A 98,601-nucleotide genomic window follows, 5' to 3' on the forward strand; every position below is an offset into this window, starting at 1 on the left:
GCGAAGTAGTCGTCTGGCCGCGACCGCAGGTGCCGATCCAGCAGCTCGCGGAACGACGCGATCGCGTCGGCACAGCCCGCCAGCACGTCGTCGCACCCGTGGCCCCCTGCGGCGCACCGCACGATCGTCCCGGCTAGCCCGCGCGCCCGCGCGCTCCGCGACGCGAGATGCACCAGACGCGGCAGTGCGGCGAAACTCGCAGGGAACACCAGGTCGTGCTCGAGGACCAGCCGGTAACCCAGCTCGTCCCATACCGCTGCGTCGTCCTCGCGCTCGACCCGCGCCAGGAGCTCGGGGACGCGATCAACATCCCCGTGACAGTCGTACATCTGCGCCCAGTTCGCCACCTGAGCATTCAACCGCCCTTGAAGCTGCCGCGGGACGACTCCGCATCCATGAACGCCTCCGGCAGGACTCATCGACCTAGCGTCGTGAGAAAGGCAAACTCTCCATTCCTATGCACTCGAGCCGCCGACGATGCAGCCCCGACACTGCTCTGGCCTGCGGATACAGCCCCCTAGCAAGTCATCGGCTGAGGGTCAGAGCGGGTCTGGAACCGTGGCGGAATCCGCGCTGCTAAGACGAGGCGGTGGTGACGCCAGGCCCAAGGGGTCATACCCCACCCCCTACAACCTCTCCCTGCCCGCCGCCATCGCCTCTACGATCCGCGCATGATCAAGCTGACCTGGGCCCCAGACCTTGGGGAGCGGTCGCGGAGTGTCACCGGGGTAACAGCATGTGCTGGGGCGGACCACAGGGCGGTTTGCCGAGGCAGTCCAAATTGCAAGGCTGTCTCGCGAGCCGCGCTGGCATCGTATGAACCATGGCAGCGATAGACGAGACATTCGAACCTGACAGCCCTGTCCACAGCACTTGTCCGCCCCTGGTGGAGGCAGCGTGGCTGTATCAGTCGGATCAGGTGTGTCTGGAAGACCTACCGATGACCGCTGCCCAGGCACTCGCAGCGGGAATGGACACGCCGACCCTGTGCGAGCTCGCCGGCCTGCCGCGTCACGCGGACCCCCGGGACATCCGCGACACGTTCGAGCAGGCTCTTGAAGAATTGGGGATCAATCTGCCCGATCGCCACCTGGCCCGTCGGTACGCGCTGCGCAGGCTGGCCACTCGGTTCACCGCCGGGGAGGTGGATCTCGCCGAGTTGGCATCGGACGAGTGGTCGGAGATGGAGGTCGAGACCACTGAGGAGCAAGCATTCCTGGCGCTACTCCCGCCATGCGCGTGCTGCATCGAGTACACATTGGGGCTCGACGAGGCGGCGTGGGAAGCGCAACTGCAGATCGCTGCCTGTGCCTTGGTCTCGCATCCCGCTGTCGGGCCGCGCTTCTGACGAGTGAGGTCCGGAGATTGGACAGCAGATGTCGACCACCTTGGGAGGCACGAGCGTCTGGCGCTGTTCGATTGCCAGACGGCTAGAAGAGGTGGGCCGAGGTGCGCTGCGTGAGGTTCTCGACGATCGTGCGCAGCCACGGGCTGCGCACGGCTGGCAGCCGGACCAAGGTGTGCAGGAACGTTTCCCGGTCGGCCCGGAACAGATAGTTGGGGAGCAGCGGGAGAGGGTCGTCGCGGAGTACGTCTTGGGGTATGCGACCTGACGCAGGCACCGGCAAGTAGGGCTTGGGGAGAGACCAGCCACAGCCACACCCCCAGCGGCAGGGGCACCGGGTATGCCGACGCAGTGGGGCCGGCGGGGGTCCAGGTCTGACCTGTCTGGGGATGGACCGGTACGAGGAGGATGTCGACGGCCGCGTCCGGGGAGGGCTGTCCCGGTCCAGCCAGGACGGCGCGCCGCTTCGGGGGGCCTGCGGGCAGCAGGGCGTCGAGCGCGCGTTGGAACACGTCCGCGGTCAGACCGCCCGGAGCCTTCACCGGCTGCCCTTGGGAGCCAACCAGCAGGTGGGCGAGCGCCTGGCCTGCTGCCGCCTCCCACTGCGGGCTCCACGACCAGTAGTGGTTCGACCCCAGCCGTCCTCCCCACGTGGCAATCGGCTCGAACGGGGGCGTCTTGTCCCCCTTCTCTGCCAGCTCCGACCAGGAGAGGGGCGCAGCGTGGATGCCGTCAACGGGGATGCGGTGCACGGCGTCCGGGCTGAGCCGCACTGCCTGCCAGAGCGAGCAGTCGTCGACCCTGGTCGCCACGGGGAGGTCGCATGTCTCACAGGCCATGTTGGGCCCGTCGGCTCCGTCGAGACCGCAGCAGGCACCGCCGCGTTTCTCAGGGATCAGCCGGGTTCCACGGATATCACCGGGCGCGATGACACTCGCCCCGGGCGTGCTGTCGGACAGGGCGTAGACCGGCGCGTAGACGCCTCGTGCCTCCGCCTCGCCCGGATCGATCTCGTCCCACAACCGCCACGGCCCTCCCCAGGGGTCCGGGTCCACGGCAAACGTCCCGGACTCCATGAGCACCGGAAGCTGGGCCCCGTTCCCGTACTTCTGACGAGCGTGGACTGGCAGTGAGACCTGGGACAGCGGGGTGGTCAACTCGGCGCCGCATCCCGCACACACGAAAACGAACAAATGTCCTCCGCCTGGGAAACAGACGCATTGTCGCAACTCGCCGACAGCCAGCCAACATGTTTCCTCATCCGTTGCGGGAACGGCACCACAGGGTCAGCGATGCATGCCCGCGGCAACAGTCAGGGAACAAACGGCTCCGCCAACAGCACGACCCGATCGCTCTCGACGTCGAACCCGAGTACGGGATGGCTGCCGTCGCCGCCCTCGGCATCCATCAGCACCGGCTTCCCCAACCCCCGTCCGATGGCCGTGAGGAACCCGCAGAGCAAGTCGAGTCGCTCCTGCCCCTGGACTTCCCGCAGGTCGACATCAAAGTCGATCTCGTCCGACGAACAGAAACGGAAGATCACCAGCACATCGGCAGCCGGCCAGACCCTCAACTGCGGGCACTCAGCGTCGGCCGGGCGGGACAGCGCTGTCTCCGCCCGAGGCACCGGAAGTACCGACTCTCCTTCGGAGTACTGGTACTTCCATCCGCTCACGTCAACAAGGTCGAGGACAGCCTGCCAGTCCTCGACCGAGGCCCCAGGAACGAGCACGTCCGGCAGCGCGCCCATCAGATCAGGGTCGAAGAACCCTCTGACGTCATCCCACAGCAGGTCAGCCACTCCCCCATCCTGCCCGGCGCCCCTTCCCCATGCGTACCGGTTTCCCGTGCCCCTCCCCAGGTGCGCCCCTCGTTCTGTACGGCCTCACACGACACCCCGGAAACCCCAGCTCAAAGCACGCACAGACCCGCCCCGAGAGTCAGCACCAAGTCAGCACACGGCCAGGAAACAGGCTGATCCAGCCGGAGAAAACAGGAAGGGGCCAGACCCGAAGATCTGGCCCCTGACCTGGGGTTTCCTATCTTGACCTGCCACTTCGGCCGATCAAGGAATCAGGCGCTACACATTGAAGCGGAACTCCACCACGTGCCCATCCTGCGTCACGTCGTCCTACCCGGCCCTCCACCCGCGCCTTGCCCTTGACGCGGTTTCGGCCCCCGAGCCTGCCCCCACCAGGTCCCCGGCCGACGGAGCGCGACAAATCTGCCGCGCGACATCCCTATGAGGATGTGTCACCACCAAACGATTTCTCTCGCTCCGGCGCCAAACAGCGCATGCCCCACCCCACGTTCGAGCCGCACTCGAGCCCGGACAGCCCCAAAAGGATCGATGTCGTCCTCCCCGATGAGCCGCCCGACGCGACCGAGTCCGTCGCTGCCGCCCTACTGCACCTCCTTCACGTCCTGATGGCCGATCCCGGCCGACCGCACCCCGAGCCCGGAGACAGTCAGGAGGGACGGGCTACTGCCGGCTCTTCTCGCCCATACGAGGTACGGCTGAGCGCCACATAACACCCGCACCGCGCTCCACGCCTCGCGCACGCACTGGGGGTCTCACCGCACGTGATCCGCTCCGCCTTCGCCGGACGCTGCTCCACCGAGGACCTGCAAGACCCCGAGGCCTCCAGAAACTGGCAGTTCACCCGCGCCCGAGCCCTGATCGAACCCGCCGGGGGCCAGATCGTCACCGAGTACTTCGACATCGCCCACAGCCGCTCCCTGCCCTGGCAACGCCGCCCCCGCGCCAACGCACTCCTCCAAGCCCTCCGCAACCCCAGCCGCGGCTTCGACGCGGTCGTCATCGGGGAGCCGCAGCGGACGCTCACGCCGGAACAGGCCCAGGCTCGGAAGACGGTCAAGGAGTGCGAGCGGCGTCTACCCGCTACCAGGCCGCCCTCGAAGCCGGCGCCGACCCCGCCGTCGTCACTCAATGGATCAACGAGGCGCAGGCGGACAAAGAGACAGCGCGCAGAAGGCTCGACGCGCCACCCGCCGCCGCTCGAAAGAAGGAAACCCCGCTCACCGCCGACCAGATCGGGGAGATCACCGAGAGACTCGGGGACATCGCGCAACGTGTGCACGCCGTCGACGCGGAGAAAAAGGGCCCGCTCTACGAGGCGCTCGGGATCACGATCAGCTACGAACATGCAGGCAGGGCCGCGACCGTTAGGTCGAGGCCCTCATCCGCGTATCGCTAGAGCGAGTGTCCGAGGGGGGACTTGAACCCCCACGCCCGATAAAGGGCACTAGCACCTCAAGCTAGCGCGTCTGCCATTCCGCCACCCGGACCAGGTGTCTGCCGCCTGGCCGGGGGTGTTCCCCGCGGCGACAGGGACAACAATACCAAGGTTTCGGAGCGCCCTTCACCTGCGTATTCCGGGCCCTGGGCGGGCCGCGGCGCGCGCTCACCCGACGTGACACACGGCTGCCCCTTCACGCGAGGCCCAGGTCAGCCGGAGGCCGAAGGGTGCCGGGCGCCGCTCGCTTGAAGTGCGCGGCGCCCGGCCGTGCGTCACGGCATCAGCTGGTACTCCGGGAAGTTCCCCGGCAGCCGCTCCCCCGCCGGTCCCCGGGTCACCGCACGGACGAGCAGGTCGCCGCCCACGAAGGCGCCGCGCCAGGACGCGCCGAAGCCGCCGAACAGTTCGTCGCGGTCGCCCCGGGAGCGGGGTTTGCCGTGGCCCACCTTGAAGGCGCGGATCTGCGGGGCCAGGCGGTCGTAGGTCTCCCGGTCGTCCGTCGACAGCGTCGCGACGAGGGCTCCGTTCGACGCGTTCATCGCCGCCAGCAGCTCCGCCTCCGTGTCGACCAGGACGATCGTGTCGACCGGGCCGAACGGTTCCGCGTGGTGCAGCGGGGAGGACGGGGGCGGGTTCAGGAGGGTCACGGGGTGGACGTAGGCGGAGGTGTCCTGGCCCGGCAGGAAGCGCGCGTCCGCCGCGCGGCCCCGGTGCAGGGGGATCGCGCCGCGGTCGATCGCCTCGGCCACCTGGTCCGCCAGTTCCTTCGCCTTGGCCGCGTTGATCAGCGGACCGAAGTCCAGCTCCGGGTACGGGTCGTCGCGTTTCTCCACCGCGAGGGGGTGCCCGATCCGGACGCGGCGCACCGCCGGGAGGTACGCGGCCAGGAACTCGTCGAACAGGGAGCGCTGGACGACGAAGCGCGGGTAGGCCGTGCAGCGCTGTTTGCCGTAGTCGAAGAGCTTGGGGACGACCGCGGTGAGCGACTCCCAGTCCGAGTAGCCCCAGATGCCCCAGGTGTTCAGGCCCTCCTGTTCGAGGATGTGCCGTTTGCCCAGGTCGGCGACCGCGGTGGCGACCGCGGCGCCGGTGTCCCGGCCGCCGACGAAACTGACACAGCCGATCTCGGGCGCCCGCACGAGCGCCTCGGACAGTTGGCCTCCGCTGCCGCTGACGAGCGTGACGGGGATGCCCTCGCGCGCGGCCAGCGCACAGGCCAGGGTGAGGCAGGCTACGCCGCCGTCGGTCGGGGTCTTGGCGATGACCGCGTTGCCCGCCAGGGCCTGGACCAGCAGGGCATGGACCAGGACGCTCATCGGGTAGTTCCAGCTCGCGATGTTCGACACCGGGCCGTCCAACGAGGACCGCTCGCCGATCATCGGTTCGATTCCGTCGACGTACCAGCGCACACCGTCGATGGCCCGGTCCACGTCGGCCTGCGCGAGCCGCCAGGGTTTGCCGATCTCCCAGACGAGGAGGAGGGCCAGCAGTTCGCGGTGTTCCGTGAGGGCGTCCAGGGTCGCGGCGACCCGAGTCCGGCGTTCGGACAGGGGCAGTCGGCGCCAGGCGCGGTGCTGGTCCAGCGCGGCGCGCACGGCACGGTGAGCGCTGTCGCTGTCCAGGCGCGGCGGGCCCGCGATGGGACTGCCGTCGACGGGGCTGGTGGCGGGCAGCGGCCGGCCGTCGGCCTGCCAGGAGGAGTCCCAGAGGTTCAGGACACGGTCGTCCCGGAAGGCCTCGGGGGCGACGGCGAGGCAGCGCTGCCAGGCGTCGTACCAGGAGGTACCGGATTTGAGGGTGAGGGTGGGTGCCATTCGATTGCTCCGCTCTCGGTGCACAGTCGGGGGCGGGTCGTGCATGGCTCGTCTCGTGTCACACGTACACGATGAGGATGTCGGTGTGTCCGTATATACGAGTCCGTGCGGACAAGCCTGTATGACCGTGTCCGTACGGGTCAGTGGGTACGACGCTAGCGAGCCGTCGCGATACCTGAAAGTGACCTCGCCTCAACTATGAGTGACGTCACGCCCGGCTTCCAGCAGGGTGCGCACCAGGCGCGCCGTCTCGGTGGGGGTGTCGCCCACCTTCACCCCTACCCCTTCCAGCGCTTCCCTCTTCGCCTGCGCGGTGCCCGAGGAACCGGAGACGATGGCGCCCGCGTGGCCCATCGTCCTGCCCTCGGGCGCGGTGAAGCCCGCGACGTAGCCGACGACCGGCTTGGTGACGTGGTCGCGGATATACGTGGCGGCCCGTTCCTCCGCGTCGCCGCCGATCTCGCCGATCATCACGATCAGTTCCGTGTCGGGATCGGCCTCGAACGCGGCCAGGCAGTCGATGTGGGTGGTGCCGACGACGGGGTCGCCGCCGATGCCTACACAGGTCGAGAAGCCGATGTCCCGTAGTTCGTGCATGAGCTGGTAGGTGAGCGTGCCGGATTTCGACACGAGACCGATGCGGCCGGGCCCCGCGATGTCCGCGGGGATGATGCCGGCGTTGGACCGGCCGGGGCTGATCAGCCCGGGACAGTTGGGGCCGATGATCCGGGTGCGCTTGCGCCGGGCGTACGCGGTGAAGGCCACGGAGTCATGGACCGGGATGCCCTCCGTGATGACGACCGCGAGGCCGATGCCCGCGTCGGCGGCCTCCATGACCGCGGCTTTGGCAAAGGCGGGAGGCACGAAGACGACGCTCACGTCGGCGCCGGTCGCCTCCCTGCCCTCGCGGACCGAGCCGAAGACGGGGATCGCGCCGGGGGCACCTGGCAGGTCCCCGACGCGCCCGGGGATCTCGAAGTCGACCGTGCGGCCCGCCTTGCGCGGGTTGACGCCGCCGACGACGTTCGTGCCGGCCGCGAGCATGCGGCGGGTGTGTTTCATGCCCTCGCCCCCGGTCATGCCCTGGACGAGGACCTTGCTCTCCTTGGTGAGGTAGACGGCCATGTCGGGCTCCTTCAGCCGGCGGTGGCGAGTTCGGCGGCCCGGCGTGCGGCGCCGTCCATGGTGGCGGCCTGCTGGACCAGCGGGTGGGCGTACTCGGCGAGGATCGCCCGGCCGCGGGCGGCGTTGTTGCCGTCCAGGCGGACCACGAGCGGCCTGGTCGGGGGGACCTCGTCCAGGGCGCGCACGATGCCGTCGGCGACCGCGTCGCAGGCGGTGATCCCGCCGAAGACATTGACGAGGACGGACCTGACGGCCGGGTCGGACAGGATGACGGAGAGGCCGTCGGCCATGATCCGGGCGGAGGCGCCGCCGCCGATGTCGAGGAAGTTGGCGGGGCGGGCGCCGCAGCGCGCGACGACGTCGAGGGTCGACATCACAAGACCCGCGCCGTTGCCGATGACACCCACCTCGCCGTCCAGTCTGACGTAGTGGAGGCCCTTGGCGGCGGCCGCCGCCTCCAGCGGGTCGTCGGACGCGGTGTCCTCGGCGCCCCAACGGTTCTGCCGGAAGCGGGCGTTGTCGTCCAGGGTGACCTTGCCGTCGAGGGCGACGACGGCGCCCTGTGCCGTCCGCACCAGGGGGTTGACCTCCACCAGTACGGCGTCCTCGCGGACGAGCACGTCCCAGAGCCGTACGAGTACATCGACGGTACGGGCCGGCAGTCCCGCGGCTTCGGCGATCTCGGCTGCCTTCGAGGAGGTGACGCCCTCCGCCGGGTCGATGGGCACGCGTGCCACCGCCTCGGGACGGCGGGCGGCGACCTGCTCGATGTCCATTCCGCCCTGCGCGGAGGCGATCGCGAGGAAGCGGCCCGCCGCGCGGTCGAGCACATAGGAGACATACAACTCCTGCTCCACGTCGACCGGTTGGGCCAGCATCACTGCGCCCACGGTGTGCCCCTTGATGTCCGCCCCGAGGATCTGGCGGGCCGTCAGTTCGGCGGCGGCCGGATCGGCAGCGAACTTCACGCCGCCCGCCTTGCCCCGGCCGCCCGTCCTGACCTGCGCCTTGACCACGACACGCCCGCCGAGCCGCCGGGCGATCTCCCGGGCCTCCTTGGACGAGTCCGTGACCTCGGCCCTCGGGACGACGATGCCGTGTTCCGCGAAGAGTTCCCTTGCCTGGTGTTCGTACAGGTCCATCTCGGCTCCTGTCTGGAAAGTGCCGCACGCCCCCTGGACACCACCCACCGGATGCGGGATAACAAGCTTCATACAGTATTCGTCGACTGTATGCAATGTACCGCGAGCGCGTTCCCACCCCCTACGAAGGGACAGGACTTCGCCATGCCCGACGACACCCAGGACCCGATATCCGGTGGTCATCTCGTTGCCAAGGCGCTGAAGGCCGAGGGCGTCGACCGCATCTACACCCTGTGCGGCGGCCACATCATCGACATCTACGACGGCTGTGTGGACGAAGGCATCGAGGTCGTCGACGTACGTCACGAGCAGGTCGCCGCCCACGCCGCCGACGGCTACGCACGCATCACCGGCAGGCCCGGCTGCGCGGTCGTCACGGCGGGTCCCGGCACGACCGACGCCGTGACGGGGGTCGCCAACGCGTTCCGTGCGGAGTCCCCGATGCTGCTGATCGGCGGTCAGGGGGCCCTCAGCCAGCACAAGATGGGGTCCCTGCAGGACCTGCCGCACGTCGACATGATGACGCCCATCACCAAGTTCGCGGCGACCGTGCCCGACACGGCGCGCGCGGCGGACATGGTGTCGATGGCGTTCCGCGAGTGCTTCCACGGCGCGCCCGGGCCCTCCTTCCTGGAGATCCCGCGCGATGTCCTGGACGCCAAGGTGCCGCGGGAGAAGGCCCGGGTGCCCCGCTCCGGCCACTACCGTGCCTCCACCCGCTCGGCCGGTGATCCCGAGGCCGTCGAGCGGCTCGCGGATCTGCTCGTGCACGCCGAGAAGCCGGCGATCCTGCTGGGCAGCCAGGCGTGGACGACTCGGGGGACCGAATCCGCCGTCGACCTCGTACGCACCCTGAACATCCCGGCGTACATGAACGGTGCCGGGCGCGGCACGCTGCCGCCGGGCGACCCGCACCACTTCCAGCTCTCGCGCCGCTACGCCTTCTCGCACGCCGACGTCATCGTCATCGTGGGTACGCCCTTCGACTTCCGCATGGGCTACGGCAAACGCCTCTCCCCCGACGCGACCGTCGTCCAGATCGACCTCGACTACCGGACCGTCGGCAAGAACCGGGACATCGACCTCGGCATCGTCGGCGATGCGGGCCTGGTCCTGAAGTCGGTGACCGAGGCCGCCTCGGGACGCGTCAACGGCGGGGCGTCCCGGCGCAAGGAGTGGCTCGACGAACTGCGGGCCGCCGAGCAGACCGCCATCGACAAGCGGCTGCCGCAGCTGAGGTCGGACGCCTCCCCCATCCACCCGTACCGGCTCGTCAGCGAGATCAACGACTTCCTCACCGAGGACTCGATCTACATCGGTGACGGCGGCGACATCGTCACCTTCTCCGGTCAGGTCGTCCAGCCCAAGTCACCCGGCCACTGGATGGACCCGGGTCCGCTGGGCACGCTCGGCGTCGGCATCCCGTTCGTGCTCGCGGCCAAGCAGGCGCGCCCCGACAAGGAGGTCGTCGCCCTGTTCGGCGACGGGGCGTTCTCCCTCACCGGCTGGGACTTCGAGACCCTCGTCCGCTACCGCCTTCCCTTCGTCGGCATCGTCGGCAACAACTCCTCGATGAACCAGATCCGTTACGGCCAGGCCCAGAAGTACGGGCGGGAGCGCGAGCGGGTCGGCAACACGCTCGGCGACGTCCCCTACGACGCGTTCGCCCGGATGCTGGGCGGTCACGGCGAGGAGGTCCGCGACCCGGCCGACATCGGCCCCGCGCTGCGCCGGGCCCGTGAGTCCGGGAAGCCCTCGCTGATCAACGTCTGGGTCGACCCGGACGCGTACGCCCCCGGAACCATGAACCAGACCATGTACAAGTGAGGAGCGCTTGTCATGACCAAGGCTCTCGACGGCATCCGCGTCCTGGACATGACCCATGTCCAGTCCGGACCCTCCGCGACCCAGCTCCTCGCCTGGCTCGGCGCGGACGTCATCAAGCTGGAGGCGCCGACCGGTGACATCACGCGCAGGCAGCTGCGCGACCTCCCGGACGTCGACTCCCTCTACTTCACGATGCTCAACTGCAACAAGCGGAGCATCACCCTCAACACCAAGACCGAACGCGGCAAGGAGATCCTCACCGAGCTGATCCGGCGCTCCGATGTCATGGTCGAGAACTTCGGCCCGGGCGCGGTCGACCGGATGGGCTTCACCTGGGACCGCGTCAGGGAGATCAATCCACGGATCGTCTATGCCTCCATCAAGGGGTTCGGCGAGGGCCCGTACACCGCGTTCAAGGCGTACGAGGTCGTCGCGCAGGCCATGGGCGGGTCGATGTCGACCACCGGTTTCGAGGACGGGCCGCCGCTCGCGACAGGGGCCCAGATCGGGGACTCGGGGACGGGTGTGCACGCCGTGGCGGGGATTCTCGCGGCGCTGTACCAGCGGGAGAAGACCGGGCGTGGGCAGCGGGTCAACGTGGCCATGCAGCACGCTGTACTCAATCTGTGCCGGGTGAAGCTGCGCGATCAGCAACGCCTGGCACAGGGGCCGCTCGCTGAATATCCCAACGAGGACTTCGGCGAGGAGGTTCCCCGCTCGGGAAACGCGTCCGGCGGCGGCCAGCCCGGCTGGGCGGTCAAATGCGCCCCGGGCGGACCCAACGACTATGTGTACGTCATCGTGCAGCCCGTCGGCTGGAAGCCGCTCAGCGAGCTGATCGGCCGGCCGGAGCTGGCCGGCGACCCCGAGTGGGCCACCCCTCAGGTCCGGCTGCCGAAGCTCGGCAAGATGTTCCAGCTGATCGAGGAGTGGTCGTCGACCCTGCCCAAGTGGGAGGTCCTGGAGCGGCTGAACGCCCATGACATCCCGTGCGGGCCGATCCTGTCGACCAAGGAGATCATCGAGGACGAGTCCCTGGCCGCGAACGGGATGGTGGTGCGCGTACCGCACCCGGAGCGCGGCGAGTTCATCACGGTGGGCAGCCCGCTCAAGCTCTCCGACTCCCCCGTCGAGGTGACCGGTTCACCGTTGCTCGGCGAGCACAACGAAGAGGTCTACGTGGGCGAGCTCGGCCTCGGTGACGAGGAGTTGCGCCTGCTCAAGTCGAACGGGGTGATCTGACGTGATGACAGAGGACCGGGCGCTCAGGGTACGTGCCCTGCTCGACTCGGTGCGGGCCGAGGGACGCACCGCGCTGACCGCGCCGGAGGGCAAGGTGATCGCCGACGCGTACGGCATCGCCGTACCGGGCGAGGAGCTGGCGCGGGACGTGGACGAGGCGGTGGCACACGCGGCGCGGTTCGGCGGGCCCGTCGTGATGAAGATCGTCTCCCCGGACATCCTGCACAAGACCGAGGCCGGCGGAGTCGTCGTCGGTGTGGCGGGCGCGGCGGAGGTGAAGACCGCGTTCCACACGATCGTCCGCAACGCCCGCGCGTACGACCCTGAGGCGCGGGTCGAAGGGGTCCAGATCCAGGAACTGCTGCCGCAGGGCCAGGAAGTCATCGTGGGCGCGGTGACCGACCCCACCTTCGGCAAGATCGTGGCCTTCGGGCTGGGCGGCGTGCTCGTCGAGGTGCTGAAGGACGTGACCTTCCGGCTCGCGCCCGTGGACGCCGACGAGGCGCTGTCCATGCTGGACTCCCTCCGCTCGGCCGAGATCCTGCGCGGGGTGCGCGGGCAGCCGGGCGTGGACCGGTGGGCGATCGCCGAGCAGATCCGCCGGGTCTCCCGACTGGTCTCCGACTTCCCCGAGATCGCCGAGGTCGACCTCAACCCGGTGATCGCCACCCCGGACGGCGCGGTCGCGGCGGACATCAGGGTGATCCTCTCCGAGGCGCCCGAGAAGGAGCGCCGGCACTACACGCGCGAGGAGATCCTCACCTCCATGCGCCGGTTGATGCAGCCGTCCTCCGTCGCCGTGATCGGCGCCTCCAACGAGCCGGGCAAGATCGGCAATTCGGTGATGCGCAACCTCGTCGACGGCGGCTTCTCCGGGGAGATCCACCCGGTGAACCCCAAGGCCGATGACATTCTGGGCCGCAAGGCGTACAAGAGTGTCACGGACGTTCCCGGTGAGGTGGATGTGGCCGTCTTCGCCATCCCCGCCGCCCTGGTGGCCGGGGCGCTGGAGGAGGTGGGGCGCAAGAGGATCCCCAACGCGGTCCTGATTCCCTCCGGGTTCGCGGAGACCGGGGAGCACCGGCTCCAGGCGGAGATCGTGGAGATCGCCGAGCGGTACGGCATCCGGCTGCTGGGCCCGAACATCTACGGCTACTACTCGACGTGGCAGGACCTGTGTGCCACGTTCTGCACGCCCTACGACGTCAAGGGCGGGGTCGCGCTGACGTCGCAGTCCGGGGGCATCGGGATGGCCATCCTCGGCTTCGCCCGCACCACGAAGACGGGTGTGTCGGCGATCGTCGGCCTCGGCAACAAGTCGGACCTGGACGAGGACGACCTGCTGACCTGGTTCGGCGAGGACCCGCACACGGAGTGCATCGCGATGCACCTGGAGGACCTCAAGGACGGGCGGGCGTTTGTGCGGGCCGCCCGGGAGACCGTCCCCAAGAAGCCCGTGGTGGTCCTGAAGGCGGGCCGGACCGCGGCCGGCGCCCGGGCCGCGGGATCGCACACCGGGGCGCTCGCGGGCGACGACGCCGTGTACGACGACATCCTGCGGCAGGCCGGTGTCATCCGGGCTCCCGGCCTGCACGACATGCTGGAGTACGCGCGCGCGTTGCCGGTGCTGCCCACCCCCGAGGGGGACAACGTCGTCATCATCACCGGGGCCGGCGGCAGCGGTGTGCTGCTGTCGGACGCGGTCTCCGACAACGGACTGACCCTGATGGATATCCCCCCGGACCTGGACGCCGCCTTCCGGGAGTTCATCCCGCCCTTCGGGGCCGCGGGCAACCCGGTGGACATCACGGGCGGCGAGCCGCCGTCGACGTACGAGGCGACGATCCGGCTGGGCCTGGCGGACCCGCGCATCCACGCGCTGGTCCTCGGCTACTGGCACACCATCGTCACCCCGCCCATGGTGTTCGCCGAACTGACCGCGCGCGTGGTGGCCGAGTTCCGGGAGCGCGGCATCGAGAAGCCGGTGGTGGCGTCGCTGGCCGGGGACGTCGAGGTGGAGGAGGCCTGCCAGTACCTGTACGAGCGGGGCGTCGTGGCGTACCCGTACACGACCGAGAGGCCGGTGGCCGTGCTCGGCGCGAAGTACCGCTGGGCGCGGGCGGCCGGGTTGCTGGGAGGCGGTTCATGAGGTGAGTGAGCACGGGGGCCGCCGACGGTGCGCGCCGGCGGCCCCCCGGACCCGCACGCGCACGCGCACGAAAGGCATGGGACAGGGGGCGCTGGCCAGAACTTTCGACGCAAGGGGTGCTGGGCACACATGACATCCACCGATCTACCGACGTCCGTCCCCTACCGGGAGGTGACGGACCGCAACGGCCGGGTGTACCGGATCGGCGAGAGCGACATCGGCATCATGGGCCGTTCCCGTATCTGGATGATCGTCCTGCCCTGGGTGGGCATGACGGCGATCGGCGCCGCCGCGTACGCGTTGGCGTCGGCGCAGGACACGTTCCACGCGGCGCAACTGTGGCGCGATGGGCACATCTACCGGCTGCTGGCCGTCTGGGTGTTCTTCCAGGCGGCCGTGGCCTTCCCCGCCGGCCGGTTGCGGGAGAGCGGCAGGCTGCCCGCCCGTACGGCCATGGCGGCCGGGGCGTGCGCCATGCTGCTGGGCTCTCTGGCAGCGGCGTTCGCCCCGCACAGCACCGTCGGACTCCTCGGCTTCGGCGTGTGCGGCGGCATCGGTGCCGGTCTCGTCCACGCGACCTGCGTGACCATGGCCGGCAAGTGGTACCCGGAGCGCAGGGGCGCCGGGACGGGCTTCGTGAGCGGCGGTTCCGCCTATGGGTCCGTGCCCTTCGTGTTCCTGTTCACCTCCGTGCTCGACCCGCGCGGCCACACGGTGGCGCTCACCGCCCTCGGCGTGGGGCTGTGTCTGGTGGTGGCGGCGGTCGGCTGCTTCTTCGAGGATCCGCCGCGGAACTGGTGGCCGGCGCACAGGGCCCCGGTCCCGGGCGCCGTGCTCCGTCCGGACCGCGGAGACCCCGTGCCGGGCACGCGGGATGCGCGGATCCGCCGCGCTCTGGAGCGGAATCCCCCGGCGGTCAGGCAGTACTCGCCGAAGGAGGCCGCCCGCTCCCCGGTCCTGTGGCTGATGTGGCTCTGTCTGCCGGGCGCGGCCCTGATCGACGTCTTCGGGATCGCCTTCCCGGTGCCGTTCGGTGCGGACATGGGGTTCGCGGGCGGTGTCGTCGCCACGGCGATGTCCCTGACGGCGATCGTCAGCGGCACCGCGAGCGGCGTGATCGGCTGGATCTCCGACCGCTGCGGCCGGCGCACCACCCTGGTGGTGGTCTGTGTCGTGCTGGGCACGGCCCAGTTCGGCGTGCTGGTGTCGGGCCAGGCGGGCAGCGTGCCGTTCTTCCTCGTCTGCTCGATGGTCTCCGGGGTCGCCGGCGGCGCGGTGCTCCCGCTGATCGCGGCCATGACGGCGGACTTCTTCGGTGAGAACCACAGCGCCACCCACTACGGGATGGTCTACAGCTCGAACCTGATCTCGGGGCTCGTCGCCTGCGGTCTGGGCGCGGTCGTCGTCGGTGAGTGGGACTACCCCGGCGCGTTCGTCCTGGCGGGCTCCATCGGCCTGGCCTCCGCGGTCCTGGCCCTTTTCCTGAAGGCACCGGGCAGGCCGAACGCCCGGCGCATCGTCCCCAACCCGCATCCGCTCGGCGAGGAGATGGCGTGACATGACGGCAGACCCCATAGCCACGAACGGTTCGTCGGCCGGCCCCGGGGCCGCGGGCCGGGCCTATCGCGAGGTGACGGACGCCCACGGCCGTGTCTACCGCATCGGTGAGACCGACCGGGACATCCTCGGCCACTCCCGCAAGCTCATGGTGTATCTCCCGTGGATCGCCATGATGGCCATCAGTGTCTTCGAGTACGCGTACGGCTCCGCGGAGGACACCTTGTCCCACGCGCACGGCTGGACGCAGAGCAACACCTTCTGGATCCTCAGCGTCTGGGTGTTCTTCCAGGCCGGTATCGCCTTCCCGTGCGGCTGGCTGCGGGAGCGCGGGGTGCTGACCGCGCGCAGGGCGATGTTCCTCGGGTCCGGGATGTGTCTGGTCGGTTTCCTGGCCCTGTCCCACCTGAGCGACGTATGGGCGGCGATCCTGGGCTTCGGTGTGGTCGGCGGGATCGGTGCCGGTCTCGTCTACGCGACCTGTATCAACATGGTCGGCAAGTGGTTCCCCGAACGGCGCGGCGCGCGGACCGGGTTCGTCAACGGCGGCTTCGCGTACGGATCACTGCCGTTCATCTTCATCTTCAACTACGCGTTCGACACCGCGAACTACAACGAGGTGCTGGACCTGATCGGCTGCTACATCCTGATCGTGGTGGTGTGCTGCGCCTTCTTCTTCAAGGACCCGCCGAAGAACTGGTGGCCCGCGGACATCGACCCGCCGGCCTTGTCCAGCAGCGGGAAGAATGCGGCCGACCCCGCCAAGAACCCGCCTGCGGTACGGCAGTACACACCCGGGGAAGCCATCAGGACCGGCATGCTGCCCCTGATGTGGATCTCCATCGTGATGACGGCCGGGGTGTCGATCTTCGGGATCTCCTTCCAGGTCGACTTCGCCAAGGAGGTGGGCTTCGGACCGCTGGTGGCGGCGTCGTCCATGGGCGTCATGGGCGTCATGGCCGTCATCAACGGCATCGGACGCGGTGTCGTGGGCTGGCTGTCCGACATCGGGGGCCGTAAGCCGACCCTGGTGTTCGTCATCGTCGTCCTCGGCCTCGCGCAGTTCGGGGTGATCTGGGCCGGGGACATCAAGAGCGAATGGCTGTTCCTGTTCTTCGCGTTCCTCTCCGGGTTCGGCGGCGGTGCGTTCTACCCGATGTTCGCGGCGCTGACCCCGGACTACTTCGGGGAGAACTACAACGCCACCAACTACGGCCTGGTGTACAGCGGCAAGCTGGTCAGCGGTCTGTTCGGCGGCGGTCTCGGCTCGATGGTGGTGGCGGCCTGGGGCTACAACGGCGCGTACGCCCTGGCCGGGGGTGTCTCGATGGTGGCGGCCGCGATCGCCCTGCTGCTGCGGCAGCCGGGTCGGAGCCAGAAAGCGGCACCGGCCCCGCGGCCGCGGCCGCGGACGACCGGCTGACCGGAGCACTGCCCGGCCCGCTCACCGGTTTGCCGGCTGACCCTCGTGGGTCCTGTGGTGGCCTTCCCGCGTCCGGGAGGGCCACCGCTGTGTCGGCCGGTACCGGACGGGCTCAGGACTCCGCCCGGGCGTGGTACGACCGCCGGGTGTGCTCGGTGTGTTCGCGCATCAGCCCGGTGGCCCGCTGCTCGTCGCGGGCGGCGATCGCGGCGATCAGCTCCCGGTGCTCGGTCCAGGACCGCTGTCCCCGCTGCCGGGCGACCGGGGTGTAGTACCAGCGCACCCGCCGGTCGACCTGCGCGGCCAGCTCCGCGAGGACCGCGTTGCCCGCGAGCTCCATCACCTTCGTGTGGAAGCGGGCGTTCAGCGCGACCGCCCCGTCCACGTCGTCCTCGGCGACGGCACGCTCTCCCTGGGCGCACAGCTCCTCCAGGGCCGCGATGCCCGCGCTGCCCGCGTGCGCGGCGGCGAGCCGGGCGGCCTCGGCCTCCAGCAGCGTACGCACGGTGAGGAGCTGGTCGGCCTCCTCCTCCGTCGGCTCGTGCACGAACGCGCCCTGGGCGGGGCGCAGATCGACCCAGCCCTCGGTGTTCAGCCGCTGCAACGCCTCGCGCACGGGCTGCCGGGAGACACCGAGATGCCCGGCGAGTTCGCTCTCGACGAGGTGCTGGCCGGGCTGGAGGGCGCGGGTGGTGATGAGTTCGAGCAGCGCCTCGTAGACACGGTCGCGCAGCGGGCCGGGGCGCTCCAGCCTGGGCACCGCTCCCTGCGGCAGTCCTGTCGACAACATCGCGGTCCCCCTCCAGGGCAACGACGGCGCGATAGCCGGGAAGCCAGTATGGATTGTCTTTCGTCTACAGTCTACGGCGCGCAGGGGGGCCTGCCAGGGGGCGAATCGGTCGTTGTCGTCGACGGCCGCGGAGCGACCGCACGGCCCTCAGGGACGCGCATGGACACACGGCAGCGGGTCACCGAGACCCGGGACCGCTCACGGACAGCGGACGACCTGGCCCGCGTACGACAGGTTTCCGCCGAAGCCGAAGAGGAGCACCCGGTCCCCCGAGGAGATCTCCCCGCGTTCCACGAGCTTGGACAGGGCGAGCGGGATGCTGGCCGCCGAGGTGTTGCCGGACTCGGTGACATCGCGGGCGACGACCGCGTTGACCGCGCCGAGCTTCTCGGCGAGCGGCTCGATGATGCGCAGGTTGGCCTGGTGCAGCACGACCGCGGCGAGATCCTCGGGCGCGGTGCCGGCCCGTTCGCAGACCTGCCGGGCGATGGGCGGCAGCTGGGTGGTGGCCCACCGGTACACGCTCTGTCCCTCCTGCGCGAACCGCGAAGGCGTACCCTCGATGCGCACCGCGTGTCCCATCCCGGGCACCGAACCCCACAGCACCGGCCCGATCCCGGTCTCGGCGCCGGCGGGGCAGGCCTCGACCACGGCGGCCCCGGCGCCGTCGCCGACCAGCACACAGGTCGTACGGTCGGTCCAGTCCGTCACGTCGGACATCTTGTCGGCGCCGATGACGAGCGCCCGGGTGGCCGCGCCCGCGCGCACGGTGTGGTCCGCGGTGGCGAGGGCATGGGTGAAGCCAGCGCAGACGACGTTGATGTCCATCGCAGCGGGCTGCGGGATGCCGAGGCGTGCGGCGACGCGGGCGGCCATGTTCGGCGAGCGGTCGACGGCGGTGGAGGTGGCGACCAGGACCAGGTCGATGTCGCCGGGGGCCAGGCCCGCCGCCGCGAGCGCCTTGGCGGCGGCGTGCGCGGCCAGCTCGTCGACGGGCTCGTCGGGGCCGGCGATGTGGCGTGTACGGATGCCCACCCGTGATCTGATCCACTCGTCGCTGGTGTCGACCATGCCCGCCAGGTCCTCGTTGGTGAGCACCTTGGCGGGCTGGTAGTGGCCGACGGCGGCGATGCGTGAGCCGTGCATGGGTGGTTCCCCTCCGTTGCCGTGGGTAGCGGATCCACCAGTCTGATCAGTGACTCACGGGTACGACGGCAGGTGAAGCGACAGGATTGGTGCGTCCGTGTTGTCGGCTTCCCGCAGACTCTCGGACGACCGAACATCCACGGCACCCCCGCCCAAGGCTCCTGCGGCGGTTCACCCGCTGATCAGTTGCTTCGCCTTCAGTACCAGCTCGTACAGGCCGCAGCACAGGGGTGCCCCCACCCACAGCCAGGCGAGGACGGTCAGGGCCCGCCGCTCAGGCGGGCTGCTCTCGCCGACCATCGGCGGCCTCCTTCGGTGCGGAGAGGTGGTGGCGGGGGTGGACGGGCCGGACCAGTTCGTTGGCGATGAATCCGATCACGAGCAGACCGATCATGATCATGAACGACAGGCCGTAGAGATCCGGGCCGTGCTTCCCGGCCGCCTTCTGGTGGTCCGCGATCCAGTTCACGATCAGCGGCCCGAGGACTCCCGCGGTCGACCAGGCGGTGAGCAGCCGGCCGTGGATCGCCCCCACCTGGTAGGCCCCGAACAGGTCCTTCAGATAGGCGGGGACGGTCGCGAAACCACCGCCGTAGAAGGAGAGGATCACCAGCGCGCAGAGGATGAACAGGGGTTTGGAGGAGTCGCCGAAGGACGCGATGAGCAGGTACATCAGCGCGCCCACGCCCAGATAGACGCGGTAGATGTTCTTGCGGCCGATCAGGTCGGAGGCCGAGGACCAGCCGATGCGGCCAGCCATGTTCGCCGCCGACAGCAGGGCGACGAAGCCGGCGGCCGCGGAAACCGACACGGGCGTCGAGGTGTCCGAGAAGAAATCCGTGATCATGGGCGCGGCCTTCTCCAGGATGCCGATGCCGACGGTCACGTTCATACAGAGGACGACCCACAGGCACCAGAACTGGGGGGTGCGCACGGCGCTGCGGGCGGAGACCTGCACACCGTCGACGACGCTCGGCCCGTCCCCCACGGGCTGCTCGCTGCGCGGCACCCGCACCAGCACAACGCCCAGCGACATGAAGACGGCGTACACGAGCCCGTGCACCAGGAACGCGAGGGCGATCCCGGAGTGGTCGGAGCCGAACGACTGCAGCATCTGCGCCGACCAGGGCGAGGCGATGAGCGCGCCGCCGCCGAAGCCCATGATGGCGATGCCGGTGGCCATGCCGGACCGGTCCGGGAACCACTTGATGAGTGTGGAGACCGGCGAGATGTAGCCGATGCCGAGACCGATACCGCCGACGAACCCGTAGCCGAGGACGATCAGCCAGTACTGCTCGCTCGCCGCGCCGAGCGCGGAGATCAAAAAGCCGGAGGAGAAGCAGACGAGGGCCACGGTCATCGCCCAGCGTGGCCCGTTGCGTTCGACGAGGGTGCCGCCGAACGCGGCGGACAGGCCGAGCATGACGATGGCGAGCTGGAACGGCAGGGCGCTTTCAGTGCCGTTGAGGTGGAGCGCGGATTCCAGGGGCGGTTTGAACACGCTCCAGGCGTACGCCTGGCCGATGGAGAGATGGACGGACAGAGCGGCGGGCGGCACCAGCCAGCGGCTCCATCCCGGGGGCGCGATGGGAGGGCTCATGGGCTCGAACGGTAGGCAGCGGGGCGGGTGTTGAGAACCCGTCGCGTCGACGGTATGCGGTGAACGGTATCCAGGGCGCGGCGAACGGTCGTGTCGAGCGGTGTGCCTGCGCGGACCCTTGCCGAGGCAAGTTCCATACTGTAGACAATATTTCGTCGACACGCTTCGGCGCTCCTTCGTCGGCACTTCTTCATCGACGCTCCTTGTCGATCCGACGTCCCCCACCTCCGCGGTACTCCCTCGACCGAACGGAGTGTTCCCGTGAAAGTCGCAGTCCTCGGCGCCGGTGCGATCGGCGCCTACGCCGGCGCCGCGCTCCACCGTGCGGGCGCCGATGTGCATCTCATCGCCCGTGGACCGCATCTGGCGGCCATGAGGCGGCACGGCGTCCAGGTGCTCAGCCCTCGCGGCGACTTCACCGCGCACGTCCACGCCACCGACGACCCGGCCGACGTCGGCCCGGCCGACTATGTCCTCCTGGGCCTCAAAGCCCACGCGTACGCGGCGTGCGGGCCGCTGATCGCGCCGCTCCTGCACGACACCACGGCGGTCGTGGCCGCCCAGAACGGCATTCCCTGGTGGTACTTCCACCGACACGGCGGCCCCCATGACGGCCGCCGTGTCGAGAGCGTGGACCCGGGCGGCGCGGTCAGTGCGGTGCTCGCGCCCGAACGGGCCATCGGCTGCGTCGTCTACGCGGCGACCGAACTGGAGGGCCCGGGGGTCGTACGCCATCTCGAAGGCACCCGGTTCTCCGTCGGCGAGCCCGACCGGAGCGTCTCGGCGCGCTCTGCGGAGTTCAGCGGGGCGATGCGGGCGGGCGGGCTCAAGTGCCCGGTGGAGCCGGACCTGCGCAACGACATCTGGCTCAAGCTGCTCGGCAACATCTCCTTCAACCCGATCAGCGCGCTGGCCCGCGCGACCATGCGGCAGATGTGTGTGCACGGCGGCACCCGCAGCGTCATCGCGACCATGATGACCGAGACCCTGACGGTCGCCGAGGCCCTCGGCTGCACGGTCGGCGTCTCCATCGAACGGCGGCTCGCGGGCGCGGAACGCGTCGGCGACCACCGCACCTCCACGCTCCAGGACCTGGAGCGCGGCAGACCGCTCGAACTCGACGTCCTGCTCGCCGCCGTCGTCGAACTGGCGCAGATCACCGGCGTCGAGGTGCCCACCCTGCGCACCGTGCACGCCATCTCGGACCTGCTCGCGCTGAGGAGCGCCGCATGAGGAAACGAGAACCCAGGACCTACACCCGGCTCACCCGCCCGCTCGTCCGGGACTCTCGCGACGAGCCGTTCCGCGAGGCGAGCTGGGACGAGGCGCTGGACCGTACCGCCCGCGGACTCGCGGCGGCCCGCGGCGCGTTCGGGATGTTCTCCTGCGCCCGCGCCACCAACGAGATGAACTACGTGGCGCAGAAGTTCGCCCGGGTCGTCATGGGCACCAACAACGTCGACTCCTGCAACCGCACCTGCCACGCCCCGAGCGTCGCGGGCCTGTCGGCCGCCTTCGGCTCGGGCGGGGGTACGTCGTCGTACGAGGAGATCGAGCACACCGACGTCATCGTGATGTGGGGCTCCAACGCCCGCTTCGCGCACCCGATCTTCTTCCAGCACGTGCTGAAGGGGATCAGGAACGGCGCCCGGATGTACGCGGTCGACCCTCGCCGCACCACGACCGCCGAGTGGGCGGAGAGCTGGCTCGGCCTGAACGTCGGCACCGACATCCCGATGGCGCACGCGATCGGCCGCGAGATCATCCACGCGGGGCTGGTCAACGAGACGTTCGTGGAGCGGGCGACCTCCGGCTTCGAGGAGTACCGCGAGCTGGTCGAACCATGGACGCTGTCGCTCGCCGAGAAGGTGACGGGCGTACCGGCCCGCGCCGTCCGCGAGTTGGCGCACGCCTACGCACGCGCCGAGCGCGCCCAGCTGTGCTGGACCCTCGGCATCACCGAGCACCACAACGGCACCGACAACGTGCGCGCGCTGATCAACCTGTCCCTGCTGACCGGCCATGTCGGCCGCTACGGATCGGGCCTGCAGCCCCTGCGCGGCCAGAACAACGTGCAGGGCGGCGGCGACATGGGCGCCATCCCCAACCGGCTGCCCGGCTTCCAGGACATCCTGGACCCCGGGACGCGGCACAAGTTCGAGGCCGCCTGGGACACCGTGATCCAGCCGCACTACGGGCTGAACCTCACGGAGATGTTCGAGGCGATGGAGGACGGCACGCTGAGGGCCGTCTACTGCATCGGCGAGAACCCGGCGCAGTCGGAGGCGGACAGCGAGCAGGCGGTACGGCGGCTGCGGGCGCTCGACTTCCTCGTCGTACAGGACATCTTCCTCACCAAGACCGCCGAACTGGCGCATGTGGTGCTGCCCGCGACCGCCGGCTGGGCGGAGACCGACGGCACGACGACCAACAGCGAGCGGCGGGTGCAGCGCGTACGGCGTGCCGTCACCCCGCCCGGCGCGGCCCGCGAGGACATCGACATCCTCTGCGCCCTGGCGGCCCGCCTCGGCCACGACTGGAAGTACGCCGACACCGAGGCGGTCTGGAACGAGCTGAGGTCGGTCTCCCCGGACCACTACGGGATGACCTATGCGCGTCTGGAGGAGCACCAGGGCATCCAGTGGCCCTGCCCGAGCACCCACGGTCTCGAACCGGGCTATCTGCACGACCGGTTGTGGGCGGCGGACCCCGCCGAGCGCGGCGCCCTCGCGCCCTTCGGTCTGGTCCGGCACGATCCGCCCGTCGATCTCACGGACGAGGAGTTCCCGATCCGGCTGACCACCGGGCGGCGGCTGGACTCGTACAACACCGGGGTGCAGAGCGGCGGTTTCGCCTCCCCGCTGCGGCGCGGCGAGAGTGTCGAGCTGTGCCCGGAGGACGCGGAGCGCTACGGGGTGGTCGTCGGCGAGGACGTCCGGGTGAGCTCGCGGCGGGGGTCGGTGGTGGCGCCGGTGTGGATCGACCCGGCGTTGCGGCCCGGACTCGCCTTCATGACCATGCACTTTCCCGACGAGGTGGACACCAACCAGCTGACGATCGAGGCCAACTGCCCGATCGCGGGCACGGCGGAGTTCAAGGCGTCGGCGATCCGTATCGAGAAGCTTCCGGCGACGACCCGTGTGAGGTGATGGCGTGGACCTGCACTTCGGCGACAGCGAGCCGACGGCCGAGGAACGGGCGGCCGTCGACGCCCTGCTCGGCCCTCCCGAGTCGGCGTGGGAGGGTGCCGACCGCACCGAGACGGACCTCAGGTGGGCCCGCGGCGGACGCGCCGCCCGGGACCGCCGCGAGTTGCTGCTGCCGGGGCTGCACGCGATCAACGACCGGATCGGCTGGATCAGCGCGGGCGCCCTGGACTATCTGTGCCGGCGGCTGACGGTGCCGCCCGCCGAGGCGTACGGGGTCGCCACCTTCTACGCGATGTTCTCGGTCGCGCCGCGGCCCGCGACCGTGCTCCATGTCTGCACGGACCTCGCCTGCACGGCTGCCGGGGCGGACGCGCTGTGCGCGGGGATCGAGGCCCGGCTCGGGCCCGGCAGCGGTGTCGGCGTCGAGCGGGCCCCCTGCCTCGGCCTGTGCGAACGCGCTCCGGCGGCGCTCGCGATCAGGGCCGGGGATCCGGTGTGTACAGCGGTGTCGGCGCCGACGACGGTGCGGGCCGCCGTGCTCGCCGCGAGCGCTCCCGACTCGGCGCCGCGGGAGCCCCCGGCGCGGCGGGCGGTTCCCCAGGCCGGCGACCCCTCGCTGATCCTGCTGCGCCGGGTCGGCGTCGTCGACCCGGCCTCGCTGGACGACTACCGCGCCCACGGCGGCTATGCGGCCCTGCGCCGGGCCTTCGCGCTGGGCCCCGCCGGGGTGATCCGCGAGGTGACCGACTCGGGTCTGGTCGGGCGCGGCGGCGCCGCCTTCCCCACCGGCCGCAAGTGGCAGGCCACGGCGTCCCAGCCCGATCGCCCGCATCACCTGGTGTGCAACGCCGACGAGTCCGAGCCGGGCACCTTCAAGGACCGCGTGATCATGGAGGGTGACCCGTACGCGCTGGTGGAGGCGATGACGATCGCGGGGTACGCGATCGGTGCGCAACGGGGCTGGATCTATCTGCGCGGCGAGTACCCGCGCGCGCTGCACCGGCTGGAGCACGCGATCGGCCGGGCCCGCGCGCGGGGTCTGCTCGGCGACGACATCCTCGGCCAGGGGTACGCCTTCGACATCGAGATCCGCCGGGGCGCGGGCGCGTACATCTGCGGTGAGGAGACCGCCCTGTTCAACTCCATCGAGGGGTACCGGGGCGAGCCGCGCAGCAAGCCGCCGTTCCCGGTGGAGAAGGGGCTGTTCGGCAAGCCCACCGTCGAGAACAACGTGGAGACGCTGGTCAACGTCCTGCCGATCCTGACCCAGGGCGCGAGGGCCTACGCGGCCATCGGCACGGAGCACTCCACCGGGCCCAAGCTGTTCTGTGTCTCGGGGAGCGTCGCACGGCCGGGCGTCTACGAAGTGCCGTTCGGCGTCACCCTCTGCGGGCTGCTGGAGCTTGCCGGGGTGCGGCCGGGGCTGCGGGCCGTGCTGCTGGGCGGCGCGGCCGGCGGCTTCGTACGTCCCGACGAAACGGACATCCCGCTCACCTTCGAAGGCACCCGCCGGGCGGGGACCACGCTCGGCTCGGGGGTCGTCATGGCATTCGACGGCACCGTGCCGCTCCCCCGGCTGCTGTTGCGGATCGCCGAGTTCTTCCGCGACGAGTCGTGCGGACAGTGCGTGCCCTGCCGGGTGGGGACCGTGCGGCAGCAGGAGGCGCTGCAGCGGATCGTGGAGCGCACGGGCGCGGCGGCCGCCGAGGACATCGCGCTGCTCAGGGACGTGGGCCGGGCCCTGCGGGACGCCTCGATCTGCGGTCTCGGACAGACCGCGTGGAACGCCGTGGAATCCGCAGTCGACCGTCTGGGGGCGTACGAATGACCGCGATACCGCTCGGGGTGCCGCGCCGGCTGGTCGAGTTCACCCTCGACGGGCAGCCGGTCAGGGTGCCCGAGGGCTCGACGATCCTGGACGCCTGCCGGGATGCCGGGAAGGACGTCCCGACCCTCTGCCAGGGCGACACGCTCACCCCGAAGAACGCCTGCCGGGTCTGTGTCGTCGAGGTCGAGGGCGCGCGCACCCTGGTGCCGGCCTGCTCGCGCAGGGCGGAGCCCGGCATGGAGGTCGGGACCGACACCGAGCGCGTCCGCCACAGCCGCAGGCTGGTACTGGAACTCCTCGCGTCCTCGGTGGATCTGTCGACGACCCCGAGGGCCGCCGAGTGGCTGAAGGAGTACGGCGCGGAGCCGGACCGCTTCGGCCCGGACGCGGCCCGGCTGGGCGAGCAGCCCCGGATCGACAACGAGCTGTATGTGCGCGACTACGACAAGTGCATCCTGTGCTACAAGTGCGTGGACGCCTGCGGCGAGCAGTGGCAGAACACCTTCGCGATCGCCGTGTCCGGGCGCGGCTTCGACGCCCGTATCGCGGTCGAGCACGACGGTCCGCTGACCGGGTCGGCGTGTGTGTACTGCGGCAACTGCATCGAGGTGTGCCCCACCGGGGCGCTGTCCTTCAAGTCGGAGTTCGACCGGCGCGCCGCGGGTACCTGGGACGAGTCGGCGCAGACGCGTACGACGACCGTGTGCGCGTACTGCGGTGTGGGCTGCAATCTCACCCTGCACGTGCAGGACAATGAGATCGTGAAGGTCACCTCCCCGCACGACAACCCGGTGACCCACGGCAACCTCTGCATCAAGGGCCGTTTCGGCTACCAGCACGTACAGAACCGGGGCTGATCAGAACATGGGACGAGTCACGGAACGACGCAAGGTGATCCGCATCCGGGACGGCGCGGTCTCCACCCGCCCGGACACGCTCGTCGCGGAGGAGCCACTGGAGATCCGGCTCAACGGCAAGCCGCTCGCGATCACCATGCGCACCCCGGGCGACGACTTCGCGCTCGCGGCCGGATTCCTGGTCAGCGAGGGCGTGCTCGGCGCGGCTGACGAAGTGCGCAACATCGTCTACTGCGCCGGGGCGACCGTCGACGGATCGAACACGTACAACGTGGTGGACGTGCAGACCGCACCGGGCGTGGTCATCCCCGACATCACCCTCGAACGCAATGTCTACACGACCTCGTCGTGCGGGCTGTGCGGCAAGGCGAGCCTGGACGCGGTCCGTACGACGGCTCGCCGGCCCATCGCCGACAACCCCCCGGTCCGGGTGGACCCGGAGCTGCTCGCGAGCCTCCCCGACCGGCTGCGGGCCGCCCAGCGGGTCTTCGACCGGACCGGGGGGCTGCACGCGGCGGCGCTGTTCACCGAGGACGGGCAGCTGCTCGACATCCGGGAGGACGTGGGCCGGCACAACGCGGTCGACAAACTGGTCGGGCGCGCCCTGCAGAGCGGGGACCTGCCCCTTTCCCGGACTCTGCTGCTGGTCTCGGGCCGTGCCTCCTTCGAGCTGGCGCAGAAGGCCGTGATGGCGGGCATCCCGGTGCTGGCGGCGGTCTCGGCGCCCTCGTCGCTGGCGGTCGACCTGGCCGCGGAGACCGGTCTGACGCTGGTGGGCTTTCTGCGGGGCAGCTCCATGAACGTGTACGCGGGCGAGGACCGCATCACCCTGCGGACCGCGGCCGCCCAGGGCTGACCGGCTCCCCGCGGCACGGCGGCGGGGCCCCCACCGGCGGGGAGCGCCCCCTGCGCCGCAAGGGCCCCGTCTCAGCCCCGTTCCTGGGCGACCCGGGCGAACGCGGCGATGAGGGGTGAGCGGCGGCTCGCCTCCCAGGCGAGGAGGACCTCGTCGGGCTCGGCGTCGGGCACGGGAACATAGGTGATGTCCGGGCGGGAGTACTGCTCGGCGACGGACTCCGGCACCAGGGTGATGCCGGTGCCCGCCGCCACGCACTCGAACTTCTCCTCGATGGTGCGGATCGGCAGGTCGTCGGGGCCGGGCTGGGCGTAGGTGAGCCGGGGTTCGTCCGCGAGGTCGGCCAGGGACAGCTCCTGCTTGTCCGCGAACCGGTGACCGGCGGGCAGCATCGCGACCCGGGTCTCGCTGAACAGCGGGAGCAGGCCGAGGCCCCGCTCCCGGACCGGGCGGCGCACATAGGCCACATCGACGGTGCCGTCCAGGATCAGCTCTTCCTGGTCGTCCCATTCCACTCTCCGAGCATGTACCTGGATCTCGGGATGAGCGGCGCCGAACGTGCGCAGGGCCCCGGTGACCACCACCCCCGCACGGAACCCGACCACGAGGCGCCGGGGGCCGCGTGCGACCCGGTGCACCCGGCGGCGGGTGGCGTCCGCGGCGGCGAGCAGGTTCCGTGCGTCGTCGAGGAGCTGACGTCCCGCCGCCGTCAAGGCGACCCCGTGGCTGTCCCGTCGGAACAGCGTGGCGTCGAGGTCCTTCTCCAGGGCCCGGATCTGACGGCTGAGAACGGGCTGGGCGATGTGCAGGCTCTCGGCCGCGCGCCCGAAGTGCAGTTGTTCGGCGACCGCCGTGAAATAGCGGACCTTCCGCAGGTCGAGGTCCATGGCCGGCCCCCTTCCGTCGCCGGGTGGCGATGCCTTCAGGGTATCGCCACCGCCGGAAGAGGTCTTGGACGGCGGGGTGGCGGCGGGCGCAGGCTGGATCACGTCGGACCAGTACGAAAGGGGCACCGGTATGGGCCTGCAAGGACAGCGGATCGTCGTCGTCGGCGGCACGTCGGGCATCGGACTCGCGGTCGCGGAGGCGGCCGCGCGGGAGGGGGCGGAGGCGGTGGTCGCCTCACGGCGGCAGGAGAACGTGGACGCCGCGCTGCGGCGGCTGCCGGAGGGCACCGGGGGCCGGGCGCTCGACGCCACCGACGAGGACGCGGTGCGCGCCTTCTTCGCGGCGGTCGGGGACTTCGACCACCTGGTCTACACGGCCGGTGAGTCGTTGCTGATGGAGAGCCTGGCCGAGTCGGATCTGACGCGGGCGCGGCGCTTTCTGGACACCCGGCTGTGGGGCGCGTACACGGCCGTCAAGCACGGGGCCCCCAGGATCCGCGAGGGCGGTTCCGTGGTGCTGACCACGGGGACCGCGGGGCGCAGGCCGCTGCCCGGCACGACCGTGGCCGCGAGTCTGTGCGGCGCGATGGAGTCGCTCACCCGGGCGCTGGCCCTGGAGCTCGCCCCGGTCCGGGTGAACGTGGTCTCCCCCGGTCTGGTCCGCACCGAACTGTGGCGGGGGATGACCGGGGAGGACCGGGACGCGCTCTTCGAGGCCGCCACCGCCTCGCTCCCGGTGGGGCGGGTGGGGACGCCGGACGATGTCGCGGAGGCGTATCTGTATCTGATGCGCGGCGGCTACAGCACCGGCTCGGTGGTGGTCGTGGACGGCGGCGGTCTGCTGGTCTGACGGCCGTGCCACCGCAGGCGGTGGAGGCCGGGCCGGTCACCCCGTGGTCAGTCGCACCTGCGAGGCCGTCACGACCGATCCCAGACGCGGGAAGTCGAGCCGGACCGACGCCTCGTGCTCGGCGGTGGTGAACGCGGCCATGGCGTCCTCGACGAAGACGAGGGCATAGCCGAGGTCGGCGGCGGCGCGGGCGGTGGACTCCACGCCCAGGTTGGTGGCGATCCCGCCGAACACCAGGGTGGTGACGCCCCGTTGCCGCAGGTGCTCGTCGAGCTGGGTGCCGTGGAAGCCGCCGATCGTCCCCTTCACCACCTCCAGGTCGCCGTTCCTGAGCAGGCCGTCGGCCAGTCCGCTGCCGGGCGGCTGTTCGGCGACCATGGGGCGTTCGACGCGGATCAGCACGACGAGCGCGCCGGCCGCGCGGAACGTCTGCGCCAACTCCTCGGCGGCGTGCAGGACTTCGGTGCCCTTGCGGGGCTCCAGCGGCAGCGCGACGATGCGGTCCATCAGATCGACGAGCACAAGCGCGGTGCGCGCGGGATCGAGTGTGAGAGGTGCGGTCATGACGGAACGTTAGCCGTCGTCAGCCCTCCGTGCCCGAGATCCGGATCAGCAGATCCATGAAACGGTCGCGTTCGGCCGCCGAGAGCGGCGCGAGCAGGGTGTCGTTGGCCTGGCGGGCGGCCCTCTCGCAGCGCTCCAGCAGCCGTCCGCCGTCCGGGGTGAGCGACACGGCGTTCTTGCGCCGGTCCCTGGGGTCCGGCGCGCGCATCACGAGCCCCGCGGACTGCAGGTCGTTGAGGACGCCGACCAGGTCCTTGGGGTCGAGTCCGATGCCGCGGCCGAGGTCGGCCTGGGCGACCGGGGCGAGATCGCGGACCGCGGAGAGCACCACGTGGTGCCACATCTTCAGGCCTTCGGCGGCGAGCGCCTCGGCCACCAGGGCACGACCACGGGCGGCGGCGCGGCCGAGGAGCCAGCTCGGGAGGGAGCGGATCGCGGTCAGGGGAGGTTCGGCGGCCATGGCAGCAGCCTAACGAAAAGTCATGGGGATCCCCAACGAAATGAGATACCGTTGGGACCACCAACGACTCTTGGAGGTGCGATGCGCCGCGTGCGCTACGAATCCGCCCACGGCCCCCTGTTCGTCGAGGAGGCCCCGGCGCCCTCGGCGGGCCCCGGCGAACTCCTGGTGCGCTGCGAGGCCGTGGGGGTCACCCTGCCGGTCGTGCGCAAGGTGACCGAGGCCGCCGAGCCGATCCCGCTCGGCGGGGAGATCGCGGGCGAGGTGACGGCGGTCGGCGACGGCGTCACCCGCTTCCGGGCCGGCGACCGCGTCACCGGACTGTGCTTCGGGCACGGGTACGCCGACTTCGCCGTACTGCACGAGACCATGGCCTCCCCGGTGCCCGGTCACGCGACCGCCGTCGACGCCGTCGCACTGGTCCGCAGCGGACTGGTCGCGCTCGGGGCGCTGTCCGCGGCCCGCCCGGAGCCGGGAGAGTCGGCGCTGATCACGGGGGCCGCGAGCGGCGTCGGCCATCTCGCGGTCCAACTGGCCCGGACACGCGGCGCGTCCCGCGTCGTGGGCGCCGTGTCGGGCACCGGCAAGGCGGAGTTCGTACGCTCGCTCGGCGCCGACGAGGTGGTCACGTACGACACCCCCGACTGGGGCGAGCCCGTCGACTACGCCCTGGACGCGGTCGGCGGCACCCTGCTCACCCCGGCCCTGGCCGCCGTGGCCCCGGGCGGCCGGCTCGTGGTGTACAGCTCGGGCGGCGGCACCCTTCAGGCGTACGACCTGCTGGCGGGCGCGAAGACCGTGACCGGGTTCCAGATGGCGCGGATCGCCCGCGGTCAGCCGGAGTTGTACGAGCGGTGGCGGCGGGAGCTGTGGCGGCTGTTCGACGAGGGGGCGCTGCGGCCCGTCGTCCACGGGGAGTTCCCGCTGGAGGAGGCGGCGAAGGCGCACTCGGTGATCGAGTCGCGCGAGAACCTCGGCAAGGTGGTGCTGCGCCCCTGACCTCCCCGACGGTTCCCCCGCCCCGAGCGGGGAACATGGGTCCTGCACGCTTCTTGTGGGGTGGTTGAGACCCCAAGTACCGTCTGTGGCTCGCACGTTGGACATGGGATGTCCAGTATGTCCAGACGCTTGAGTCCAGACGCATGAAGGGCGGGCCGCACCATGCCGTCAAGTCTCCGTGCACGACTCAGATCGACCCTGACCGCCGTCCTCACCACCGCCGCGCTCCTCGCGCTGCCCAGCCCGGCGGGCGCGCAACCGGCCCCGAGCGAGGGTCGGTTCGAACAACAGGTGCTCTTCAAGGCCTCGCAGGATCCCGGCTACGCCTGCTTCCGCATCCCGGCCGTGGTGAGGACGGCGAAGGGCACCCTGCTCGCCTTCGCCGAGGGCCGCGTGCTCAACTGCGGTGACGCGGCCGACATCGACATCGTGGTCAAGCGCTCCACCGACGGCGGCCGCACCTGGGGCCCGTTGCAGGTCGTCAACGAGGGCGCCGGGGACACCCACGGCAACCCGGCCCCCCTCGTCGACCGGAAGACGGGCCGCATCCTGCTCGCCGAGACCTACAACACGGGCCGCACGGGCAGCGCGAGCTGCTCCGTGCCCTGCGACCGAACCCCCCATCTGCAGTACAGCGACGACGACGGGCTGAGCTGGTCGCCGCCGCAGGATCTGAGCCCGCAGATCCTGCCCGCGAACTGGAACTCCTGGTACGCGACCGGGCCCGTGCACGGCATCCAGCTCACCCACGGCCGGCACGCGGGCCGCCTGGTCTTCGGCGTCAACGCCGAGACCTGGAACGGCAGCCGGGTCACCGCGAACCACGCCGCGCTCATCACCAGTGACGACGGCGGCGACCACTGGAACGTCGGCGCCACCGACTCCTGGCCGATCGCGGACGACGGCACCTTCCGTCAGAAGCCGTCCGAACTCACCCTCGCCGAACGCCAGGACGGTTCGATCCTCGTCAGCGGGCGCGAGCAGGACGGCACCGACCTCGGCCATCGCACCCAGGCCGTCAGCCGCGACGGCGGCAGCAGCTTCGTCGCCCCCTTCCGCGATCTGCCGGACCTGTACGCACCCCAGGTGCAGGGCTCGATGCTGCGTCTCGGCGACCGCATCCTGCTGGCCTGCCCCGGCGACCCCGACCGCCGCCGGACGATGATGATCCGCTCCTCGTACGACGGCGGACGCACCTGGGACAGCGTGGACCGCGGCACCGTCGTCACCACGGACTGGTCCGGCTACTCGGACCTGGTCCGTGCCGACGGGGACACCGTGGGACTCGTCTACGAGGGCGGCGCGGTCGACGCGCGGGACGAGATCCGCTTCGCCCGCTTCACCGAGGACTGGCTGCAACCGCGCCGCGGCCCCGACCCGACCACACCCGACCAGACCCCGGGTACCCGGCCGGCTGCGGTCCTGGGCGGCGCGCGACAGACGGACGGGGTGTTCGGCGGTGCCCTGGAGTTCGACGGCGCCGACGACGCCGTACGCCTGCCGTACCAGTCCCGACTGCCGCTCGGCGACAAGGACTTCACCGCCTCGCTGTGGTTCCGCTACACGGCGACGACCGGTGAACAGCCCCTGCTCTGGATGGGCGGCATCGGCACCTCTCAGCCGCAGGTGTGGCTGCGCGGGGAGCCCGCCTCGAACCGCATCCAGGGCCTGATCACGGTCCGCGACGGAGCGTCGGCCCCGCAGTCCGCGTATGTGCGCACGTCCGGCGCGTACAACGACGGCCAGTGGCACCGTCTGGCGCTGCGCCGAGGCGGCGGCCGGCTCACGCTGTTCATCGACGACACCGAGCTCAGCACCGCGGACGTGCCCGGTTCCGTGAGCCGCAACTCCCCCTTCGGAGTGCACATCGGCCAGCGGATGGACAGCCGGGCCTTCTTCACCGGCGCGATCGACGACGTACGGGTCTACGACCGGGCGCTCGGCGACGACGAGATCACCGCGCTGCACACCGGTGCCCGGGTGTCGGCCCGGGACGCGGTGGTGTGGCTGCCCATGGACCGGGTGAGCGGCAGCCACTAACGTCCCGGGCGTGTCCGACGACACCACGGCACGACTGCGGGCCGGGACCGGGCTCGGCCTGGTCCTGGCCCTGGTCTGCGCGGCCGTGCTGCTCACCGCCCTCCCACACCACGACCGGGAGGGCGGCGGCTGCACCTCGCGCACCCCCGCCTCCTGGACGGCCGACACCGCGTTGGACGCCGAGTTCACGCGGTACGGCGACGACCCCGCCCGCACCGACGACTGGACCGGCGGCGACGGCACCCATTCGGTGCGGCTGCCGGACGGGCGGGTGCTGTGGCTGTTCTCGGACACCTATCTCGGCCCGGTGCACGGCCCGCCCAACCCCGTCGGCGAGTCGTACGCCTGGCGGGACGTCTCGACACCGCTGGTACGCAACTCGGCCGTCGTGATGTCCCGTGCGGGCCGGCTGGAGCGCACGCTGCCCGCGCCGCTGTTCCCCGACCCCGCGCCCGGTCAGTGGCGCTGGCCGGTGGCGGCACAGGTCGAGCCCCGCTCCCCCGGCTCCGCCGAGCAGGTCGTCCGGGTCCTGCTGTGGACCCGTACGACCGGCACGTACCCCTGGATCTACGGGGTCCCCGCCGCCACCGAGGTCGCCACGCTGTCCCTGCCGGACCTGCGGGTCGAGAGCGTCGTGCGGATCCTCGACCAGCGGGGGATCCCCGACCCGTCCCGGCGGGTGCTGTTCGGCACGACGACGACGGCCGACGGGGCGTGGACGTACGTCTTCGGCGGTGACGACGCCCGGGCCGCCGGACGCCCCGCCTCCCGGGCCTATCTGGCCCGGGTGGAGCGCGGCCGGCTGGCCGACCCCACGGCCTGGGAGTACTGGAACGGCGCTGCCTGGACGTCCCGGCAGCGGCTCGGGGCCGTCCTGGGCGACGGGCGCGGCACCGGCGTGGCCAGCGCGTTCACGGTGGTTCGCGAGGAGGGGACCTATGTGCTGTTCACCATGGCCACCGGCGCCCGGGGGCTGACCACGGTCACCTCCTACTGGGCGTGCGCGCCCACCGGCCCCTGGCACGGACCGGGGCGGGGGCTGCTCGCGCCACTGCCCCGGGGCGAGGTGGCCGCGTACAACCCGCAGGCGCATCCGGAGCTGGGCGGCGACGGCAGGCTGGTGCTCAGCTACGACGTCAACTGGCTGGACGCGACGGGTGGCGCGGCGCAGACGAACCTCAGCCGGAACGTGTCCCTGTACCGACCGCGGTTCGTGGCGCTGCGGCTGTCCCGGGGCTGACCGCCGGCCCCTCGGCGTCGCGCGCCCGGCGCTTGGCGATCACCGCGCACACCATGAGCTGCATCTGGTGGAAGAGCATCAGCGGGAGCACGGCCAGGGAGGCGTGTGCGCCGAACAGGACGCTCGCCATGGGCAGCCCGGAGGCGAGGGACTTCTTGGACCCGGCGAACTGGATCGCGATCCGGTCCTCCCGGCTGAAGCCCAGCGCCCGGCTGCCGTACCAGGTCAGGGCGAGCATCACGGTGAGCAGGACCGCCTCGACCACGAGCAGGCCGCCCAGCCTGAGCGGGCTCACCTGGTGCCAGATGCCCTGGACCATGCCCTCGCTGAAGGCGGCGTAGACGACCAGCAGGATCGAGCCGCGGTCGACGAGCCCGAGCACCTTCTTGTGCCGGGTGATGAAGCCGCCGATCCAGCGCCGCAGCAGCTGCCCCGCGAGGAACGGCACCAGCAGTTGCAGCACGATCGTGACGAGCGAGTCCGCGGAGAACCCGCCGCCGCTGTTGCCGAGCAGCGCCGCCGCGAGCAGCGGGGTGAGCACGATCCCGGCGAGGGAGGAGAAGGAGCCCGCGGAGATCGCGGCGGGCACATTGCCCCGGGCGATCGAGGTGAAGGCGATCGACGACTGGATGGTCGACGGGACCAGCGTGAGGAAGAGCAGACCGGTGTAGAGACTGTGGGTCAGCAGTACCGGCACCAGGCCGCGGGCGGCGAGGCCGAGCAGCGGGAAGACGACGAACGTGCAGGCCAGCACGGTGCCGTGGAGGCGCCAGTGCTTCAGTCCGGCCAGTGTCTCCTGGGTGGAGAGCCGGGCGCCGTACAGAAAGAAGAGGAAGGCGATGGCGGCCGTGGAGGCGCCGGAGGCGACGGGCGCGGCCAGGCCCCGCGCCGGGAGGAGGGCCGCAAGCCCCACGGTCCCCAGCAGCAGGACGATGTAGGGATCGACGGGCATCCAACGCGGCCATCGCAGGCGTTTCACGGTGCTCCACTTACGTTCGCTGTACGTCCGGGCTCGGACACGGTCGTGCCCTCTCCATCGTCCCCCTGCGGTGATCGATCGGGAATCCCATACACCGCTCTGACTGTCATCGCGTTCCGCGATAACCTCGAAGACGTGTACGACCCTGCCCAGCTGCGCACCTTCCTGGCGGTGGCCCAGACGCTGAGCTTCACCCAGGCCGCCCGGCGGCTCGGACTGCGCCAGTCCACGGTGAGCCAGCATGTGCGGCGGCTGGAGGACACGACCGGGCGCCCGCTGTTCGCCCGGGACACACACTCCGTCCAGCTGACGGAGGACGGCGAGGCGATGCTCGGCTTCGCACGCCGGATCCTGGAGGTGCACGAGCAGGCCACGGCGTTCTTCACGGGCACCCGGCTGCGCGGCCGGCTGCGATTCGGCGCCTCGGAGGACTTCGTGCTGACCCGGCTGCCGGAGATCCTGGAGCGCTTCCGCTACGACCATCCCGAGGTGGACCTGGAGCTGACGGTCGAGCTGTCGGGCACCCTGCACGAGCAGCTCGCGGCGGGCCGGCTCGATCTGGTGCTGGCCAAGCGGCGCCCCCAGGATCCGCGCGGCCAGCTGGTCTGGCACGACAGGCTGGTGTGGATCGGCGGGGAGCGGCTGCGGCTGGACCCCGACCGTCCGGTGCCGTTGATCGTCTATCCGCCCCCGGGCATCACCCGGGCACGTGCCCTTCAAGCGCTGGAGAAGCAGGGGCGTGCCTGGCGTATCGCGTGCACGAGCGGCAGTCTCAACGGTCTGATCGCGGCGGCCCGGGCCGGTCTCGGTGTGATGGCCCACTCCCGGGGGCTGGTGCCGCCGGGGCTGGTGCCGGTTCCGGAGCGGGCGGGCCTGCCGGACCTGGGAGAGATCGACTTCGTTCTGGTCCAGGGCGAGCGCCCGGGCCCGGCGCAGCACACGGCCCGGGCGCTGGCGGCGGCGATCCTGGCGAGCGGGGACCGGCTGCACCGTCGGTAGCCGCCGGCGGGCCGCTTCGGGCCAGTGACAGAAGCGAGGCCGCGCACGCTGAGGAAGACAGCGGCACAGCGGGGCTGAGCAGCTGGATCGATGATCGCGGACCCCGGTTCAGCACCCAGCACTACTGGCGAGTAGGGTGAGCGGGGCGGTAATCGCGTCGTACAGATTCCGTGGAGATTGCCGGGCCGGTAACTTCGGCACCGTAAGGAATTTCGTCCGATCCTTACCCTTCTGCACATATTTTCCGGGGCCGACCTGAGCGATTTGTGCCCTGCCCGCGGGTTTCCGACCCCCCTCCCGCCCCGCCGTCCTCTCAGGTAGCTTTCACGGCGCTGTGCGGAGCGCCACAAGGAGCGGGGATTGCGCGAGTTCACCAACCCTCCGTCGGCGTCGACGCCGCCGGTGGGCGGTCTGGCCGACGTCGTCTTCGAGTATGCCCAGGAAGATCCACTCCGTATCGCCCTCGGCCGCAAGGACGAGGAGGGGCACTGGCGTGATGTGACCGCCGCCGAGTTCCGGGACGAGGTCCTGGCCCTGGCGAAGGGTCTGCTGGCCGAGGGGATCCGGTTCGGGGACCGGGTCGCGATCATGTGCCGTACCCGCTACGAGTGGACGCTGTTCGACTTCGCGCTGTGGACCATCGGCGCCGAGGTGGTGCCGATCTACCCCACCTCGTCGGCGGAGCAGGTGTTCTGGATGCTGCACGACGCCCAGGTGTCGGCCGCGATGGTGGAGCACGAGGACCACGCGATGACCATCGCGACCGTCATCGACCGCCTTCCGCAGCTGCACCGGCTGTGGCAGCTGGACGTCGGCGCCCTGCAGGGGCTGTACGACGCGGGCGCGCATCTCGAGGACGAGGTGGTGCACCGGCACCGGCAGGCGGTCACCCCCGAGACCACGGCGACCATCATCTACACCTCCGGCACCACCGGCCGCCCCAAGGGCTGTGTGATCTCGCACGGCAACTTCATGTTCGAGGCCGACACGGTCATCGAGCGCTGGGAGCCGGTCTTCCACTCCCGCAGGGGCGATGAGGCGGCCACCCTGCTGTTCCTGCCGCTCGCGCATGTCTTCGGGCGGATGGTGCAGGTCGCGGCCTTCCGCGGCAGGGTCAAGTTCGGCCACCAGCCCCAGCTGAACGCGGCGGCGCTGCTGCCCGACCTGGCCGCGTTCAAGCCGACCTTCTTCCTGGCCGTGCCGTACATCTTCGAGAAGGTCTTCAACGCGGCCCGCCGCAAGGCCGAGAAGGAGGGCCGCTCCGGGCCCTTCGAGAAGGCCGTCGAGGTCGCCGTGAAGTACGCGGACGCGATCGAGGCGAAGGCGTGGGGCGTCGGCCCCGGCCCCTCGGCGGGCCTGCGGATGCAGCACCAGTTCTTCGACAAGGTCGTGTACACCAAGATCCGTGCGGCGATGGGCGGCCGGGTGCGGCACGCCATGTCCGGCGGCTCGGCGATGGACCGCCGGCTCGGGCTGTTCTTCGCGGGCGCGGGCGTGCAGATCTACGAGGGCTACGGGCTCACGGAGACGACGGCGGCCGCGACGGCGAATCCGCCCGGGCGCACCCGCTACGGCACGGTGGGCCAGGCCATCCCCGGCACCACGGTGCACATCGCGGACGACGGCGAGATCTGGCTGCACGGCGGCCATATCTTCCAGGGCTACCTCAACAATCAGAAGGCCACGGACCAGTCCCTGCACGACGGCTGGCTCGCCACCGGTGACCTGGGCCTGCTGGACGAGGACGGCTTCCTCACCATCACCGGGCGCAAGAAGGAGATCCTGGTGACCTCCGGCGGCAAGAGCGTCTCGCCGGGGCCGCTGGAGGAGCGGGTACGGGATCATCCGCTGGTCGCCCAGTGCATCGTCGTGGGCAATGACCGCCCCTTCATCGCCGCGCTGGTCACCCTCGACTCCGAGGCCGTGGAGCACTGGCTCGGGATGCGCGGCAAACCGCGGCTCACCCCGGCCCAGCTGGTGCGCGATCCCGATCTGGAGACCGAGGTGCGGCGGGCCGTGGTGGCCGCGAACACGCTGGTCTCGCAGGCCGAGTCGATCCGCACCTTCCGTATCCTCGCCCACCAGTTCACCGAGGAGCACGGGCTGCTCACTCCTTCGCTGAAGCTGAAGCGCAAGGCGATCGAGAAGGCGTACGAGACCGAGGTGTCGGCGCTGTACCGGAGCTGAGCCCGGCCGTCCCGGCCCTCGACGCGTTCACCCCATCGTGATTCAATGTTCAATCAACCGAGGGGGCGCGAGGAGGTCGCACCATGGCGGAACTGGGACTCGCCGACACGGTGGGGATCCTTCGGCAGCCCGGCGTACGGCCCCGCGGCAGCAGCGCGGGGCTCGGCTGGGAGCGGCTGTATGTCTCGTCCCAGGAGGAGCTGTCCTATCGCGCGGACTTCGGGCCCGCCCCCACCCATCTGGTGATCCTGCACCTCAGCGGGCCCGTCACGGTACGCAGGGGACACGGAGCCGCGGCACGCTCGGGGAAGATCCCCGCCGGCGGACTGTTTCTCCAGCCGGCCGGCCGGACGCTCTCCGTCGAGCTCGACGGCCGGCTGGACACGGTGCACGCCTATCTGGCGGACCAGGCGCTACGGGAGGCCAATGACGGCCGTCCCGTGGAGCTGACCGAGGAGCTGGGTGCCACGGATCCGCTCACCGAGCAGCTCGTGCTCGCACTCGACGGTGCCGTGCGACACTGGGAGCCGTCCGCCCGGACCTATGTGGACCATCTGACGGGCATGCTCGCCGCACAGCTCGTACGGTGCCACGCCGCACGCCCGGCCGAGCCGCCGTCCGTGCCGGCGGGGCTGTCGGGGCTGTCGGGGCGGCAGCTGTCGGCCGTACGGGATCTCATGCGGGAGCGGCTCGCCGAACCGCTGCCGATCGCTGACCTGGCCGCCGCGGCCTCGCTGAGCAGCAGCCAGTTCACCCGGCAGTTCCGGGCCAGTACGGGGCAGTCCCCGCATCAGTACCTCCTCCGGCTGCGCCTGGAGCAGGCCTGCCGGATGCTGCGCACCGGGTCCCGGCCGATCGGGCAGATCGCCGCCGACTGCGGGTTCTCCCATCAGGAGCATCTGACGCGGGTGATGCGTGCCCGGCTGGGCACGACCCCGGCCGCGGTGCGCCGCGCGGCCGCCTGACGCGGCCACGCCCACGGCGGGACCGCGTCAGCGCTCCAGGACCAGCGCCAGCCCCTGACCGACCCCGATGCAGAGCGCCGCCAGCCCCGTCCCGGAGCCCGCCGCGGCCAGCTGATGGGCCACCGCGCCCGCGATCCGGGCACCCGAGGCGCCCAGCGGATGACCGATGGCGATGGCGCCGCCACGCGGGTTGACGACCGACGGGTCGAGTTCCGGCAGCGCCGCCAGACAGGCCAGCGCCTGGGCCGCGTACGCCTCGTTGAGCTCGACCGTGTGCAGCGCGGGCGCGGCGACGTGCGCCTTGTCGAGCACCTTGCGGATGGCGTCCACCGGGCCGAGTCCGAAGTACTGGGGGTCGATGCCGGTGACCGCCGCCGCCCGTACCCGGGCCAGCGGCTCGCGGCCGATCGCGGCGAGTCCGTCCTCGTCGGCGAGCAGCAGCGCGGCCGCTCCGTCGTTCAGCGGTGAGGAGTTGCCGGCGGTGATGGTACCGTCCGCGAGGAAGGCCGGCTTCAGCGCCGCCAGCGCCTGGGCCGAGGTGGTGTCACGGATGTTCTCGTCCCGTGGCAGGTCCACCCCCTCGACGGAGACGGCCTCTCCGTCGTAGAGGCCATCGCGCCAGGCGCGTGCGGCATTGCGGTGACTGGCGAGCGCGAACGCGTCCTGCTGTTCGCGGGTGATGCCGTACTTGGCACCGACCAGTTCCGCACTCTCACCGAGCGGGATCGTCCACTCGCGCGGCATCCTCGGGTTCACCAGGCGCCAGCCGAGGGTGGTCGAGTACAGCTGCTGGTCCCGCGCGGGAAAGCCGCGCTCCGGCTTGGGCAGCACCCAGGGCGCGCGGCTCATGGACTCGACGCCGCCCGCGACCACGACGGACGCGTCGCCGAGGGCGACGGCACGGGCCGCCTGGACGACGGCCTCCATGCCCGAGCCGCAGAGCCGGTTGACGGTGGCCCCGGGCACGCTCACCGGGAGCCCGGCCAGCAGCACGGCCATACGGGCCACATCGCGGTTCTCCTCGCCGGCGCCGTTGGCGTTGCCGAGCAGCACGTCGTCGATGCGGGCCGGGTCCAGGCCGGGACTGCGGTCGACGAGGGCGCGCAGCACTCCGGCGGCGAGGTCGTCGGGGCGTACGCCGGACAGGGCGCCGCCGTAACGGCCGACGGGGGTACGGACGGCGTCGACGACGTAGACGTCACGCGGTCGCTCGATCATGGTTGCTCCTTGCGGGACTGGCGGCGGACGGCGACCGGTGTCCGCTCGAGCACCTGATTCACCGTCACTCCGGGGGCTGTCTCGACGAGTTCGAGGCCGGACGGGGTCACATCGAGGACGCACAGATCGGTGATGATCCGGTCCACGCACGCCCGTCCCGTCAGCGGCAGCGTGCACTCCGGGACGATCTTGGGGCTCCCGTCCCGGGCCGAGTGCTCCATCAGCACCACGACCCTGCGGGCCCCGTGGACGAGGTCCATCGCGCCGCCCATGCCCCTGATCATCTTCCCGGGGACCGCCCAGTTGGCCAGGTCGCCCCGCTCCGACACCTGTAGCGCCCCGAGGACGGCCGTGTCGATGTGGCCGCCGCGGATCATGCCGAAGGAGAGCGAGGAGTCGAAGAAGGAGGCCCCCGCCCGGACGGTCACCGTCTCCTTCCCCGCGTTGATCAGGTCGGCGTCGACCTCGTCCGGGGCCGGATACGGTCCGACCCCGAGCAGTCCGTTCTCCGAGTGCAGGACAACGTCGACGCCCGGGGGCAGGAACTCGGCCACCAGCGTGGGCAGTCCGATGCCGAGGTTGACGTAGTCGCCGTCCCGCAACTCCTGCGCGGCCCGGGCGGCCATCTGCTCTCTGCTCCAGCTCATGGCCTGCGCACCGCCTTTCCCATGGACCACGGATGATGCCGTCTCATCGCTCGCGCACCGTCCTCTTCTCGATCGCCTTGTCGGCCGCCTGCTGCGGCGTCAGCGCCACGACCCGCTGCACGAACACTCCGGGCACATGCACCTCGTCGGGGTCCAGTTCCCCGGGCTCGACCAGTTCCTCCACCTCGGCCACGGTGATCCGCCCGGCCATCGCGGCGAGCGGGTTGAAGTTGCGCGCCGCGCGATGGAAGACGAGATTGCCGTGACGGTCGCCCCGGGCGGCTCTGACCAGCGCGTAGTCGGTGGTGATGGCCCGCTCCATGACGTACTCGACGCCGTCGAAGTCCCGGACTTCCTTGGGCGGCGAGGCCACCGCGACCGATCCGTCCGCTCCGTACCGCCAGGGCAGGCCGCCCTTCTCGACGAGCGTGCCGACCCCGGCCGGGGTGTAGAAGGCCGGGATCCCGCAGCCGCCCGCCCGCAGCCGCTCGGCGAGCGTGCCCTGCGGGATCAGCTCGACCTCCAGCTCGCCCGCGAGGTACTGCCGGGCGAACTCCTTGTTGTCCCCGATGTACGAGCCCGTGACCCGGGCGATACGGCCCGCGGCGAGCAGGACGCCGAGACCGCGCCCGTCCACACCGCAGTTGTTGGAGACGACCGAGAGGTCATGTGCCCCCGACCGGTACAGGGCGCCGACGAGGACCTCGGGCACTCCGCTCAGCCCGAAGCCTCCGACGGCGAAGGACTGCCCGTCGACCACATCCGCCAGGGCCTCCGCGGCCGTCGCGATCTGCTTGTCCATCGTCTCTCCTACCGCCCCAGCACCCGGCTCAGGGCGCCGGTCAGCTCCTGCCGGGCCGTGGCCTCGGTGCCGGGGGCGTCGGTGCGCCGCCAGGCCACATGGCCGTCCGGCCGTATCAACAGCACTCCGTCCTCGGCGACCTCGCCCACCCGGCGCCATTCGCCGTACGCGTCACGGCAGTCGGCGTCGCCGATCCGCACGAACCGCAGCGGCACGCCGAGTTCGTCCCGGCAGGCCTCGGCCGCCGCCTCCCAGACGCCGCCCGACAGACCGGTGAGCACGGTGAAGACGCCCTTGCCGACCACGTCGAGGGTGGAGATCCGCTCGCCCCGGGCGTCCACGAGCCAGGCGTGCGGCACCTTGGCGCCGGGCCGGCTCGTCGGCCGGGCCACCAGCTCCGGGTCGTCCTCCCCGGTCTCGGCGGGGCTCTCGTCCGCGAGGACGGCCCCGGAGACATAGCGCTGGTTCAGCTCCACACCGTGCGCGTTGAACTCGTAGTTCTTCAGCTGGACGGCCTCCTCCAGCGACTGCCGCCGCTTGGCGCCCTCCGCGGTGGCGGCCCGCACCGCCGCGAGGCCCTCGGCGATGGCCCCCTCGTCGCCCCCGGCGCCGACGCCGAGCACATCGAAGATCGGCCCGAACTGGTCGCGGCTCAGATTCGCCCGCTCGACGATCTGCCGCCCCACGGGGGCGCGTTCGGCCGTATAGCTGTCGAGCAGCGCGGGCCCCGCCTCACCGCGGATCACCATGGCCAGCTTCCAGGCCAGGTTGTAGGCGTCCTGCACCGAGGTGTTGGAACCGAGTCCGTTGGACGGCGGGTGACGGTGCACCGCGTCGCCCGCGCAGAACACCCGGCCGGACGAATACGCCGAGGCGTAGCTGTGGTTGACGGTCCACAGCGAGATCGACTCGATCTCCACCGGGAGTTCGGCGTCACCGATGAGATCGCGCACGATCCGCCGCGCCTCCGCCTCGTCCACCTCCGGCGTCGGCTGGTCGATGTCGTAGCCCCACACCAGCAGCCACTCGTTCCAGGGACGGACCATCCGGACCAGGCCCATGCCGATGCCGCCCGTCTCCGCGCCGGGCCGCAGCACCCAGTACAGGACGCTGGGGCGGTGGGCGCAGTAGCGGCTCAGATCGGCCTTGAAGACGATGTTCATGCTGCCCGCCTTGGCCATCCGGCCGTCGAACGGGAGGTCCAGCTGTTCGGCGACGATACTGCGCCCGCCGTCCGCGCCGACCAGATAGCGGGCGCGCACGGTGAACTCGTCGCCGCGGACCCGGTCGCGCAGAAGCGCTGTGACGCCGTCCTCGTCCTGGGTGAAGCTCAGGAACTCGGTGTCGAAGCGGACCTTGGCGCCGCGGGCCGCCGCGTTGCTCACCAGGATCGGTTCGAGATAGGTCTGCGGCAGGTCGACCATCTTGCAGGGGCTCTTGGAGTCGTACTCGGTCAGCGAGGCGGGGCCCGTGCCCCAGCTGCGGATCCGTCCGATCTCCTCGCCGACGAGCGCGGTGCACAGCACCGTGTCGCCCATGAGGTGGGACGGGCTGCCGGCGGCCAGTGCCTCCGGCTCGACGCCGAGGTCCCGCAGCACCTCCATGGTGCGCTGGTTGGTGATGTGTGCGCGGGGGGTGTTGGCCAGCCAGCCGTACTTCGTCACGAGCAGGGTGTCGATGCCGTACGTGGCCAGGAGCAGGGCGGCCGAGCCACCGGCCGGGCCGCTGCCGACGACCAGGACGTCGGTGTCGTAGCCGCCGGATTCGGCGGTGTGGGGGCGGGTCATGAGGGGCACTCCTCGGTCACTCGGCCGACGGGGCGATACGGAAGGTGTGGGACAGACGGCGCCACTCGCCGTCGATACGGCGGCCGTCGGGGGTGGGTCCGGTCTGCGGGGCGTAGTCGACGATCAGTTCGTCCTTGACGCCGAAGACGGTGTCGCCGTCCAGGTACGCGCCGCCCGCCACGAACAGCTGGGTGACCAGCCTGCGATGGCCGGGCGCGTCGATCATGAAGTGCAGATGGGGCGCACGGTAGGGATGGCGGCCGACCGCCGCGAGCATCTGCCCGACGGGGCCGTCGTCCGGGATCGGGTACGCCGCGGGCAGGATCGACCAGAAGGTGAGCCGCCCCTCGGCGTCGGTGCGCAGCCGGGCCCGCAGCACCGGCCCGTCGAGATCGGGGAGCTGCACGTCGTAGAACCCGTCCTCGTTGGACTGCCATACGTCCACGACCGCGTCCTTGACGGGCCGGCCGGCCGTGTCCGTCACCTGTGTCTCCACCCACAGCGGGGTGCCGTCGAGTCCGCCGGAGATGTCGCTGCCGTGCGGGACCTCGGGCGGGCCCGCCACATAGAAGGGGCCGAGGACCGCGGAGGGAGTGGTGCCCGGGGTGCGGGAATTCGTCAGCAGATCCACCGCGCTGGACACGCCGAGCGTGTCGGACAGCAGCACGAACTCCTGCCGGGTGGGCCCGCAGATCTGTCCCGTCCGGGTGAGGAAGTCGATCGCGTACTGCCATTCGGACTCGGTGAGGTCGTTGTCGGTCACGAAGGCGTGCAGGCGCCGGACCAGATCGGCGAGCAGGGCGCCGACCCGAGGGTCGGGAGCGCCGGCGAAGCTCGCCACGACCTGCTCGGTCAGCCGCGCCAGCCTGGGGTCCGCAGCGGTGTGCCGGGCGGCAGGGCGGCGTCCGTGCCAGGCGTCCGACAGCAGGGCCGCGATACCCTCGGCGGTCACCTCGCGCGGATTCGGGTACGGCGTCGCGGCGGCCAGCTCGGCAGCGCGGGTCAGATCGGACTCCGCCATGCCCAGCTCGCGCAGGGAGGTCGGGCCGCCCAGGGACGCCACCAGGTCGTGTACGCCGGCGGGGGCGTCCGGTACGCCGAGGGCCTCGGCGATCCGGCGCATCGCGTCGGGGGCCGCGGCTGCGTTGTAGGCCATGGCGTACGGCAGGATCACGGTGTGGGTCTGGGCGTGCGGCAGGCCGAAGCTGCCGCCCAGGGTGTGACAGAGCTTGTGGTGCAGGCCCATCCCGACCGTGGCCAGGCAGGTACCGGCGAGCCAGGCCGCCTGCAGCAGATCGGCGCGCGCGTCCCGGTCGGCCGGGTCGGCCGCGAGGCGGGGCAGCGCCCGCCCGATCCGGGAGACCGCCTCCAGGGCCTGGCCGTCGGTGACCGGGTTGGCGTCCGCGGAGTACAGGGCCTCCACGGCGTGCGCGAGGGCGTTCACACCGCTGGTCACCGACAGGGGCACCGGCAGGCCGAGCGTGAGGTCGACGTCGTAGACGACGGTTCCGGGCAGGATCGCGGGCGAGGACTGGGTGACCTTGTGGCCGTCCCGGGTCTCCCCGAGGACGGGGGTCACCTCGGAGCCGGCGTAGGTGGTCGGCAGGATCACCTGCGGCAGTCCGGTGCGCAGCGCCAGCGCCTTCGACAGGCCCGTCGTCGATCCGCCGCCGACGGCGACCAGGCAGTCGACGGACGCCTCACGCAGCACGGCGAGCGCCCGCTCGGTCACCTCCACGGGGGTGTGCATCGCCGCGCCGGTGAACTCGGCCGCCACCAGGTCACCGAGCGCCTCACGAATTTTCGCGGAGGCCCACGCGAGGTCCGGGCCGGACAGCAGCAGGACCCGGTGCCGGCCGAGCCGCTCGATCTCCTCGCGGAGCCGGCCGACGGTACCGGAGCCGAAGATCACCCGCGCGGGATGGGATGTGTAGACGAACGTCCGCATGGAGCTCCGCCTTCGCGTCTCGGTCGGTAAGAGCTCCGAACAGAACAGGAGCCGGGCGCCCATTCTGTTCGGAACTCCAGGCGTCATTGCCTGGCCACCGAGTGTGCGAGTCGTGCCCCCGTCGGCTCCTGCACGAACGGCGCGTCGTCGCTGCACGAAAGGCGCGCGGGTCCGTGCGGGACGGGTCTCAGTCGATCGTCACGCGGAAGAGTTTGTCGGATCCGTCCGCAGCGCCTCCGTTGTTGTCGCAGTTGGTCGTGGACAGCCACAGCTGATCGGTGCCGGGCACTTTGGTGACCGTGCGCAGCCGGCCGTAGGTGCCGACGTAGTAGGCGGTGGGGGTGCCGACGCTCTCGTTGTCACCGTTGATCGGGATCCGCCACAGCCGCTCGCCACGCAGGGAGGCCATGTAGACGACGTTGCGGACGATGGCGATACCGCTCGGGGAGGCCTCGGAGACGTTCCAGGTGGCCTTGGGGTTGGTCATCCCGGCGACGTTGCAGGAGCCCTCGCAGGTCGGCCAGCCGTAGTTGGCGCCCGGTTTGATGAGGTTCAGCTCGTCCTTGGAGCTGTTGCCGAACTCCGCCTCCCACAGGCGGCCGTTGCGGTCGAAGGCGAGGCCCTGCGGGTTGCGGTGGCCGTAGCTGTAGACATAGTTCCCGAAGGGGTTGCCGGGGGCCGGCTTGCCGTCGGTCGTCATGCGCAGGATCTTGCCGTTCAGGGAGTTCTTGTCCTGGGCCAGGTCGGGTGTCTGGGCCTCGCCGGTGGAGACGTAGAGATAGCCGTCGGGGCCGAAGGCGAGGCGGCCGCCGTTGTGGTAGCGGTTCTTCTTGATGCCCTGGAGCAGGACCGTGTAACCGGACAGTGCGGTGCCGTCGTAGGTCATGCGGACGACCCGGTTGCCCTCGGCGGCCGTGTGCATGAAGTAGACGTAGTGATCGGTGTCCCACTTGGGGTCGACCGCGACACCGAGCAGACCGCCCTCACCATTGGTGGTGACGGCGTCGGGAACCGTGCCGACCTGGGTCCGGGCGCCGTCCTTGGTCACCTTCCAGACCCGGAAGTCGTCACGCTCGGTGACCAGTGCGGTCTTGCCGTCGGGCATCCAATAGGTGCCCCAGGGGATGGTCCAGCCTGTCGACAGGGTGGCGATGGAGGAGGGCACCCCGCCGTCCGTCGCGCACGCCTTGGTGGTGAAGGTCGCCGTGTTGCTCTGGTCGGAGGTGTTGCCGGCCGCGTCGCGGGCGACAACGTTCAGGGTGTACGGGCTGTCGCAGGCCAGCCCGGTGAGCGTGGCAGATGTGCCGCTGGTGACGGTCTGGTAGACGGTGGTACCGCTGCGGATGTCGTACGCCGTCACCGCCCGGTCGTCCGTCGAGGCGCCCCAGCTCAGGTGGGCGCTGTTGGCGGTGATGCCGGAGACCGCGAGGGCGCCGGGCCTGGTCGGCGGGGTGGTGTCGGAGCTGGGCCGGGTGGTGCAGTCGACGACGGGGCTGGCCGGGGAGGTGTTGCCGGCCGCGTCCCGGGCGATGACGGTGAGGTTGTAGGTGGTGTTCGGGGCGAGTCCGGTCAGTGCCTTGCTGGTCGCGTTCCCGGGCGCCTCAGCGATCTTGTTGCCGTGTTCGTAGAGGTCGTACGCCGTCACACCCACGTTGTCGGTGGCGGGGCCCCAGGCGAGGGTGAGGCCGTCCTGTCCGATGTCGGAGCAGCTGGGCTGTCCGGGGCGGGTCGGGGCTTGGGTGTCGGCGGCGGCTGCGACACTCACGCGGTCCAGGTTGGGGCCGCCGTTGGCGGTGGTCGCCGTCGCGCGGATCTTGTCGGTGCCCGCCGTCAGCGGGACAGTGACCGTCTTGGTCGCCCAGGTGTTCCAGTCGGCGGTGGCCGGGAAGGAGACGGCGGAGGCGACGACCGTGCCGTTGACGGAGATGTCCATGGGCCGGTCGGTGGAGGTTCCGTTGGCGAAGCGGAGGGTGAGCGCCGAGGTGCCGGCGGCGCTCGCGCTCACGCTGAACTCCACGTAGGAGCCCTTGACGTTGGTGTAGTCGACGAAGCCGGTGCCGGTGTATCCGGTGTGGTTGGAGGCGGCGGTGCCCTGCGAGATGACGGCGTCCTCGGCCTGGTAGTCGGTGGCGGCCCGCGCGACGGCGGGGGTGAGTCCGACGAGCGGGACGGCGAGCGCCAGGGAAAGACACCAGGGCAGCGGTGCTTGGGGTCTCATGATCGTGTTTCTCCTCAGCCTGGGGGGTCAGCCGAGCGGCCTGACACGGATCAGCCGGGTCTCGCCCGGCCGCAGGGTCGCGCTGTATGAGTCGGTGACGGTTCCCTTGTGGGAGCCCGACCACAGGTCGGTGACGTCCCCTGAGCCGGTGAAGCCGGCCTGCGACCAGTTCACGCTCACCGTCGCGGTGCCGGACGTACCGGTGTTGAAGAGGGCCACGACGTAGTCGCCGCCCGTCTCCTTCTTGCTCCAGACCTGCTGGACGCCGCTGTTGACGATCCGCTTCGCGGCCACGCCGTCCTGGTCGACGCCGATCAGCCGGTCGTTGGTCAGCATCGCCTTGTCGACGGAGTCCAGATGGGTGAGGTCGGTGCCGAGCAGCAGCGGTGAAGCGGCCATCGCCCACAGGGTGAGGTGGGAGCGGCGCTGGTCGGCCGTGAGGCCGGCCTGGTCGCCGTTGCCGATCTCCAGTGAGTCCAGGTCGTTCCAGCCGCCGGGCCCGGCGTACTGCTGCCAGGAGGCGGCCGAGTTGAAGCGGGCCGAGACGTGCGACCAGTCGGTGAGCGGGTAGCCGCTGCCGTTCGGGCCCGGACCGCAGTAGCACTCCACGTCGCCCTGGGTACGCCAGCTGTTCGCCAGTTGCCGCCAGGTCGGCGCGTGGTCGACGGGAAGGCTGTTGGAGAGCGCGAAGTCGACGGGCCGTCCGGTCGCGCGCAGCGCCTTGTCCCAGGCCTGGACGTCGGGGACGTCCGCGCTGCCCACACCGTCGATCTTGAGGTAGTCGACGCCCCAGGAGGCGAACTGCCCGGCCCAGGAGTCGACGAAGTCCTGTGCGCCCGGCTTCGCGTAGTCGATGTAGTACATGTTCTTGCAGTTGTAGTTCTTCTCGGTCTTCGAGGTGTCCGCGATGTCCTTCGCGTGGTACGGGGTCCCCTCGATCGGCGTGTTGCGGGTGACGGCGTTCTTGGCGATGCCCGGGGTGACGTAGAAACCGAACTTGAGCCCCTTGGCGTGGACGTAGTCGGCCAGCGCCTTGATGCCGGACGGGAACTTGTCGGTGTCGACGGTCCAGCGTCCGTAGGAGTCGACGACGAATCCGTTCGCGTCGCACTTCTGCCAGAAGTCGTCGAGGTTGATGTACACGAACCCGTGGCCGGCGAGTCCACTGGCGGCCAGCGCGTCGGCCTGCGCCTTGATCTTCGCCTCGGTGGGCTGACGGCGTACGAAGCTCCAGCTGCTCCAGCCCATGGCGGGACGGAGGGCCGAGCCGTTGTCGGAGGCCGCCGCGGGCCGGGAGGTGCCGAGCAGGGGGAGCGTCGTGGCGATCACCAGGCCGGCGGCCGCCACGGCGAGCGTTCTGCCGCGTGTCATGACCGTCCTCCGTTCGCGGGTGTCGGGTAGGACGTGCCGATCCATGCCTCGTCGATCCGCAGCCTCCGGTAGCGGGTGGTGTCCATGGCGGCGGCCCAGGTGCTGTCCACCTCCAGGCGGACATAGCGGGCGTCGACCGCGGTGAGGTCGATGCCCTGCATGCCGCGGCGGCTCGGCATCTGCCCGCTCTTCACCGCGCTGCCCCAGGTGCTGCCGTCGTTGCTCACGAAGACCTTGTAGTCCTTGACACGGGCGGACTGCTCGGTGTCGGAGCGGGCGTAGGCGACGGAGTCCTCCCGCTGGTTGAGGCCGATGTACTGCACCTTCTTGGCCGATCCGAGGTCGAAGGTGAGGCTGACCGGGAGGGTCTTGCCGTTGTCCCAGTACGTGAGGTAGCTGCCGTCGCCGGCCAGGGAGCCGGGGTGGCCGCTCGCCGAGGCGCTCGCGCTCACGCTGACCCCGGAGAGGATCCCCTGCCGTCCGGCCGTGACGACCTTGAAGACGGTGTCGTAGGGGTCCCAGCCGCCGAGTCCGCTCAGGGTGAGCACTCCGCCGGACTGGGTCCAGGAGACCGGGGCGCCGGTGCGGAGGTTGGTGACAGAGGCGATCCGGTAGCCGTTGTCACGGATGCGCAGGGTGGTGGTGGACGGCGGTGTCAGGACATGGACGTACTGGAGGTTCGGATCGGTCCTGCTGATCGTCGTCACGCCGTGCGCTCCGTCGTTCCAGAACCCGGGTTTGAGGCCGCCGTACAGGTAGCCGCCGCCCTCGGTGCCGTGCAGTGACTCCCAGATCGGGGTGAGATAGGAGTCGGCGAAGGTGTTGAAGGCGGCCTGGTTGCCCGGGAACTCTCCGTTGACCTGGGCGGTCTCGGCCATCAGTGCTTTCACGGAGGACCCGGCGTTGGTGATGAGCCGGCCGAGAGTGAGCGCCTTGTCGACGGTCGGATCGGAGCCGTCGTACCACCAGGAGCCGGTCGAGGGGAGCTTGAAGTCCGCCTCCGTGAGCCGGGGTTGGGCGGTGTAGAGGGCCTGCGGATAGTCGTAGGCGGGGGTCATTCCCGTCTTCTGCTCGTTGCTGATCATGTCCATGATCGGCGTGTCTTCGTTGTTGTTGCTGAGCGTGTAGTTCGGACGCTTCTGATAGATCTGCTTGTAGAGGTCGTGGCTCTCCCAGTACGCGTTGTCGTTGTCGATCCAGAAGCCGCCGAGGTCCGGGTACCGGTCCATGACCTCGAAGAAGTTGTCATAGCTGAACCGGCCGAAGCCGTCCCGGGTGGTCAGGTCGACGCTCTTGCCCTTGTAGGCCGAGTACGCGGCCGAGTCGAGCCACTCATGACCGCCCTCGTCGTGCCACTGGGGGTCGTCGGTCATATAGAGGATGACCTTCATGCCCTTGGCCTTGGCCGCGTCGATCAGTTCGCCGAGAAAGTCCCGCTGGGTGGAGCAGGAGCCGGGGATCTTCGACGGCCAGGGGCGCGCGTAGCCGAGGCGGCTGTGGAAGGTGGCGAGGACCAGGTACTGGGTGTGCAGTTTGCGGGCCTGGTTCACCCAGTAGTCCGCGCTCCAGCCGCCGCTCGTGACATCGTGCTCCCAGGCGGCGCAGTCGGTGTGGGCGGGGGCGGTGCGCAGACCCCAGTGCAGGAAGAGCCCGCCGACGGAACCGCGCAGAAAGACCTGGCGGGGGTTCTCCAGGTCCAGCGGGCGGGCCGTCCGCGCGGCGCAGCTCTCCGTGGAGCCGTCGGCGGCGACCCGCAGGGCCCCGCCCGAGGTGGAGTGGCTGTCCGTCAGACAGTAGCCGGTGACGTTCTGGAAGCCCATGTCGTGCGGGGAGCCGCTGCCGCGCTGGGCCGTGAACCGGGTGAAGCGGAGTCCGCTCGCCGCGTTGGCGATCAGCGCCGGACGTCCGTCGCCGGCCGCGAACTTCACCGAGCTGTCCGTGAAGGTGATGTCGTCGGCGTTGTGGAGGTACCAGCCGTAGGCCGGGCGGGTGCCGATGCTCTTGGGGTTGTAGTCGCCCGGATCGTTGCTCGGCACCCCGGTGGACATGGTGCCGTTGCCGCCGGGGACCGTGATGTTGACGTCGGTGAAGCTGATGCCGCTGATGCGGTGGCCGTTCTCGCCCCACAGGGTGGGACTGAAGGACGGGCTGTTGCCGGTGGCCGTGATGTTGTCGTACGTGACATCGCTGATCGACCCGACGCCCGGGCTGTTGCCGCACCGCTTGCGGGTACCGATCTTCTCCATGATCGGCGAGTGGACGTTCGTCATGGTGATGTCGCGGTAGTGGACGTCGGAGATCTTCGAGCCGTCCATGGAGACCATGCCGAGTCCGGACTTGTTCGCACCCTCGATACGGATCTTCTCGAACTGGTAGTCCGAGAAGTCGCCGCAGGTCTCGGAGCCGAACATCAGGGCGTTGCAGCACACCGCCGACAGGGTCGAGTCGCTGACCCGGACATGACCGTTGGGGAGCTTGGCGCCGAGTGCGTAGTCGCTCTTGAAGACCAGGGCGTCATCGTTGGCCTTGATGTCCGCGTTGGTGATCGCGACATCGGTGGTGGAGATGACGTTCCAGCCGTCGCGGTCGCTCGCGGTGTCGATGGTGAGGTGGTCGGAGGTGACGTTCTTGCAGCCGTTGATGAGCGCGGCGAAGTGGCCGCCCCGGCGCAGGGTGAGACCGTCTCCGATGCGCAGTCCGTCGCAGCGCGTCAGCGAGATGATCTTGTCGGCCTCGCCCGACTTGGGGTTGCCGGTGATCAGGTTGCCCAGGCCGTCGATGACACCGCCGCCGACGAAGCCGATGTTGGTCAGCTTGTCGCCGTAGATCATCGCGTTGTGGAAGTGGCTGTGCCCGTAGTCCTGGTACTTGTCGTACGGATTGGACTCGGGGGCGTCATAGGTGTCCGCCGAGGAGCCCTGGATCGTGGCGCCCGTGTCGACCTGGAGCGTCACATTGCTCTTCATATGGATGGTGTTCTTCGACTTGTAGGCGCCGGCCGGGAAGCGGACCGTGCCGCCGCCCGCCGCGTTGGCCGCGGTCACGGCCTTGTTGATGGCGGGGGTGTCGTTGGTGGATCCGTCACCCTTGGCGCCGTAGTCCCGTACGTCGAGGACCGTGGCGCGGGGCGCGGGGCGGGCGGCCGCGAGGGCCGGGGGATGGCAGAGTCCGAGGACGACGGCGACGACGGCGAACAGGACGGCCGTCGCCCTCGTGAAGGGAGTGGGGGGTCGCATGGGACGGCTCCTCAGACGAGTTGATAGCCGCGGAGGTTGGTGAGCAGGAGGTAGGTGTCCTGCAGGGAACCGGAGGTGTCGCCCAGGGAGCGGTAGATGCCCCACTTGGGCCGTACACGGGTTCTTCTGGTGGTGCTCATGACTGATCACCTCGTCCCGAAGGGGTGGGGGTCGTCCGGAGCTGCTCATTCATGATCAAAAACGCGCCCAGGCCGTGGAAGTCGTTGGTGGCCCGGGTCCGGGCGATGTAGTACGCGTAGTCGCCGACATTGGTGCCGACGGAGATGCCGGCCAGGTCGGTGCGCCCGTCGGAGACGACGGAGAGCTGCGCGAGGACGCCCTCGTAGCCGCGCTGGGCCACCTGGGCGTAGTGCGGGTCCAGATAGCCCTGCTGGACTCCGCGCGAGAGGGCGTAGGTGAACATGCTGGAGCAGGAGGTCTCGGTCCAGTTGTCGGCTCGGCCGCCCTTGTCGATCACCTGGAACCAGCGGCCGGTCGCCGGGTCCTGGTACGTCTGAAGTCCGGCCGCCAGCTTGCGGAGGACGGCGAGCAGTTCGGGCCGGCGGGGGTGGCGCGCGGGGAGGGCGTCCAGCACGTCGGTGACCGCCATGGCGTACCAGCCGACCGCCCGGCACCAGTGCTCCGGCGCGAGGCCCGTCGCGGGGTCGGCCCAGCTCGCCGTTCTCGACTCGTCGTACGCGTGCCGCAGCAGTCCGTTCGGGGCCTGCAAGTGGCTGCCGTAGACGTAGAGCTGCTTGGCGGCCTCGTCGTTCGCGTACGTGGCGTCCCCGAACTCCCTGCCGTACTCGACGAGGAACGGGTTCACCATGTAGACGCCGTCTGACCAGAGCTGGTGCGCCCGGCTGCCGGTGTCCGCGTGCCAGAAGCCGCCGTCGGAGGTCCGCGGATAGGTGTCGAGCCGGTCGCGGATCTTTCGGGCCGCCTTGCGGTAACGGTCCTGCCCGGTCTCGTGGTGCAGGATGACCAGCAACCGACCCGCCTGCATGCTGTCCAGGCTGTTGAAGCTCTGGTCGATCGAGCCGTCGCTCTTCACGAAGCGGTCGACATAGCTCTTGATGTACGACAGATAGCGGGCGTCGTGCGTGCGCCGGTAGGTCAGGTACTGGCCGTAGAGGTAGAGGCCGACCGGGTAGGACCAGCCGCCGATGGTGCTCGGTGTGTAGCGGGCCGTCGTCGAGTCGACGACGGCCACCGACCAGTCGGTGGTGCTCCGGGGGCGGGCGGCCGGTGCCGGCACTCCGGCGGCGGCCGGTGCGGACGTGGCCGGCACGGCTTCGGCCGCGCCGGTCAGCAGGGCGGTGGCGAGCGCCCCCGCCGTCAGTGCGGCTCGCAGGCGTCGTCTCATGGTCCTTCCTCTCGGTAGGCACGGTGGACGTGGGTGAGATCGCCGCGTGGCTCGGCCGCCCGGTCGACGAGGGTGCGTACGAGGGCATGGTCGGGGGCGAGACGGCAGGCGGGGTCGGTACGGGTGGCGTCACCGGTGAGCGCGTACGCCTGACAGCGGCAGCCACCGTGATCGACGCTCCGCAGGGCGCAGCCTCGGCAGGGGTCGCGCATCCAACTCTCGCCCCGGTAGGCGGTGAAGGCCGCGGAGTGCCACCAGATCCGGTCGAGCCGGTGCGCCCGGACGTTCGGCGGGTCGAGGCCCGGGAGCGAGGCGGCGGCCGGGCACGGGAGGACCGTTCCGTCCGGGGCGACGGTGAGCGAGACCGCGCCCCAGCCGCCCATGCAGGGTTTCGCCGTGCCGTCCACATAGTCGGGGGCGACCCACACCAACTCCAGTCGTCGGCTGAGGAGTTCGCGGCGATGGGCCGCCACCGCACGTGCCCGGGCGATCTGCTCGCGGCTGGGCAGGAGGGCGGCGCGGTTGCGCAGGGCCCAGCCGTGGAACTGGGTGTTGGCCAGCTCGATCCGGTCGGCACCCCAGGCCAGGGCGAGATCGATCAGCTCGTCGAGCGCGTCGATGTTCGCCCGGTGCAGGACCGCGTTCAGCCCGAACGGCAGTCCGGCCGTGCGGATCAGCCGGGCGGCACGCTCCTTGGCCGCGAACGAGCGGGCACCCGCGATGCGTTCCGAGGCTTCGGGCCGGGCGTGCTGCACGGAGAGCTGGACACTGCGCAGTCCGGCGGCCACGAGAGAGGTCAGCCGTGGTTCGGTGAGGCCGACGCCGCTGGTGACGAGCTGGGTGTAGAGACCGGCGGTGTCGGCCGCCTGCACGATCTGCGGCAGATCGCGTCTGAGGAGCGGCTCGCCACCGGACAGATGGATCTGGACGACGCCCAGGCCGGCGGCCTGACCGAAGACGTCGGCCCACTGGTCCCCGGTCAGCTCTGCTGACCGACTGACCAGTTCGACAGGGTTGGAGCAGTACCCGCAGCGGAGCGGGCATGCATGGGTCAGTTCGGCGAGCAGCGCCCAGGGGGGATCGACGGTCACAGGAGCCAGCCCTCCTTTCGCAGGGCCGAGAGAAACCGCGGTACCTCGCTGTGGACCGGCGCGCCGGGGAAGCGTTCGCCGAGCGCGGCGACGATCCCGTCGACGTCCCGGTCGCCGTCGCACAGCCGCAGCACGGCACCGGCGCTGCCGCGCAACACGACCACGCGTTCGGGCACGAGCAGCAGATCGGTGTCGCGGACGGGGTCGTGCCGCAGCACCGCCGCATGGTGGAGCGTCGGCCGCCAGGTCATGGCGAATCCGGAGCGGGGCGCCGGGGAGCGTCGGCCCCCGCCTGGTCCACCGCGTCCAGCAGGGCCCACAGCACCTCGCACTTGAAGGTGAGTGCGGCGAGCGCCCGCTGCTGCTCCGCCCTGGTCCTGGCCCAGGCCAGCACCAGGGCGAGGGCCTCCTCTCCGTCCCGGCCGCCCTGCCCGATCCGGCCGCGGAAGTAGGCGAGCCCGTCGGCTTCGATCCAGGGGTAGTGGCGTTCGAAGGCGGCGATACGGACGCGCATCAGGCCCGGTGCCGACAACTCGGTCAGGGACGCGGCGACCGCGTCGAGTGCGGGGCGCGACCGACAGAAGGTGACATAGCCCTCGACCGCGAACCGCACCCCGGGCAGTACCCGGGAGGCGTCCCACAGCAAGGCGCGGTCCAGTCCGGTCGCCTCGCCGAGCCGCAGCCAGCGCTCGATCCCGCCCTCGCCCTCGGCCGTTCCGTCGTGGTCGCGGATGCGGCGCAGCCAGGCCCGGCGCAGTGCCGGCTCGTCGAACTTGGCGAGGATCAGGGCGTCCTTGACGGGGATGTGCCGCTGGTAGTGGAAGCGGTTGGCGACCCAGCGGCGCAGTTCGCCGGGGGTCAACTCGCCCCGGTGCATACGGACGTTGAACGGGTGCCGGTCGTGGTAGCGCTCCGCGGCGACGGCGCGCAGCCGCTCGGTGAACTCGGCGGTCCCCCACGGGGCCGCGACGCCGTCGTCGCGCACGGGTGTCCCGGTCATGGTGCGCGCACCGTCCGGCTAGCGGTCGGCGAGCGCGTAGGCGGTGACTTCGAGGGCGGTCTCGACGACCAGATAGGCAGGAGCCTCCCAGGCCCTGTCCTCCGATGTTTCCCGAACGATCTGCTCCGGCTGAGGGGTCTCGTGCACCTTCTCATTCATCTGCGCAGACCTGCTTTCCTACAGGGTGGGGGGTTGGTGAGCACGAAAGAGAGCCAGGCGGGCGGCGTGTTCACATGCATGCACCCGGTTCAGCGACTCGTCTGGTGTCGCGTTACAGCGTTGCGGGACGAGCGGACTCGGTCAATGGTCCGGACCGTGGAGGTCGGATCCATTTCTGGCCAATCTGTGGGTGCGGCCAAGATTCCGTGCGGAAATCCCCGGCCAGGAATGCGCACGAGCCCGTGATCGTTGACCATGGGAGTACCACCCGTCGACTTGAAGGATCGAGAGCTCGTGAGCAGCAAGGTCCCCCCGATCATCCTCAACAACGGCGTCGAGATGCCCCAGCTGGGCTTCGGCGTCTGGCAGGTGCCTGACGACGAGGCGGAGAGCGCCGTCGCCACCGCCCTGGAGGCCGGGTACCGCAGCATCGACACAGCGGCGATCTACGGCAACGAGGAGGGCGTCGGCAAGGCGGTCGCCGCCTCCGGCATCCCGCGCCAGGACCTCTTCATCACCACCAAGCTCTGGAACAGCGACCAGGGGTACGACTCGACGCTGCGCGCCTTCGACACCTCGCTGGCGAAGCTCGGCCTGGAGTACGTGGACCTGTATCTCATCCACTGGCCACTGCCGTCCCGGGGCACGTTCGTGGACACGTACAAGGCCCTTGAAACGATCTACGCGGACGGCCGCGCCAAGGCGATCGGCGTCTCCAACTTCCTTCCGGAGCATCTTCGGACGCTCATCGAGGAGACGTCCGTCATCCCGGCGGTCGACCAGATCGAGCTGCACCCGCATCTGCAGCAGCACGCGGCGCGCGAGTACCACGCGGAGCAGGGCATCGCCACCGAGGCCTGGTCGCCGCTCGGTCAGGGCAAGGGCCTCCTGGAGGTCCCGGCGATCGTGGCCATCGCCCAGAAGCACAACCGCACCCCGGCCCAGGTCGTGCTGCGCTGGCACCTCCAGCTCGGCAACGTCGTGATCCCGAAGTCCGTGACGCCGTCCCGGATCAGGGAGAACATCGACGTCTTCGACTTCTCGCTGGACACCGAGGACATGGCGGCGATCAGCGCGCTCAACGAGGACCGGCGCATCGGCCCGGACCCGGCGACGTTCGACATGGTCTGACCCGAACCGCTCTGCGCGGCGCGCCCCGGACCGCTTCCACGGCGGGTTCGGGGCGCGCCGTCGTGTGTGGGGGGTGGTGAGGACCGGGCGCGTGCGGAGCGGTGCGGCCCGGTACGCCGGGGGAGGCGGGGGGCGGGCGGCCCCGAGCTGCGGATTTCCTCGGCGGTGCTCAACTCGCGTTCGCTGCATGGGTATTGGGGCTTGACGCGGCCATGGTGAGGGGTCCACCTTGTACGGCACCCGGTAAGGAAACTTTCCTAACAGAAGGGTCTCCCCACAGTGCGCACTCGAACACTGACCCTCGCCGCCACCGCCGGCGCCGCGCTCCTCGCCACCGCGGTGCTTCCCGCCAACGCCTCGGGCGCGACCACCCCCAAGTCCGCCCAGGAGGGCTCGGTCAGCGCGGCCGCCCTCCTCGCCAAGGTGACGTCCTGTTCGCAGATCTCGACCGGCAAGTACAAGACCGACGACGAGACCTCGGCCACCGTCCCCGTGTGCGGCAAGAACGGCGCGGTGTTCTGGAAGGCCGACATGGACATCGACTGCGACGGCCAGGTCACCAGCAAGTGCAACGGCGACGCCGACCCCTGGTTCCAGGACGACACCGCCTTCCACCAGTCCGACGGCAAGCCGCTGCGCGCCGACTCGCTCCCCTACGTCGTCGTGCCGAGCGCCAGCAGCATCTGGAAGTACTCCAGCTCCGGCATCAAGGGCGGCGGCGTGGTCGCCGTCATCTACAACAACAAGGTCGAGTACGCGGTCGTCGGCGACACCGGCCCCACGAAGATCATCGGCGAGGCCTCGTACGCCACCGCCAAGGCCCTCGGCATCGACCCCGACCCGGCCACCGGCGGCGCGGACTCGGGCGTGACGTACATCCTGTTCAAGAACTCCCAGGTGTCGCCGATCGAGAGCCACAGCGCGGCGGTCTCGCTCGGCCAGTCGCTGGCCCAGCAGTTCATCAACAGCAACTGATCCGGACGGCCGGGCGCGCGAGACCTACGGCCGGGCGCGCCCGCTCGGGGCACGGGGTCGCGTCCGCTCGGTGCCGCGGGGCACGCGGTACCGGGCAGGCGCGTCAGGCGGGTCGCACCGCCGTGTAGACCGTGTGCGCCTTCAGCACGAACACATCCGTCCGGCGGTGCACACTCGCCTCGTCCTCCGGGTCGAGGAGACGGTCGAGGGTGGCGCGGTCCTCGGCATCGAGGCCGCCGTCCAGGGCCTCGCGCAGCCGGGTCAGGGCGGCGGCGGTATACGTCCGGACCCGGTCGTCGACCGGAGCGGGCAGGTCCAGCAGGAAGCTGCGCGTGCCGGTGTGCTTCAGGCCCGCGGCGGTCAGCAGGGCCGGCCAGTCCTCGGCCTCGGCGACGGCGCCGGGCAGTTCGTCCCGCATCTGCCCGAACCACTCCGACTCGACCGCGTCGAGCCGTGCCTGCAGGCCCGGTCGGCCGATGCCGATGTTCCTCGGCAGGAACCGGGCGGGCAGACCGCCCTCCAGCAGCGCCAGGGTGCCGCCCGGCGCGAGACGCTCGGCGAACGCGGCGAGGGCGGCCCGCTGGTCGCCCAGGTGGTGCAGGCTGTTGCTGGCCCAGAGGAGATCGGCCGGGTAGTCCAACTCGGCCAGAACACCGGGGAGTTCACCGGTGAGGGTGTCGAACCGGTCGGTGAGGCCGAGCCGGGCGGCCCGGGCGCGGGCGCGTTCCAGCAGCGGACCGGAACCGTCCACCGCGAGGACCCGCGCACAGGGGAACGCCTCGGCGAAGAGGGCGGAGACGACGCCGGGTCCGCTGCCCGCGTCGACGATCAGGCCGGGCTCCGGCGTCTCCTGCGCCAGCCAGGCCATGACCGTCTGGTACAAGGGGGCGAACAGCTCCGCCTGCGACTCCAGCATCGGCGCCATCACGGCCCAGTCGATGTCGGTCTCGCCGTGGTCGCCATGGCGACCGTGATGGCCATGGTGGCCCTGTCCGGTGTGTTCGCCGTATTCGCTACGTTCCCCGTGTTCCCCGCGTTCCCCGTGTTCGCCGTGGTGCTCGTGCGCCATGGTGGTGAGCCTTTCTTCTCGGTGCCGTCAGCCTGCGCCGACGTACCGCGCGAAGGCCACTTCTCTTGCCGGAGCAGCAAAATCCGCGGTGTCGTCCGCTGCGCCGGTACGGGGAAAATCACGTGCGGCGCGGGCGGCCGGTCGGGACCATGGACCCATGGACGACGTACTGGTGGAGCGTTTCCTCCGGGACGGGTTCGTGAAGGTCGAGGGCGCCTTTGCGCCACGTGTCGCCGAGGACTGCGCCCGGCTGCTGTGGCGGGAGACGGGCTACGACCCGAGGGACCCCGGCACCTGGAAGGAGCCGGTGTACCGGGTGAGCGGCATGGCGCAGGGCCCGTTCGCCGCCGCGGCCAACTCCCCCGCGCTGCACGAGGCCTTCGACCTGCTGGTGGGCGAGCACCGCTGGGAGCCCCGCTACACGCTCGGCACCTTTCCGCTGCGCTTCCCGCACCAGGAGGAGCCGGGCGACGCGGGCTGGCACATCGAGGGGAGCTATCTCCCCGAGGGAGCCGAGCTGTGGCACGCCAATCTCCGCTCCCGGGGGCGTGCTCTGCTGATGCTCTTCCTGTTCACCGAGGTCACCGAGGACGACGCCCCGACCCGTATCCGCGCCGGCTCGCATCTCGATGTGCCGGCGGTCCTTCAGCCCTACGGCGAGGAGGGCGCCTCCTTCCTGGAGCTGGGCCCGCAGGTGGACGCGGCCTCCGCGCACCGCCCGCTCGCGCACGCCACCGGTCGTCCCGGAGATGTCTTTCTCTGTCACCCGTTCCTGGTCCACGCCGCCCAGCCCCACCACGGCACCCGGCCCCGGTTCATGGCGCAGCCACCCTTGTATCCGGCGGTGCCCTGCGAGCTGGAGCGGGCGGACGGCGACTACTCGGCGGTGGAGTTCGCGATCCGCCGGGGGCTGGCCGGACCGGGCTGACCCGGCGGACCACCCCAGCCGGGTCCCTCCTCGTCGCCCGCCCGCCACGGGTGGACCACATCAGCGTGACCTCATACGCGCCCGGCGGTTACGCGGGGCATGCACGCTTCTCGTCCGGGCGGACCGGCCTTCGTCACCACCGCCCTGTCACTTCTCCTTCTCCTTGTCACGACCCTGGCCGGCCCCACCGCAACCGCCTCCGCCGACGGGCATACGGTCCCCTCGGCGGACCCCGCGGCGATCCGCGTGTGGAACGCCCTCACCACCGACACCGTCAACGACAACCTCACGGCCACCCGTCCCTCGGGGCAGGCGGTCATCTGGCAGGGGTTCGTCTCGGCCGCCGTGTACAACGCCGTGGTCGGCATCCAGGGCACCTACGCCCCGTACCAGTGGCAGGTGCGCGGTCCCGCCACCGCGTCGCCCGAAGCCGCGGCCGTGGCCGCGGCACACCGCGTCCTGGTCACCTACTTCCCCGCCTCCCGGACCCCGCTCGACGCCGCCTTCACCACCTCCCTCGCCGGGATCCCCGAGGGCGGGGCGAAGACGGAGGGGGTGGCCTTCGGGGAGCGCGCCGCCCGTCACCTCATCGCTCTGCGCGAAGGTGACGGCCGTGACGCGCCGGTTCCGTTCACCCGCGCGCCCGCGCCCGGTGTCTGGCGGCCCACGCCGCCCGGCTTTCTGCCGTTCATCGACACCTGGCTCGGCAGGCTCCGTCCGATGCTGCTCACCTCGCCCGCCCAGTTCCGTCCGGAGCAGCCGCCCGCCCTGGCCTCGGCCCGCTACGCCCGGGACCTGAACGAGGTGAGGACGATGGGGGCGCGGACGGGATCGCCCCGCACCCCGCGCCAGACCGAGACCGCCCTGTTCTTCGGGGGCAATCTGGCGGTGCAGGTCCAAGAGGCACTCCGGGACCACACGGCCCGGCATCGCCTGGACATCGCCGACACGGCGCGGATGTTCGCCGCGGTGAACGCTTCGGCGACCGACGCCGTCATCGCCGCGTGGGACGCCAAACTCCACTACGGGCGCTGGCGGCCGATCACCGCCGTCCAACTGGCCGACACCGACGGCAACCCCGCGACGTCGGCGGACCCGCGGTGGCAGCCGCTGCTCGTCACCCCGCCGCACCCCGACTACATCAGCGGTCACGCGGCGGTCACCGGTGCCGTGACCCAGGCGCTGAGCGGAATCCTCGGTACCACTCGCCTCGACCTCGATGTCTCCTCCGAGGCCACCGGCACCACCCGGCACTACGACGACGCCGCCCGGCTCAACGAGGACATGGTCGACGCCCGTGTCTGGGCCGGAATCCACTTCCGCTCGGCGGACCTCGCCGGGTGCCGTGTCGGCAGCCGCATCGGGGCCTGGGCGCTCGCCCACTACTTCCGGCCGCTGCATGCACGGTCGGCACCTGCCTCGCAGCGACCGACTTGTCCTGCGGACTAGGCGTCAGGACCCCGGCTTGCGGAAGGCCCGGAGGGTGAACTCAGGGTCGCGGCGCGGCCGGTCCTGGTCCGGCAGGGCGGCCAGCCGGGCGGTGATCCGCTCGCCGAGCGGATCGTCCGGCCTGAGCGTGGTGAACCAGCCGCGGCGCAGGTCCGCCGCCGCGCCGCGGGGGCTGCGGCCCTGGCCGACGCCGCGGAAGCGGGCCCCTCCGGCCGGCACCAGACCGCACGCGGCGGCGTGTTCCGCGACCGCCTCCGCGGCGTCGGACGCAAGCCGGCGGGGGCGCCGGGCGAGCACGGCGTCGATGTCGCTGCCCACATCGTGGGCGGCGGCCTTGTCGACGGTGGTGACATACACACCGCCCGGCCGCAGCACCCGGGCGCACTCGAAGAGCACGGCCCGCACCTCCTCAGGTCCCTCGACGAGATGCAGCAGCCATACGCTCGTGACCGCGTCGAACGTCCCGTCCGAGAACGGCAGTCGGCGGCTGTCGGCGAGGACGACGGCGCCGGGCAGGCGGTCCCCGGCCCGGCGCACCATCCCGTACGTCAGGTCCGCGCCGGTGACGCGCAGTCCGGGCCGCCCGGACGCGAGCCGGCGGGTCACGATCCCCGTGCCGCAGCCCACGTCCAGCAGCCGGTGCGCATCCTCGGGTATCAGTCCGAGAACGGCGTCGGCCGCCGCTGCGGCGCGTGGCTCACCGCCGCGCGAGGAGTCGTACTCCTCGGCCTCCTTGTCGTAGTCCAGCACGGCCGGTCCCCGTTCAGTGCGCCCCGTGTCCGGGGGCCAGTTTCTCGATGCGGTGAGCGAGGTCGAAGTCCAGCTCGGTGACGGCGCCGCCCACGCTGTGCGTGTTCACCGTGAGGGAGACGGAGTGGTAGCCCAGGGTGCAGTCGGAGTGGTGGTCCAGCTCCTCCTGCACCTGGGCGATGTGGACGACCATGGCGGTCGCCGCGAAGTGCGAGGGGAGCCGGTAGGAGCGGGCGATCCGGTCGCCGTCCAGCGACCAGCCGGGCAGCTCCGCCAGCCGGTCCTCGATCTCCTTCTGCGACAGCGGTTCGACGGGCATGACCTGGCTCCTTCCGTACGACGTGGGGTACGCCCCACCCTGTCACATCCCCTCGGTGGGCCGCCGTACGCACGGCCGGGCCCGCGGACCGTCAGCTTCGTGCGCACTCCGCCGCGAGGTCGTCCGCCACGACGGTGATCTCGGCCCGGCCCTCGATCTGTTCCAGCCAGTCCTGCGGCAGCCCGTGGTCACCGTGGCGGGCGCCGAGGAGGTTGCCGCAGAGGGCGCCGGTGGAGTCGCTGTCCCCGGAGTGGTTGACGGACAGCAGCAGCGCGCGCCGGACATCAGGCTCGACCAGGGCGCAGTAGACGGCGATGGCGAGGGCCTGTTCGCCCACCCAGCCGGCGCCGAGCGTCTGCACCTTCTCCGCGGTGGGCGCACCCTCCGCCGCCAGGTCGAGGGCGCCCCGCAGCGCGGCCGTGGTCTCCTCGTGCCCCGGGTACCGGGCCGACAGACGCAGCGCGCGCAGCACCGCGCCCTCCAGGGACTCCCCCTCGACCAGATGCGCGACGATCGCGGCGAAGGCGCCCGCGGAGTAGTAGCCGGTGGGGTGGCCGTGGGTGGTCTGGGCGCTGCGGGCCGCCATGGCGAAGGCGGTGTCGGCCGGCACACGGGCGAGCCCGAAGGGCGCCGAGCGCATGACCGCGCCGCAGCCCTTGGAGTCGGAGTTCACCGGGCCGGGGCGGCCGAGTGCGGCCTCCGGGTCGGGGACGAAGTCCTGGGCGAGGCCGGACAGACAGGCGTTGCCGGGCGCGCGGCGCGCGTACAGCCAGGGCTGGGCCGCGAGGCCCTCGGCGCCCTCGGGCGGGCCGGACAGGCGCTGGGTGTCGAGCCAGCGGCCGTAGGCGTCCCGCACCAGCCGGGACCAGCCGCCGCCGAGTCCCTTGTGCCGTTCGCGGCGGTGCGCCTGCCGGAGGCCTTCCACGGTGAACAGGGTCATCTGGGTGTCGTCGGTGATCCGGCCGACGACACCCGCTCCGTCCGGCGCCAGGGCGGTGACGCCCTGCTCGCCGTGCAGGGCCCGGATACGGTCCAGGGAGACGAACTCGACGGGATACCCGAGGGCGTCGCCCACGGCACCGCCGAGCAGGGATCCCCGCACCCGGGCCCGGTAGATCGCCGTGGCCTCCCAGGACGGGTTCAGTCGGTCGTACATGCACCACTCCTCGACTACGGTCGTCCGTATGACCATTGTCGCGACCGGCGCCGCCGCCTCCCCACCGGCCCCTTCCGACCCGGCCGTCGGCCTGCTGCTGCGGGGCTGGCGGGAGCGCAGACGGGTCAGCCAGCTGGAGTTGGCGCTGCGGGCGGGCTCCTCGGCACGGCACATCAGCTTCATCGAGACGGGGCGCTCACGGCCGAGCGAGGAGATGGTGCTGCGGCTCGCCGAGCACCTCGACGTCCCGGTGCGCGAGCGCAACGCGCTGCTGCTGGCGGCCGGTTACGCCCCGCACTACCCGGAGACCCCGCTGGACGACCCGTCGATGGACGCGCTGCGCGCCGGTGTGGAGCGGCTGATCCGGGGTTATGAGCCGTATCCGGCGTTGGTGGTGGACGCGCGGTACGACGTGGTGGCGGCGAACCGCGGCATCGCGCTGCTGCTGGAGGGCGTCCCGGAGCGGCTGCTCGCCCCGCCCCTGAACGCGATGCGCCTCACGCTGCATCCGGAGGGTCTGGCACCGCGCATCCGCAACCTCCGTGAGTGGCGGGGCCACTTGCTGGCGCAGATGGAGCGCCAGATCGCGCTGCACCGCTCGACGGCCCTGCGGGCCCTGTACGAGGAGGTGGCGGCGTATCCGGTCCCCGGCCGGGGCGAGCCCGGGGCCGGTCCCGAACCCGTCGAGCCCGTACCGTACTTCGCGCTGCCGATGCTGATCGAGCACGACGGCCGGGTGCTGTCCTTCGTCTCATCCATCTCCACCTTCAACACCCCGATGGATGTGACCGTGGCGGAACTGGCCATCGAGACGTTTCTGCCCGCCGACCCGGCGACCGTCAAGTACCTGCAGTCGCTGGGCTCCTGAGTGCCCGTCGGCAGGCGGCGCGGCACCCTCGGGTTCCGGCGCGCTCCCCCACCCGGAACCGCGGGGCATGTACGTCGTACTCCACGTCGCTGACACCGGCGCAACAGACCAACTCCGGTCATGGACATCATCCGCTCCGCCGGACCTCGTGAGACACGGACCCGAACATGCCACACTGCTCACGTACTTCGGCGCGTAGGGGAGGCGTGGCGTGAGTGAGCGGCGAGCTGCGCCCACCGTGGGGCAGGTGGTGCTCGGGCGGCGGCTCCAGGAGTTGCGGGAGGTCGCCGGGCTGAAGCGCGAGGAGGCGGCGCAGGTGCTGCGGGTCGCCCCGGCGACCGTGCGGCGGATGGAGACCGCCGATGTCGCGTTGAAGATTCCGTATGTGCAGGTGCTGCTCACCCGGTACGGCGTGCCCGACGAGGAGATCGCCGCCTTCGTCCGGCTCGCCGAGGAGGCCAACCGGCCGGGCTGGTGGCAGCGGTACCACGATGTGCTGCCCGACTGGTTCAGTCTGCATGTCAGCCTGGAGGGCGCGGCCCGCATCATCCGCTCCTACGAGCCGCACTTCGTGCCCGGGCTGCTGCAGACCGAGGACTACGCCCGCGCGGTGCTGGAGGCCGGGACCGTCGGTCAGGTCCGCCCCCAGGACATCGAGCGGCATGTGGCGCTGCGCCTGGCCCGGCAGGAGCTGCTGACCCGCCCGGACGCCCCGCGCCTGTGGGTGATCATGGACGAGACGGTGCTGCGAAGACCGGTGAGCATCCGTTCCGAGGTGATGCGCGACCAGCTCGACCGGCTCCTGGAGGCCAGTGCGGACCCCGGGATCACCTTGCAGGTGTCCGAGTTCGCCGCCGGGCCGCATCCGGGGACGTACACCCCGTTCGTGCTGTTCCGCTTCCGGGAGCCGGAGCTGCCCGACATGGTCTACAGCGAGTATCTGACCGGCGCCCTCTATCTCGACTCGCGGGCCGAGGTGGCCATGCATCTGGAGGTCCTGGACCACATGTCCGCGAAGGCGGCCTCCGTCCAGCGCACGAGGGCGTTGCTGCGCGAGTACCGCGACACCTTCTGACCCGGTCGACACCGGGGACACTCACCGAGCACACAGTCCACCCCCCATCAGGAGTCTGTGCATGACGACCGGACCCGAGGCGGCGCCCACCCGCATCGACACCAGCAAGCCTCATCCCGCCCGGGTGTACGACTGGTGGCTGGGCGGCAAGGACAACTACCCCGTGGACGAGGAGCTGGGCCAGAAGATCCTCGCCGCGGACCCGACCGTGCGGCGCGGGGCGCGCGCCAACCGCCGGTTCATGCACCGCGCGACCCGGACGCTGGCGCAGGCGGGGGTGCGCCAGTTCCTCGACATCGGCACGGGCATCCCCACCGAGCCGAACTCCACCAGATCGCCCAGGGAGTGGCCTCCGAGGCGCGGGTGGTGTACGCCGACAACGACCCGATCGTGCTGCGGCACGCGGAGGCGCTGCTGCACGGCACCACCGAGGGCACCACGGACTACGTCCACGCGGACGTGCGCGACCCGGACGCCATCCTCGCCCTGGCCGCGCGGTCGCTGGACCTCGGGCAGCCGGTCGCGCTGTCCCTGGTCGCGCTCACGCACTACCTCGACGACGACGTCCACGATCTGCTGCGGCGGTACCTCGAAGCCCTCGCGCCCGGCAGCCATCTGGTCGTGTCGCAGGTCACGCCGGACCTGAACCGTGAGGCCGTGGAGCGGGCGGCCGGCCTGTTCCGGCAGAGCGGCACGGCCTTCCATCCGCGCCCGCTCGCCGAGTTCTCCCGTTTCTTCGAGGGTCTGGAGCTGCTGGGGCCCGGGGTGATCCCCGTCAGCGGATGGCGGCCGGATCCGGAGGACGTCGCGGCCCAGGCGGAGGGCATCGTGCCGGTGTACGCCGGGGTCGCGCGCAAGCTCTGAACCGACGGGCCCGCGTCGGCGCGCAAGCCCTGAACCGACGGCCCCGCCTCAGGCAGCCCCGCCTCGCGTGTCCTTGTCGTCGTCGACGATCTCGGCGTCCACCACGCCCTCCTCGTCCTGGGGTGAGGTGTGCTGCTCGGTGCCCTGGGCGGACGTCTGCTGGGCCTGGGCGTACATCGCCTGCCCCATCCGCTGGCTGACGGAGGCGAGTTTCTCGATCCCGGCCCGCAGCGCCGCCGTGTCGGCCTCGCCCTCCAGCAGGCTCTTCAGCTCGGCGAGGGCGGCGGTCACCTCGCTCCTCGTGTCCGCGGGGACACGCGCCTCGTGCTCGGGATTCTCCCGCAGGAACTTCTCGGTCCGGTAGACGAGTTGTTCGGCCTGGTTGCGTGTCTCGGCGGCCTCGCGGCGCTTGCGGTCCTCCTCGGCGTACTGCTCCGCGTCCCGCATCATCCGGTCGATCTGGTCCTTGGGCAGCGCGGAGCCGCCCGTGACCGTCATCTTCTGTTCCCGGCCGGTCGCCAGGTCCTTGGCGGAGACATGCATGATCCCGTCGGCGTCGATGTCGAAGGCCACCTCGATCTGCGGCACCCCGCGTGGCGCGGGCGGCAGCCCGGTCAGGTCGAAGACACCGAGCTTCTTGTTGTACGCGGCGATCTCGCGCTCGCCCTGGTAGACCTGGATTCCGACGGAGGGCTGGTTGTCCTCGGCGGTGGTGAAGATCTCCGAACGCCGGGTGGGAATGGTGGTGTTGCGCTCGATCAGCCTGGTCATGATGCCACCCTTGGTCTCGATGCCCAGGGACAGCGGGGTCACGTCGAGCAGCAGGACGTCCTTGACGTCGCCGCGGATGACACCGGCCTGGAGTGCGGCCCCGACCGCGACGACCTCGTCCGGGTTCACGCCCTTGTGCGGGTCCTTGCCGGTGAGGTCCCTGACCAGTTCGGTGACGGCGGGCATACGGGTCGAGCCGCCGACGAGGATGACATGGTCGATCGCGGAGAGCTTCACACCCGCGTCCTTGACCGCCTGGTCGAACGGCGTCCGGCAGCGGTCGAGCAGATCGGCGGTGAGTTCCTGGAACCGGGCGCGTGTCAGCTGCTCCTCCAGATGCAGCGGGCCCTGGGAAGAGGCCGTGATGTAGGGCAGGTTGACGGTGGTCTCGGTGGAGCTGGACAGCTCGATCTTCGCCTTCTCGGCGGCCTCTCGCAGCCGTTGCAGCGCCATCTTGTCGGCGGTCAGGTCGATGCCGTGCTGCCCCTGGAACCGCTTGGCGAGATGGTCCACGATCCGCTGGTCCCAATCGTCGCCGCCGAGCCGGGTGTCGCCGTTGGTGGCCTTGACCTCGATGACACCGTCGCCGATCTCCAGCAGGGAGACGTCGAAGGTGCCGCCGCCGAGGTCGAAGACGAGCACGGTCTGCTCCTCGGCGCGGTCGAGGCCGTACGCGAGGGCCGCGGCCGTCGGCTCATTGACGATCCTGAGGACCTTCAGCCCCGCGATCTCCCCCGCCTCCTTGGTGGCCTGCCGCTGGGCGTCGTCGAAGTAGGCGGGCACGGTGATCACGGCGTCGGTGACGTCCTCGCCGAGATACGCCTCCGCGTCCCGCTTCAGTTTCTGCAGCACACGGGCCGACAGCTCCTGGGCCCGGAGGCGGGTGCCGTCGACGGACCCGTGCTCCGGGAAGCGCCAGTCCGGGTCGCCCATGTGCCGCTTGACCGAGCGCGCCGTCCGCTCGACGTTCGTCACCGCCTGCCGTTTGGCGACCTCGCCGACGAGCACGTCGCCGTTCTTGGCGAAGGCCACGACCGACGGGGTGGTCCGCGCGCCCTCCGCGTTGGCGACGACGGTGGGTTCACCACCCTCCAGGACGGCCACCACCGAGTTCGTCGTACCGAGATCGATCCCGACCGCACGTGCCATCGCTGTCCCCTTCCGCCAGGGCGCCTGTCGCACTCCATCACAAGGCTCCAGCGGCCCCTTGTCCATGGCGCCGGCCAGTGGTGCGACCGGCCGCCGTCCGCCCTGTCATCGGATACCCGGAAAACGGCGGTGCCGCGCCCCCTTGCGGCGGGCGCGGCACCTGTGGAGGGGGGCGCGTCAGGCGAGCTTGGCGTCCAGGGTGATCGTCGTACCGGCCAGAGCCTGGCTGACCGGGCAGTTCTTCTTGGCGTCCTCGGCCGCGGCGGCGAACGCGTCGTTGTCCATGCCGGGAACAGTGCCCTCGACGGTGAGGTGGATGCCGGTGATGCCCTCACCCGGCTGGAAGGTGACATCGGCCTTCGTGTCGAGCTTGGTGGGCGGGGTGCCGGCGCCGGCCAGGGCGTGCGACAGCGCCATGGAGAAGCAGCTGGAGTGGGCGGCGGCGATCAGCTCCTCGGGGCTGGTCTTGCCATTCGCCTCCTGGGAGCGCGAGGCCCACGTGACCGGCTGCTGTCCGATGCCGGAGGAGTCGAAGGTGACGACGCCGTCGCCCTCGAGCAGATTGCCTTCCCAGACGGTGTGTGCGGTGCGCGTGGTTGCCACGATGAGTCCTTTCGCATGCCGTGCGAATTCTCGTCAGGGCGGTCCCGCTGCCGGGTGCCCGCCCTATCCGATCACATTCCGGCTCGCGGGGCGCGCAGGACGTCACGGTCGCGGCATGACTCCCGTTCCGTCCCACGAGCGATGCTCAGGCGGCGCGCTCGGTCTCGTCCTCGCGTCCGGTCAGGGGCACTTGGGGGCCGTCGCACTCGCGCAGCCAGCGGCGGAAGACCTGGTGGAGCCGCTCGGCGCCGACGAGTTCGGTGCTGTCCCCGGCCGGTGCGGACAGGGACACCGGCCACAGCAGGAAGGGGCGACCCTGGGCGCCGCCGAGTCCGCCGTGCGAGCCGATCTGCTCCTCGAAGGCGAGGACTTCGCCGCTGTCCGGGTCGCACCAGGAGTTGATCATGATGTCGGCGGTATGCGGGAAGGAGTGGGTGCGGCGTACGGCGTCGGCGGCGCCGGGACCGAAGTCAGCCAGCGGGCCGGTCCCGTCGGCGAGCCGGTCGACCGGGACCTGCACGCCGTGCGCCCCCAGCACCAACCCGCCGTGCTCCTCGCTGCGGACGAGGACGAAGCCGACGCCGGGATGCTCCGCGAGCGTCGACAGCAACGCGGGGTGCCGGCGGTCGATCTCCTCCTTGCTCATCCGGTGCGGCACGTCCGGGAAGGAGACGAGTCCGAGATTGCCGGAGGCGAGCACGACCGGCTCGGAGCGGCGGCGCGTCGCCGGGTGGCCCCCGTCGACCTCCTCGACCGGCCGACGCAGTGCGGCTCGTACCGCCGCGCGGGCCTCGGCTCCGCTGTGGGTCCGCTCGACGCGGCGCGGCACGGGCAGGGCGCACCCGGCCCGCACCAGATGGCCGAGGCTGAGTCCGTAGCGGGTGCGGAAGGTCTCACCGGGGCTCTGGCCGTGGTCGGACAGCACCACGATGCGGTACGGGCGCGGGGCGTGCTCGGCGACCTGTGCCAGCAGCGCCAGCGAGCGGTCCAGTTTCCGCAGGACCTGCTCGGCGTCGCGGCTGTGCGGGCCGGAGTGGTGGGCCACTTCGTCGTACGCCACCAGGTCCGCGTAGACCGCGTTGCGCCCGGCGAGCATGTCGCCGATCACCGCGGCCACGACGACGTCCCGTTCGACGACCGTGGCGAAGGCGCGGACGAAGGGATAGAGACCGCCGCGGCCGACCCGTGGCCGCTGCTTGGCGAGCCGGGCCCGGATGGACTGCCCTGTCTCGCGGCCGACGTCGGCGACGAAGGACATGGCGGTGCGTACGGCGCCCGCCGGATCGCTGAAGTAGGCGAAGTATCCGGCCCGGGAGCGGTTCTCCCGGCCGCGCCGCGCGGCGACGGACAGCACCAGGGCGAGCTGGTCGGCACCGCCGCTGAACAGATTGCCGCGGCTCGCGCCGTCGGCGGTGAGGAGCCCGCCGTCACCGGTCCGTGCGATGGCGCGGCGCTGGAGTTCCGCGGCGCTGGTCGGCCGGTTGCAGACCATGACCTCGCCGCTGTCCTTCTCGTACCACCGGAAGGCCGGCACATCGTGGTTGGAGCCGTGCAGGATGCCGAGCTGGCTGGCGCCGGTCTGGCTGGACCAGTCGGTGCGCCAGCCGGTGAGGCGGTGGGTGGGGGCGCGGCCGTCGGACGGCGCGAGCCAGGAGGCGACGGTCGGCATCAGCCCCTTGTCGACGGCTGCCCGCAGCACCTCGTGTCCGACGCCGTCGAGCTGTACGAAGACGGCACCGGGGGTGACCGGTCCGGCCTGCCCGGGGGCGCGTCCGCGCCGCCGGGCGGCGAGCCGGTAGAGCCTTCTGCGGTACGCGTCGTCGTCCCGGACGGCCAGGGCGGCGCCGGTGGCCGAGGCGACGGCGGACATCACGGCGGCGACCACCACCGCGGTCTCGGGCGCGGCCTCGCCGTGCCCGGAGGGGTTGATGCGCAGGGCGACCAGCAGCAGGGAGCCGTTGAGGAAGAAGACGAGCAGCCCGAGGACGAGGGCGGGCACGAGCAGCAGCAGCCGGACGAGCAGGGGCCACACGAGAGACGAGAGGAGACCGAAGACACCGGCGCCGGCCGCGGCGGTGACGGCGATCCGGGTGGCGCTGTCGCCGCCCGCGGACTGGAGCCGGAAGTCCGGGAGGATCCCGGCGAGGACGAGCATGGTGGCGGTGGACGCGGCCCACACGGCGATGCTCCGCCCGCCTGCGCTGATCAGGCTCCGCCAACGCCCGCGCCCCACACCACACCTCTCGTTCCGGCCCGTCGTCCGCACCCCGCGGGGCCGCCCCCACCTTGTCACAACGGCCCAGGACACCTGGCGGGACCCGGGTCGGCCCGGGGAGCGGGCGGCGGGTCAGCGGCCGTCGTAGCCCGCGGTCGGCATCGAGAGCCGGCGGTGGACGCGGGCCTTCATCTGGGCGTCGTAGGAGGGTTCCGCGTGGCCGACCGTCTCGATGCGCACGCCGCGCCGCGTGCACTCGGCGGTGAACTCCTCCACGGAGGACAGGGCGCGCTCCAGCACCCGGCGGCTCGGGGCGACGAACAGGTCGACCAGCCCCGCGTCCACGTCCGACCACAGCGCGCTGTGATCGGGGCGCAGCCCCCGGACGAGCAGTTCCCGCGTCACCACATAGCCGCGCTCCGCCGCCCAGCGGGCGCACATCGCGTGCTGGCTGCGGGAGTCGACGAGGAAGGGGTCCGCGTCCAGCTCCTCCAGCGGCGTCAGGCTGGCGATCGCCGTGACCCGGACCGTGGCCGGACCGCCGGAGGCGTCGCGTGTGCCGGAGGCGCCGTGCGCATCTCCCATGGGGTCCCCCCTCACCTCAGGGTTTCGCCGCCGACCCTACCCCTGCCCGTAGGCTCGGGGGGAGTCGCACGAAGGAGGCATCGGGTGCCGGTGGAGATCACGTGGTGGGGACACGCCGCCTGCACGGTCGAGGACTCCGGTGTGCGGGTCCTGACCGATCCCCTGTTCGCGCGGCACCTGGCTCATCTGCGGCGGCGCCGCGGTGCCCCGCCGCCGCCCGAGGCCGCGGTCGCGGACTTGGCGCTGGTGTCGCATCTGCACGCCGACCATCTGCACGTGCCGTCGCTGGCCCGCCTGGCCCCGGGCACCCGTCTGGTGGTGCCGCGCGGAGCTCCCGGACAGGTGCCGGGGCTGCGGCGGCTGGGCGGGCTGCGGGTCACCGAGGTCGTGCCCGGCGACCGGGTGCAGGTGGGTGACCTGGTGGTACGGGTCGTCCCCGCGCGGCACGACGGACGCCGACTGCCGGTGGGACCGCACCGCTCCCCCGCCCTCGGGTTCGTCGTCGAGGGCGAGGCCCGGACGTACTTCGCCGGGGACACGGGCCTGTTCCCGTCGATGGCTGAGGAGGTCGGGCCGGTCGATGTGGCGCTGCTGCCGGTCGGCGGGTGGGGACCGTATCTCGGGGAAGGGCATCTGGACGCGGGGCGCGCGGCGCAGGCGCTGGCCGGGCTGATGCCGCGCAGTGCGGTGCCGGTGCACTACGGCACGTACTGGCCGATCGGGATGGACGCCGTGCGCCCCCATGAATTCCACGCGCCGGGCCAGGAGTTCGTGCGCCTCGCCGCGGAACGTGCGCCGGGGGTCGCGGTGCACCTCCTCTCGCACGGCGAGAGCATACGGCTGGAGGCCGCCCGATGACCGCTGCCGCCGGCCGCCCGGGCGCCGGGCGCACCCGCGGGTGTCCGGCCGACGGCCGCGCCCTCGCCCCAGGGGGCGCCCGGTGATGTTCTTCGCCGTCACGGGCGGCACAGTGCCCACGGAGTCCACTCAGCAGGCGGTGGGTTATCCGACGCTGTTCCTGCTGGTGCTGATCGGCGCCCTGGTGCCGGTCGTCCCCACGGGGGCCCTCGTCAGCTCGGCCGCGGTGGTGGCCTTCCATCAGACCGCGCCGTTCTCGATGGTGCTGGTCTTCATGGTGTCCTCGCTCGCGGCCTTCCTCGGGGACGTCGCGCTCTACTGGCTGGGGCGGCGCGGTATGCGGTCGAAGAACGGCTCCCGCTGGCTTCGGACGATCCGCGACCGCGCCCCGGAGGAGCGGCTGGCCCAGGCGCAGCAGAAGCTGGACGACCACGGCATCGCGGTGCTCACGCTCTCCCGGCTGGTCCCGGCCGGCCGTATCCCGGTGATGCTCGCCTGTCTGCTGGCCGGCATGCCGCTCAGGGACTTCGCTCGCGGCGACGCCCCGGCCTGTCTCGCCTGGGCCGTGACGTACCAGCTGATCGGCATCCTGGGCGGCTCCTTGTTCCCGAGGCCCTGGGAGGGTGTGGTGGCGGCGGTCGCGCTGACCCTCGTGGTCAGCGCGGTGCCCGGGATCTGGCGCCGGGTGCGCCGCTCGGCGGCCTCCTGAACAGCCGGATCACTCCAGCACCCGGGACGCGCCGATCGGCAGGTCCCACAGGTGCTCTCGGGACAGCCCCGCCTTCTCCCAGGCCTCCCGGACCCGCGTCAGCGGCTCCAGGACCGGCTCCGCCGACAGCACGAACGTGCCCCAGTGCATGGGCGCCATCCGGCGCGCGCCGAGGTCGGCCGTCGCCCGCACCGCCTCCTCCGGGTTGCAGTGGACGTCGCGGAGCCACCATCGCGGGTCGTAGGCGCCGATCGGCATGAGCGCCAGGTCGATCCCCGGATAGCGAAGGCCGATCCGCTCGAACCAGTGTCCGTACCCTGTGTCCCCCGCGAAGTACACACGTCGTCCGTCGGACGCCGTCAGTATCCAGCCGCCCCACAGGGAACGGCAGGTGTCCGTCAGCGTGCGCTTGGACCAGTGGTGGGCGGGGACGAAGTCGAAGCGGACACCGTCGAGTTGGGCGCCCTCCCACCAGTCCAGCTCGGTGACACGGGTGAATCTGCGCCGACGGAACCACGGGGCGAGCCCGGCCGGTACGAACACCGGTGTCGTGGACGGGAGTCGGCGCAGGGTCGGGGCGTCCAGATGGTCGTAGTGGTTGTGGCTGATCACCACGGCGTCGATGCGCGGCAGGGCGTGCCAGTCGATGCCGACGGGGGTGATCCGGGCGGGCGTGCCGAGGATGCGCCGGGACCAGACCGGGTCGGTGAGGACGGTCAGCCCGCCGATGCGCACCACCCAACTGGCGTGCCCCGCCCAGGAGACGGCGATCGTGCGGGTGTCGGTCCGGGGCAGCGGCTGCGGCTCGTACGGCAGCAGCGGGACGTCCCTGAGACCCTCGGGCCCGGGCCGTACGGCGCCCTCGCGGGCGAAGCGGGCCAGGGCCTTGAGGCCGGGCAAGGGTGCGGTGAGCCGGTCGACGAAGGAACGGGGCCAGATACGGCGCTCGCCCAGCGGGCGGGGCTCGGCGAGCGGCGGGAGCGAGGCCGGCCCTCCGGGGACCGGGCTCAGCAGGGATGCGGGCACCGGCTCGCCCACGTTCTGGTACGCCGGGCTGGAGGTCGTGGGCGGCTCGGACTGCTGCGTCATCGAGGAGGCTCCCATCGCTGAGCGTCGTCGCGGAGATCGTCGAAGACCGATCCAAGGAGGTTCAACGCGCGGTGCAGATGCGGCAGTTCCAACGGCGTTCGGGACTGGAGGGACTGGTCGCGTTCCTCGGCGGTGGTGCCGAGGAGCGGGCCGGTGGGCAGACGGACGCGGAGCGCCGCCAGATCGTCCCCGAAGCGATGGCCGCCCGGCACGGGCATACCGAGCCGGGCGCTGAGGAAGTCCTCCAGTTCCTGGGCGTCTGTGACGTCGTGCGCGTCGAGCGCGGGGCGCAGCGGGTCGAGGTCGGCGTAGAGGTGGCGTCCGGCCTGCGGGGGTCTGGCGAGGGCGCCCGCGGAGACCACGCGCCGGTGCACGGCGTCGGCCACGCGCGTGTGCAGCGCGACAGCGGCGGCAAGGCGTCGGGTGATCTCGGGGGGCTCCTCCAGTGCGTACGCGGCCGCGGCGGCGACCGGGTCGGCGACATGGGCGCCGAGCGCGGTGAGCACGTCGAGGACACGGGCGCGCAGCCCGGCGCCGTCGGCGGTGGCCGGGAAGCGGGCGACGGCCGCGGGCCAGCCCGTCGGCAGAAAGGGGCCGGCGAGGTCGGTGACCACGATGACCCTTTCGGGCAGCATCTCGGCCGGGCTGAGCAGAACGGTGTCGTGCGGCCGGTGCACGGTGTCGCGCCAGGTCTCGTCGCTCACCAGGTGGAGCCCCTCCCCGGCAGCGGCCTCCATGGTCTCGTGCACCAGCTCGGGCGGTGCCACGGTGGCGGTGGGGTCGTCGGCGACGGCCAGCACCAGCAGCTGCGGGTCGCCGCCTTCCGCGCGGATCCTGCGCACGGTCTCCAACAGGGCGTACGGGTCGGGGACGCCGCCGCACTCGGCGGGTGTCGCCACCGGGAACACGGCCCGGCCGAGCGCTCTGACCTGGGGCACCCACCAGGCGGCACAGGGCCGTGGGACGAGTACGTCACCGCCGAGCGCGGCGGTGACGGCGAGGAGCAGGGAGGCGGCGCCGGGTGCGGCGGCCACTTCGTCGGGCCGGGCGGGCAGTCCGCGTCGCGCGAAGTAGCCGCAGGCGGCCTCGGGCAGCCCGGTCACTCCGCCGGTGGGCCGGGCGCCGTCATGGCCCGCGGCCCGGACGAGCGCGGTGGACAGCCCGGGCAGCAGGGGCAGCCCGTCGCCGGGCAGGGGCGGGCCGTAGCGGACGGGGCCGTGCCCTTCCGGATCCGTCCGCCGCATGCGTGCCTCCGCGCAGTCCGTGATGCCGGTCCCCGTCCCCGGCTCGCCGCGGGCATCCGTCGCCCGGCCGGCCATCCTCGTACACCTGTTCGCTAACGTGCCGGTTGTTCCCCTACGGTGCCGGTGGTGCCCCGGGGATCTGAGTACCCAGGCTTCCGGCCGATCATGGGTGTCCGGAGGGGGTTCACCGGATCACGGGTTCAGCCGTGCGCGGCCGCGGCGCGGCCAGACCCGGTGCAGGGCGGCGGCGAGCGCGCCCGCGATCAGGAGGCCTCCGATGACGAGCGCGGGGACGGAGGCGGCGTAGGAACCGCCCAAGCCCGCGTTCACCCCGTGCTGCGAACCGACGGCCGATCGCCCGTTGTTCTTCGTCTGCCCTCGCTGCCCTCGCTGTCCTTGCTGCTGCCCCGACCCGTTCTTCCGGGCCTCGCCCTGCCGGCCGCCCTGGCCTGACTGCTGCCGGCGCCCCTGACCGTTGCCGTGGGCCTGCTCCTGGCCCTGCTGACGCCCCCGACCGTCGCTGTAGGCCTGGTCCTGGCCCTGTCGGCGCCCCTGTCCCTCGTCCAGGGCCTGTTTCTGTCCTTGCTGCTGCCCCACCCCGTCCGGCTCGTCGTCCAGTTCCCCACCCGACTGCTGCCCGAACTGCTGCGCCTCGCCCTCGCCCGACTGCTGCCCGAACTGCTGCGCCTCGCCCTCGCCCGACTGCTGCCCGAACTGCTGCGCCTCGCCCTCGCCCGACTGCTGCCCGTACCGCTGCGCCTCGCCCCCACCCGGCTGCTGCCCGAACTGCTGCATCTGGCCCTCCCCCGGCCGCCTGGCCGGCCCCGACCCTTGCAGCTGACCCGGCCCGTCGTACCGGCCCTCGTCCGCCTGCCAACCCGGCCCGTCGTCCAGCTCCCCGCCCGGCTGCCGCCCGTACTGCTGCTGCACCTCGCCCCCGCCCGGCCGCCGCCCGAACTGCGGCACCTGGCCCTCGTCCGCTCCCGGCCGCCGCCCGAACTGCTGCTGCACCTCGCCGCCCCCCGGCCGTCTGCCCAGCCCCGACCCTTGCAGCTGACCCGACCCGTCGTACCGGCCCTCGTCCGCCTGCCAACCCGGCCCGTCGTCCAGCTCCCCGCCCGGCTGCCGCCCGTACTGCTGCTGCGTCTCGCCCTCCCCCCGCTGTCCGTACTGCTGTGCCGCGCCGTTCCCCGGCCGCCGCCCCGCCCCGTACTGCCTCCCGGGCCGCAGGCCCTGCTCCGACAGACCGTCCGGGTACTCCCCTTGCGGGCTCGGTCGGGTCTGGCCCTGCTGCCCCAGCTGGGTCCCCGGCTGCTGCCGGCCCAGCGGCTGTTCCCGGCCGTTCGCCGGGCGGGTGCCGTCACCGGTCTCCCGCGACGCGGTGTTCCACGGCCTCTCTCCGCCGGGGGACCGCGGGCACCGTCCGTTCTCGCCCCGCTGCCCGTCACGGCCCTCGGGGGCGCTGTCGTCGGCGTAGGCGGCCCCTACGGCCGCGATCCGTGCCATACCGCCGTGGCGTATGTCGGTGCCGACGCCGTCCTGGCCGGCCGTCGCGCCGGCGCGGTCGGACGCGTCGTAGCTGTCGGGGCCGTCGGGACTGTCGGGGCCGTCGGGACTGTCGGGACTGTCGGGGTCGTCGGGGCTGTCCGGGGCTTCTTCGCCGCCGTAATCGCCGTAGTCGTCAAGTCGGTCGGCCGGCTCGCAGGACACCCGGGCCCTGAGCGCGCGGCCGGGACCTATGGAGCGTGAGGTGAGGTCGCCGGAGGGGTAGGCGGAGGCGGCCGGGGTTATCGCGCCCAGGGCGACGGCGGGCGGACCGACCGCGCCGAGGGCGGCACCGGCCAGAGCGGTGGCGGACAGGACGCGGGCACTACGACGCATACGAACTCCTTCGGCGGGGGGTCTTGCGGGCACGGTCGCCGTGCCCTCGCAAGCCCATGACAGCCCGCCCGGCCCCGGCCCGCGCGCGGCCGTGCCCCATTCGCGCGACCGGGGCATCCGCGCGGGTGACACCCGCGCGCTTGCAGGCGGAGTGGCACCGGCGGGGTCCGCCCCTCGCCGGTGCCGCTCCGCCGCGTCCGCTGTGCCGCCGCCAGGCCTCCATGCGCCTGTGCCGCTTGTGTCGCTATGCCGCCGTGTCGCCGTGTCTCTATGCGGCGTCCTTCATGACCTGGTCCCTGAGCCGGTCGCAGCAGCGGCTGATCAGACGGGAGACGTGCATCTGGGAGATGCCGAGCCGCTCGGCGATGCTGCTCTGCGTCATGTCGTCGAAGAACCGCATGTAGAGGATGGCGCGTTCCCGTTCGGGCAGTGCCTGGAGCCGGGGCTTGACGGCCTCGCGGTCGACGACGGTGTCGAGCGCCGCGTCGGGCGCGCCCAGGGAGGCGCCGAGCGAGTACCCGTCCTCGCTGCCCGGCACCTCGGCGTCCAGCGACAGCGCGGTGAAGCTCTCCAGGGCCTCCAGGCCCTCCCGGACGTCCTCCTCACTCATCCCCGCGTGCTCGGCGATCTCGGGGATGGTGGGCCTGCGGCCCGAGATGGTGCCCGACAGGTCCTGGCAGGCGAACCGGACCCGATTGCGCAGGTCTTGGACGCGGCGCGGCACATGCAGGGTCCACATGTGGTCACGGAAGTGCCGCTTGATCTCTCCGGTGACGGTGGGGACGGCATAGCTCTCGAAGGCGTGACCGCGTTCCGGGTCGTACCGGTCGACGGCCTTGACGAGACCGAGCGCGGCGACCTGGCGCAGGTCGTCCAGGCTCTCGCCGCGGTTGCGGAACCGTACCGCGAGCCGATCGGCCATGGGCAGCCAGGCCTCGACGATCTCGTCGCGGAGCGTGTCGCGCTCAGGGCCTGCGGGGAGCGTGGCGAGCCTGCGGAAGGCCTCCGTGGTGTCGGGGGCGTCGTCGTGCGGGTGGTGCTTCACGCTCACTCGGTTGGGCATGGTGGATCGCAACTCCCTAGCTGGTGCCTTGGGTGGACGGTCAGCGTGGGAGGGCACCCGTGCCGGACGGGCACACCCGTGGCGGGTATCCACCGCTCCCACGGACGTGCCTCCTGTCCGAAGCACTGAGACAGCGCCTGCCCTGCCGCCTCCGCGGCAAACACCCGGGCGCCCCGGGTCACCCGGACGGCCCTCGGGCGACCGGCTGCCGACCGCCTGCCGGGATTCCGTGTCGATCGCGACCCACCGGGTACGCGACTGCCACCCCCGAACATCTGGAGGGAGTCATGCAGCGAGGCAGCGACCGGCTGAACGTCCACCGCGACGACGAGATGAAGCACGAACTGCAAGGACTGCTGCGGTCCGGTCACCCGACGCGGACCGAGGAGTGGCACGACCCCGAGCCGAGCGCCGACGACGATCCGGCGATCTGGGCCGGTCCGGTGGTTCCGGGCGCCGGGGGCTCGGTGGCCGACATGCGCTACGAGTTCGCCCGCATCCTGGGCCGTACGGCCTTCCCGGCGCGCCGGGACGACCTGATCGAGACCCTGCGCCGCCGGCACGCCCCGGACACGCTCGTCGACACCGTGGCGCGGCTTCCGCGCTCGGCACGCTATGCCAACGCCCAGCAGCTCGCCGAAGCCGTCGTCGAGGAGTGAGGCGGCGCGGTGAAGGCATGGGTCCCCGGCCGGACGGACGACCGGCGCCGGACGGGCGCCATGAGGTCAAGCCGCTTCCGCCGTGCGTGCAGTTGGCCGGGGCCGCGGTGCACGAGGCCGCGGAGCACGCGGAGGCGGAGAAAGGACAGTGAACATCGTGCGTATCGCGTTCCTGACCGCGCCCGAGGGTGTGGAGCAGGTCGAACTCACCGATCCCTGGAAGGCGGTGTCCGACGCCGGTCACCAGCCGGTTCTGGTGTCCACGAAGCCGGGTCACATCCAGGCGTTCAACCACCTCGACAAGGCGGACACCTTCCCGGTGGACGCGGTCGTCGACCAGGTGGGGGCCGAGTCCTTCGACGGGCTCGTGCTGCCGGGCGGCGTGGCCAATCCGGACTTTCTGCGGATGGACGAACGGGCCGTCGGGTTCGTCCGGTCCTTCTTCCAGCAGGGCCGCCCGGTCGCGGCGATCTGCCACGCGCCCTGGATCCTGGTCGAGGCGGATGTCGTACGCGGCCGGACGCTGACGTCGTGGCCGAGCCTGCGGACGGACATCACCAACGCCGGGGGCACCTGGGTGGACGAGCAGGTACGGCTGGACCAGGGCCAGAACAAGCTGATCACCAGCCGCAAGCCGGACGACCTGAAGGCGTTCGGCGAGGCGATCCTGACGGAGTTCGGCGGTCAGGAGCGGTGAGCGGGCGGGCCGGCGCGGGGCGCGGGCTCACCGCGCCGGTTCGGCTCCCGTGCACGGCCCGAGGTCGGCCGCTCCCCGCTCCCGTGCCCCGTTGCGGGTCCGGCTCGCCACGACCGGGCGACGGGGATGGCGGCGCAGGTACTCGCCCTCCAGCTGTGCCATGCGGTCGTTGTGGGCCCGCAGCGCGTCGTTCGAGCCGTGCAGCAGCGTGTCATGACGGGTGCGGTGGATCGTCTGCAGCTCCTTCATGAGCTGCTGGTCGGTCAGCCGGCCCGGGTCGACTCCGGTCATCGTGGTACCCCGCTCGTCGTGTTCCTCGGTGCGGTCCGGGTACCCGCCTGGAAAGGCACTACCCCGAGCGGTATCCGGGAGGGAGCCATGGATCTCGCATTCCTCCATCCACTGTACGAACATCCCGGCCCCTGGGCCTCCGCATACGTCGACACCTCCCGGCACACCGAGTCCACCGCCCATGAGCTCTCCCTGACCGCTCAGGCCCTCGCCCGGTGGCTGGCCGGACAGGGCGCGGACGAGCCCACGTGCCGGGCCGTGCGCGAGGCGGTCGAGGACCTGCGCCACTCGCCCGAACCGTACGGAAGGGCCATGTTCGCCCGTGCGGGGGAAGTGGTGCTGGATCCGCCTCTGGTCAGGGCCCCGCCCGGCTCCTCGGCCCACTGGACGCCGCTGCCGCACACCGCGCCGCTGCTGGAGCTGGCCGGGGAGGATCCGGTGTGCGTGGTGGCGTACATCGACCGCAAGGGCGCCGAATTCGAGCTGCGCGGGGCGCTGGGCAGCCGGGAGGCCGGACAGGTGACCGGTCAGCAGTGGCCCCTGCACCGCAGAAGCGCCGCGGACTGGTCGGTGCGCCACTTCCAGCTGCGGGTGGAGAACACCTGGGAGCACAACGCGGCCGAGATCGCGGACGCGCTCGCCGTCTGCGAGGAGGAGACCCGTGCCGACCTGGTGATCCTCGTCGGCGAGCAGCGCGAGCGCCATGCCGTACGGGAGCGGCTGCCGCGCCGGCTCAGGGACCGGGTGGCCGAGGCCCCGCACGGCGTGGGCAGCCGGCTGCTGGACGAGGACGTGGAGCGGATCCGCAGCGAGCATGTCCGTCGGCGGGCGGACGAGGAGCTGGAGCGGTTTCTGGCGGCCCTGGCACCGGACGAGGAGGGGCAGGAGCGGGCGGTCGAGGGGGTGCCCGCGGTCGTCGAGGCGGCACGCGAGCACCGGATCGACGAACTCCTGATCCGGCCGGGCGGCCCGGACACCCGTCGTGAGGTGTGGGTCGGCGAGGACCCGGACCAGCTCGCGATGCGCCGCAAGGACCTACGGGCGCTGGGCGAGCGGCACGCCTGGCCGGCCCGCGCGGACGACGCCCTGGTGCGCTCCGTGGTGGAGACGCGGGCCGAGGCCGTGTCCGTGACGGCGGCGACCGCGGACGAGGTGCCGACGGGCGGCGTGGGGGCGTTGCTGCGCTGGGCCTAGGCCCCTACCCCGCACGAACTCCCCCACACGCGTACTCACCCACGCGTAGGCCCTAGCGGGCCCGCTCCACCCGTCGTTCGTCCCACACCGGCTCCGGGGTCTCGCGGAGCCGGCCGTCGCTGCCGAAGACCAGATAGCGGTCGAACGCGCGCGCGAACCAACGGTCGTGAGTCACCGCGAGGACCGTGCCCTCGAACCCCTCCAGGCCCTTCTGGAGCGCCTCGGCGGACTCCAGGTCCAGGTTGTCCGTCGGCTCGTCGAGCAGCAGGGCGGTCACCCCCTGGAGTTCCAGCAGCAGGATCTGGAACCGGGCCTGCTGTCCGCCGGAGAGCCGGTCGAAGGTCTGCTCGGCCTGCGCGGTCAGCTCGTAGCGGCGCAGCCGGGACATGGCCGCTCCCCGGTCCTGGGAGTGTTCCCGCCACAGGATGTCGAGGAGAGTACGGCCCTCCAGCTCGGGGTGCGCGTGCGTCTGGGCGAAGTGCCCGGGCACGACGCGCGCCCCGAGCCGCCACTGTCCCTCATGGGCCACGTCGCCGCCCGCGAGGAGCCGCAGGAAGTGCGACTTCCCGGAGCCGTTGGAGCCGAGGACCGCGACGCGTTCGCCGTAGAAGACCTCCAGGTCGAAGGGTTTCATGAGGCCCGTCAGTTCGAGGTCCGCGCAGGTGACGGCCCGGACGCCGGTCCGGCCGCCCTTCAGCCGCATCCTGATGTCCTGCTCGCGCGGCGGCTCGGGCGGCGGCCCGGCCTCCTCGAACTTGCGCAGCCGGGTCTGGGCGGCCTGGTAGCGGGACGCCAGCTCATGGCTGACGGTCGCGGCCTGACGCAGGTTCAGGACCAGCTTCTTCAGCTGGGCGTGCTTCTCGTCCCAGCGTCTGCGCAACTCCTCGAAGCGGGCGAAGCGTTCCCGCCGGGCCTCGTCGTACGTGGCGAATCCGCCGCCGTGCAGCCAGGCGTCGGCGCCGGCGGGCCCCGGTTCCAGCGAGACGATCCGCTGTGCGGCGCGGGCCAGCAGTTCCCGGTCGTGGGAGACGAACAGCACGGTCTTACGAGTCTCGGCGAGCCTCTCCTCCAGCCATCGCTTCCCGGGGACGTCGAGGTAGTTGTCGGGCTCGTCGAGGAGCAGGACCTCGTCGGTGCCGCGCAGCAGCGCCTCCAGCACGAGCCGCTTCTGTTCGCCGCCGGAGAGGGTGCGGACCTGGCGCCACTGTGCCTTCTCGTACGGAATGCCGAGCGCCGCCATGGTGCACATGTCCCACAGCGTCTCCGCCTCGTAGCCGCGCACCTCGGCCCAGTCGGCGAGGGCCTGCGCGTACCGGAGCTGGGCGGCCTCGTCGTCGACGGTCATCACGGCGTGCTCGGCGGCGTCCACGGCGCGGGCGGCCTCGCGGACACGGGGCGGAGCGACCGAGACCAGCAGGTCCCGTACGGTCGTCTCGTCCCGTACGGACCCCACGAACTGGCGCATCACACCGAGCCCGCCGCTGGTGGTGACGGTCCCGCCGTGCGGCTTCAACTCACCGGAGAGCAGCCGCAGCAAGGTGGTCTTCCCGGCCCCGTTGGGCCCGACGAGCGCGACGACGGCGCCTTCGCCGACCCGGAAGGACACATCGCCGAGCAGTGCCCTCCCGTCCGGAAGGTAGTACTCGAGATGCGCTGCTTCCAGATGACCCATGCCGCGCATTGTGGGCGGCCGTGACGGGACCGGGCAACCCGATATCGCCCCGGGACTCCGCCCTGCCCCCTGTCTCCCCCTCGGCCCTTGTCTCCGCCGCGCACGGTTCGGCCCTTCGGGGGTATCCGCGCCCCATGACCCCAGATGTCGACCTCACCACCCGCCTGCCGGGCCCGCATCCGTTCCGTGACCGGTTCCTCGCCCTGGACTGCCGGCTGTTCCAGACCGTCGCCGCCCGGCACTGGCCCGGGGCCGACCCCCTGCTCCCCCGGCTGAGCCGCGCCGCCAACCACGGTGTCCTGTGGTTGGCCACGGCCGCGGCCCTCGCCGGCACCCGGAGCCCCCGCGCTCGCCGGGCCGCCGCTCGCGGAGTCGCCTCCCTCGCGTTGGCCTCGGCCACCATCAACACCGTCGGCAAGCGCTCGGTCCGTCGCCCCCGGCCCGTCCTGGACCCGGTACCGGCTGTCCGCCGACTGAAGCGCCAGCCGATCACCACGTCGTTCCCGTCGGGCCACGCGGCCTCGGCCGCCGCCTTCGCCGCGGGTGTCGCCCTGGAGTCGCGCGGCTGGGGCGCCGCGGTCGCGCCGCTCGCCACCGCCGTCGCCCTCTCCCGTGTCTACACCGGCGTCCACTTCCCGAGCGACGTCCTCACGGGTGCGGCCCTGGGCATGGGTGCCGCCTACGCCGTACGGGGCCTCGTGCCGACCCGCGATCCGGTGCCGCCGCCCGGCCGCCCGAGCGTGGGCGCTCCCGCGCTGCCGGACGGGGCGGGGCTCGTGGTCGTAGTGAACAAGGGTTCGGGAACCCCGGACCGCGTCCATGCCCTGCAGGACGCCCTTCCGGCCGCGGAGACGGTGGAGTGCGAGCCGGCCGATGTGCGCGACGGGTTGGAGAAGGCGGCCGCCCGCGCCCGTGTCCTCGGGGTGTGCGGCGGCGACGGCACGGTGAACGCGGCCGCCGAGGTCGCCCTGCGCCACGGCCTTCCGCTCGCGGTCCTGCCCGGCGGCACACTCAACCACTTCGCGCTCGACCTCGGCATCGAGGAGGTCCATGACGTGGTGCGGGCGCTCCGGCAGGGTGACGCGGTCCGCGTCGACGTGGGGCGGTTCTCCTCCGGCGGAACCCAGGGCTGTTTCCTCAACACCTTCAGTCTGGGGGTCTACCCGGACCTGGTGCGTCAGCGGGAGCGCTGGTCACCGCGGATCGGCGGCTGGCCGGCCGGCGTCCTCGCGGCCCTGCGTGTCCTGCGCGGCGACCACCATCCCCTGCGCGTCGAAGTGGGCGGCCGGACCCATCCGTTGTGGCTGCTGTTCGCGGGCAACGGCACCTACCACCGCAGGGGCCTCGCCCCCGGCCGCCGTCACGACCTGGCCGACGGGAAGCTGGACGTGCGGGTGGTGCACGGCGGCCGCCGTCCCGCCACCCGGCTGCTGACGGCCGCGTTCGCCGGCCCGCTGTCCCGCTCCCCCGCGCACTCGGCGGTCCGGGTGCGGCGTCTGCGCCTGGACGGCGTCGCCCCGGGCACCCTCCTCGCCTACGACGGTGAAGTCGCCGAGGCGGCGGGGGCGGTGACGCTCGAGAAGCTGCCCGAGGCGCTGACCGTCTACCGTCCGCTCCCCCTCCGCTGACCGGTCGGCCCACCGTTCCCCGTCTGTCCACATGTCCGTCCACATGTCCGTCCACATGATTGTCCACATTCCAAGACGCAGGTCTCATTATTCGGCATGAGCGCCTACGGTGATGCGTGCCGGCGGCCCACCGTCCCGTGGCGACACCCGCGGCGCGGTGGGCCGCCGACACCAGGGGAGTACGAGGAGAAGAGGACAGGCATGCCGAAGGAGACGGCCGTCTACACGCACGGCCACCACGAGTCCGTGCTGCGCTCGCACATCTGGCGAACCGCCGCCAACTCCGCGGCGTACCTGCTCGACTCGCTCAAGCCGCACATGCGGATCCTGGACATCGGCTGCGGCCCGGGCACCATCACCGCGGACCTGGCGGAACTGGTCCCCGACGGCCATGTCACCGGTGTCGACCACGCCCCGGGGATCCTGGAGCAGGCCCGCGCCACGGCCGCCGCCCGCGGCCTCACCAACGTCGACTTCACGGTCGCGGACGTGCACGCCCTGGACTACCCGGACCACACCTTCTGTGTGGTCCACGCACACCAGGTGCTCCAGCACGTGGGCGACCCGGTGCAGGCGCTGCGCGAGATGCACCGGGTCACCCGTCCGGGGGGTTTCATCGCCGTACGCGACGCCGACTACGCGGCGATGACCTGGTACCCGGCATCCGAGGGCCTGGACGACTGGCTGGACCTGTACCGGCGGGTCGCCCGTGCCAACGGGGGCGAGCCCGACGCCGGGCGGCGGCTGCGCTCATGGGCGTTGCAAGCCGGCCTCAGGGACATCAGGGCGACCTCCAGCACCTGGACCTTCGCCACACCGCAGGAGCGGGCCTGGTGGAGCGGGCTGTGGGCGGACCGCACCCTCGCCTCCGCCTACGCCGACCGCGCCACCGAGGGTGGTCACGCGACCGGCGAGCAGCTGACGGGCGTCTCCGAGGCCTGGCGGGAATGGGGTCGGCACGAGGACGGCTGGTTCGCCGTACTGCACGGGGAAATTCTGTGCCGAAAGGAGGTCTGATTCCCGGATTTCGGGAAACCCGGTGAGCAGGAGGTCACACTATGGTTCCCGTTCTACTGGTTCTTCTGCTGGCACTGATTCTCTTCGGCGTCGGATTCGCAGTCAAAGTCCTGTGGTGGATCGCGCTTGCGGTGCTCGTGATCTGGCTTCTGGGATTCCTGGTGCGCGGTACCACCGCGGCCGGAGGCAGGAGTCGATGGTACCGATGGTGACCGGCCGGAACAGAAGATCCGCCCGTTACCGGATCGCCGGGTGACATCCCGGCGATCACTCCCGGGGAAGCAGTGTCCCCAGCGGCCCGAGGTCCAGATTGAGGTCCTCGGGCCGCAGCCCGTACCGCTCCCGGAGTTCGGCCATCCGGTCCTCCAGCAGCATCAGGGTGAGCCCGATGCACTCCTCCTGCTCCTCGCTCAGCTCCCCGGTGTCGAACCGGCGCACCGCCTGCCGCTCCATGAGCTGGCGGAGCAGTTCGACGACGGTCAGCACGAGTTTCACCAGGTCCCGCTCCACCGTGTCGGGGTCGAGGTCGAGTCGGCTCTGTCGCTGGGTCACGGTTCCTCCACCCACGGCACGGACACCTGTTCGCCGACCGAGCTGATCAGCGCGTTCAGGTCGATGCGGACGAGGTCGACGTCCGCGATACGCAGAGTGAGGTCGCCCGTGATGACCACCCCGCCGGCCAGCAGCCGGTCCAGGAGGTCGACCAGGGCGACCTGTCGGTGTTCGAGAGCGGTCATGACCGGCTCCGTCCGTCGACGCCGCTGAAGGAGTACGCGGCCCAAGGCCCCGTCAGTTCCACGCGGACACCAGGAATTCCGCTCTCTTCGCGCTGCACTCTTTCCACGAACGCCTCCGAGGCCGAACGCGGCACCAGATAGGCGGCGTTGAGCACGTTACAGCCGGACACTCCGGAAAGCGCGGCATTCTGCGGGGAGTGGAGCAGGGAGTCCTCGGCGCACCCGGAAAGGGTGTCGTGCAGTCGGCGTGCGAACCTCTCGGTGTTTTCCCGCATTTCGTCCTGAGCATGGTGCTGCAGACGCCGCTGACGCAGGTAATCACGGCCCGAGGCCGCCTTCCGGGGCTCCGAGGTCCCCTGCGGGCCTTCCGTCCGTTCCTTCCGCTCCGCCTCCGCGTACACCTTGACGCCCCATTCCACCCGTCCGTCGAGCCGGTCCAACGCACGGTGGAAGTCGTCCTCGCGTTCCTCCAGCATCGCGCGTACGCCGCTGTCGTCCCGGAACACGGTGGCGAGCCGCAGCGGCAGGGGGGTCGTGACGGAGGTGAGCGCGTCGATGACGCCCTGGTGTGCGCGGGCGGTGCCGGTGAGCCAGTCCAGGTCCTCCAGATGGGCCCTGAGCGGTCCCTCGGCGAAGTCCTCCTCCGGGACCGTGCCGACGATGGCGATCAGGCTCCCGTGGGGCAGCTGCCGGGGCGGCACCCCCGCGACGCCCGTCGGGACGTCGGCCGACGCCTCGAAGGGGCGGCAGACGGCGTAGACATACCGCAGTCCGGTCATGACGCCTCCTCCTCGGTACGCGCCTCCTCCAGTGCGGCCAGCTGTGAGCGCAACTCGGCATTCTCCCGCATGAGTTCACTGTGCCGTGCGCCGGAGGACAGCGCCGGGTCGTTCTCCCACCAGTCGATGCCCATCTCCTTGGCTCGGTCGACGGAGGCGACGACCAAGCGGAGCTTGATGGTGAGCAGCTCGATGTCCAGCAGGTTGATCCGGATGTCACCCGCGATCACTACGCCCTTGTCGAGGACGCGTTCGAGGATGTCGGCCAGGTTGGCGCCGCCGTCGCGGGACGCGTAGGGATCGGGCAGTCGTCCGGGAGTGGTCATGAGCGGCCCCCTTCCCGCGGGTCCTCTACGTCTTCTGAGTCCTCTGCGTCCTCTGCGTCCTGTGCGTCCTCTGCGTCCTCTGCGTCCTCTGCGTCCCCTGCGTCTTCCAGGTCCGCCGGGTCGCCCGCGAACTCCGCGTCCACCAGTGCCTCCGGATCGTCGTCCGCGAACTCCGCGTCCACGGCGTCCTCCAGACGCTCCAGCAGATACGCCTCCGCGTCCTCCACGGTCCCGAAGTCCTCTACGCCCTCTGCCTCCTCTACGTCCGCCATGTCCTCATCCAAGGGATACGCGCGGGCGCCGCTTCGGGTGACGTGGCGGCCGACGGCCAGGGCGAGGCGGGCGAAGCCGGGGCTGTTGCCGTCGGCGACGTCCCGGAGTCTCAGGCTGAGTCCGCCGAGTCTGCGGCCCACGGCGGCGAGCAGGGGCCGGGCCCGCACCACCGCATACGCCCACGCCTCCGCCTTCAGCCGCTGAACGGCCGGGTCGGGGGTGGTCGCCGGGATGCGGGCCGCCAAGGGCTGCCTCGACCTGCCGCTCCTGCGCCCGAGGGCATAGGCGACACCCAGGGCAAGGCCGAGTTCCAGTCGGTTCATGACGCCGTACCGCCCGCTGGACCGGGACCACCGCGCTCCATGGCGATCTCCAGCCGGTCCAGCAGTTGGTCCTCCAGCCGGTCGAACTCCTGGTCGTCGATCTCGCCCGCCTCCAGTCGCTCTTCCAGGCGGGCCAGTTCGGCTCGTACGGCGGCCGGGTCGTAGTACTGACGCTCGGCCTCCGAGAGCACCTGTCTCACCGCCCAGAGGCTGCCCCGCACAGGTGCGAACGGCAGCAGCAGCACCTCTCCGATCAGCCCCATCGCTCACTCCGCGTCCGTCGCGGCGGCGGGCTCGGCCGGCCCGGGCTCCACGAAGCTGTACGGCGGCAGCGGGCCGTTGACCCGCACATCGAGATGCGGGTGGGCTTTGCGGACCTCCTCAACGGCGTTCAGGAACGCGGCGGAGGTGTCACGGTCCACCAGGAACGACACATTGGCCAGCCATCCCGTGGAGTCGGGACCCACACTCACGGCCTCGGCGGCGGGCTCCAGGGCGCTGTGCACCTGAGCGGCATCCTCGCTCTCACGGCCCTGCACCGCGGCCGCCACCATCTCGCCCAGACGCAACCGGTCCTCGTAACTGCCGCCGCCCGCCTTGCGGTTGGCCTCGGCGAGGGTGCGGATGTCCTGGTTCTCGGACATCACCCGGTGCAGCACGGCCTCCTGGTCGTGGCTGGCCTTGACGTTGTACTCGACCTTCCCGGCCAGTGTGTCCAGCCGCTCCAGGTAGTGTTCGACGCGCTGCGCGAGGACGCCGGTGACGGCGTCGTCGTCCGCCGCGACACTGCCGAACCTCATGGGCAGTACGGATCCGCCCACCGCCGCCTCGTTCAGCACGCTCTGGTGGGCGAGCAGATCACGGCGCTTGGGGCGCAGGCCCTCGGGCGCGTCACTGACGATCGCCGCCAGCTCGCCCCGGGTCAGAACGCGCACGGGACGGGCCGGTTCGCCGACCCCGCCCATGCCGCTGGGGAGCGAAGGGTGAGAGGCCGCGGCGATGCCGTAGACGTAGGTGCTCACTCCTGCTCCTCCTTCTTCTCCCGCGCGGCGGTGGACTTACGGGTCCGCGCGCGCGGCTGGCCCTCCTCGCGGGCCTGCCGGAAGGCGTCGGATATGGTCTCCGCGGCGCCGGAGAGCGCCCCCTTGGACTTGCCGCGCGCACCGGACTCGGTGATCTCACCGACCAGGTCGGGCAGTCCGGGACTCTTGTGCGGGCCGGACTCCAGGTCGAGCCGGTTGCACGCCTCGGCGAAGCGCAGATAGGTGTCGACACTGGCGACGACGACCCGTACGTCGATCTTCAGGATCTCGATGCCGACGAGGGAGACGCGGACGAACGCGTCGATGACGAGCCCTCGGTCGAGCACGAGTTCCAGGACGTCGTACAGGCCGCTGCTGCCGCCTCCTCCGGTCTGCTGTGCCGGGACAACGGTCATGGCGAACGGACCTCCTTACGGTCTCGGGAACGGGAACGGGAACGGGAACAGGAACAGGAAAGGGAACGGTTGGTGCGAGTCGTACGAGTGCGCGAGTGGTAGGAGTACGAGCCGCGAGTACGGTTGGGGGGTGCGAAGCGACGGTCCGTCAGGAGCGGCCGCCCGTACGGGCGTCGGCCCTCCCGCGTTCGTAGCGGCGCACGCGTCGATAGCCGGTCAGCTCGCCGTCCGTGGCGAGGTCCACCTCATAGCTCGCGAGCAGGCTCATGGTGTCGGGAACCCTGGCGAGTTCCAGGACCTCGATCTGCAGGGTCCATCCGTCCTGGGTGCGTTCGAAGGACGACACGGACTCGGCGGCCAGGCCCGTGAGCTCCGTGAACTGGGCGCGCGCCTGACGCAGCACCTCCATGGTGCTGGGCCGGCCGCCCGCCCGGGCGTCGTCGTCGGAAGAGTCGTGGTTCTTCGGTGTACGTGATGTGTTCGTCATGGCCACCTCTCCCCCCGTGTGGCCGCAACGGCGTTGGCCAAACCTGTGGGTCCCCGGTTCAGTCGCGCACTGCCCGCAGCCGCGGGGGGGCGGGACCGAGCGAGGGTGCGGCCACCGGGGCGCCCGGCAGGGCGCGGACCGTGCCTCAGCTCGTCGAGCAGCTCACCCGTCCCGGGTCCACCGCGTCGACCTGCCCAAGGAGGGCGGCACCGCCTGCGACGACACCGCCACCCCCGCCCACCTCGCCGACCAGGCCTCTCTGCCCCTGCACCGCCGGCTCTCCCGCGCCGACCGGCCCGAGCGGCCCGCCCGCACGGTCCGCGTGGCCGTCATCGCGCTCCTTCGGTCACGGCACCACCGCGTGTTCCACCAGCAGCCGGGCCACGGCGGCGATCGACTCCGCGTCGATGCCCGCGGCGTGCAGTTGTTCGGCGGGCGTCGCCGAGCCGGGCATCGTACGGACCGCGAGACGCACCAGCCGCGGTACGGGCCGCCCGTCGACGAAGGCGTCCAGGACGGCGTCGCCGAGACCGCCCTCCTCGCGGTGGTCCTCGACGGTCAGCAGGCATCCGGTGCGTTCGGCGGCCTCGCGCAGGGTGGCACGGTCGACGGGCTTGACCGAGTACAGATCGACGACCCGTACCCGGACGCCCTGCTCCGCGAGGGCGTCGGCGGCCTTGAGCGCCTCGTGGACGGTGACTCCCGCGGCCACCACGGTGAGCCGGTCCTCGGCGCTCGCGCGCAGCACCTTGCTGCCGCCGACCGGGAACTCCTCGGTGGGTCCGTAGATGACCGGCGTCTTCCCGCGGGAGGTGCGCAGATAGCGGACGCCCTCGAGGCCCGCCATGGCGGCGACCAGCTTGGCCGTCTGGTTGGCGTCGCACGGGTACAGGACGGTCGAGTCGTACACGGAGCGGAACATCGCGAGGTCCTCCAGGCCCATCTGGGAGGGCCCGTCCTCGCCGATGGCGCACCCGGCGTGCGAGCCCACGAGGTTGATGCCGGAGCCGCTGATGGCGGCCATCCGAACGAAGTCGTGGGCGCGGGTGAGGAACGCGGCGAACGTCGCCGCGTACGGCAGCCAGTCGCGCGCGGCCATGCCGACGGCGGCGGCGACCATCTGCTGTTCGGCGATGTAGCACTCGAAGTAGCGGTCGGGGTGCTCCTTGGCGAAGTACTCGGTGCGCGTGGAGTCGCCGACCTCGCCGTCCAGCGCGACGACGTCGCCGCGTGCGCTGCCGAGCGCGGCGAGCGCCTGGCCGTAGGCGTCCCGGGTGGGGACCTCGTCGCCGATCTCGTAGCGCGGCAGGTCCAGGTGTCCGCCCTGGACGGCGTGCAGCATCCGGGCGGTCGGCGGCGACTGGACCTCGATGAGCAGGTTCCGTACGCCGCCGAGTTCCTCGATCGCCTCCTCCGCGTCCGGCAGCGGCTTGCCGTGCAGTCCCTCGCGGTTCTCGACGGCGGCGACGCCCTTGCCCTTGAGGGTGCGGGCGAGGATCACGGTGGGCTGACCGGCGGTGGACTCGGCCTCGGCGTAGGCGCGGTCGATGGCCTCGACATCGTGCCCGTCGACCTCGATGGTGTGCCAGTCGAAGGCCTTGAACCGGCGCGCGTAGGCGTCGAGGTCGTGTCCGTGGCGGGTGGGTCCGCGCTGGCCCAGCCGGTTGACGTCGACGATCGCGACCAGATTGTCGAGATGCTCGTAGCCGGCGTGCTCGGCGGCCTCCCACACGGATCCCTCGGCCAGTTCGCTGTCCCCGCACAGCACCCAGACCCGGTATCCGGTGTGGTCGAGCCGCTTCCCGGCCAGGGCGATACCGACGCCGACGGGCAGCCCCTGGCCGAGGGAGCCGGTGGCCGTCTCGACCCAGGGCAGCCGACGGGGTGTGGGGTGCCCTTCGAGCCGGCTGCCGAGCTTGCGGAAGGTCAGCAGTTCGGTCTCGTTGATGGCTCCGGCGGCCCGGTACGCCGCGTACAGCAGGGGCGAGGCATGCCCCTTGGAGAGGACGAACCGGTCGTTGGCGGGATGGGCGGGGCGTTCGAAGTCGTAGCGGAAGTGCTTGGCCAGCAGAACCGCCATGAGGTCGGCGGCGGACATCGAGGAGGTCGGGTGCCCGGAGCTCGCCGCCGCGGCGGCGCGGACGCTGTCGACGCGCAGTTGCTGGGCGAGTTCGGTGAGTTGACGGGTGTTCAGTTCGGTGAGCTGGCGGGTATTCATGAGTCATCCTCCGTACCGGACTTTTCGGGACCTGCCGGCACTCGGGCCAGTTCGGGCGACGCGGTGTCGAGCGGCACGTTCCAGGAGCGGACGAGCCCCAACTGGACTTCCTGGCGCGGCAGTACGGTGTCCATGAGCCAGTCGGCGGCGACCCGGACGCGGTTGCCGGGCATCGCCGCCAGGTGGTAGCCCCGGGTGACGGCGCCCGCGAGCGGCCCGGACAGGGGGACGCCGAGCGGGTTGGCGGCGGCCTGGGCTCCGCCGAGGTCCACGACGAACCCCAGGTCGCGGTGGCGGTAGGGGCGCGGGCCGCCGAGGCCCAGCGAGGCGGCGACGTTGACGGCGGCGACCTTTCCCTGCCGCCAGGCGTGCTGCGCCGTCATCGGCGTGTACTGGCCGGGGTTGGCGAGATCGGGCACGGCGGCCGCGTCCCCGCAGGCGAACACATCGGGGTGGCCCGGCACCCGCAGATACGGGTCGACCAGCAGCCGGCCGCGCTCCAAGGTCCGTCCGAGGCTCTCGACGAGCGGATCGGGCCGTACGCCGACGCACCAGACCAGGGAGCGGGTGCCGACGAACTCCCCGTCCGTGAGCAGGACTCCGTCATGGGTCGCCTCCTTCACGGAGACTCCCATCCGCACATCGACGCCGCGTCGGCGCAGGCTCCGGTCGGCGGTGCGGGAGAGCCGCTCGTCCATCTCGGGCAGCACACGGGACGCGATGTCCAGCAGCAGCCAGCGGGGCCGCATGCCCGCGCGCAGCGGCTGCTTGCGCACCATCGCGTCGGTGAACATCTTGCCCTGCGCGGCGACTTCCGTCCCGGTGTAGCCGGCGCCGACCACCACGAAGGTGCAGCGGGAGGCGCAGTTCCTGGGATCGTCGGCCGCGGTGGCCAGCTCCATCTGGCGGATCACGTGGTCGCGCAGATAGAGGGCCTCGGGCAGGCCCCGGAAGCCGTGGGCGTTCTCGGCGACGCCGGGGATCGGCAGCAGTTTGTTGACGCTGCCGACGGCGAGCACCAGCCGGTCGTAGCCGAGGGTGCCGCCCTGCCCCTCGGGATCGGTGTAGTGCACGGTGCGCGCGTCGAGATCGATGCCGTCGGCCTCGCCGAGCACCAGACGGACATGGCGAAGGGTGCCGGAGAGGGAGACGGCGACGTGGCGCGGTTCCAGGATGCCCGCGGCGACCTGGGGCAGCAGGGGAAGATACAGAAAGTAGTCGGTCGGGTTCAGCAGGGTGATCTCGGCCCGGCTGCGGGTCAGCCGGGACAGGGTTCGGGCTGTCCGGTAGCCGGCGAATCCGGCACCGACGATGAGAATGCGAGGTCGACTCACGTTTCGCCTCCGGCGAGGTCGCGCGTTACGTCGTCTGCCTGCCGGGCGCACGAATGCCACCCGGAGAGACCTTCCGCGTTTCCCGGGCCAGGTCCCCCAAACCCGGCAGTCCCGGCGTTTCACCTCCGCTCTCGCGGTCACCAGCGCGGCACAGCTTGGTTCCCGGGTCGGGCTCCGGCGCGGTCGGGGGCGAAAGCCCGGTAAGGGTCGAAGACCCGGTCGGGGCCGAAAGTCCGGTCGGGACTGAAGCGGCGCACGGGGTCGAAGCGGCGTAGGGGGTCGAACTGGCGCACGGGGTCGAAGCAGCGTAGAGGGCCGACGCGGCATAGAGGGCCGATGCGGCGCACGGGGTCAGGCGCGGCGGCGCAGGGCTCCGGCGGTCACCGCGGCGCCGAGACTGCCGGCCAGCAGGCCCGCGCCGATCCTTCCGCGGTTGCGGGAGAGCCATTCCTCGCCACTGGTGGGCAGGGACTCCGCGTCGAAGCGCCCGTGCGCCCCGAAGTCGTGGCCGTGCGGGCCGTCCGCGGGCGCCCACAGGTTTCCCGCCCCGCCGTGTCCCGCCCTGCGCTGCCGCTCGTCCTGCCGCCTGTCCTGCCGTGTGTCCTGGGGCTCGTCCTGCTGTGCGTCGAAGCCGGTGCGCGCGAGGTAGCGGTCCAGCAGTCCGGGAGCCACCGCGTTGGCGATCAGTGTGGCCACCGTCGATCCGCCCACCCAGTACTCCCGGCGCCTGGGGTGCCCGGCCGCGTGCACGACCGCGCGTGCCGCCACCTCCGGCTGGTAGACGGGCGCCACCGGCCTGGCCCGTCGCGGCATCCGGCTCAGCGCCCAGTCGAACTGCGGGGTGTTCATGGCCGGCAGCTGCACCATCGTGGTCCTGACCCGCGACCGCTCGTGCAGCAGCTCGCATCGCAAGGACTCGTTGAACCCCTGGATGGCGTGCTTGGCACCGCAGTACGCCGACTGCAGCGGAATCCCCCGGTACGCCAGCGCCGAGCCGACCTGGACGATCGTCCCGTGGTTCGCGGGCAGCATGTGCCGCAGGGCGGCCCGGGTGCCGAACACACAGCCGAGGTAGGTCACTTCGGTGACCCGGCGGAACTCGTCCGGCGCGACGTCCGTGAACCGGGCGAAGACGCCGGCGAACGCGTTGTTGACCCAGACGTCGATGCGCCCGAACTCGTCGGCTACCTGTTGCGCGGCGTCTTCGACCGCCCTCGCGTCCGCGACGTCGACGGGCACGACCAGCGCCTCACCGCCGACGCGCCGCACCTCGTCCGCGGTCGCGGCGAGACCCGCGCGGCCCCGGGCGAGCAGGGCGACCCGGTCGCCCCGGGCGGCGAAGGCCACGGCCGTGGCCCGGCCCACGCCGCCGCTCGCGCCGGTGACCACGACTGCCCTGCGATGCCTGGTCAGGGCTCCCGGCCATGGCCTGCTCATCACTCACCGGATCCGGCGGTGGGACGCGTCGGGGCGCTCCTCCGGCACGGCCGGATCCGGGACGCCCGACAGCCGCGTACCCGCTCCCGGCGCCCCGGGTGCGGGGGGCGGCATCGGCGGGTACGGCATACCGAGCCCGCCCTGCGGCCCGGCGGGCGGCGCATCACCGACGAACCGGCCCTGGGCGCCACGGGCGCCGGCTCCGTGGTGGCCGCCGCCGGAGCGTGCGGTGCCGCGCAACAGGTAGGCGGCCACGCCCAGCACCGCCGCCATGATCAGCGCGGCGGCCCAGCCGGGCAGGCCGAGGGCCAGCGCCAGTCCTGCGGCGAGCGCCAGCGCGGCACCCGCGTACAGGCCCACGGCACCGGACGCGGCGTACAGCGCGGCCGTACGCCGCTGCTTGCGCGTCTGCTCGCGCAGCTCGTCACGCACGGCCTCACGGGCCACCTGTGCCAGCTCGTCGACCAGCTGTTTGTCCAGATGTTCCAGATGATCCAAGGGCTTCATGCCGGCCGGGTACCCGGGCCCGGGCGCGCATAACGCCCCGCGCCCCGGCACGCACACCCCCTGCTCCGCGGAAGAGGGGCCGGGATCCGACGGAAACGATCTCCCGGCCCGGGCGAGCCCAACTAGGCTCGTGCGCATGGAGATTCTGGGAGCCTCGCTGCGTATCTGCGTCGACGATCTGGAAACCGCGGTCCACTTCTACGAACGTCTGACGGACACCAGAGCCCTCCGTTTCGAGCGCGGCAGTGTGCAGGTCGCCGCGGTCGGCTGCTTCCTGCTGATGAGCGGCCCCGCGTACGAACTGGAACTGTTGCGCAAGGTGGCCGCGACGATCGCCGTCGAGGACGTCGACGAGGCCCACCGGGTGCTGACCGAACTCGGCGCCCGGGTCATCGCCGGCCCGGTCCCCACACCGGTGGGCCGCAATCTGATCGCGGCGCATCCGGACGGGGCGGTGTACGAGTACGTGGACCGCCGGCCACCCGCGTAGCGGCTCACGGCGCGGGCCGCATCCGGAAGTCGTAGTGCGCCGGAAGCGGCTCGTCGGTGATCAGCGCCCACAGCTCGTCGATCGCCCCGGCGCCCTCCCGCAGGTCCGCGACCTCGAATCCCTCGTCGAAGACGGCCCGCGCCGCCTCTCGGTCCCCCTCGGCGAGCAGCAGCCGGGCCTCGGTCAGCCGGAAGCGGCCGCGCTCACGTGTCACGGGGTGGAGGCGGTGCCACACGGACCGTGCGTCCCGGGTGCGGCCCACGGCCAGAGTCGCGTCTAGGGCCTCCCGGCCGAGTGCCGCGGTGACGGCCGTCCAGGTCTCGCCGTCGTCGCGCCGCTCCCGGCACAGGTCGTCGAAGGCCTCGGTGTACCGGTCGGCGGCGCGCTCATGGTGGCCGGCCTCCTGATCGGCCACCGCGAGACAGCGCAGCAACGGCCACTGGGACGGGGCGAGCGGCAGCGCGCGCTCCCAACTGCGCACCGCCTGCGCGCGGTCGCCCGCATGCCACTGGGCGACCCCGAGGTGATACTCCGTCAGCGGGCTTGCGGGCGCGGTCTCCAGCATGTCCCGCCAGTGCGGAGCCACCAGCGTCTCACCGGGCGGCCCGACCCGCCGCGGCTCGGGGAAGGAACCCGACCGGAGCAGCTCCAGCCAGGTCCCCTGCGCGTCACCGAGCGTCGCCTCCTCGAACGGGGTGCCCGGCAACTTGTCGCCCGAGCGCAGCACTTCCAGCGCGCCCCAGCCCGAGCCGACGGCGAGCACCTCACCGGGTTCGGCGTCGGCGCAGGGCCGCCACGCGGCGTAGGCGGCCTCGACGCGCTCGCGCGGCAGACAGGCTTCCAGGCGCTCCTCGGCCGCGCGTACGACGCCGGGCCACTCGCCCTCGCATTCGGCGCGCAGCGGCCCGTACGCCTCCAGCCACGCCACCTCGCTCTCCGCCTCCAGGCGTACGTGTTCCAGCTGGGTGCGGGCGAGCCCGGCCTGGATCTCGCAGTAGCCGCCGGTGCCCGGTTCGGTGAGCCACTGCTGCCAGCGGCGCCCGCCGGTGCCCGTGCCCCAGACGAACAGCTTCCGGCCGCGCAGCACATCGGTCGACGTCTGCACCAGTCCGTCGCCGTCCTCGCCGAGCGCGGCGATCCAGCGGCGCCGTGCGTCGGGCACCTCGTAGAAGTAGTCGGCGGGATGGACGCTGTTGGCGGGGTAGGTGCGGTCGACCCCGTCGTACGACGGCATCGGCACCCGGCGCAGTCGGCGCTCGTAGCCGAAGTGGTAGGCCTCCTCGGCGGGTGCGAGGACCCGGCACTCCTCGGGTACGGCGATGTTGGACCACCAGTAGAGCGGCACCGGCCGGTCGTGCGGATTGCGGATCCGGACGCCGACGTACAGGAAGTCGGAGCCTTCCGGCAGCCACAGGTCGACCTGGAAGGGCAGGTCGCGCAGGCGCTCCCACTCCCACAGACGCAGCATCTCCCCGCCGTCGGGCGCGGTGACGCGGGCCGCGTGCAGGGGCGAGCAGGACAGGGCGGTGTGGCCGGTGGCGCCGATGTTCCACTCGATGCCGCCGGAGAACCAGGCACCGTTGAGCGCGAAGCAGGCGGGCTGGAACACAGGGTTGCGGTAAAGGAGTTCACGGCCGGTCGGCTTGTGGAACAGCGAGGCGACACGTCCGCCGAGGCCGGGCAGAACGGTGGCGCGCAGCCGGTCGTTCTCGATCACGAGGGCGTCGAGCTCCCGGGATGCACGCCCTCTGCCATAGCCGTCCCGGACCCGCGCGGGCAGCAGGCTGCGCAGCGGCTCGTAGCCGATCTGGCGGGCCATGTCGCGCGGCAGGTCGTCCCTGTCCCGGTCCTCGATGCGGTGCATCTCGTCGAGCGGCCGCAGCGGGGGAAGCGGGTTGTCCGGCCCCAGCTCCGCGGCGGGCAGTGTCACTGCGTCACGTCGGATCGTCGTCACGATCGCCATGGAACCCGGCAGCCGGGAAGCTGACCAGGGGCTCTGCCGGTCAGGATTGCGCAAAAGCGGCCTCGCCGCCGCCACGACTCCGGCAGGAGCGGTGCTGACACCGCGCCGGCCGCCCCTCCCGCGAGGCGGCCGGGCGGGCTGCCTGCCGGGGGACTTGGGGGACTAGGGCGTGTTTCGAAAGTCCCGTCTGGCCCGCGACTCCCCCAGCCTGGCGGCTGGGAGGTGCCCCCAGGCACGGCACCTCGCCGCGTTGTCGG

88 protein-coding genes, 1 tRNA gene and 3 pseudogenes (1 of these 92 running past the window's edge) are annotated in these 98,601 nt (G+C 71.5%); 35 read left to right on the forward strand and 57 right to left on the reverse strand.

Translation table 11 applies throughout. From position 1 onward, the window contains the following. On the reverse strand, positions 1-347 hold the 5' end (the start) of the coding sequence (locus tag AB0L95_RS19825; protein ID WP_365162977.1) for a hypothetical protein. 376 nt of this gene lie to the left of the window's left edge; the window shows 347 of its 723 coding nt (coding positions 1-347); its start codon is at positions 345-347; its stop codon lies beyond the left edge, outside the window. 476 nt (positions 348-823) lie between these two features. Between AB0L95_RS19825 and AB0L95_RS19830 the strand changes: the two genes are divergently transcribed. Further along, the gene (locus tag AB0L95_RS19830; protein ID WP_365162979.1) at positions 824-1,348 is read left to right on the forward strand and encodes a hypothetical protein; all 525 of its coding nucleotides are present in this window, start codon (positions 824-826) and stop codon (positions 1,346-1,348) included. An 82-nt stretch (positions 1,349-1,430) separates the two neighbouring features. On the opposite strand, the pseudogene AB0L95_RS19835 reads toward AB0L95_RS19830, so the two are convergent. Continuing rightward, positions 1,431-2,538: pseudogene (locus AB0L95_RS19835) on the reverse strand (hypothetical protein). A gap of 119 nt (positions 2,539-2,657) precedes the next feature. Beyond that, entirely contained in the window at positions 2,658-3,146 is a 489-nt protein-coding gene (locus tag AB0L95_RS19840) for a hypothetical protein (protein WP_365162981.1), read from the reverse strand. A 1,081-nt stretch (positions 3,147-4,227) separates the two neighbouring features. Here AB0L95_RS19840 and AB0L95_RS19845 point away from each other — a divergent pair. Continuing rightward, positions 4,228-4,563 carry a hypothetical protein gene (locus tag AB0L95_RS19845; RefSeq protein WP_365162982.1) on the forward strand — a complete coding sequence of 112 codons (336 nt, stop codon included), beginning with the start codon at positions 4,228-4,230 and terminating at the stop codon, positions 4,561-4,563. 6 nt (positions 4,564-4,569) lie between these two features. Here the strand turns inward: AB0L95_RS19845 and AB0L95_RS19850 are convergent. The 4 genes from AB0L95_RS19850 to sucC all read right to left on the reverse strand — a co-directional run bounded on the left by AB0L95_RS19850 (position 4,570) and on the right by sucC (position 8,686). Then, positions 4,570-4,654: transfer RNA gene (locus tag AB0L95_RS19850), tRNA-Leu, on the reverse strand. A 223-nt stretch (positions 4,655-4,877) separates the two neighbouring features. Beyond that, complete coding sequence (locus AB0L95_RS19855; protein ID WP_365162983.1) at positions 4,878-6,419, reverse strand: aldehyde dehydrogenase family protein; 1,542 nt, start codon at positions 6,417-6,419, stop codon at positions 4,878-4,880. 192 nt (positions 6,420-6,611) lie between these two features. Beyond that, positions 6,612-7,544, reverse strand: coding sequence for a succinate--CoA ligase subunit alpha (gene sucD, locus AB0L95_RS19860; RefSeq protein ID WP_365162985.1), 933 nt, complete (start codon positions 7,542-7,544; stop codon positions 6,612-6,614). A gap of 11 nt (positions 7,545-7,555) precedes the next feature. Next, positions 7,556-8,686 carry an ADP-forming succinate--CoA ligase subunit beta gene (sucC, locus tag AB0L95_RS19865; RefSeq protein WP_365162987.1) on the reverse strand — a complete coding sequence of 377 codons (1,131 nt, stop codon included), beginning with the start codon at positions 8,684-8,686 and terminating at the stop codon, positions 7,556-7,558. 144 nt (positions 8,687-8,830) lie between these two features. On the opposite strand from sucC, the gene AB0L95_RS19870 reads away from it, so the two are divergent. The 5 genes from AB0L95_RS19870 to AB0L95_RS19890 all read left to right on the forward strand — a co-directional run bounded on the left by AB0L95_RS19870 (position 8,831) and on the right by AB0L95_RS19890 (position 16,884). Then, positions 8,831-10,513 (forward strand): thiamine pyrophosphate-binding protein, encoded by a 1,683-nt coding sequence (locus AB0L95_RS19870; RefSeq protein ID WP_365162989.1) that lies wholly within the window; start codon positions 8,831-8,833, stop codon positions 10,511-10,513. A gap of 12 nt (positions 10,514-10,525) precedes the next feature. Further along, positions 10,526-11,755, forward strand: a complete 1,230-nt coding sequence (frc, locus tag AB0L95_RS19875; protein ID WP_365162991.1) for a formyl-CoA transferase — start codon at positions 10,526-10,528, stop codon at positions 11,753-11,755. 4 nt (positions 11,756-11,759) lie between these two features. Continuing rightward, positions 11,760-13,904 (forward strand): acetate--CoA ligase family protein, encoded by a 2,145-nt coding sequence (locus AB0L95_RS19880; protein WP_365162993.1) that lies wholly within the window; start codon positions 11,760-11,762, stop codon positions 13,902-13,904. Between the two features lie 129 nt (positions 13,905-14,033). Continuing rightward, the gene (locus tag AB0L95_RS19885) at positions 14,034-15,461 is read left to right on the forward strand and encodes an OFA family MFS transporter (protein WP_365162995.1); all 1,428 of its coding nucleotides are present in this window, start codon (positions 14,034-14,036) and stop codon (positions 15,459-15,461) included. A 1-nt stretch (position 15,462) separates the two neighbouring features. Next, positions 15,463-16,884 carry an OFA family MFS transporter gene (locus tag AB0L95_RS19890; protein ID WP_365162997.1) on the forward strand — a complete coding sequence of 474 codons (1,422 nt, stop codon included), beginning with the start codon at positions 15,463-15,465 and terminating at the stop codon, positions 16,882-16,884. A 112-nt stretch (positions 16,885-16,996) separates the two neighbouring features. On the opposite strand, the gene AB0L95_RS19895 is transcribed toward AB0L95_RS19890, so the two are convergent. The 4 genes from AB0L95_RS19895 to AB0L95_RS19910 all read right to left on the reverse strand — a co-directional run bounded on the left by AB0L95_RS19895 (position 16,997) and on the right by AB0L95_RS19910 (position 20,420). Beyond that, positions 16,997-17,674, reverse strand: coding sequence for a GntR family transcriptional regulator (locus AB0L95_RS19895; RefSeq protein WP_365162999.1), 678 nt, complete (start codon positions 17,672-17,674; stop codon positions 16,997-16,999). 198 nt (positions 17,675-17,872) lie between these two features. Further along, positions 17,873-18,820: a beta-ketoacyl-ACP synthase III gene (locus AB0L95_RS19900; RefSeq protein WP_365163001.1), complete on the reverse strand. Its 948-nt coding sequence runs from the start codon at positions 18,818-18,820 to the stop codon at positions 17,873-17,875. Positions 18,821-18,991: 171 nt separating this feature from the next. After that, a complete protein-coding gene (locus AB0L95_RS19905; protein ID WP_365163003.1) occupies positions 18,992-19,120 on the reverse strand; it encodes a hypothetical protein in 129 nt (42 codons plus the stop codon). Then, entirely contained in the window at positions 19,095-20,420 is a 1,326-nt protein-coding gene (locus AB0L95_RS19910) for an OFA family MFS transporter (protein ID WP_365163005.1), read from the reverse strand. Before AB0L95_RS19910 ends, AB0L95_RS19905 begins: the two co-directional genes overlap by 26 nt. A 261-nt stretch (positions 20,421-20,681) precedes the next feature. On the opposite strand from AB0L95_RS19910, the gene AB0L95_RS19915 reads away from it, so the two are divergent. The 5 genes from AB0L95_RS19915 to fdhD are packed head-to-tail and all read left to right on the forward strand — an operon-like array spanning position 20,682 to position 27,110. Then, entirely contained in the window at positions 20,682-21,653 is a 972-nt protein-coding gene (locus AB0L95_RS19915; protein ID WP_365163007.1) for a 2-dehydropantoate 2-reductase, read from the forward strand. Next, a complete protein-coding gene (locus AB0L95_RS19920) occupies positions 21,650-23,569 on the forward strand; it encodes a molybdopterin-dependent oxidoreductase (RefSeq protein ID WP_365163008.1) in 1,920 nt (639 codons plus the stop codon). Before AB0L95_RS19915 ends, AB0L95_RS19920 begins: the two co-directional genes overlap by 4 nt. A gap of 4 nt (positions 23,570-23,573) precedes the next feature. Then, positions 23,574-25,397 (forward strand): NAD(P)H-dependent oxidoreductase subunit E, encoded by a 1,824-nt coding sequence (locus AB0L95_RS19925; RefSeq protein ID WP_365163010.1) that lies wholly within the window; start codon positions 23,574-23,576, stop codon positions 25,395-25,397. Continuing rightward, positions 25,394-26,254, forward strand: a complete 861-nt coding sequence (locus tag AB0L95_RS19930; protein ID WP_365163012.1) for a 2Fe-2S iron-sulfur cluster-binding protein — start codon at positions 25,394-25,396, stop codon at positions 26,252-26,254. The genes AB0L95_RS19925 and AB0L95_RS19930 overlap by 4 nt, the downstream gene beginning before the upstream one ends. A gap of 7 nt (positions 26,255-26,261) precedes the next feature. Then, on the forward strand, positions 26,262-27,110 hold the full coding sequence (gene fdhD / locus AB0L95_RS19935; RefSeq protein WP_365163013.1) for a formate dehydrogenase accessory sulfurtransferase FdhD: 849 nt from the start codon (positions 26,262-26,264) through the stop codon (positions 27,108-27,110). A 71-nt stretch (positions 27,111-27,181) separates the two neighbouring features. On the opposite strand, the gene AB0L95_RS19940 is transcribed toward fdhD, so the two are convergent. Next, on the reverse strand, positions 27,182-27,997 hold the full coding sequence (locus AB0L95_RS19940) for a LysR substrate-binding domain-containing protein (protein ID WP_365163015.1): 816 nt from the start codon (positions 27,995-27,997) through the stop codon (positions 27,182-27,184). Positions 27,998-28,127: 130 nt separating this feature from the next. Here AB0L95_RS19940 and AB0L95_RS19945 point away from each other — a divergent pair, with 130 nt between their 5' ends. Continuing rightward, the gene (locus AB0L95_RS19945; protein ID WP_365163017.1) at positions 28,128-28,847 is read left to right on the forward strand and encodes an SDR family oxidoreductase; all 720 of its coding nucleotides are present in this window, start codon (positions 28,128-28,130) and stop codon (positions 28,845-28,847) included. A 36-nt stretch (positions 28,848-28,883) separates the two neighbouring features. On the opposite strand, the gene AB0L95_RS19950 is transcribed toward AB0L95_RS19945, so the two are convergent. Together AB0L95_RS19950 and AB0L95_RS19955 are read right to left on the reverse strand one after the other, a co-directional pair. Further along, on the reverse strand, positions 28,884-29,411 hold the full coding sequence (locus AB0L95_RS19950; protein WP_365163018.1) for an isochorismatase family protein: 528 nt from the start codon (positions 29,409-29,411) through the stop codon (positions 28,884-28,886). 19 nt (positions 29,412-29,430) lie between these two features. Beyond that, positions 29,431-29,871: a MarR family winged helix-turn-helix transcriptional regulator gene (locus AB0L95_RS19955; RefSeq protein ID WP_365163020.1), complete on the reverse strand. Its 441-nt coding sequence runs from the start codon at positions 29,869-29,871 to the stop codon at positions 29,431-29,433. Between the two features lie 81 nt (positions 29,872-29,952). Between AB0L95_RS19955 and AB0L95_RS19960 the strand changes: the two genes are divergently transcribed. The 3 genes from AB0L95_RS19960 to AB0L95_RS19970 all read left to right on the forward strand — a co-directional run bounded on the left by AB0L95_RS19960 (position 29,953) and on the right by AB0L95_RS19970 (position 34,150). Continuing rightward, the gene (locus AB0L95_RS19960) at positions 29,953-30,870 is read left to right on the forward strand and encodes a zinc-binding dehydrogenase (RefSeq protein ID WP_365163022.1); all 918 of its coding nucleotides are present in this window, start codon (positions 29,953-29,955) and stop codon (positions 30,868-30,870) included. A gap of 162 nt (positions 30,871-31,032) precedes the next feature. Then, positions 31,033-32,910, forward strand: a complete 1,878-nt coding sequence (locus AB0L95_RS19965) for a sialidase family protein (RefSeq protein WP_365163024.1) — start codon at positions 31,033-31,035, stop codon at positions 32,908-32,910. A gap of 10 nt (positions 32,911-32,920) precedes the next feature. Beyond that, a complete protein-coding gene (locus tag AB0L95_RS19970) occupies positions 32,921-34,150 on the forward strand; it encodes a hypothetical protein (protein WP_365163026.1) in 1,230 nt (409 codons plus the stop codon). Here the strand turns inward: AB0L95_RS19970 and AB0L95_RS19975 are convergent. Continuing rightward, positions 34,089-35,129: a bile acid:sodium symporter family protein gene (locus tag AB0L95_RS19975; RefSeq protein ID WP_365163027.1), complete on the reverse strand. Its 1,041-nt coding sequence runs from the start codon at positions 35,127-35,129 to the stop codon at positions 34,089-34,091. The genes AB0L95_RS19970 and AB0L95_RS19975 overlap by 62 nt on opposite strands. A gap of 135 nt (positions 35,130-35,264) precedes the next feature. Between AB0L95_RS19975 and AB0L95_RS19980 the strand changes: the two genes are divergently transcribed. The 3 genes from AB0L95_RS19980 to AB0L95_RS19990 all read left to right on the forward strand — a co-directional run bounded on the left by AB0L95_RS19980 (position 35,265) and on the right by AB0L95_RS19990 (position 39,280). Next, on the forward strand, positions 35,265-36,128 hold the full coding sequence (locus tag AB0L95_RS19980; RefSeq protein ID WP_365163029.1) for a LysR substrate-binding domain-containing protein: 864 nt from the start codon (positions 35,265-35,267) through the stop codon (positions 36,126-36,128). A 360-nt stretch (positions 36,129-36,488) separates the two neighbouring features. After that, positions 36,489-38,315 (forward strand): AMP-dependent synthetase/ligase, encoded by a 1,827-nt coding sequence (locus AB0L95_RS19985; RefSeq protein ID WP_365163031.1) that lies wholly within the window; start codon positions 36,489-36,491, stop codon positions 38,313-38,315. 83 nt (positions 38,316-38,398) lie between these two features. Further along, positions 38,399-39,280 (forward strand): AraC family transcriptional regulator, encoded by an 882-nt coding sequence (locus tag AB0L95_RS19990; protein WP_365163033.1) that lies wholly within the window; start codon positions 38,399-38,401, stop codon positions 39,278-39,280. A gap of 27 nt (positions 39,281-39,307) precedes the next feature. Here AB0L95_RS19990 and AB0L95_RS19995 read toward each other — a convergent pair whose 3' ends face one another. The 14 genes and pseudogenes from AB0L95_RS19995 to pqqA form a co-directional block, all read right to left on the reverse strand. Next, the gene (locus tag AB0L95_RS19995) at positions 39,308-40,498 is read right to left on the reverse strand and encodes an acetyl-CoA C-acyltransferase (RefSeq protein ID WP_365163035.1); all 1,191 of its coding nucleotides are present in this window, start codon (positions 40,496-40,498) and stop codon (positions 39,308-39,310) included. Then, positions 40,495-41,145 carry a CoA transferase subunit B gene (locus tag AB0L95_RS20000; RefSeq protein ID WP_365163037.1) on the reverse strand — a complete coding sequence of 217 codons (651 nt, stop codon included), beginning with the start codon at positions 41,143-41,145 and terminating at the stop codon, positions 40,495-40,497. Before AB0L95_RS20000 ends, AB0L95_RS19995 begins: the two co-directional genes overlap by 4 nt. Before the next feature lie 43 nt (positions 41,146-41,188). Further along, positions 41,189-41,947 carry a CoA transferase subunit A gene (locus tag AB0L95_RS20005; RefSeq protein WP_365163039.1) on the reverse strand — a complete coding sequence of 253 codons (759 nt, stop codon included), beginning with the start codon at positions 41,945-41,947 and terminating at the stop codon, positions 41,189-41,191. A gap of 8 nt (positions 41,948-41,955) precedes the next feature. Further along, positions 41,956-43,734 carry an FAD-dependent monooxygenase gene (locus AB0L95_RS20010; RefSeq protein WP_365163041.1) on the reverse strand — a complete coding sequence of 593 codons (1,779 nt, stop codon included), beginning with the start codon at positions 43,732-43,734 and terminating at the stop codon, positions 41,956-41,958. A 16-nt stretch (positions 43,735-43,750) separates the two neighbouring features. Then, entirely contained in the window at positions 43,751-45,682 is a 1,932-nt protein-coding gene (locus AB0L95_RS20015; protein WP_365163042.1) for a maleylacetate reductase and hydroxyquinol 1,2-dioxygenase domain-containing protein, read from the reverse strand. A 187-nt stretch (positions 45,683-45,869) separates the two neighbouring features. Next, complete coding sequence (locus tag AB0L95_RS20020) at positions 45,870-47,900, reverse strand: PQQ-dependent sugar dehydrogenase (protein WP_365163044.1); 2,031 nt, start codon at positions 47,898-47,900, stop codon at positions 45,870-45,872. Positions 47,901-47,927: 27 nt separating this feature from the next. Continuing rightward, entirely contained in the window at positions 47,928-49,271 is a 1,344-nt protein-coding gene (locus AB0L95_RS20025) for a glycoside hydrolase family 27 protein (RefSeq protein ID WP_365163046.1), read from the reverse strand. Further along, positions 49,268-52,507, reverse strand: a complete 3,240-nt coding sequence (locus tag AB0L95_RS20030) for a glycosyl hydrolase family 28 protein (protein WP_365163048.1) — start codon at positions 52,505-52,507, stop codon at positions 49,268-49,270. Before AB0L95_RS20030 ends, AB0L95_RS20025 begins: the two co-directional genes overlap by 4 nt. Positions 52,508-52,518: 11 nt before the next feature. Next, positions 52,519-52,626: pseudogene (locus tag AB0L95_RS20035) on the reverse strand (Tat pathway signal sequence domain protein); the annotation flags it as partial. Between the two features lie 17 nt (positions 52,627-52,643). Next, positions 52,644-53,873, reverse strand: a complete 1,230-nt coding sequence (locus AB0L95_RS20040; protein WP_365163050.1) for a glycoside hydrolase family 88 protein — start codon at positions 53,871-53,873, stop codon at positions 52,644-52,646. Then, on the reverse strand, positions 53,870-54,964 hold the full coding sequence (gene pqqE / locus AB0L95_RS20045; RefSeq protein ID WP_365163052.1) for a pyrroloquinoline quinone biosynthesis protein PqqE: 1,095 nt from the start codon (positions 54,962-54,964) through the stop codon (positions 53,870-53,872). The genes AB0L95_RS20040 and pqqE overlap by 4 nt, the downstream gene beginning before the upstream one ends. Continuing rightward, positions 54,961-55,215: a pyrroloquinoline quinone biosynthesis peptide chaperone PqqD gene (gene pqqD / locus AB0L95_RS20050; protein WP_365163054.1), complete on the reverse strand. Its 255-nt coding sequence runs from the start codon at positions 55,213-55,215 to the stop codon at positions 54,961-54,963. Before pqqD ends, pqqE begins: the two co-directional genes overlap by 4 nt. Continuing rightward, complete coding sequence (pqqC, locus tag AB0L95_RS20055) at positions 55,212-55,964, reverse strand: pyrroloquinoline-quinone synthase PqqC (RefSeq protein ID WP_365163056.1); 753 nt, start codon at positions 55,962-55,964, stop codon at positions 55,212-55,214. Before pqqC ends, pqqD begins: the two co-directional genes overlap by 4 nt. A gap of 18 nt (positions 55,965-55,982) precedes the next feature. Next, entirely contained in the window at positions 55,983-56,123 is a 141-nt protein-coding gene (gene pqqA / locus AB0L95_RS20060) for a pyrroloquinoline quinone precursor peptide PqqA (RefSeq protein ID WP_365163058.1), read from the reverse strand. Positions 56,124-56,417: 294 nt separating this feature from the next. Here pqqA and AB0L95_RS20065 point away from each other — a divergent pair, with 294 nt between their 5' ends. Beyond that, positions 56,418-57,254: an aldo/keto reductase gene (locus tag AB0L95_RS20065; RefSeq protein WP_365163060.1), complete on the forward strand. Its 837-nt coding sequence runs from the start codon at positions 56,418-56,420 to the stop codon at positions 57,252-57,254. A 279-nt stretch (positions 57,255-57,533) separates the two neighbouring features. After that, complete coding sequence (locus AB0L95_RS20070; protein WP_365163062.1) at positions 57,534-58,229, forward strand: glycoside hydrolase family 75 protein; 696 nt, start codon at positions 57,534-57,536, stop codon at positions 58,227-58,229. A gap of 103 nt (positions 58,230-58,332) precedes the next feature. Here AB0L95_RS20070 and AB0L95_RS20075 read toward each other — a convergent pair whose 3' ends face one another. Then, entirely contained in the window at positions 58,333-59,154 is an 822-nt protein-coding gene (locus tag AB0L95_RS20075) for a methyltransferase (RefSeq protein ID WP_365163142.1), read from the reverse strand. A gap of 301 nt (positions 59,155-59,455) precedes the next feature. Here AB0L95_RS20075 and AB0L95_RS20080 point away from each other — a divergent pair, with 301 nt between their 5' ends. Together AB0L95_RS20080 and AB0L95_RS20085 are read left to right on the forward strand one after the other, a co-directional pair. Continuing rightward, on the forward strand, positions 59,456-60,226 hold the full coding sequence (locus tag AB0L95_RS20080; protein ID WP_365163063.1) for a phytanoyl-CoA dioxygenase family protein: 771 nt from the start codon (positions 59,456-59,458) through the stop codon (positions 60,224-60,226). A gap of 99 nt (positions 60,227-60,325) precedes the next feature. Continuing rightward, positions 60,326-61,675, forward strand: coding sequence for a vanadium-dependent haloperoxidase (locus AB0L95_RS20085; protein WP_365163065.1), 1,350 nt, complete (start codon positions 60,326-60,328; stop codon positions 61,673-61,675). A gap of 3 nt (positions 61,676-61,678) precedes the next feature. Here AB0L95_RS20085 and AB0L95_RS20090 read toward each other — a convergent pair whose 3' ends face one another. The 3 genes from AB0L95_RS20090 to AB0L95_RS20100 form a co-directional block, all read right to left on the reverse strand. Next, a complete protein-coding gene (locus AB0L95_RS20090; RefSeq protein WP_365163066.1) occupies positions 61,679-62,425 on the reverse strand; it encodes a class I SAM-dependent methyltransferase in 747 nt (248 codons plus the stop codon). Between the two features lie 13 nt (positions 62,426-62,438). Further along, positions 62,439-62,744 (reverse strand): 4a-hydroxytetrahydrobiopterin dehydratase, encoded by a 306-nt coding sequence (locus AB0L95_RS20095; protein ID WP_365163067.1) that lies wholly within the window; start codon positions 62,742-62,744, stop codon positions 62,439-62,441. Between the two features lie 91 nt (positions 62,745-62,835). After that, positions 62,836-63,900 (reverse strand): ADP-ribosylglycohydrolase family protein, encoded by a 1,065-nt coding sequence (locus tag AB0L95_RS20100; protein ID WP_365163068.1) that lies wholly within the window; start codon positions 63,898-63,900, stop codon positions 62,836-62,838. Positions 63,901-63,928: 28 nt separating this feature from the next. Between AB0L95_RS20100 and AB0L95_RS20105 the strand changes: the two genes are divergently transcribed. From AB0L95_RS20105 to AB0L95_RS20115, 3 genes and pseudogenes are all read left to right on the forward strand, one after another. Next, the gene (locus AB0L95_RS20105) at positions 63,929-64,768 is read left to right on the forward strand and encodes a helix-turn-helix transcriptional regulator (protein ID WP_365163070.1); all 840 of its coding nucleotides are present in this window, start codon (positions 63,929-63,931) and stop codon (positions 64,766-64,768) included. Between the two features lie 211 nt (positions 64,769-64,979). Then, on the forward strand, positions 64,980-65,843 hold the full coding sequence (locus AB0L95_RS20110; protein WP_365163071.1) for a helix-turn-helix transcriptional regulator: 864 nt from the start codon (positions 64,980-64,982) through the stop codon (positions 65,841-65,843). A gap of 61 nt (positions 65,844-65,904) precedes the next feature. Beyond that, positions 65,905-66,707, forward strand: a pseudogene (locus tag AB0L95_RS20115) (SAM-dependent methyltransferase). Between the two features lie 48 nt (positions 66,708-66,755). Here the strand turns inward: AB0L95_RS20115 and dnaK are convergent. The 4 genes from dnaK to AB0L95_RS20135 all read right to left on the reverse strand — a co-directional run bounded on the left by dnaK (position 66,756) and on the right by AB0L95_RS20135 (position 72,030). Beyond that, positions 66,756-68,627, reverse strand: coding sequence for a molecular chaperone DnaK (gene dnaK / locus AB0L95_RS20120; protein ID WP_365163073.1), 1,872 nt, complete (start codon positions 68,625-68,627; stop codon positions 66,756-66,758). Between the two features lie 177 nt (positions 68,628-68,804). After that, positions 68,805-69,230, reverse strand: coding sequence for an OsmC family peroxiredoxin (locus AB0L95_RS20125; RefSeq protein ID WP_365163075.1), 426 nt, complete (start codon positions 69,228-69,230; stop codon positions 68,805-68,807). Positions 69,231-69,375: 145 nt separating this feature from the next. After that, positions 69,376-71,463 carry an alkaline phosphatase family protein gene (locus AB0L95_RS20130; RefSeq protein ID WP_365163077.1) on the reverse strand — a complete coding sequence of 696 codons (2,088 nt, stop codon included), beginning with the start codon at positions 71,461-71,463 and terminating at the stop codon, positions 69,376-69,378. Positions 71,464-71,577: 114 nt separating this feature from the next. Then, positions 71,578-72,030, reverse strand: coding sequence for a hypothetical protein (locus AB0L95_RS20135; RefSeq protein WP_365163079.1), 453 nt, complete (start codon positions 72,028-72,030; stop codon positions 71,578-71,580). An 84-nt stretch (positions 72,031-72,114) separates the two neighbouring features. On the opposite strand from AB0L95_RS20135, the gene AB0L95_RS20140 reads away from it, so the two are divergent. Both AB0L95_RS20140 and AB0L95_RS20145 read left to right on the forward strand, forming a co-directional pair. Continuing rightward, positions 72,115-72,888, forward strand: coding sequence for an MBL fold metallo-hydrolase (locus AB0L95_RS20140; protein WP_365163080.1), 774 nt, complete (start codon positions 72,115-72,117; stop codon positions 72,886-72,888). An 85-nt stretch (positions 72,889-72,973) separates the two neighbouring features. Continuing rightward, entirely contained in the window at positions 72,974-73,597 is a 624-nt protein-coding gene (locus tag AB0L95_RS20145) for a VTT domain-containing protein (RefSeq protein ID WP_365163081.1), read from the forward strand. A 9-nt stretch (positions 73,598-73,606) separates the two neighbouring features. Here the strand turns inward: AB0L95_RS20145 and AB0L95_RS20150 are convergent, their stop codons facing one another. The 4 genes from AB0L95_RS20150 to AB0L95_RS20165 form a co-directional block, all read right to left on the reverse strand. Then, on the reverse strand, positions 73,607-74,686 hold the full coding sequence (locus AB0L95_RS20150) for an MBL fold metallo-hydrolase (protein ID WP_365163083.1): 1,080 nt from the start codon (positions 74,684-74,686) through the stop codon (positions 73,607-73,609). Beyond that, positions 74,683-75,930 carry an aminotransferase class I/II-fold pyridoxal phosphate-dependent enzyme gene (locus AB0L95_RS20155; protein WP_365163144.1) on the reverse strand — a complete coding sequence of 416 codons (1,248 nt, stop codon included), beginning with the start codon at positions 75,928-75,930 and terminating at the stop codon, positions 74,683-74,685. The genes AB0L95_RS20150 and AB0L95_RS20155 overlap by 4 nt, the downstream gene beginning before the upstream one ends. Before the next feature lie 192 nt (positions 75,931-76,122). Next, positions 76,123-77,811: a hypothetical protein gene (locus AB0L95_RS20160; protein ID WP_365163085.1), complete on the reverse strand. Its 1,689-nt coding sequence runs from the start codon at positions 77,809-77,811 to the stop codon at positions 76,123-76,125. A gap of 268 nt (positions 77,812-78,079) precedes the next feature. Continuing rightward, positions 78,080-78,874: an RNA polymerase sigma factor SigF gene (locus tag AB0L95_RS20165; RefSeq protein ID WP_365163086.1), complete on the reverse strand. Its 795-nt coding sequence runs from the start codon at positions 78,872-78,874 to the stop codon at positions 78,080-78,082. Positions 78,875-79,161: 287 nt separating this feature from the next. Between AB0L95_RS20165 and AB0L95_RS20170 the strand changes: the two genes are divergently transcribed. Together AB0L95_RS20170 and AB0L95_RS20175 are read left to right on the forward strand one after the other, a co-directional pair. After that, positions 79,162-79,533, forward strand: a complete 372-nt coding sequence (locus tag AB0L95_RS20170) for a DUF2795 domain-containing protein (RefSeq protein WP_365163088.1) — start codon at positions 79,162-79,164, stop codon at positions 79,531-79,533. Between the two features lie 157 nt (positions 79,534-79,690). After that, positions 79,691-80,230 (forward strand): type 1 glutamine amidotransferase domain-containing protein, encoded by a 540-nt coding sequence (locus AB0L95_RS20175; protein ID WP_365163090.1) that lies wholly within the window; start codon positions 79,691-79,693, stop codon positions 80,228-80,230. 27 nt (positions 80,231-80,257) lie between these two features. Here the strand turns inward: AB0L95_RS20175 and AB0L95_RS20180 are convergent, their stop codons facing one another. Beyond that, positions 80,258-80,521, reverse strand: coding sequence for a DUF6158 family protein (locus AB0L95_RS20180; protein WP_365163092.1), 264 nt, complete (start codon positions 80,519-80,521; stop codon positions 80,258-80,260). Between the two features lie 87 nt (positions 80,522-80,608). Here AB0L95_RS20180 and AB0L95_RS20185 point away from each other — a divergent pair, with 87 nt between their 5' ends. Then, positions 80,609-81,715: a Vms1/Ankzf1 family peptidyl-tRNA hydrolase gene (locus AB0L95_RS20185; protein WP_365163094.1), complete on the forward strand. Its 1,107-nt coding sequence runs from the start codon at positions 80,609-80,611 to the stop codon at positions 81,713-81,715. 52 nt (positions 81,716-81,767) lie between these two features. On the opposite strand, the gene AB0L95_RS20190 is transcribed toward AB0L95_RS20185, so the two are convergent. After that, a complete protein-coding gene (locus AB0L95_RS20190; RefSeq protein ID WP_365163095.1) occupies positions 81,768-83,387 on the reverse strand; it encodes an ATP-binding cassette domain-containing protein in 1,620 nt (539 codons plus the stop codon). 134 nt (positions 83,388-83,521) lie between these two features. Between AB0L95_RS20190 and AB0L95_RS20195 the strand changes: the two genes are divergently transcribed. From AB0L95_RS20195 to AB0L95_RS20205, 3 genes are all read left to right on the forward strand, one after another. Then, entirely contained in the window at positions 83,522-85,015 is a 1,494-nt protein-coding gene (locus tag AB0L95_RS20195; RefSeq protein WP_365163096.1) for a phosphatase PAP2 family protein, read from the forward strand. Between the two features lie 201 nt (positions 85,016-85,216). Then, complete coding sequence (locus AB0L95_RS20200) at positions 85,217-86,032, forward strand: class I SAM-dependent methyltransferase (protein ID WP_365163098.1); 816 nt, start codon at positions 85,217-85,219, stop codon at positions 86,030-86,032. Positions 86,033-86,073: 41 nt separating this feature from the next. Then, positions 86,074-86,244 carry a hydrophobic protein gene (locus tag AB0L95_RS20205; RefSeq protein WP_365163100.1) on the forward strand — a complete coding sequence of 57 codons (171 nt, stop codon included), beginning with the start codon at positions 86,074-86,076 and terminating at the stop codon, positions 86,242-86,244. A 55-nt stretch (positions 86,245-86,299) separates the two neighbouring features. Here AB0L95_RS20205 and AB0L95_RS20210 read toward each other — a convergent pair whose 3' ends face one another. The 13 genes from AB0L95_RS20210 to AB0L95_RS20270 form a co-directional block, all read right to left on the reverse strand. Next, complete coding sequence (locus AB0L95_RS20210) at positions 86,300-86,584, reverse strand: gas vesicle protein K (protein WP_365163102.1); 285 nt, start codon at positions 86,582-86,584, stop codon at positions 86,300-86,302. Further along, positions 86,581-86,769 (reverse strand): gas vesicle protein, encoded by a 189-nt coding sequence (locus AB0L95_RS20215; RefSeq protein WP_365163103.1) that lies wholly within the window; start codon positions 86,767-86,769, stop codon positions 86,581-86,583. The genes AB0L95_RS20210 and AB0L95_RS20215 overlap by 4 nt, the downstream gene beginning before the upstream one ends. After that, positions 86,766-87,548: a GvpL/GvpF family gas vesicle protein gene (locus AB0L95_RS20220; protein WP_365163105.1), complete on the reverse strand. Its 783-nt coding sequence runs from the start codon at positions 87,546-87,548 to the stop codon at positions 86,766-86,768. The genes AB0L95_RS20215 and AB0L95_RS20220 overlap by 4 nt, the downstream gene beginning before the upstream one ends. Further along, positions 87,545-87,874 carry a gas vesicle protein gene (locus AB0L95_RS20225; RefSeq protein WP_365163107.1) on the reverse strand — a complete coding sequence of 110 codons (330 nt, stop codon included), beginning with the start codon at positions 87,872-87,874 and terminating at the stop codon, positions 87,545-87,547. The genes AB0L95_RS20220 and AB0L95_RS20225 overlap by 4 nt, the downstream gene beginning before the upstream one ends. Further along, positions 87,871-88,470, reverse strand: coding sequence for a hypothetical protein (locus tag AB0L95_RS20230; RefSeq protein ID WP_365163109.1), 600 nt, complete (start codon positions 88,468-88,470; stop codon positions 87,871-87,873). Before AB0L95_RS20230 ends, AB0L95_RS20225 begins: the two co-directional genes overlap by 4 nt. Beyond that, on the reverse strand, positions 88,467-88,733 hold the full coding sequence (locus tag AB0L95_RS20235; RefSeq protein WP_365163110.1) for a gas vesicle protein GvpG: 267 nt from the start codon (positions 88,731-88,733) through the stop codon (positions 88,467-88,469). Before AB0L95_RS20235 ends, AB0L95_RS20230 begins: the two co-directional genes overlap by 4 nt. 3 nt (positions 88,734-88,736) lie before the next feature. Continuing rightward, the gene (locus AB0L95_RS20240) at positions 88,737-89,492 is read right to left on the reverse strand and encodes a GvpL/GvpF family gas vesicle protein (RefSeq protein WP_365163112.1); all 756 of its coding nucleotides are present in this window, start codon (positions 89,490-89,492) and stop codon (positions 88,737-88,739) included. After that, positions 89,489-89,908, reverse strand: coding sequence for a gas vesicle structural protein GvpA (locus AB0L95_RS20245; RefSeq protein WP_365163114.1), 420 nt, complete (start codon positions 89,906-89,908; stop codon positions 89,489-89,491). Before AB0L95_RS20245 ends, AB0L95_RS20240 begins: the two co-directional genes overlap by 4 nt. A 148-nt stretch (positions 89,909-90,056) precedes the next feature. Next, a complete protein-coding gene (locus AB0L95_RS20250; RefSeq protein WP_365163116.1) occupies positions 90,057-90,395 on the reverse strand; it encodes a gas vesicle protein in 339 nt (112 codons plus the stop codon). Between the two features lie 346 nt (positions 90,396-90,741). Then, positions 90,742-92,613, reverse strand: a complete 1,872-nt coding sequence (locus AB0L95_RS20255; RefSeq protein WP_365163118.1) for a transketolase — start codon at positions 92,611-92,613, stop codon at positions 90,742-90,744. Then, positions 92,610-93,947, reverse strand: a complete 1,338-nt coding sequence (locus AB0L95_RS20260) for an NAD(P)/FAD-dependent oxidoreductase (RefSeq protein WP_365163120.1) — start codon at positions 93,945-93,947, stop codon at positions 92,610-92,612. The genes AB0L95_RS20255 and AB0L95_RS20260 overlap by 4 nt, the downstream gene beginning before the upstream one ends. A gap of 351 nt (positions 93,948-94,298) precedes the next feature. Next, positions 94,299-95,384 carry an SDR family oxidoreductase gene (locus tag AB0L95_RS20265; RefSeq protein WP_365163122.1) on the reverse strand — a complete coding sequence of 362 codons (1,086 nt, stop codon included), beginning with the start codon at positions 95,382-95,384 and terminating at the stop codon, positions 94,299-94,301. A gap of 3 nt (positions 95,385-95,387) precedes the next feature. Further along, complete coding sequence (locus AB0L95_RS20270; protein ID WP_365163124.1) at positions 95,388-95,891, reverse strand: phage holin family protein; 504 nt, start codon at positions 95,889-95,891, stop codon at positions 95,388-95,390. Between the two features lie 136 nt (positions 95,892-96,027). Between AB0L95_RS20270 and AB0L95_RS20275 the strand changes: the two genes are divergently transcribed. Then, on the forward strand, positions 96,028-96,381 hold the full coding sequence (locus tag AB0L95_RS20275; RefSeq protein ID WP_365163126.1) for a VOC family protein: 354 nt from the start codon (positions 96,028-96,030) through the stop codon (positions 96,379-96,381). A 4-nt stretch (positions 96,382-96,385) separates the two neighbouring features. Here the strand turns inward: AB0L95_RS20275 and AB0L95_RS20280 are convergent, their stop codons facing one another. Beyond that, complete coding sequence (locus AB0L95_RS20280) at positions 96,386-98,344, reverse strand: DUF5107 domain-containing protein (protein ID WP_365163128.1); 1,959 nt, start codon at positions 98,342-98,344, stop codon at positions 96,386-96,388. Positions 98,345-98,601 lie beyond the last annotated feature (257 nt).

Origin of the sequence: Streptomyces sp. NPDC052036 (assembly GCF_040680495.1) — a bacterium.
Lineage (GTDB): Bacteria > Actinomycetota > Actinomycetes > Streptomycetales > Streptomycetaceae > Streptomyces.

What these genes read in the sequence shown, in the direction of transcription:
- AB0L95_RS19830 (WP_365162979.1), top strand. Translation starts at nt 824, where the DNA reads ATGGCAGCGATAGACGAGACATTCGAACCTGACAGCCCTGTCCACAGC.
- AB0L95_RS19855 (WP_365162983.1), bottom strand. Translation starts at nt 6,419, where the DNA reads ATGGCACCCACCCTCACCCTCAAATCCGGTACCTCCTGGTACGACGCC.
- sucD (WP_365162985.1), bottom strand. Translation starts at nt 7,544, where the DNA reads ATGGCCGTCTACCTCACCAAGGAGAGCAAGGTCCTCGTCCAGGGCATG.
- sucC (WP_365162987.1), bottom strand. Translation starts at nt 8,686, where the DNA reads ATGGACCTGTACGAACACCAGGCAAGGGAACTCTTCGCGGAACACGGC.
- AB0L95_RS19870 (WP_365162989.1), top strand. Translation starts at nt 8,831, where the DNA reads ATGCCCGACGACACCCAGGACCCGATATCCGGTGGTCATCTCGTTGCC.
- frc (WP_365162991.1), top strand. Translation starts at nt 10,526, where the DNA reads ATGACCAAGGCTCTCGACGGCATCCGCGTCCTGGACATGACCCATGTC.
- AB0L95_RS19880 (WP_365162993.1), top strand. Translation starts at nt 11,760, where the DNA reads ATGACAGAGGACCGGGCGCTCAGGGTACGTGCCCTGCTCGACTCGGTG.
- AB0L95_RS19885 (WP_365162995.1), top strand. Translation starts at nt 14,034, where the DNA reads ATGACATCCACCGATCTACCGACGTCCGTCCCCTACCGGGAGGTGACG.
- AB0L95_RS19890 (WP_365162997.1), top strand. Translation starts at nt 15,463, where the DNA reads ATGACGGCAGACCCCATAGCCACGAACGGTTCGTCGGCCGGCCCCGGG.
- AB0L95_RS19895 (WP_365162999.1), bottom strand. Translation starts at nt 17,674, where the DNA reads ATGTTGTCGACAGGACTGCCGCAGGGAGCGGTGCCCAGGCTGGAGCGC.
- AB0L95_RS19900 (WP_365163001.1), bottom strand. Translation starts at nt 18,820, where the DNA reads ATGCACGGCTCACGCATCGCCGCCGTCGGCCACTACCAGCCCGCCAAG.
- AB0L95_RS19905 (WP_365163003.1), bottom strand. Translation starts at nt 19,120, where the DNA reads ATGGTCGGCGAGAGCAGCCCGCCTGAGCGGCGGGCCCTGACCGTCCTC.
- AB0L95_RS19910 (WP_365163005.1), bottom strand. Translation starts at nt 20,420, where the DNA reads ATGAGCCCTCCCATCGCGCCCCCGGGATGGAGCCGCTGGCTGGTGCCG.
- AB0L95_RS19920 (WP_365163008.1), top strand. Translation starts at nt 21,650, where the DNA reads ATGAGGAAACGAGAACCCAGGACCTACACCCGGCTCACCCGCCCGCTC.
- AB0L95_RS19930 (WP_365163012.1), top strand. Translation starts at nt 25,394, where the DNA reads ATGACCGCGATACCGCTCGGGGTGCCGCGCCGGCTGGTCGAGTTCACC.
- fdhD (WP_365163013.1), top strand. Translation starts at nt 26,262, where the DNA reads ATGGGACGAGTCACGGAACGACGCAAGGTGATCCGCATCCGGGACGGC.
- AB0L95_RS19940 (WP_365163015.1), bottom strand. Translation starts at nt 27,997, where the DNA reads ATGGACCTCGACCTGCGGAAGGTCCGCTATTTCACGGCGGTCGCCGAA.
- AB0L95_RS19945 (WP_365163017.1), top strand. Translation starts at nt 28,128, where the DNA reads ATGGGCCTGCAAGGACAGCGGATCGTCGTCGTCGGCGGCACGTCGGGC.
- AB0L95_RS19950 (WP_365163018.1), bottom strand. Translation starts at nt 29,411, where the DNA reads ATGACCGCACCTCTCACACTCGATCCCGCGCGCACCGCGCTTGTGCTC.
- AB0L95_RS19955 (WP_365163020.1), bottom strand. Translation starts at nt 29,871, where the DNA reads ATGGCCGCCGAACCTCCCCTGACCGCGATCCGCTCCCTCCCGAGCTGG.
- AB0L95_RS19960 (WP_365163022.1), top strand. Translation starts at nt 29,953, where the DNA reads ATGCGCCGCGTGCGCTACGAATCCGCCCACGGCCCCCTGTTCGTCGAG.
- AB0L95_RS19965 (WP_365163024.1), top strand. Translation starts at nt 31,033, where the DNA reads ATGCCGTCAAGTCTCCGTGCACGACTCAGATCGACCCTGACCGCCGTC.
- AB0L95_RS19990 (WP_365163033.1), top strand. Translation starts at nt 38,399, where the DNA reads ATGGCGGAACTGGGACTCGCCGACACGGTGGGGATCCTTCGGCAGCCC.
- AB0L95_RS19995 (WP_365163035.1), bottom strand. Translation starts at nt 40,498, where the DNA reads ATGATCGAGCGACCGCGTGACGTCTACGTCGTCGACGCCGTCCGTACC.
- AB0L95_RS20000 (WP_365163037.1), bottom strand. Translation starts at nt 41,145, where the DNA reads ATGAGCTGGAGCAGAGAGCAGATGGCCGCCCGGGCCGCGCAGGAGTTG.
- AB0L95_RS20005 (WP_365163039.1), bottom strand. Translation starts at nt 41,947, where the DNA reads ATGGACAAGCAGATCGCGACGGCCGCGGAGGCCCTGGCGGATGTGGTC.
- AB0L95_RS20010 (WP_365163041.1), bottom strand. Translation starts at nt 43,734, where the DNA reads ATGACCCGCCCCCACACCGCCGAATCCGGCGGCTACGACACCGACGTC.
- AB0L95_RS20015 (WP_365163042.1), bottom strand. Translation starts at nt 45,682, where the DNA reads ATGCGGACGTTCGTCTACACATCCCATCCCGCGCGGGTGATCTTCGGC.
- AB0L95_RS20020 (WP_365163044.1), bottom strand. Translation starts at nt 47,900, where the DNA reads ATGAGACCCCAAGCACCGCTGCCCTGGTGTCTTTCCCTGGCGCTCGCC.
- AB0L95_RS20025 (WP_365163046.1), bottom strand. Translation starts at nt 49,271, where the DNA reads ATGACACGCGGCAGAACGCTCGCCGTGGCGGCCGCCGGCCTGGTGATC.
- AB0L95_RS20030 (WP_365163048.1), bottom strand. Translation starts at nt 52,507, where the DNA reads ATGCGACCCCCCACTCCCTTCACGAGGGCGACGGCCGTCCTGTTCGCC.
- AB0L95_RS20040 (WP_365163050.1), bottom strand. Translation starts at nt 53,873, where the DNA reads ATGAGACGACGCCTGCGAGCCGCACTGACGGCGGGGGCGCTCGCCACC.
- pqqD (WP_365163054.1), bottom strand. Translation starts at nt 55,215, where the DNA reads ATGACCTGGCGGCCGACGCTCCACCATGCGGCGGTGCTGCGGCACGAC.
- pqqC (WP_365163056.1), bottom strand. Translation starts at nt 55,964, where the DNA reads ATGACCGGGACACCCGTGCGCGACGACGGCGTCGCGGCCCCGTGGGGG.
- pqqA (WP_365163058.1), bottom strand. Translation starts at nt 56,123, where the DNA reads ATGAATGAGAAGGTGCACGAGACCCCTCAGCCGGAGCAGATCGTTCGG.
- AB0L95_RS20075 (WP_365163142.1), bottom strand. Translation starts at nt 59,154, where the DNA reads ATGGCGCCGATGCTGGAGTCGCAGGCGGAGCTGTTCGCCCCCTTGTAC.
- AB0L95_RS20080 (WP_365163063.1), top strand. Translation starts at nt 59,456, where the DNA reads ATGGACGACGTACTGGTGGAGCGTTTCCTCCGGGACGGGTTCGTGAAG.
- AB0L95_RS20085 (WP_365163065.1), top strand. Translation starts at nt 60,326, where the DNA reads ATGCACGCTTCTCGTCCGGGCGGACCGGCCTTCGTCACCACCGCCCTG.
- AB0L95_RS20095 (WP_365163067.1), bottom strand. Translation starts at nt 62,744, where the DNA reads ATGCCCGTCGAACCGCTGTCGCAGAAGGAGATCGAGGACCGGCTGGCG.
- AB0L95_RS20100 (WP_365163068.1), bottom strand. Translation starts at nt 63,900, where the DNA reads ATGTACGACCGACTGAACCCGTCCTGGGAGGCCACGGCGATCTACCGG.
- AB0L95_RS20105 (WP_365163070.1), top strand. Translation starts at nt 63,929, where the DNA reads ATGACCATTGTCGCGACCGGCGCCGCCGCCTCCCCACCGGCCCCTTCC.
- dnaK (WP_365163073.1), bottom strand. Translation starts at nt 68,627, where the DNA reads ATGGCACGTGCGGTCGGGATCGATCTCGGTACGACGAACTCGGTGGTG.
- AB0L95_RS20135 (WP_365163079.1), bottom strand. Translation starts at nt 72,030, where the DNA reads ATGGGAGATGCGCACGGCGCCTCCGGCACACGCGACGCCTCCGGCGGT.
- AB0L95_RS20145 (WP_365163081.1), top strand. Translation starts at nt 72,974, where the DNA reads ATGTTCTTCGCCGTCACGGGCGGCACAGTGCCCACGGAGTCCACTCAG.
- AB0L95_RS20150 (WP_365163083.1), bottom strand. Translation starts at nt 74,686, where the DNA reads ATGACGCAGCAGTCCGAGCCGCCCACGACCTCCAGCCCGGCGTACCAG.
- AB0L95_RS20155 (WP_365163144.1), bottom strand. Translation starts at nt 75,930, where the DNA reads ATGCGGCGGACGGATCCGGAAGGGCACGGCCCCGTCCGCTACGGCCCG.
- AB0L95_RS20160 (WP_365163085.1), bottom strand. Translation starts at nt 77,811, where the DNA reads ATGCGTCGTAGTGCCCGCGTCCTGTCCGCCACCGCTCTGGCCGGTGCC.
- AB0L95_RS20165 (WP_365163086.1), bottom strand. Translation starts at nt 78,874, where the DNA reads ATGCCCAACCGAGTGAGCGTGAAGCACCACCCGCACGACGACGCCCCC.
- AB0L95_RS20170 (WP_365163088.1), top strand. Translation starts at nt 79,162, where the DNA reads ATGCAGCGAGGCAGCGACCGGCTGAACGTCCACCGCGACGACGAGATG.
- AB0L95_RS20180 (WP_365163092.1), bottom strand. Translation starts at nt 80,521, where the DNA reads ATGACCGGAGTCGACCCGGGCCGGCTGACCGACCAGCAGCTCATGAAG.
- AB0L95_RS20185 (WP_365163094.1), top strand. Translation starts at nt 80,609, where the DNA reads ATGGATCTCGCATTCCTCCATCCACTGTACGAACATCCCGGCCCCTGG.
- AB0L95_RS20190 (WP_365163095.1), bottom strand. Translation starts at nt 83,387, where the DNA reads ATGGGTCATCTGGAAGCAGCGCATCTCGAGTACTACCTTCCGGACGGG.
- AB0L95_RS20195 (WP_365163096.1), top strand. Translation starts at nt 83,522, where the DNA reads ATGACCCCAGATGTCGACCTCACCACCCGCCTGCCGGGCCCGCATCCG.
- AB0L95_RS20200 (WP_365163098.1), top strand. Translation starts at nt 85,217, where the DNA reads ATGCCGAAGGAGACGGCCGTCTACACGCACGGCCACCACGAGTCCGTG.
- AB0L95_RS20205 (WP_365163100.1), top strand. Translation starts at nt 86,074, where the DNA reads ATGGTTCCCGTTCTACTGGTTCTTCTGCTGGCACTGATTCTCTTCGGC.
- AB0L95_RS20215 (WP_365163103.1), bottom strand. Translation starts at nt 86,769, where the DNA reads ATGACCGCTCTCGAACACCGACAGGTCGCCCTGGTCGACCTCCTGGAC.
- AB0L95_RS20220 (WP_365163105.1), bottom strand. Translation starts at nt 87,548, where the DNA reads ATGACCGGACTGCGGTATGTCTACGCCGTCTGCCGCCCCTTCGAGGCG.
- AB0L95_RS20225 (WP_365163107.1), bottom strand. Translation starts at nt 87,874, where the DNA reads ATGACCACTCCCGGACGACTGCCCGATCCCTACGCGTCCCGCGACGGC.
- AB0L95_RS20230 (WP_365163109.1), bottom strand. Translation starts at nt 88,470, where the DNA reads ATGAACCGACTGGAACTCGGCCTTGCCCTGGGTGTCGCCTATGCCCTC.
- AB0L95_RS20235 (WP_365163110.1), bottom strand. Translation starts at nt 88,733, where the DNA reads ATGGGGCTGATCGGAGAGGTGCTGCTGCTGCCGTTCGCACCTGTGCGG.
- AB0L95_RS20245 (WP_365163114.1), bottom strand. Translation starts at nt 89,908, where the DNA reads ATGACCGTTGTCCCGGCACAGCAGACCGGAGGAGGCGGCAGCAGCGGC.
- AB0L95_RS20250 (WP_365163116.1), bottom strand. Translation starts at nt 90,395, where the DNA reads ATGACGAACACATCACGTACACCGAAGAACCACGACTCTTCCGACGAC.
- AB0L95_RS20255 (WP_365163118.1), bottom strand. Translation starts at nt 92,613, where the DNA reads ATGAATACCCGCCAGCTCACCGAACTGAACACCCGTCAACTCACCGAA.
- AB0L95_RS20265 (WP_365163122.1), bottom strand. Translation starts at nt 95,384, where the DNA reads ATGAGCAGGCCATGGCCGGGAGCCCTGACCAGGCATCGCAGGGCAGTC.
- AB0L95_RS20270 (WP_365163124.1), bottom strand. Translation starts at nt 95,891, where the DNA reads ATGAAGCCCTTGGATCATCTGGAACATCTGGACAAACAGCTGGTCGAC.
- AB0L95_RS20275 (WP_365163126.1), top strand. Translation starts at nt 96,028, where the DNA reads ATGGAGATTCTGGGAGCCTCGCTGCGTATCTGCGTCGACGATCTGGAA.
- AB0L95_RS20280 (WP_365163128.1), bottom strand. Translation starts at nt 98,344, where the DNA reads ATGGCGATCGTGACGACGATCCGACGTGACGCAGTGACACTGCCCGCC.